The organism is Enterococcus sp. DIV0574 (assembly GCF_051711125.1).
GTDB classification, from domain to species: Bacteria; Bacillota; Bacilli; order Lactobacillales; family Enterococcaceae; genus Enterococcus_D; species Enterococcus_D gallinarum.
Genome location: NZ_JBIOMA010000001.1, coordinates 1,938,530 through 2,053,872, shown reverse-complemented (window position 1 = coordinate 2,053,872; position 115,343 = coordinate 1,938,530). Strand labels below are relative to the sequence as shown.

The 115,343-nt window shown below is 40.2% G+C and carries 113 protein-coding genes (2 of these 113 running past the window's edge); 99 read left to right on the top strand and 14 right to left on the bottom strand.

Annotated elements, in window-relative coordinates:
• From IGJ45_RS09950 to IGJ45_RS09900, 11 genes are all read left to right on the top strand, one after another.
• On the top strand, positions 1 to 272 hold the end of the coding sequence (locus IGJ45_RS09950; RefSeq protein ID WP_349703760.1) for an Ig-like domain-containing protein. The gene continues 1,030 nt to the left of window position 1, outside the view; only the last 272 of its 1,302 coding nucleotides appear in the window; the start codon falls outside the window, past its left edge; it ends in the stop codon at positions 270 to 272.
• A gap of 311 nt (positions 273 to 583) precedes the next feature.
• Positions 584 to 1,117 carry an adhesin gene (locus IGJ45_RS09945; protein ID WP_349703759.1) on the top strand — a complete coding sequence of 178 codons (534 nt, stop codon included), beginning with the start codon at positions 584 to 586 and terminating at the stop codon, positions 1,115 to 1,117.
• A gap of 382 nt (positions 1,118 to 1,499) precedes the next feature.
• A complete protein-coding gene (locus IGJ45_RS09940; RefSeq protein WP_438768674.1) occupies positions 1,500 to 2,618 on the top strand; it encodes a helix-turn-helix domain-containing protein in 1,119 nt (372 codons plus the stop codon).
• Positions 2,619 to 2,636: 18 nt separating this feature from the next.
• Positions 2,637 to 3,053, top strand: a complete 417-nt coding sequence (locus IGJ45_RS09935; RefSeq protein WP_349703757.1) for a hypothetical protein — start codon at positions 2,637 to 2,639, stop codon at positions 3,051 to 3,053.
• A 307-nt stretch (positions 3,054 to 3,360) separates the two neighbouring features.
• Positions 3,361 to 4,269, top strand: a complete 909-nt coding sequence (locus tag IGJ45_RS09930; protein ID WP_005471183.1) for an ABC transporter ATP-binding protein — start codon at positions 3,361 to 3,363, stop codon at positions 4,267 to 4,269.
• A 1-nt stretch (position 4,270) separates the two neighbouring features.
• On the top strand, positions 4,271 to 5,074 hold the full coding sequence (locus tag IGJ45_RS09925) for an ABC transporter permease (RefSeq protein ID WP_349703756.1): 804 nt from the start codon (positions 4,271 to 4,273) through the stop codon (positions 5,072 to 5,074).
• A 107-nt stretch (positions 5,075 to 5,181) separates the two neighbouring features.
• Positions 5,182 to 5,400, top strand: a complete 219-nt coding sequence (locus IGJ45_RS09920) for a YneF family protein (protein WP_029486708.1) — start codon at positions 5,182 to 5,184, stop codon at positions 5,398 to 5,400.
• A 293-nt stretch (positions 5,401 to 5,693) separates the two neighbouring features.
• Positions 5,694 to 7,445, top strand: a complete 1,752-nt coding sequence (locus IGJ45_RS09915; RefSeq protein WP_438768673.1) for an ABC transporter ATP-binding protein — start codon at positions 5,694 to 5,696, stop codon at positions 7,443 to 7,445.
• The gene (locus IGJ45_RS09910; protein WP_349703755.1) at positions 7,445 to 9,226 is read left to right on the top strand and encodes an ABC transporter ATP-binding protein; all 1,782 of its coding nucleotides are present in this window, start codon (positions 7,445 to 7,447) and stop codon (positions 9,224 to 9,226) included. The genes IGJ45_RS09915 and IGJ45_RS09910 overlap by 1 nt, the downstream gene beginning before the upstream one ends.
• Positions 9,227 to 9,641: 415 nt before the next feature.
• Positions 9,642 to 10,484 carry a BglG family transcription antiterminator LicT gene (gene licT / locus IGJ45_RS09905; protein WP_003126263.1) on the top strand — a complete coding sequence of 281 codons (843 nt, stop codon included), beginning with the start codon at positions 9,642 to 9,644 and terminating at the stop codon, positions 10,482 to 10,484.
• Positions 10,485 to 10,598: 114 nt separating this feature from the next.
• A complete protein-coding gene (locus IGJ45_RS09900; RefSeq protein ID WP_003126264.1) occupies positions 10,599 to 12,518 on the top strand; it encodes a beta-glucoside-specific PTS transporter subunit IIABC in 1,920 nt (639 codons plus the stop codon).
• Positions 12,519 to 12,593: 75 nt separating this feature from the next.
• On the opposite strand, the gene IGJ45_RS09895 is transcribed toward IGJ45_RS09900, so the two are convergent.
• The gene (locus tag IGJ45_RS09895) at positions 12,594 to 13,514 is read right to left on the bottom strand and encodes a MurR/RpiR family transcriptional regulator (RefSeq protein ID WP_003126265.1); all 921 of its coding nucleotides are present in this window, start codon (positions 13,512 to 13,514) and stop codon (positions 12,594 to 12,596) included.
• Positions 13,515 to 13,774: 260 nt separating this feature from the next.
• Between IGJ45_RS09895 and IGJ45_RS09890 the strand changes: the two genes are divergently transcribed.
• From IGJ45_RS09890 to IGJ45_RS09880, 3 genes are all read left to right on the top strand, one after another.
• The gene (locus IGJ45_RS09890) at positions 13,775 to 15,151 is read left to right on the top strand and encodes a 6-phospho-beta-glucosidase (protein ID WP_003126266.1); all 1,377 of its coding nucleotides are present in this window, start codon (positions 13,775 to 13,777) and stop codon (positions 15,149 to 15,151) included.
• A 33-nt stretch (positions 15,152 to 15,184) separates the two neighbouring features.
• On the top strand, positions 15,185 to 16,618 hold the full coding sequence (locus tag IGJ45_RS09885) for a 6-phospho-beta-glucosidase (RefSeq protein ID WP_349703754.1): 1,434 nt from the start codon (positions 15,185 to 15,187) through the stop codon (positions 16,616 to 16,618).
• Positions 16,619 to 16,691: 73 nt separating this feature from the next.
• Positions 16,692 to 18,149: a family 1 glycosylhydrolase gene (locus IGJ45_RS09880; RefSeq protein WP_156247419.1), complete on the top strand. Its 1,458-nt coding sequence runs from the start codon at positions 16,692 to 16,694 to the stop codon at positions 18,147 to 18,149.
• 104 nt (positions 18,150 to 18,253) lie between these two features.
• On the opposite strand, the gene IGJ45_RS09875 is transcribed toward IGJ45_RS09880, so the two are convergent.
• Together IGJ45_RS09875 and IGJ45_RS09870 are read right to left on the bottom strand one after the other, a co-directional pair.
• Positions 18,254 to 18,727 carry a glutathione peroxidase gene (locus IGJ45_RS09875; RefSeq protein WP_156247420.1) on the bottom strand — a complete coding sequence of 158 codons (474 nt, stop codon included), beginning with the start codon at positions 18,725 to 18,727 and terminating at the stop codon, positions 18,254 to 18,256.
• Positions 18,728 to 19,107: 380 nt separating this feature from the next.
• Positions 19,108 to 20,493, bottom strand: coding sequence for an MATE family efflux transporter (locus IGJ45_RS09870; RefSeq protein WP_311810592.1), 1,386 nt, complete (start codon positions 20,491 to 20,493; stop codon positions 19,108 to 19,110).
• Positions 20,494 to 20,679: 186 nt separating this feature from the next.
• On the opposite strand from IGJ45_RS09870, the gene trxB reads away from it, so the two are divergent.
• The 6 genes from trxB (at position 20,680) to thrB (ending at position 27,290) form a co-directional block, all read left to right on the top strand.
• Complete coding sequence (gene trxB / locus IGJ45_RS09865; RefSeq protein WP_081131603.1) at positions 20,680 to 21,612, top strand: thioredoxin-disulfide reductase; 933 nt, start codon at positions 20,680 to 20,682, stop codon at positions 21,610 to 21,612.
• Positions 21,613 to 21,758: 146 nt separating this feature from the next.
• A complete protein-coding gene (locus tag IGJ45_RS09860; protein WP_349703753.1) occupies positions 21,759 to 23,486 on the top strand; it encodes a phospho-sugar mutase in 1,728 nt (575 codons plus the stop codon).
• Positions 23,487 to 23,716: 230 nt separating this feature from the next.
• The gene (locus IGJ45_RS09855) at positions 23,717 to 24,010 is read left to right on the top strand and encodes an ArsR/SmtB family transcription factor (protein ID WP_003126275.1); all 294 of its coding nucleotides are present in this window, start codon (positions 23,717 to 23,719) and stop codon (positions 24,008 to 24,010) included.
• A gap of 116 nt (positions 24,011 to 24,126) precedes the next feature.
• On the top strand, positions 24,127 to 25,362 hold the full coding sequence (locus tag IGJ45_RS09850; RefSeq protein WP_349703752.1) for a homoserine dehydrogenase: 1,236 nt from the start codon (positions 24,127 to 24,129) through the stop codon (positions 25,360 to 25,362).
• A 3-nt stretch (positions 25,363 to 25,365) separates the two neighbouring features.
• Positions 25,366 to 26,424 carry a threonine synthase gene (gene thrC / locus IGJ45_RS09845; protein ID WP_005471205.1) on the top strand — a complete coding sequence of 353 codons (1,059 nt, stop codon included), beginning with the start codon at positions 25,366 to 25,368 and terminating at the stop codon, positions 26,422 to 26,424.
• The gene (gene thrB / locus IGJ45_RS09840) at positions 26,421 to 27,290 is read left to right on the top strand and encodes a homoserine kinase (protein WP_103299721.1); all 870 of its coding nucleotides are present in this window, start codon (positions 26,421 to 26,423) and stop codon (positions 27,288 to 27,290) included. The genes thrC and thrB overlap by 4 nt, the downstream gene beginning before the upstream one ends.
• Before the next feature lie 99 nt (positions 27,291 to 27,389).
• On the opposite strand, the gene IGJ45_RS09835 is transcribed toward thrB, so the two are convergent.
• A complete protein-coding gene (locus IGJ45_RS09835) occupies positions 27,390 to 28,238 on the bottom strand; it encodes a pyruvate, water dikinase regulatory protein (protein WP_003126279.1) in 849 nt (282 codons plus the stop codon).
• Between the two features lie 93 nt (positions 28,239 to 28,331).
• On the opposite strand from IGJ45_RS09835, the gene IGJ45_RS09830 reads away from it, so the two are divergent.
• The 9 genes from IGJ45_RS09830 to recO all read left to right on the top strand — a co-directional run bounded on the left by IGJ45_RS09830 (position 28,332) and on the right by recO (position 35,668).
• A complete protein-coding gene (locus IGJ45_RS09830) occupies positions 28,332 to 28,763 on the top strand; it encodes a Fur family transcriptional regulator (protein ID WP_003126280.1) in 432 nt (143 codons plus the stop codon).
• A 168-nt stretch (positions 28,764 to 28,931) separates the two neighbouring features.
• Positions 28,932 to 29,108 carry a 30S ribosomal protein S21 gene (rpsU, locus tag IGJ45_RS09825; protein WP_002356740.1) on the top strand — a complete coding sequence of 59 codons (177 nt, stop codon included), beginning with the start codon at positions 28,932 to 28,934 and terminating at the stop codon, positions 29,106 to 29,108.
• Positions 29,109 to 29,141: 33 nt separating this feature from the next.
• Positions 29,142 to 29,591 carry a GatB/YqeY domain-containing protein gene (locus tag IGJ45_RS09820; protein ID WP_003126298.1) on the top strand — a complete coding sequence of 150 codons (450 nt, stop codon included), beginning with the start codon at positions 29,142 to 29,144 and terminating at the stop codon, positions 29,589 to 29,591.
• Between the two features lie 211 nt (positions 29,592 to 29,802).
• Positions 29,803 to 30,777 (top strand): PhoH family protein, encoded by a 975-nt coding sequence (locus IGJ45_RS09815; protein ID WP_003126299.1) that lies wholly within the window; start codon positions 29,803 to 29,805, stop codon positions 30,775 to 30,777.
• Between the two features lie 21 nt (positions 30,778 to 30,798).
• Positions 30,799 to 33,000, top strand: coding sequence for an HD family phosphohydrolase (locus tag IGJ45_RS09810; protein WP_003126300.1), 2,202 nt, complete (start codon positions 30,799 to 30,801; stop codon positions 32,998 to 33,000).
• A complete protein-coding gene (ybeY, locus tag IGJ45_RS09805; RefSeq protein WP_219645010.1) occupies positions 33,000 to 33,476 on the top strand; it encodes an rRNA maturation RNase YbeY in 477 nt (158 codons plus the stop codon). The genes IGJ45_RS09810 and ybeY overlap by 1 nt, the downstream gene beginning before the upstream one ends.
• Positions 33,460 to 33,849 carry a diacylglycerol kinase family protein gene (locus IGJ45_RS09800; protein WP_029486721.1) on the top strand — a complete coding sequence of 130 codons (390 nt, stop codon included), beginning with the start codon at positions 33,460 to 33,462 and terminating at the stop codon, positions 33,847 to 33,849. Before ybeY ends, IGJ45_RS09800 begins: the two co-directional genes overlap by 17 nt.
• 27 nt (positions 33,850 to 33,876) lie before the next feature.
• Entirely contained in the window at positions 33,877 to 34,776 is a 900-nt protein-coding gene (era, locus tag IGJ45_RS09795; RefSeq protein ID WP_060813415.1) for a GTPase Era, read from the top strand.
• Positions 34,777 to 34,891: 115 nt separating this feature from the next.
• The gene (gene recO, locus IGJ45_RS09790; RefSeq protein ID WP_138372040.1) at positions 34,892 to 35,668 is read left to right on the top strand and encodes a DNA repair protein RecO; all 777 of its coding nucleotides are present in this window, start codon (positions 34,892 to 34,894) and stop codon (positions 35,666 to 35,668) included.
• Here recO and IGJ45_RS09785 read toward each other — a convergent pair.
• A complete protein-coding gene (locus IGJ45_RS09785; RefSeq protein WP_081131598.1) occupies positions 35,659 to 36,465 on the bottom strand; it encodes an AraC family transcriptional regulator in 807 nt (268 codons plus the stop codon). The genes recO and IGJ45_RS09785 overlap by 10 nt on opposite strands.
• A 110-nt stretch (positions 36,466 to 36,575) precedes the next feature.
• On the opposite strand from IGJ45_RS09785, the gene IGJ45_RS09780 reads away from it, so the two are divergent.
• The 5 genes from IGJ45_RS09780 to glyS all read left to right on the top strand — a co-directional run bounded on the left by IGJ45_RS09780 (position 36,576) and on the right by glyS (position 44,064).
• Positions 36,576 to 38,588 (top strand): beta-galactosidase, encoded by a 2,013-nt coding sequence (locus IGJ45_RS09780; protein WP_349703751.1) that lies wholly within the window; start codon positions 36,576 to 36,578, stop codon positions 38,586 to 38,588.
• On the top strand, positions 38,585 to 40,339 hold the full coding sequence (locus tag IGJ45_RS09775; RefSeq protein ID WP_349703750.1) for a glycoside hydrolase family 35 protein: 1,755 nt from the start codon (positions 38,585 to 38,587) through the stop codon (positions 40,337 to 40,339). Before IGJ45_RS09780 ends, IGJ45_RS09775 begins: the two co-directional genes overlap by 4 nt.
• Before the next feature lie 484 nt (positions 40,340 to 40,823).
• Complete coding sequence (locus tag IGJ45_RS09770; protein WP_003126309.1) at positions 40,824 to 41,063, top strand: hypothetical protein; 240 nt, start codon at positions 40,824 to 40,826, stop codon at positions 41,061 to 41,063.
• A gap of 12 nt (positions 41,064 to 41,075) precedes the next feature.
• A complete protein-coding gene (gene glyQ, locus IGJ45_RS09765; protein WP_162787489.1) occupies positions 41,076 to 41,990 on the top strand; it encodes a glycine--tRNA ligase subunit alpha in 915 nt (304 codons plus the stop codon).
• A gap of 1 nt (position 41,991) precedes the next feature.
• A complete protein-coding gene (gene glyS / locus IGJ45_RS09760; protein WP_349703749.1) occupies positions 41,992 to 44,064 on the top strand; it encodes a glycine--tRNA ligase subunit beta in 2,073 nt (690 codons plus the stop codon).
• 99 nt (positions 44,065 to 44,163) lie between these two features.
• Here the strand turns inward: glyS and rlmD are convergent, their stop codons facing one another.
• Positions 44,164 to 45,540 carry a 23S rRNA (uracil(1939)-C(5))-methyltransferase RlmD gene (gene rlmD / locus IGJ45_RS09755; RefSeq protein ID WP_349703748.1) on the bottom strand — a complete coding sequence of 459 codons (1,377 nt, stop codon included), beginning with the start codon at positions 45,538 to 45,540 and terminating at the stop codon, positions 44,164 to 44,166.
• A 115-nt stretch (positions 45,541 to 45,655) separates the two neighbouring features.
• Between rlmD and recX the strand changes: the two genes are divergently transcribed.
• The 3 genes from recX (at position 45,656) to ntdP (ending at position 48,215) form a co-directional block, all read left to right on the top strand.
• Positions 45,656 to 46,450: a recombination regulator RecX gene (gene recX, locus IGJ45_RS09750; RefSeq protein WP_081131593.1), complete on the top strand. Its 795-nt coding sequence runs from the start codon at positions 45,656 to 45,658 to the stop codon at positions 46,448 to 46,450.
• Positions 46,443 to 47,588: an A/G-specific adenine glycosylase gene (gene mutY / locus IGJ45_RS09745; RefSeq protein WP_081131592.1), complete on the top strand. Its 1,146-nt coding sequence runs from the start codon at positions 46,443 to 46,445 to the stop codon at positions 47,586 to 47,588. The genes recX and mutY overlap by 8 nt, the downstream gene beginning before the upstream one ends.
• A gap of 93 nt (positions 47,589 to 47,681) precedes the next feature.
• Positions 47,682 to 48,215 carry a nucleoside tri-diphosphate phosphatase gene (gene ntdP / locus IGJ45_RS09740; protein ID WP_003126316.1) on the top strand — a complete coding sequence of 178 codons (534 nt, stop codon included), beginning with the start codon at positions 47,682 to 47,684 and terminating at the stop codon, positions 48,213 to 48,215.
• Between the two features lie 207 nt (positions 48,216 to 48,422).
• Here ntdP and IGJ45_RS09735 read toward each other — a convergent pair whose 3' ends face one another.
• Positions 48,423 to 48,863: a GNAT family N-acetyltransferase gene (locus IGJ45_RS09735; RefSeq protein WP_003126317.1), complete on the bottom strand. Its 441-nt coding sequence runs from the start codon at positions 48,861 to 48,863 to the stop codon at positions 48,423 to 48,425.
• Between the two features lie 139 nt (positions 48,864 to 49,002).
• On the opposite strand from IGJ45_RS09735, the gene IGJ45_RS09730 reads away from it, so the two are divergent.
• The 8 genes from IGJ45_RS09730 to IGJ45_RS09695 all read left to right on the top strand — a co-directional run bounded on the left by IGJ45_RS09730 (position 49,003) and on the right by IGJ45_RS09695 (position 57,607).
• Entirely contained in the window at positions 49,003 to 50,127 is a 1,125-nt protein-coding gene (locus IGJ45_RS09730; protein WP_003126318.1) for an AI-2E family transporter, read from the top strand.
• A 101-nt stretch (positions 50,128 to 50,228) separates the two neighbouring features.
• Positions 50,229 to 51,605: a hemolysin family protein gene (locus IGJ45_RS09725; RefSeq protein WP_003126319.1), complete on the top strand. Its 1,377-nt coding sequence runs from the start codon at positions 50,229 to 50,231 to the stop codon at positions 51,603 to 51,605.
• A gap of 192 nt (positions 51,606 to 51,797) precedes the next feature.
• On the top strand, positions 51,798 to 52,811 hold the full coding sequence (locus IGJ45_RS09720; protein ID WP_349703747.1) for a lipoate--protein ligase: 1,014 nt from the start codon (positions 51,798 to 51,800) through the stop codon (positions 52,809 to 52,811).
• A gap of 32 nt (positions 52,812 to 52,843) precedes the next feature.
• Positions 52,844 to 53,566, top strand: a complete 723-nt coding sequence (locus IGJ45_RS09715) for a methionine ABC transporter ATP-binding protein (protein ID WP_081132169.1) — start codon at positions 52,844 to 52,846, stop codon at positions 53,564 to 53,566.
• Positions 53,553 to 54,221 carry a methionine ABC transporter permease gene (locus IGJ45_RS09710; protein ID WP_349703746.1) on the top strand — a complete coding sequence of 223 codons (669 nt, stop codon included), beginning with the start codon at positions 53,553 to 53,555 and terminating at the stop codon, positions 54,219 to 54,221. Before IGJ45_RS09715 ends, IGJ45_RS09710 begins: the two co-directional genes overlap by 14 nt.
• 8 nt (positions 54,222 to 54,229) lie before the next feature.
• Complete coding sequence (locus IGJ45_RS09705) at positions 54,230 to 55,036, top strand: MetQ/NlpA family ABC transporter substrate-binding protein (RefSeq protein ID WP_003126324.1); 807 nt, start codon at positions 54,230 to 54,232, stop codon at positions 55,034 to 55,036.
• 226 nt (positions 55,037 to 55,262) lie between these two features.
• Positions 55,263 to 56,843: a peptide chain release factor 3 gene (locus tag IGJ45_RS09700; protein WP_081132170.1), complete on the top strand. Its 1,581-nt coding sequence runs from the start codon at positions 55,263 to 55,265 to the stop codon at positions 56,841 to 56,843.
• A 221-nt stretch (positions 56,844 to 57,064) separates the two neighbouring features.
• Positions 57,065 to 57,607 carry a DUF3267 domain-containing protein gene (locus IGJ45_RS09695; RefSeq protein ID WP_252711366.1) on the top strand — a complete coding sequence of 181 codons (543 nt, stop codon included), beginning with the start codon at positions 57,065 to 57,067 and terminating at the stop codon, positions 57,605 to 57,607.
• A gap of 71 nt (positions 57,608 to 57,678) precedes the next feature.
• Here the strand turns inward: IGJ45_RS09695 and IGJ45_RS09690 are convergent, their stop codons facing one another.
• The gene (locus IGJ45_RS09690) at positions 57,679 to 58,296 is read right to left on the bottom strand and encodes a GNAT family N-acetyltransferase (protein ID WP_349703744.1); all 618 of its coding nucleotides are present in this window, start codon (positions 58,294 to 58,296) and stop codon (positions 57,679 to 57,681) included.
• 141 nt (positions 58,297 to 58,437) lie between these two features.
• On the opposite strand from IGJ45_RS09690, the gene IGJ45_RS09685 reads away from it, so the two are divergent.
• The 6 genes from IGJ45_RS09685 to IGJ45_RS09660 all read left to right on the top strand — a co-directional run bounded on the left by IGJ45_RS09685 (position 58,438) and on the right by IGJ45_RS09660 (position 64,137).
• The gene (locus tag IGJ45_RS09685) at positions 58,438 to 58,998 is read left to right on the top strand and encodes a TetR/AcrR family transcriptional regulator (RefSeq protein WP_081132173.1); all 561 of its coding nucleotides are present in this window, start codon (positions 58,438 to 58,440) and stop codon (positions 58,996 to 58,998) included.
• Positions 58,999 to 59,343: 345 nt separating this feature from the next.
• The gene (locus IGJ45_RS09680) at positions 59,344 to 59,781 is read left to right on the top strand and encodes a hypothetical protein (RefSeq protein ID WP_103299739.1); all 438 of its coding nucleotides are present in this window, start codon (positions 59,344 to 59,346) and stop codon (positions 59,779 to 59,781) included.
• Between the two features lie 175 nt (positions 59,782 to 59,956).
• Entirely contained in the window at positions 59,957 to 60,238 is a 282-nt protein-coding gene (locus IGJ45_RS09675) for a hypothetical protein (protein WP_171917546.1), read from the top strand.
• A 459-nt stretch (positions 60,239 to 60,697) separates the two neighbouring features.
• On the top strand, positions 60,698 to 61,156 hold the full coding sequence (locus IGJ45_RS09670) for a hypothetical protein (protein WP_113849597.1): 459 nt from the start codon (positions 60,698 to 60,700) through the stop codon (positions 61,154 to 61,156).
• A 55-nt stretch (positions 61,157 to 61,211) separates the two neighbouring features.
• Complete coding sequence (locus tag IGJ45_RS09665) at positions 61,212 to 62,201, top strand: DUF916 domain-containing protein (RefSeq protein ID WP_176333519.1); 990 nt, start codon at positions 61,212 to 61,214, stop codon at positions 62,199 to 62,201.
• 466 nt (positions 62,202 to 62,667) lie between these two features.
• Complete coding sequence (locus tag IGJ45_RS09660; protein WP_081132176.1) at positions 62,668 to 64,137, top strand: helix-turn-helix domain-containing protein; 1,470 nt, start codon at positions 62,668 to 62,670, stop codon at positions 64,135 to 64,137.
• A gap of 156 nt (positions 64,138 to 64,293) precedes the next feature.
• On the opposite strand, the gene IGJ45_RS09655 is transcribed toward IGJ45_RS09660, so the two are convergent.
• Together IGJ45_RS09655 and IGJ45_RS09650 are read right to left on the bottom strand one after the other, a co-directional pair.
• Entirely contained in the window at positions 64,294 to 64,605 is a 312-nt protein-coding gene (locus tag IGJ45_RS09655; RefSeq protein WP_029486733.1) for a DUF1827 family protein, read from the bottom strand.
• A 163-nt stretch (positions 64,606 to 64,768) separates the two neighbouring features.
• Complete coding sequence (locus tag IGJ45_RS09650) at positions 64,769 to 67,021, bottom strand: ATP-dependent Clp protease ATP-binding subunit (protein ID WP_005471248.1); 2,253 nt, start codon at positions 67,019 to 67,021, stop codon at positions 64,769 to 64,771.
• A gap of 250 nt (positions 67,022 to 67,271) precedes the next feature.
• Here IGJ45_RS09650 and IGJ45_RS09645 point away from each other — a divergent pair, with 250 nt between their 5' ends.
• The 7 genes from IGJ45_RS09645 to IGJ45_RS09615 all read left to right on the top strand — a co-directional run bounded on the left by IGJ45_RS09645 (position 67,272) and on the right by IGJ45_RS09615 (position 73,364).
• Positions 67,272 to 67,454 carry a hypothetical protein gene (locus IGJ45_RS09645; protein WP_005471251.1) on the top strand — a complete coding sequence of 61 codons (183 nt, stop codon included), beginning with the start codon at positions 67,272 to 67,274 and terminating at the stop codon, positions 67,452 to 67,454.
• Between the two features lie 171 nt (positions 67,455 to 67,625).
• Positions 67,626 to 67,892: a phosphocarrier protein HPr gene (locus tag IGJ45_RS09640; protein WP_003126335.1), complete on the top strand. Its 267-nt coding sequence runs from the start codon at positions 67,626 to 67,628 to the stop codon at positions 67,890 to 67,892.
• Positions 67,892 to 69,619 (top strand): phosphoenolpyruvate--protein phosphotransferase, encoded by a 1,728-nt coding sequence (gene ptsP, locus IGJ45_RS09635; RefSeq protein WP_003126336.1) that lies wholly within the window; start codon positions 67,892 to 67,894, stop codon positions 69,617 to 69,619. Before IGJ45_RS09640 ends, ptsP begins: the two co-directional genes overlap by 1 nt.
• Positions 69,620 to 69,824: 205 nt before the next feature.
• A complete protein-coding gene (locus tag IGJ45_RS09630) occupies positions 69,825 to 70,844 on the top strand; it encodes a glycosyltransferase (RefSeq protein WP_349703743.1) in 1,020 nt (339 codons plus the stop codon).
• A gap of 22 nt (positions 70,845 to 70,866) precedes the next feature.
• A complete protein-coding gene (locus IGJ45_RS09625) occupies positions 70,867 to 72,099 on the top strand; it encodes a glycosyltransferase family 4 protein (protein WP_021149858.1) in 1,233 nt (410 codons plus the stop codon).
• A gap of 74 nt (positions 72,100 to 72,173) precedes the next feature.
• Complete coding sequence (locus tag IGJ45_RS09620) at positions 72,174 to 73,049, top strand: NAD(P)-dependent oxidoreductase (RefSeq protein ID WP_349703742.1); 876 nt, start codon at positions 72,174 to 72,176, stop codon at positions 73,047 to 73,049.
• Between the two features lie 84 nt (positions 73,050 to 73,133).
• On the top strand, positions 73,134 to 73,364 hold the full coding sequence (locus IGJ45_RS09615; protein WP_003126341.1) for a YkuJ family protein: 231 nt from the start codon (positions 73,134 to 73,136) through the stop codon (positions 73,362 to 73,364).
• A gap of 90 nt (positions 73,365 to 73,454) precedes the next feature.
• On the opposite strand, the gene IGJ45_RS09610 is transcribed toward IGJ45_RS09615, so the two are convergent.
• Complete coding sequence (locus IGJ45_RS09610; protein ID WP_349703741.1) at positions 73,455 to 74,411, bottom strand: GIY-YIG nuclease family protein; 957 nt, start codon at positions 74,409 to 74,411, stop codon at positions 73,455 to 73,457.
• A gap of 302 nt (positions 74,412 to 74,713) precedes the next feature.
• On the opposite strand from IGJ45_RS09610, the gene fabT reads away from it, so the two are divergent.
• From fabT to IGJ45_RS09490, 24 genes are all read left to right on the top strand, one after another.
• Positions 74,714 to 75,154, top strand: coding sequence for a fatty acid biosynthesis transcriptional regulator FabT (fabT, locus tag IGJ45_RS09605; protein ID WP_005471259.1), 441 nt, complete (start codon positions 74,714 to 74,716; stop codon positions 75,152 to 75,154).
• A 9-nt stretch (positions 75,155 to 75,163) separates the two neighbouring features.
• Positions 75,164 to 76,126: a beta-ketoacyl-ACP synthase III gene (locus IGJ45_RS09600; RefSeq protein ID WP_029486739.1), complete on the top strand. Its 963-nt coding sequence runs from the start codon at positions 75,164 to 75,166 to the stop codon at positions 76,124 to 76,126.
• A 47-nt stretch (positions 76,127 to 76,173) separates the two neighbouring features.
• On the top strand, positions 76,174 to 76,398 hold the full coding sequence (locus tag IGJ45_RS09595; protein WP_003126345.1) for an acyl carrier protein: 225 nt from the start codon (positions 76,174 to 76,176) through the stop codon (positions 76,396 to 76,398).
• A 125-nt stretch (positions 76,399 to 76,523) separates the two neighbouring features.
• A complete protein-coding gene (fabD, locus tag IGJ45_RS09590; protein ID WP_081132182.1) occupies positions 76,524 to 77,447 on the top strand; it encodes an ACP S-malonyltransferase in 924 nt (307 codons plus the stop codon).
• 9 nt (positions 77,448 to 77,456) lie between these two features.
• Complete coding sequence (gene fabG / locus IGJ45_RS09585) at positions 77,457 to 78,194, top strand: 3-oxoacyl-[acyl-carrier-protein] reductase (protein WP_003126347.1); 738 nt, start codon at positions 77,457 to 77,459, stop codon at positions 78,192 to 78,194.
• A gap of 13 nt (positions 78,195 to 78,207) precedes the next feature.
• A complete protein-coding gene (gene fabF, locus IGJ45_RS09580) occupies positions 78,208 to 79,446 on the top strand; it encodes a beta-ketoacyl-ACP synthase II (RefSeq protein ID WP_003126348.1) in 1,239 nt (412 codons plus the stop codon).
• Complete coding sequence (accB, locus tag IGJ45_RS09575; RefSeq protein ID WP_113849602.1) at positions 79,447 to 79,926, top strand: acetyl-CoA carboxylase biotin carboxyl carrier protein; 480 nt, start codon at positions 79,447 to 79,449, stop codon at positions 79,924 to 79,926. It begins immediately after the preceding gene.
• A gap of 12 nt (positions 79,927 to 79,938) precedes the next feature.
• Entirely contained in the window at positions 79,939 to 80,358 is a 420-nt protein-coding gene (gene fabZ, locus IGJ45_RS09570) for a 3-hydroxyacyl-ACP dehydratase FabZ (RefSeq protein ID WP_029486743.1), read from the top strand.
• A 7-nt stretch (positions 80,359 to 80,365) separates the two neighbouring features.
• On the top strand, positions 80,366 to 81,730 hold the full coding sequence (locus tag IGJ45_RS09565) for an acetyl-CoA carboxylase biotin carboxylase subunit (protein WP_113849603.1): 1,365 nt from the start codon (positions 80,366 to 80,368) through the stop codon (positions 81,728 to 81,730).
• A gap of 11 nt (positions 81,731 to 81,741) precedes the next feature.
• Positions 81,742 to 82,611: an acetyl-CoA carboxylase, carboxyltransferase subunit beta gene (gene accD, locus IGJ45_RS09560; protein ID WP_081132187.1), complete on the top strand. Its 870-nt coding sequence runs from the start codon at positions 81,742 to 81,744 to the stop codon at positions 82,609 to 82,611.
• Positions 82,604 to 83,389, top strand: coding sequence for an acetyl-CoA carboxylase carboxyl transferase subunit alpha (locus IGJ45_RS09555; protein WP_113849604.1), 786 nt, complete (start codon positions 82,604 to 82,606; stop codon positions 83,387 to 83,389). The genes accD and IGJ45_RS09555 overlap by 8 nt, the downstream gene beginning before the upstream one ends.
• 200 nt (positions 83,390 to 83,589) lie before the next feature.
• Positions 83,590 to 84,429: a transporter substrate-binding domain-containing protein gene (locus tag IGJ45_RS09550; protein ID WP_005471269.1), complete on the top strand. Its 840-nt coding sequence runs from the start codon at positions 83,590 to 83,592 to the stop codon at positions 84,427 to 84,429.
• Positions 84,430 to 84,446: 17 nt separating this feature from the next.
• The gene (locus IGJ45_RS09545) at positions 84,447 to 85,136 is read left to right on the top strand and encodes an amino acid ABC transporter permease (RefSeq protein WP_005471270.1); all 690 of its coding nucleotides are present in this window, start codon (positions 84,447 to 84,449) and stop codon (positions 85,134 to 85,136) included.
• Between the two features lie 11 nt (positions 85,137 to 85,147).
• On the top strand, positions 85,148 to 85,879 hold the full coding sequence (locus tag IGJ45_RS09540) for an amino acid ABC transporter ATP-binding protein (protein WP_003126356.1): 732 nt from the start codon (positions 85,148 to 85,150) through the stop codon (positions 85,877 to 85,879).
• Between the two features lie 422 nt (positions 85,880 to 86,301).
• Positions 86,302 to 86,826, top strand: coding sequence for a YqeG family HAD IIIA-type phosphatase (locus IGJ45_RS09535; RefSeq protein WP_349703740.1), 525 nt, complete (start codon positions 86,302 to 86,304; stop codon positions 86,824 to 86,826).
• Between the two features lie 2 nt (positions 86,827 to 86,828).
• The gene (yqeH, locus tag IGJ45_RS09530) at positions 86,829 to 87,941 is read left to right on the top strand and encodes a ribosome biogenesis GTPase YqeH (protein WP_003126358.1); all 1,113 of its coding nucleotides are present in this window, start codon (positions 86,829 to 86,831) and stop codon (positions 87,939 to 87,941) included.
• A gap of 16 nt (positions 87,942 to 87,957) precedes the next feature.
• On the top strand, positions 87,958 to 88,269 hold the full coding sequence (yhbY, locus tag IGJ45_RS09525) for a ribosome assembly RNA-binding protein YhbY (RefSeq protein ID WP_060813376.1): 312 nt from the start codon (positions 87,958 to 87,960) through the stop codon (positions 88,267 to 88,269).
• A gap of 12 nt (positions 88,270 to 88,281) precedes the next feature.
• Positions 88,282 to 88,920, top strand: coding sequence for a nicotinate-nucleotide adenylyltransferase (locus tag IGJ45_RS09520; RefSeq protein ID WP_003126360.1), 639 nt, complete (start codon positions 88,282 to 88,284; stop codon positions 88,918 to 88,920).
• On the top strand, positions 88,913 to 89,497 hold the full coding sequence (gene yqeK / locus IGJ45_RS09515; protein WP_003126361.1) for a bis(5'-nucleosyl)-tetraphosphatase (symmetrical) YqeK: 585 nt from the start codon (positions 88,913 to 88,915) through the stop codon (positions 89,495 to 89,497). The genes IGJ45_RS09520 and yqeK overlap by 8 nt, the downstream gene beginning before the upstream one ends.
• Before the next feature lie 27 nt (positions 89,498 to 89,524).
• Complete coding sequence (rsfS, locus tag IGJ45_RS09510; protein ID WP_071870132.1) at positions 89,525 to 89,866, top strand: ribosome silencing factor; 342 nt, start codon at positions 89,525 to 89,527, stop codon at positions 89,864 to 89,866.
• A 2-nt stretch (positions 89,867 to 89,868) separates the two neighbouring features.
• Positions 89,869 to 90,600 (top strand): class I SAM-dependent DNA methyltransferase, encoded by a 732-nt coding sequence (locus IGJ45_RS09505; protein ID WP_021149847.1) that lies wholly within the window; start codon positions 89,869 to 89,871, stop codon positions 90,598 to 90,600.
• Positions 90,601 to 90,669: 69 nt separating this feature from the next.
• Entirely contained in the window at positions 90,670 to 91,833 is a 1,164-nt protein-coding gene (locus IGJ45_RS09500; protein ID WP_156247440.1) for a nucleotidyltransferase, read from the top strand.
• Positions 91,834 to 91,913: 80 nt separating this feature from the next.
• On the top strand, positions 91,914 to 92,639 hold the full coding sequence (locus IGJ45_RS09495) for a YebC/PmpR family DNA-binding transcriptional regulator (RefSeq protein WP_003126366.1): 726 nt from the start codon (positions 91,914 to 91,916) through the stop codon (positions 92,637 to 92,639).
• Positions 92,640 to 92,801: 162 nt separating this feature from the next.
• A complete protein-coding gene (locus IGJ45_RS09490; protein WP_349703886.1) occupies positions 92,802 to 93,461 on the top strand; it encodes a hypothetical protein in 660 nt (219 codons plus the stop codon).
• Positions 93,462 to 93,614: 153 nt separating this feature from the next.
• Here the strand turns inward: IGJ45_RS09490 and helD are convergent, their stop codons facing one another.
• Positions 93,615 to 95,879, bottom strand: coding sequence for an RNA polymerase recycling motor HelD (gene helD / locus IGJ45_RS09485; protein ID WP_195957176.1), 2,265 nt, complete (start codon positions 95,877 to 95,879; stop codon positions 93,615 to 93,617).
• 136 nt (positions 95,880 to 96,015) lie between these two features.
• Here helD and IGJ45_RS09480 point away from each other — a divergent pair, with 136 nt between their 5' ends.
• The 11 genes from IGJ45_RS09480 to rbfA all read left to right on the top strand — a co-directional run bounded on the left by IGJ45_RS09480 (position 96,016) and on the right by rbfA (position 106,111).
• Positions 96,016 to 96,879 (top strand): aminoglycoside 6-adenylyltransferase, encoded by an 864-nt coding sequence (locus IGJ45_RS09480; protein WP_195957177.1) that lies wholly within the window; start codon positions 96,016 to 96,018, stop codon positions 96,877 to 96,879.
• Positions 96,880 to 97,004: 125 nt separating this feature from the next.
• Complete coding sequence (locus IGJ45_RS09475; protein ID WP_005471289.1) at positions 97,005 to 97,181, top strand: 2-hydroxymuconate tautomerase; 177 nt, start codon at positions 97,005 to 97,007, stop codon at positions 97,179 to 97,181.
• 322 nt (positions 97,182 to 97,503) lie between these two features.
• Positions 97,504 to 99,444, top strand: coding sequence for a threonine--tRNA ligase (thrS, locus tag IGJ45_RS09470; protein WP_349703739.1), 1,941 nt, complete (start codon positions 97,504 to 97,506; stop codon positions 99,442 to 99,444).
• Positions 99,445 to 99,751: 307 nt separating this feature from the next.
• Positions 99,752 to 100,168 (top strand): DUF4234 domain-containing protein, encoded by a 417-nt coding sequence (locus IGJ45_RS09465; protein ID WP_003126374.1) that lies wholly within the window; start codon positions 99,752 to 99,754, stop codon positions 100,166 to 100,168.
• Positions 100,153 to 100,506: a DUF2752 domain-containing protein gene (locus tag IGJ45_RS09460; RefSeq protein WP_034704326.1), complete on the top strand. Its 354-nt coding sequence runs from the start codon at positions 100,153 to 100,155 to the stop codon at positions 100,504 to 100,506. Before IGJ45_RS09465 ends, IGJ45_RS09460 begins: the two co-directional genes overlap by 16 nt.
• Positions 100,507 to 100,752: 246 nt before the next feature.
• Entirely contained in the window at positions 100,753 to 101,226 is a 474-nt protein-coding gene (gene rimP, locus IGJ45_RS09455; protein ID WP_003126376.1) for a ribosome maturation factor RimP, read from the top strand.
• Positions 101,227 to 101,247: 21 nt separating this feature from the next.
• Positions 101,248 to 102,444 carry a transcription termination factor NusA gene (gene nusA, locus IGJ45_RS09450; RefSeq protein WP_003126377.1) on the top strand — a complete coding sequence of 399 codons (1,197 nt, stop codon included), beginning with the start codon at positions 101,248 to 101,250 and terminating at the stop codon, positions 102,442 to 102,444.
• A 17-nt stretch (positions 102,445 to 102,461) separates the two neighbouring features.
• Positions 102,462 to 102,758 carry an RNase P modulator RnpM gene (gene rnpM, locus IGJ45_RS09445; protein WP_003126378.1) on the top strand — a complete coding sequence of 99 codons (297 nt, stop codon included), beginning with the start codon at positions 102,462 to 102,464 and terminating at the stop codon, positions 102,756 to 102,758.
• Positions 102,751 to 103,053 carry a YlxQ-related RNA-binding protein gene (locus IGJ45_RS09440; protein ID WP_005471295.1) on the top strand — a complete coding sequence of 101 codons (303 nt, stop codon included), beginning with the start codon at positions 102,751 to 102,753 and terminating at the stop codon, positions 103,051 to 103,053. The genes rnpM and IGJ45_RS09440 overlap by 8 nt, the downstream gene beginning before the upstream one ends.
• 12 nt (positions 103,054 to 103,065) lie before the next feature.
• Entirely contained in the window at positions 103,066 to 105,732 is a 2,667-nt protein-coding gene (gene infB, locus IGJ45_RS09435; protein ID WP_219645024.1) for a translation initiation factor IF-2, read from the top strand.
• A 28-nt stretch (positions 105,733 to 105,760) separates the two neighbouring features.
• Positions 105,761 to 106,111 (top strand): 30S ribosome-binding factor RbfA, encoded by a 351-nt coding sequence (gene rbfA, locus IGJ45_RS09430; protein WP_005471299.1) that lies wholly within the window; start codon positions 105,761 to 105,763, stop codon positions 106,109 to 106,111.
• 101 nt (positions 106,112 to 106,212) lie between these two features.
• Here the strand turns inward: rbfA and IGJ45_RS09425 are convergent, their stop codons facing one another.
• A complete protein-coding gene (locus IGJ45_RS09425; RefSeq protein WP_005471304.1) occupies positions 106,213 to 106,782 on the bottom strand; it encodes a phosphatase PAP2 family protein in 570 nt (189 codons plus the stop codon).
• Between the two features lie 124 nt (positions 106,783 to 106,906).
• Between IGJ45_RS09425 and truB the strand changes: the two genes are divergently transcribed.
• The 5 genes from truB (at position 106,907) to iadA (ending at position 114,034) form a co-directional block, all read left to right on the top strand.
• Complete coding sequence (gene truB, locus IGJ45_RS09420; RefSeq protein WP_219645026.1) at positions 106,907 to 107,836, top strand: tRNA pseudouridine(55) synthase TruB; 930 nt, start codon at positions 106,907 to 106,909, stop codon at positions 107,834 to 107,836.
• A 2-nt stretch (positions 107,837 to 107,838) separates the two neighbouring features.
• On the top strand, positions 107,839 to 108,774 hold the full coding sequence (gene ribF, locus IGJ45_RS09415) for a riboflavin biosynthesis protein RibF (protein WP_103299759.1): 936 nt from the start codon (positions 107,839 to 107,841) through the stop codon (positions 108,772 to 108,774).
• A gap of 692 nt (positions 108,775 to 109,466) precedes the next feature.
• Complete coding sequence (locus tag IGJ45_RS09410) at positions 109,467 to 110,891, top strand: APC family permease (protein ID WP_003126386.1); 1,425 nt, start codon at positions 109,467 to 109,469, stop codon at positions 110,889 to 110,891.
• A gap of 250 nt (positions 110,892 to 111,141) precedes the next feature.
• The gene (yfcC, locus tag IGJ45_RS09405) at positions 111,142 to 112,833 is read left to right on the top strand and encodes a putative basic amino acid antiporter YfcC (protein ID WP_227760841.1); all 1,692 of its coding nucleotides are present in this window, start codon (positions 111,142 to 111,144) and stop codon (positions 112,831 to 112,833) included.
• A gap of 16 nt (positions 112,834 to 112,849) precedes the next feature.
• A complete protein-coding gene (gene iadA, locus IGJ45_RS09400) occupies positions 112,850 to 114,034 on the top strand; it encodes a beta-aspartyl-peptidase (RefSeq protein WP_003126388.1) in 1,185 nt (394 codons plus the stop codon).
• Between the two features lie 70 nt (positions 114,035 to 114,104).
• Here the strand turns inward: iadA and IGJ45_RS09395 are convergent, their stop codons facing one another.
• A complete protein-coding gene (locus tag IGJ45_RS09395) occupies positions 114,105 to 114,923 on the bottom strand; it encodes an aldo/keto reductase (RefSeq protein WP_113849613.1) in 819 nt (272 codons plus the stop codon).
• 187 nt (positions 114,924 to 115,110) lie between these two features.
• Here IGJ45_RS09395 and IGJ45_RS09390 point away from each other — a divergent pair, with 187 nt between their 5' ends.
• On the top strand, positions 115,111 to 115,343 hold the beginning of the coding sequence (locus IGJ45_RS09390; RefSeq protein WP_349703737.1) for a hypothetical protein. It continues 418 nt past the right edge of the window; only the first 233 of its 651 coding nucleotides appear in the window; the start codon lies at positions 115,111 to 115,113; its stop codon lies beyond the right edge, outside the window.

The following is a 115,343-nucleotide window of genomic DNA, read 5'->3' as shown; positions in this document are numbered from 1 at the left end:
GTGAAAGTACAACAAGTAGCACAAGTAGCGAAAGTACGACCACAAGCAGTGAGAGTACAACAAGTAGCACAAGTAGCGAGAGTGCGACTTCCAACAGTAACGGTAATAGCGTGGACAACTCTTCATTATCCGCTCCTAAAGTAAGTCAGAGTGGGGCACCGCCAAAGAATGGAGGGAATCCTCAATTACCGCAAACCGGAATGACCAATGATAAATGGATGATTCTCGGGGGCATGCTTTTGATTTCTTACGTTATCTATAAACGAAAATAAAAAGAAAAAATGAATTGGAGATTGGATGAACGTGTGAATGTATCGCTTCAAATCTAATATCCTTACAGATTTAAAAGGCTGAACATAAGAAGAGACAAAATATTGATCTAGTTAGTGGTAGTTTGCTGCTGGATTTTTCGAAGAATTCACTGCGACTTTTTGTCTTTCTTGTGTCAGTCTTTTTTGGTTGTTTTCTGAAAAATGCCAATTTCCACCTGATTCTGTCTTTTTTTTGGCGCGTGGTTACCTAAAAAAAACTACTATAATCTCATTATCAAGTTAACCTGAAATAGATTTAGGAAGTGAGGCAAATGAATAAAATCCCCTTGTTGATTGCTTTTTTTATTATTTTATTTATTGTTTTCTTTAAAATAGATAGTTTGGCAAATGAACGAGCTCCCGGTAAACTATCTTTGACTTTACGAACGAACCGTATCATTTATGATGAGCAGTCAAAGTGGATCACGATACCTATTCGTCCGAATAAAACACGATCAGCCAAATCGGTTCGAGCAGTGTTAACTTATGGTTGGGATGGTAAGGGTACTGAGAATAAGGTCATTGGTGAAACGACTTTAACGAATGTAGAATGGGTTTCCGGTATTGAGAATTTTTTAAGAATTCGTGGAGATTTACCAATGTCTGAGATCAAGTGTAAAAACAAAGTGGATTTAGTGATTGTTTACGATGGTGACGTTACAACTATAGAGAATTTAAAGCCAAGTAAATGGATTATTGTTGATCTACCGTCTTCTTCTGAGAGTTCCAGCATTGACACTAGTATACTTAAGGAGACGAGCAATCCCAATAGTCTTTCCTCATACGATAATAATGATGAAAATTAATTGTGGCAGGACAAACACTCAGAACAGAAAAAGACATTTAAGAAGTTCATTTAATATTGTAAATAAAAAAGCGGTCGCTGCTGATAATGAAGTAAATAAAGAATAGACAGATTGGCATGTAAACTCTCTTGAGAGATTGTCGCAAAAAGGCAGCACAAGCAAAATGATTGGAAATTTCTTCCCCAGAAATGAACAGTTACAATTTATTCGGCTCAACAAATCGCAAGATTTGTTGAGCTGATATTTTTTAATAAAAGACTTTGACGGGTAGTTTGACAATCGTTCCTTTGAAGTGGTATGATCGCAAAACATTCACTAACTTACAATATTGTAAGATCTTTTTACTTGTCCAGATGAAATCAAACTTAAATGAAGGCAAAGTTTGAATAACTATTTAAGCGAGGGTCAATCAGTGTTTCATGTATTATTTGACACAACAGAAAAACAAATCAACCAGTTTCTCACCTATTGTTATGAAAGGAATCAAACAACTTATTCAACCAAAGAGCTGATGGCTGTGTTTAACTATAAAACTAGCAAGCTATTGTCTGTTATTCAACAGGTAGAACTATTTCAGGAGCAATATTCTGAGTATACGGTTAATTATCAATCAGAATCAAAAACTATCAAGATAGAATTTTCACCTAGATTTCTGCTAAGCAAAGTTTATGCAATCTTGGTGGAAAGAACTGTCGGATTTACCTTTCTTGATTTGTTGTTTAAGGGAAAGTACCACTCATTAGAGCAATTAAGCCAAGAGACATATAGCAGTTTACGGACGATTCAAAGAAAATTGACTGAATTGAATCAAGTGTTAGCAAATTATCATTTATCATACAGTTTAAGAAAAGGAAATCCACTTGAAGGAAAAGAGTACTACATACGTTATTTTTATCATGTCATGTATTGGCAGTTGTTTGATGAAACGGATTCAGATCTTTTAGCAACGATAAGGGACAAGCAAACTATTGCTACTCAAATTGAGCGTCACGCTCCTTACATGCGAAAAATTGATTGCAATAAATTTTTATCTCTGCTGGCTATTTCATTGCAGCGAATCAAACAGCAACATTTTATCGTAGAAATTCCTGATGAAATAACGACTTTCGAGCATCCATTGATGACTAAAAGAAAGTTCACCGAATGCATACTGGCACCTTTTTTTCAGGCAAATGTTTACGCTGTGAGTGATCTCACGGACGAAGAAATCAGTTTTCTTTATTTTATGTTTGCAGTAATGAATACATATTTGGAAGAGGATCTGACTGAAATCCATCAGGATTGGTTTGATAATGAGCAGTATTCGACTGAGGAGATCATTATTGACAAACTGTCTGCATACTTTGATTTGGCACTCACTCCGAAAGAAAAAAATTATTTATTGGTCAACTTACTCATGATTCATTCCTACTCATCAGTTTTTGGAACAGAACATAAAATAGATGGGTTTGGAAAACAAACGCGGGAAAGTGAGCTTGAAGCTTATTTCCCAGTCATGTAACCAACGATGAGACGATTTTTGATCGCAATAAAAAGAGAAATCCCTCCACTTGTCGGGTTTGCAAAGAAGAATGATCGTCTTATCTTTCAATACTGCATGCTCGTTCGAACAGTCTTTATTAAATATGAGCGTCCAGTAACTTTTTCTATTCAATCGAAATTTGGCAAGACACAAGAATTATGGATCAAAAATCGATTGTTGAACACCTCCCATCGAGCAATCCAGCATGTTCCTTCAGTTGATGAACCAGATATTCTAATCAGTGATTACCCAATCTATCGCCAGCTAGGGGCAAACAAACAAATGGAGATTTTTTATTGGAATGGTCAGCCCACCAGCAGTGACTGGGAACGTTTGAAAGAAAAGATTCATAAAATTCGGAGCGAAAAGCATAAACAGGTTTTTGACAGCCTAAGTTTCCATCAGTTTTCCTAGCAGCAGGTGAATTATTCACATTTCGGAGAAAACACCTCTTTATAAATTTATATGTTCAGTCCAATTCCCTCATTTGTTAAATGACAATTTGATTTCTACTACGTTTATTTTTTATTAAATCATGTCATTAATTTAAAATCCCAATTTGATGAAGCTGGCTCGTATTCTTTGAAGTTCATTCGGAAGTAAGAAGACCAAATTGAAAAGATCATTCTTTTTCCTGTTGACTTTTTAATACTCTAGTGGGATGGTAGTAATAACTATTATCATGAAAGTAAAAAAATAGCGAATAGGAAGTAGGGATGAAATGACAGAAATACTAACACTGAAAAATGTATCGAAACTGATTGGAACCAAGCAAATCATTGATAATGCTTCTTTCTCAGTGGAACAAGGGCAAGTGGTCGGGTTATTAGGACCGAATGGTGCGGGTAAGACGACGATTATTCGAATGATCGTTGGCTTAATGAAGCACAATAAAGGCTCAATTACGATCATGGGGAATTCCCTAGAAACGTCTTTTAAAGCAGCCATTGCCTCGGTAGGAGCGATTGTAGAAAATCCTGAGTTCTACAATTATCTGACTGGTTACGAGAATTTGATGCAATACCAGCGCATGGCGAAGACAAAAATGACGGCAGTTGAGATGGATGACTTGATTCGCCAAGTTCATTTAGAAGAATATATCAATCAAAAAGTCAAAACGTATTCACTAGGGATGCGCCAACGATTGGGTGTGGCACAGGCATTAATCCATCGTCCTACTCTCTTAGTATTAGATGAGCCAATGAATGGACTTGACCCAAAGGGTATGAGAGAGTTTCGGGAAATGATTCTCATGTTAAGAGAACAGGGTGTTTCTGTTTTAGTATCGAGTCACCAATTAAGTGATATCGAACAGATTGCAGATCATCTGATCGTTGTCCAAAAAGGGAAAGTGACCCATCAAGTCGCGATGGATACCTTGAAGGCAGAAAAAAGCCTACTGATCATCAAAACAGATGACGATCAGGAAGCATTAAATGTCTTGAAGACTAAATTCCAAATCGATGGGCTTGCTTTGACGGATGGATTACAGATTTCACTTGAAACGGATAATCGTTCTGAGATCGCTGCTGCCCTCGTTAATGCAGGGATTGGTTTAAAGGAAATGAAATTGCAGCAATCTTCGTTGGAAGAAACATTTTTGGCTTGGACGGAAGAGGGAGGGCTCTAGAATGAGGACACTAATAAAAAATGAATGGATCAAAGTCACGAAAAAAAAGTCCACATGGATCATGTTGGGACTTTTGGTGGTTTTAACATTCGGACTCACCTATGTGGTCCGCTTAGGCTCGCCTGATACTAAAGCCAACGATCTATTTATTTTTCTAAGCGACATGACGTCATTTTTGAATTTATTTGTTGTTATTGTGGCAGCTTCAGCGGTAGCAGAAGAATTTAGTCGAGGGACCATCAAGTTTTTGTTGATTCGGCCATTTTCAAGAAGTCAGATATTAGCCGCAAAAGCCATCAACACACTCTTATTTGCTTTGCTTGGCACACTGGTTTTATTTCTAAGCAGTTTTCTTGCCAGCAATTTGTTTTTGATAGCTGAATCTCCCTTCACATCAACGGATTATAATCAATTGCCAGCTATAGTTGTGGCTCTTGTCTATGCAGCAACGAATTTACTGTTGATTGTATTTTATATGACCATGACTCTGTTCATCTCTGCCGTCATTCGCTCTCAAAGTATGGCAGTGGGATTAGGAGTAGCTGTGTTGTTCGGGAGCAGCATCATCAACTCCATCATGCTTTTTGCGATAGAAAAATATCCTTGGTTGAAGTGGAATCCATTTAATTTTATGAATATCAAAGATACGGTTCCCACATTATTGCATCAAACGGATATGCAAAATGCAATAATTGATCCGGGTTTGAATTATTGGGAAATGACGATTGGACTTTTGTTATACAGCTTATTGATCTACTTTTTGACAAACTGGTTGTTCAACAAACGAGATGTGGCATTAAGCTGATATATAGAGGGAAAGTTTTTGGAGAAATCCTGCTTTCTCTCTTTCTTTTTGTATTTTTTTCTAGTAAAATGATTCATTGAGAGTACAAGAGAAAGGAGAGATTTCAAATGGTTAGTTTAGGAATTGTAATCGTGATCGCTGTTATCGCGGTATTATTAGGCGCTGTCGGCGGCTTCTTTTTGGCGCGTAAATATATGCAAGATTATCTGAAGAAAAATCCTCCCGTTAATGAGGATATGTTGCGTTCGATGATGATGTCAATGGGCCAAAAGCCTTCTGAGAAGAAGATTCGGCAAATGATGCAACAGATGAAAAACCAAAAATAGGTTTTTTAGCACAAAAAGCGGGCTGATCCCATCAGCTCGCTTTTTGTTGCGAGTCACTGCGATTGACCGCGTCAGCGAGGCATGCAAGTTCATCTTAGTGATTTTCCCTTAGAAGAACTGTAAGCGAAGTGTAGATGAGCAAATGAATTGTGCCTATCGATGGGTAGGTAACAAAACGTGTTTCACGAGGAATCCAAGTGTAACTACATCGGAAGGTCAGTCATTGCCAAAATAGTCCGAAAATTTCGATGATTCAAAACATAGTCAACAGGAGTGAATAATAGGAGGGTGTTATGTCGATTTTTAGAAAGTTAGGTTGGTTTTTTAGACAAGAAAGGAAACATTATTATATAGGAGTAGCCGCATTGGTTTTGGTGGCTCTCGTTCAATTAGCGCCACCCAAAGTGATCGGAATCATTATTGATGAGATCGCAGAAAAAGAGATTTCGATAGAAACGATTTTATTTTGGATAGGTATTTTGCTTGCCGCTGCATTAGCACAATATATTTTTCGTTTTGTCTGGCGGATAAATATTTGGGGGAGTGCTGCACGCTTGGAAAAAAGCTTACGTCGTCAATTATTCGATCACTTCACCAAAATGGATCATCTTTTCTATCAAAAACATCGAACTGGAGATTTGATGGCCCATGCCACCAATGATTTGAACGCCATTCAAAACGTTGCTGGGGCGGGTATTTTAACTTTTGCGGATTCGTTTATCTCTGGAGGAGCAACGATCATCGCCATGATCCTTTTTATCGATTGGCGTCTGACCTTGATTGCGTTGATTCCTTTGCCATTTCTTGCGGTCATGGCTAGAGTGTTAGGCAGCAAACTACATGATGCTTTTCGTGATTCGCAAGAAGCTTTTTCAGCGATTAATGACAAAGCACAAGAAAGTATTACTGGGATAAAAGTCATCAAAACGTTTGGACAAGAGACAGAAGATATTCAAGATTTTCAAGCCAAAATTGATGATGCCATCATCAAGAACCGTAAAGTCAATTTTTTAGATGCACTTTTTGATCCTTTCATTACATTGATTATCGGTGTCTCATATGTCTTAACGATTATTGTGGGTGGTCGTTTTGTCATGTCAGGAGAGATATCGATTGGCCAATTGGTTTCATTTATTAGTTATATTGGTATGCTGGTTTGGCCTATGTTCGCCATTGGCCGTCTGTTCAATGTTTTAGAACGAGGGAATGCCAGCTATGATCGGGTATCTGAATTGCTGGGGGAAAGAACCCATATTGTTGAAAAAAAACACGCGATCCAAGAGCCGGCTCAAGGTAAAATTGAAGTGGCGTTAGACGCTTTTCGCTATCATGATGCCGAAGAAATCACGCTGCAACAGATAGCATTTACCTTACATGAAGGACAGACATTAGGAATCGTTGGCAAAACCGGTGCAGGTAAAACCTCCATTTTGAAGTTGCTGATGCGGGAATATGATCATTATGAGGGTGACATTCTTTTTGGCGGGCACAGCATCAAAGAATATACTTTGAATGCGTTATTGGGCTCTATCGGGTATGTTCCCCAAGATCACTTTCTTTTTTCCATGTCGATTCGAGACAATATCCGTTTTGCGGTACCCCAAGCACCACAAGAAGCGGTTGAAGCGGCTGCTGATTTGGCGTCAATCAATGATGACATCAAAGCATTGCCAGAAGGATACGAAACAATGGTCGGTGAACGAGGGGTCTCATTATCTGGCGGGCAGAAACAGCGGTTGTCCATCGCACGGGCATTGATTGTTGATCCAGAATTACTGATCTTATATGATGCCTTGTCAGCTGTCGATGCCAAAACAGAAGAAGATATTTTGCACAAATTGCGAGACTATCGAAAAGACAAAACAACGATTATTTCTGCGCATCGGCTAAGTAGTGTGAAGCATGCCGAAGAGATCTTAGTTATCGATGAAGGAAGAATCATCGAGCGAGGGACCCACGAAGCCCTGTTAGCCAAAAATGGCTGGTACAAAAAAATGTGGGACAAGCAACAACTGGAAGCCAAAATTGAAGGGAGTGAAGTGTAATGGAACGTCAAGAATCTGAATGGTCAAAATCAATTCCATTTAAAGAGCAAAAATTGATCATCAAGCGGATGTTACAATTTGCAAAACCCTTCAAGAAGACATTTTTTGCAGCCATTTTCTTTGCTTTTCTCTTATCAATTGTCAACATTCTCCTGCCTAGAATTCTGCAGACATTCATGGATAACTATCTAACACAACAGTCAGCAACCAATCAAATCATCTATTTCTTTGCGGGTCTCTATTTCTTTGGGGTAGTCATCAAAGCAGTCATCTGGTTTTTTCAATGGTTTCTATACTCGATGGCTTCCTTGCAGACGTATCAATATGTGCGGACCAAGTTATTCGAGAAGCTGCATAGTTTAGGTATGCGGTATTTTGATCAGACTCCGGCAGGTTCGATTGTGTCGCGGGTCAGCAATGATACCGAAACATTGTATGAATTCTGGTATGTGTTTTTGATGGTTTTGACTGGTATTTTTGCAGTCCTATCTTCTTTTGCCGCCATGTTTCAGATCAACGTAAAAATTGCTTTATTGAATCTGATTTTCTTACCTATTTTGATGATCGTCATCTGGTATTATCAAAAATTCAGCTCCCGAATCTATCGTCAAATGCGAGAAAAATTAAGTCAATTGAATACGAAATTGAACGAGTCGATCTCGGGAATGCAGATTATCCAGCAGTTCCGACAAGAAGCACGACTGAACCGAGAATTTGAGGAAACGAATGATGAATACCTCAAGACAAGGTATGCAATGATTCGTACTAATTCGTTGCTATTATCGCCGATCATCAATTTTCTCTATGCGATTGCAGTTGCGATGTCATTAACATTGTTTGGGTTTGATGCTTTGCATTCTCCGATTGAAGTGGGGTTGATTTATGCTTTTACCACCTATGTCCAAGGCTTCTTCAATCCTATGACACAGATGATGGATTTTCTCAGCGTCTTTACTGATGGCATGGTGGCTGGTAGCCGTATTCTTAAAATCATGGATAATGAAGAATTTACCCCACAACAACATCCAGATGCGAATCAAGTCATTGAACAAGGAAAGATTGAATTTCGTAATGTCAGTTTTTCTTATGATGGAGAAAATCATGTATTGAAGAATATTTCCTTTACTGCTTATCCAGGAGAAACCGTCGCTTTGGTGGGACACACTGGTAGCGGCAAAAGCTCGATCATTAATGTTTTAATGCGCTTTTACGAATTTGGTGAGGGACAAATTTTGATTGACGATCATGATATTCGCGATTTTACTATCGAAGAATTGCGAAAAAAAATCGGATTGGTTTTACAAGATGCTTTCATGTTCTATGGAGATATTTCTGACAATATTCGTTTATTGAACCCAGAAATCAGCGAAGAACAAATCCGAGCAGCAGCGAAATTTGTGCAAGCAGATAAATTTATCGAAAAACTGGAGGGCACTTATCATGCCAAAGTGATTGAACGGGGCGCTAGCTACTCCAGCGGGCAACGACAGTTGATCTCATTTGCTAGAACGATGGTGACTGATCCTAAAATCCTCGTTTTAGATGAAGCTACTGCCAATATCGACACCGAAACAGAAGGATTGATCCAGGAAGGGTTGGCGAATATGCGACAAGGGAGAACTACGATTGCCATCGCCCACCGATTATCCACGATTCGGGATGCTGAATTGATTTTAGTTTTAGATAAAGGACGTATCGTCGAACGAGGAAACCATGATTCATTGTTAAAACAGCAAGGCCTTTATGCAGATATGTATAAATTACAGTCCAGTGACGTGTGATCAGTCGGAAATATTATTTGCTGTTTCCTTCCAGTGGACACTAACTAATTTCTAGAATTCCATGTATCCATTACTCCATCACTTTGTTGGTGTTGGCTTGGGAGCGGGTATGTGGGGTTCTTGTTTTTCATCGATTCATTTTATAAAAGGAATCGGGAGGAAGTAAAATAACGAATCCTTTTTACGGTCAATGTATTGACAGCGTTTTCTCCGTTTGCTATCATAAGGATAAGTTAATCATTCGTATGGATAGTGATTGTTGAAAAAACAAGCTAAACCTGATGAAAGTAAGGCTATTTGGTCTGCTCTCATTAGGTTTTTTTTCTGGAAAAAAGGAGTATGGATCAAAATTGATTTGAATGGCTATCTCGTATAAAAATAGGTTAGTACGTCAATAATCAAGTGGGGGTAAAACATGAAAATCAGTAAAGTGTTAAACAATAATGTCGTGATAACTACTGATGAAAAACAAAACGAAATTATTGTGATGGGAAGAGGGATCGCATTCAAGAAAAAAGTTGGTGACGATATCAGTGATCAAACGATCGATAAAGTATATCGTTTAGAAAATCGTACGATTGCTTCCCAATTTCAGGAATTATTGGCCGACTTGCCATTAGAATATTTGGAACTTTCGAACCAAGTAATCGAATATGCAAGAGAAGAGTTGTCCTCACCGATCAACGATTCGATCTATATTTCTTTACCTGATCATTTACATAGTGCAATCGAGCGTGCCAAAAAAGGGATCGTTGTCAAAAATGTTCTTCTCTGGGACATCAAGCGATTTTTTCCAGATGAATTCAAAATCGGAAAACGAACGATTGAAAAAATTAGTGAGCGCTATGGGATTGAGTTGCCGGAAGATGAAGCGGGTTTCATTGCACTGCATTTGGTAAACGCTCAAACAGAAAACAATGATCAAAGCAATCTTTATGAATTGACGAAAACAATGCAAGATATCATCAATATCGTCAAATACTATTTTAAAACAACTTTCGATGAAGAATCGGTTTATTTTTATCGTTTTACTACGCATTTGCGTTTTTTTGTTTCCCGCATGCAGAACCACTCTACCCATGCGGAAGAGACTGACGATGAGCTCCTTGAGATGGTAAAGATAAAATATCGCAACGCCTATCAATGTGTGCAAAAAATCAAATCATTTCTGGTAACGAATTATCGTTACGATATGTCCAATGATGAAAGTTTGTATTTAACGATTCATATTGCGCGATTGGTGCAAAAGAATCGCTAACCATAAAAGAAAGGAGGCCACCCCAGAATAAACTGGGGAATAGTAAAGCATTTTTTGGATAGTGACATTCAGTTGGCTAAACCTTCAATCAAACAAAAATTGGAGGAAACAAAAATGGGAAAATATCATGAATTAGCAGAAAAAATCGTGGCAAATGTGGGCGGAAAAGAAAATATCAATAGTTTGACCCACTGTATCACTCGGCTGCGGTTTAAATTGAAAGACGAAGGAATCGCGAACGATGACATCTTGAAAAATATGGATGGGGTCGTAACAGTGATGAAAAGTGGCGGTCAATACCAAGTAGTTATCGGTAATCATGTGCCAGATGTCTATGCAGAAGTAGTGGATGTTGCGGGGATCAGTGAAAACAGTGAAGAAGAAAGTTCCGGAGGGAATATTTTCAATCGTCTGATCGATATCCTCAGCGGTTGTTTCCAGCCTTTCTTAGGTGCGTTAGCAGCTGCCGGTATGATCAAAGGGTTTAATGCATTATTAGTCTTTTTGGGTACACAGGGTTGGTTCAACTATACAGCAGAATCAGGCACATATGTAATGTTGAATGCGATCGGTGATGCAATATTTATGTTTATGCCGGTTATTTTAGGTTATACTTCTGCAAAAAAATTCCGTTTGAATCCGATGGTCGGTATCGTTATTGGAGCCGCTCTATGCTACCCAACGATTCAAGGCACTGCGCTGCAAACAGCCTTTACCGCAGTTGCCGGAGAAGGAGCAGCAGCACCTTATAGCTTACTTGGACAATCTGCCTATCAAACTTTCTTAGGTATTCCATGGGTAGGGGCAACCTATACAAGTAGTGTCGTACCAGTCATTTTCATTATTGCATTTGCTGCACAGATTCAAAAACTTGCTAAAAAAGTGATTCCAAGTGTCGTGCAAACTTTCTTGGTACCATTTTTCGTCTTACTGATTGCTTTACCTGTTGGGTTCTTGATCATTGGTCCAATCATCAGCATGTTGACAGATCTCTTGAGTGCCGGATTCCAAGCGCTAATGGACTTCTCGCCAGCGGTTTATGGATTGATTCTAGGATTCTTCTGGCAAGTATTGGTTATCTTCGGCTTACACTGGTCGGTTGTGCCACTAGCGATCATGCAAGTTACGCAACAAGGATTCAGCCAAGTGTTGACAGGTTCCTTCGGAGCTAGCTTTGCTCAAACAGCAGTTGTCGTTGCCATGTATTTCAAATTAAGAGATAAAAAGATGAAAGCATTATGTCCGCCAGCGATCATTTCTGGTATCTTTGGTGTAACTGAACCAGCTATTTATGGGATCACTCTTCCTAAAAAGACTCCTTTCATATATTCTATGATCGGTGGTGCTGTCGGTGGACTGTTCTTAATGGTCAATGGTGTAACGGGCTACACGATGGGCGGACTTGGTATTTTCGGGATCTTTAACTTCATCACACCGGATGGAGATGCGAGTGGCATGTGGACTTCACTGATTGCTATCGCCATCTCTGCAGCGATTGGTTTTGGTTTGACGATGGCATTCTGGAAAGACAATACAGTAGTCGAAGAAATTGCTGAAGGCGAACCTACAATGTCTGTACGTAAAGAAATCATTAGTTCTCCTATCGAAGGAACGGTTGCACCTTTAAGCAGTGCCAAAGATGAAGCTTTTGCCCAAGGAATCTTAGGTAAAGGAATCTTGATCCATCCTACAAAAGGGGAAGTCGTTGCTCCATTTGATGGTACCGTTATGACATTGTTCCCAACGAAACACGCCATCGGGTTGATCTCAGATAACGGATTGGAATTGTTGATCCATATCGGTTTAGATACCGTTCAACTCAATGGGCAATACTTCGAAGCGCATGTCAAGCAAGGAGATAGAGTAACTCGAGGTCAAAAATTGATTACCTTTGACAAAGATGCGCTGATCAAAGCTGGTTTCAACATTGAGACCCCTGTTTTGGTAACAAATTCTGCTGATTACTTAGATATTATTGAATCAGATAAAAATGAAGTTGCTTGTTCAGATGATTTGATCACAGCTCTCGTTTAGCAAAAACTTTCTAAAAAGAGCTATTTATGTATAAAAGCGATCGGCCATGTGGGGCGATCGCTTTTTGTCAGCCGTTTAATTCGGAAACAGAGAGTCTTTGTATTGAAGATTTTTATCGTAGGTTGGTTCAGCGATAATCGTTGAGGAAGTAGGACGTTTGTCATAAGCCATGCCAATATCGATCAAATGCTGAAGATTTTTTTCATAATGTTCCGAAAAGACGATGCCATACAGCACATCCAGTAGGTAGCAAACGGACGTATTAATCGTGAAATTTGCGATCTTTGAGTAAAGCCTTTCTCGGGTTGTGATATTTAAGACACAATCACTTAATTTTGCCAATGCGTTCTCGCCAATACTAGTCATTCCAATAATTGAAACTTGACGTTCGGCAAGAATTTTACCGATTTCTTTGATCATCTTGTTTTCACCAGTATAAGAAATCAAGATGGCTGTCGTATCAGAAGTACAGTTGGATGCTTCATAAGCACTTTCGCCAAAAGTGTCACAAACATGGATGTTTTTTCCTAAACGCCGCATCTTCAAAACAAAGTCTTGAGAAATCAAGGTATTGGCATTACTTGCGAAAATCTTGATATGGCTGGCATTGAGTAGCGATTGTTTCGCTTTTTGCAGTTCATCGTGATGGATCAAGGAAAGCGTATCTTCAATCGTTGTTTGTTCGAGTTTCGCTAACTTTTTGGCGATCGTCATAATCCCGTCATGGGAAGAAAAGGGAAAGTTGGCATCAACATCTGTAAAATGACTGCTCATATAGGTTTGCTCTTCCAAAAAGGCTGTCTTTAAGTCGAGCCAACCGTTGAAGCCTAATTTTTTGGCAATCCGAATAAAAGTAGAAGGATGAACGTAGGTTTTTTCAGACAATTCCTTGATGGTTTGATCAGCCATCGCAGTTGGATTGGCTAATAAAAAATCGATCAAAGATCGTTCAGCAGGTGCCAACTTGATTTGGCGCATTTTTTCTTGTAATAACATGGTATCCACATTCCTTTTTACATTTTTATATAGTTGTTTGTAAATAAAATTATCGGAAATTTTTCTTTTTTGAGTATTTGAATAATTGTCGATATGAATATTATTCCTTATATCATTAGATTTGTAAATGCTTTTTACAAATCACTCGCAAGATATCCCTAGATTTGCAAACGCTTTTTCTAAATAATAAATTTACATTGAATCAAATTATTTTATAAATGATAATAAGGGTGTAAATAAAATAGCAAAGGAGCAATACAATGACAAAAGGAATCAAAATCGCTACCATTGGTGGCGGCAGTAGTTATACTCCGGAGTTAATGGAAGGCTTTATCAAACGCTATGAAGAACTGCCAATTCGGGAAATTTGGTTAGTAGATATCGAAGCAGGAAAAGAAAAACTGGCAATCGTTGGAGCGATGGCACAGCGAATGTGGGATGCTTCTCCTTATGATGTGAAAATCCACATGACGCTGGATCGAGAAGAAGCCTTGAAAGATGCAGATTTTGTTACGACTCAATTTCGAGTAGGCTTGCTGAATGCCCGGATCAAAGATGAGCGTATTCCTGCCTATTATGGCATGATCGGTCAAGAAACCAACGGTCCTGGCGGGATGTTTAAAGCATTTCGGACAGTACCAATTATTCTGGAAATCGTAGAAGATATGAAACGCTTATGTCCAAATGCTTGGTTGATTAATTTTGCCAATCCAAGCGGCATGGTCACAGAAGCGGTTGTCCGTTATGGGAAATGGGATAGAGTGATTGGACTTTGCAATGTTCCTGTGATGGCGACCATGATCGAACCTGCATTGATCGGTAAAGAGCCGGATGAGTTAATCTACAAATTTGCTGGCTTAAACCATTTCCATTGGCATAAAGTCACTGACTCACACGGAAATGATGTGACGATGGATATTATTGATAAAATGTATCAGGAAGATAATGGTTTGCCGAAAAATATTTTTGATGTGCCGTTTTATCGTGAACAATTAGAACAAATGAGAATGATTCCTTGCGGTTATCATCGCTATTACTATCGTCAAGAAGAAATGTTGAAGCATGCACTGGAAGAATATCAGACTGTAGGAACGAGAGCGCAGCAAGTGAAGCAAACAGAGGCAGAACTTTTTGAACTTTATAAAGATCCAGAATTGGATCATAAACCAGAACAGCTGCAGCAACGTGGGGGAGCCTACTATTCAGATGCGGCTTGCGAAACGATTGCCTCGATTTATGCAAACAAAAATACCCAGATCGTGGTCTCAACCAAAAATGAGGGAGCTGTTCCTGACCTACCGGCTGATTGTGTTGTCGAAGTTACCGCGTATGTTGGGGGACAAGGTGCCCGCAATGTGGCTTTTGGCGAGCTGCCGACTGCAGAAAAAGGCTGGCTACAAGTAATGAAGGCTATGGAGCTTTTAACGATCGAAGCAGCGGTTACTGGCGATTACAATACCGCATTACAAGCTTTCACCATTAACCCATTGGTGCCATCAGGAGAAACAGCTAAACGCGTAATGGATGAATTATTTATTGCTCACAAAGCTTATCTACCAAACTTTAAATCAACGATTGAGCGTTTGGAAAAAGAAGGAATCGAAGTTCAAGACGAACTGGCAAAATCACTTAATTAATCAACAAAATATCAAGAAAGTAGGAATGAAATAATGGGATTTAGAAAAGACTTTTTATGGGGCGGCGCAACTGCTGCCAATCAATGTGAAGGAGGTTACAACGAAGGTGGGCGAGGCCTAGCCAATGTCGATGTTGTACCGATCGGTAAAGATCGTTTTCCAGTGATCACAGGACAGATGAGAATGTTTGATTTTGATGAGGATCATTTTTATCCTGCCAAAGAAGCAATCGATATGTATCATCGTTACAAAGAAGATATTGCTTTATTTGGAGAAATGGGCTTTAAAACCTATCGTTTGTCCATTGCTTGGAGTCGTATTTTTCCAAAAGGGGACGAACAAGAACCAAATGAAGACGGCTTGAAATTCTATGAGGATCTCTTCAAAGAGTGTCATAAATATGGTATTGAACCACTGGTAACGATCACGCACTTTGATTGTCCAATGCATTTAGTAGAAAAATATGGTGCTTGGCGTTCACGAGAATTAGTAGGCTTTTATGAGAATTTATGCCGAGTTATTTTTAATCGTTACAAAGGATTGGTCAAATATTGGTTAACTTTCAACGAAATCAACATGATTCTTCACGCGCCATTTATGGGAGCTGGCCTCTATTTTGAAGAAGGCGACAACGTGGAGCAGATCAAATACCAAGCGGCCCATCATGAATTACTGGCATCTGCGATTGCGACGAAAATCGCTCACGAAGTAGATCCGGAAAATAAAGTGGGCTGTATGCTGGCTGCAGGTGCCTATTATCCTTACACAAGTAAGCCTGAAGATGTTTGGGCATCAAGAAAATCAGATCGCGAAAACTATTTCTTCATTGATGTCCAGTCTCGGGGAGAATACCCACAATATGCATTGAAGGAAATGGCCCGTAACGGGATTGAGATCAAAATGGAAGAAGGCGACTTAGAGTTATTGAAGGCCCACACAGTTGATTTTATTTCATTCTCTTACTACTCTTCTCGGGTATCGACAACAGATGCTGAGCTATTGGAACAAACTTCTGGAAATATTTTTGCTTCAGTAAAAAATCCTTATTTGGAAGCAAGCGAATGGGGCTGGCAGATCGACCCATTAGGTTTGCGGATTACTATGAATGACCTTTATGATCGTTACCAAAAACCATTATTCATTGTAGAGAACGGTTTGGGTGCTGTTGATACACCAGATGCTGATGGCTATGTGGAGGATGATTACCGAATTGATTATCTTGCAGCACATATACAAGCCATGAAAGACGCTGTTGAAAAAGATGGTGTTGATCTATTAGGGTATACAACATGGGGATGTATCGATTTGGTCTCTGCGGGAACAGGTGAGATGAAAAAACGTTACGGTTTTATCTATGTTGATCGCGACAATGAAGGCAATGGTACGCTGAAACGGACGAAGAAAAAATCCTTCGACTGGTACAAACAAGTCATTGCTTCAAATGGCGAAGACTTAACAAACAAATAATCATGCTTGCGGCTTCTTCTTGGATGAATTCTAAGAAGAAAGCCGCTGATAGTCTTTACGATGGAGGGATAATATGGGGTTTCCAAAAAATTTTCTATGGGGTGGCGCAACAGCCGCGAACCAATATGAAGGCGGCTATCTTTCTGGCGGAAAAGGGTTAAGCACCCTCGATGCCATTACAGGAGGCAGTATGGATCAGCCGCGAATGATTACCTATAAAACAAAAGACGGCCAGATCGGGAAAGTTACTCGGGATACCGAATTACCTGAAGGTGCCGTTGGGTACATCGATCCAGAGCAGTATTATCCTAGTCATGTGGCGACAGACTTTTACCATCATTATCAGGAAGATATTGCGTTGTTTGCAGAGATGGGCTTTAAGTGTTTTCGGATGTCTATTTCCTGGGCACGGATTTGTCCAAAAGGAACCAGAGAGATCAACGAAGACGGCCTGGCTTTTTATGATGCAGTTTTCGATGAGCTGTTGAAGCATGGCATTGAGCCAGTGGTGACGATCAATCACTTTGATATTCCTATGTATTTAGCGGATGAATATGATGGTTGGTCGAATCGCAAAGTGATCGACTATTTCTTGTTTTTCTGCGAAACGATCTTCACTCGTTACCAAGATAAAGTGAAATATTGGATGACGTTTAACGAGATCAACTTTTTGAGAAGTTGGACACAAATTGGTATTCATAAAAATGATAAGCAGCATAAGTATCAAGCTGCGCATCACTTGTTTGTAGCAAGTGCTAAAGCAGTACAAATGGGACACCGAATCAACCCGGATTTCATGATTGGGATGATGGTGGCGTATATTCCAAGTTATCCGATGACAGCTAACCCAGAGGATGTTTTAGCTGCATTGCAATTCAATCGGGAACAAGAATTCTATATTGACGTTCAAGCAAAAGGCTATTATCCTGCCCACAAGGTAAAAGAGTTCGAACGTGAAGGGATCGAAATCAAAAAAGAAGCTGGAGATGACGCGGTCATTGCGAACGGAACGGTTGACTATATCGGTTTTAGCTATTATATGTCAACCGCTTCTTCAGCAAATCCTGAAACAGTCAAGTATGTTGGCGGCAACCAAATGCCTGCGGTGAAAAATCCTTATTTAACCGAATCGGATTGGGGCTGGGCGGTCGATCCATTAGGGTTGCGGATCTCATTGTGTCAATTGTCTGATCGTTATCATCTTCCTTTATTTGTAGTAGAGAATGGATTCGGTGCCATAGACAAAGTGGAATCTGACGGCTCGATCAATGACGATTATCGAATTGATTATTTCAAAAAACACATTGCAGCCATGAAAGATGCGATAACTCTTGATGGCGTAGACTTGATTGGCTATACACCTTGGGGATGTATCGATCTTGTATCGGCAGGAACTGGTGAGATGAAAAAACGCTATGGCTTTATTTATGTGGACATGGATGATCACGGGAACGGAACATTGGCCCGGAAAAAGAAAAAATCATTTGATTGGTACAAAGAAGTGATTGCTTCAAATGGAGAACAACTTTAAAGAATAAGAAAACATCCCCGCATTCATGGCGCAAACAGCAGTGAGAGAGTACTCATTGCTGTTGCAAACCGATGAGTGAGTGGATGTTTTTTCTGGTTAGATCATTAGCCAAGAACCTTTTCAATACTAGGGATCATTTTGGTTGGATTGGTCTGAGGGGCAAAACGTTCAACGACATATCCCTCGCGATCAATTAAAAATTTAGTAAAATTCCATTTGATCGCTTTCCCCATCGTTCCTGGGGCTTCTTCCTCCAAGTATTGAAAAAGCGGATCAGCTTCTTTTCCGTTGATGACTGTCAATTGATGCATCGGAAAGTCAACACCATAGGTTGTGCGACAAGCTTCGGCAGCTTCACTAGCAGAATGAACTTCTTGTTTGAATTGGTTGGAAGGGAAGCCTAAGACCATCAATCCTTGGTCGCGATATCGTTGGAACAATTCTTCAAGTTCGTTGAATTGGGGGCTCAATCCGCATTTTGTCGCCGTGTTAACGACAATGATGGCTTGACCCCGATAGCGTTCTAATGAATAGGTTTCACCGTTTTCCAAAGTGGCTTGAAACGCGTAAATTGACATTTTTTTGCTCCTTTCGATAGTTGACAGTATTTTCTAATTGTTGATTGTTCAGTAGTTCTAAACTTGTAATTAGTATAGTTCAATCTGGATGAAAAACCAAAAATAATTGATTTTCTTTCAGCAGTAAATAGACGCAAGGCAGCAATAAGAGGTTGGGATCAGAAGTGTTAAACTTCGATAAATAAGGAGGAATATATGGAAATTGCTTTTCAATTTTTTGGTATTTCGACTTATTTCCGAAGACATTGTTTCTGCTACCGCTGTTTAGACGTGTTTAGAGCGTAAAACAAAAGTATTTTTTACTTTTGTTTCACGCTCTTTTATTCGCTTTGACATTCGATTGTCTAATTGGCAGAAAAGATGACCTTTTTAGCAAGTCATTAGATTTCTGAAGCGACTTCGCCTTCAATTTCTTTTCCATGGACTACCGATTTGGTTTTCCACACACCGGAATGCCAACGATAAATCATTAAAATACTCCGCAATGCTTCATCAATTGCGTAAGCGATCCAGACACCAATCAAGCCAAATTTAAAGACGATGGCCAAAGAGTACGAGAATGGTAAGCTGATGACCCAAAGAACGATCAAACTGCAGAATAATGGGAATTTAACATCCCCGCTGGCATTTAAAGAGCCCACTAGAATCATATTGACCGCACGTGCTGTCTCTAGGACGATTTCAACAAGAAATACGCCTTTAGCGATTGAGATGACTTCAGCATTGGTAGTAAAGATTCCCATAATCGGTTCGATAAAGAGATAAGTCAATAAACAAATTGTAACAGAAGCGATGATGCCAATAATCATTGTGCGCATGCCCCGTTTTTGTGCTCGCTCAAATTCTCCTGCGCCTACATGACGACCAATCATGATTTGATTTCCCTGACTTAACGCCGAGGCGATCAAATACACAAATTGAGTGATCGCTGTAACATAAGACTTAGCAATCAGCACGCTTGAACCTAATTGCGCAACGATCATCGTTACTACCACTTGTGCTCCTTGATAAGACAAAGATTCTCCTGAGGAAGGTAGGCCATAGGTTAAGACATTTTTCATTACATCCCATGATAAATACTTTAATCGGGCAGAAAGAACAGAAAAACCAACGTGTTTTTTCAGTAAAAATGCCGCAACAATCAAGCCAATCGTATTGCCGAAGACACTGGAGAAAGCTAGTCCTGTTACACCGAAATTAGGTAAGCCAAAAGGACTGTAAAGTACAAAGTAGTTACCAATAACAGCTAGGATACTGGCAAACATCGGTACAAGCAAAGCAGGTTTCGTAAAGCTGTGGCTACGCATGACCGCGATAATGACAGCTGTCAGCGAAGAAATAAACAAGCTTCCGCCATATACTTGCAGGTAGCCGCGACCCAAATCAACCAATGCTTCTTCTAATCCCATAAAATGCAGCAATGGATCAGAGCCAAAGATAAACATCAAGCTGATCAAAATACCTAAGAATAGAGAACCAAAAAGTGCTGTATTGATCACAGTAGGGATTTTTTCCCGCTGCTTCGCACCAATTAGTTGAGCAATAATGATTTGCGTACCGACAGTGATGAAACCATAAATAAAGACGGTCAGATTCAGCAATTGATTTGCTGCGCTGACGGCAGCGACTGCTGGTTCAGAATAATGGGAAATCATCCATACATTGACATTCCCAATAATCACACGTAAAAATAGTTCAACAAAAATCGGCCAGCTAAGAAACAATAGTTCCCGATCAGATCTTTTCAAAAGTTTTTTCTTATTCAATTGTAAGGACTCCCCGTTTTCTATATAATAGATGTATCGTGAAAATTTTACAAAAAATGAAAAGAAAGTCAATGTAATTTTCAGAGAAAAAAACGGGAATATCTTATTATTTTTTGTAAGCAGAACATTCGACAGAAATTCTTTTTGAAAGTAAAGTATGGGTAGTCGAAAATGGAGGGAACAATTATGTATGATGTAATTATTATCGGCGCTGGACCTGCCGGCATGACAGCAGCGCTGTATGCGTCACGGTCAAATTTATCTGTTCTGATGATTGAGCGGGGAGCTCCTGGCGGTCAAATGAATAATACTGCTGAGGTTGAAAATTATCCTGGCTTCGATTCGATCTTAGGCCCAGAACTTGCTTTTAAAATGTATGAAAGTGCCATCCGCTTTGGCGTGGAGAATGCCTATGGCATCGTTCAAGGGATCACGGATCATGGAGAGTACAAGGAAGTCTGCACAGAAGACAAGAATTATCAAGGGAAAACTGTGATCATTGCAACAGGCTGTGTACATAGAAAATTAGGAGTCAAAGGCGAGGAAGAATTCGCTGGACGCGGAGTTTCATATTGTGCAGTTTGTGATGGCGCCTTTTTCCGCAACAAACGGTTGATCGTAGTTGGTGGTGGAGATTCTGCAGTCGAAGAAGCGATCTACTTAACACAATTTGCTTCAGAAGTAACGATTGTCCACCGTCGGGATGAGCTACGTGCGCAAAAGATCATCCAAGAACGAGCATTTGCCAATGAAAAGATCTCATTTATTTGGGATTCTGTCGTGGAAGAAATCAAAGGCAACGAGATGGTCGTAACTGGTGTTCAAGTGCGAAATGTCAAAACAAATGAAGTAACGGAAGAAGCGGCTGGTGGTGTCTTTATCTACGTTGGGCTAGATCCATTGACTGAACCATTCAGAGCTAGCGGACTCACGAATGAAACAGGTTGGATCCCAACCAATGAAATGATGGAAACAACTATGCCAGGCGTCTATGCGGTAGGGGATGTTCGAGAAAAAGGCTTACGACAAATCACTACAGCAGTCGGGGACGGCAGTATCGCTGGCCAACAAGTATTTGATTTTATAGAAACACAAAAAGACCAGCAACCAATTAAATAATTATCGAACGCACTGTTATTTATAAAACGTTATTCGTTTTTGATAGCAGTGCGTTTGCATTTTCGTTTGGTTATTCTTTGAGAAAAACAGAAGTAGTGTTATACTAAAATTATAGTCATTTTAAAGTTAGAAGGAGTGGTTTTTGTATGGGATGGGAACAAATTTATGAGCAATGGAAAAATCATCAACAATTAGAAGCAGGGTTGAAGGATCAGTTAACAGAACTGGAGAAAGATCCAGAAATGTTGCAAGATGCTTTTTATATGCCGCTTGAATTTGGTACTGCTGGGATGCGAGGGATCTTAGGACCTGGGATCAACCGCATGAATATCTATACGGTCCGTCAAGCAACAGAGGGATTGGCGCGCTTCATGGATACACAAGATCCAGAAACCCGTCGCCGCGGTGTCGCAATCGCATATGATTCTCGTCATTTTTCACCAGAATTTGCGATGGAAGCAGCCAAGACATTAGCAAAACACGATATTCCTGCCTTTGTGTTTGAAAGCTTACGTCCAACCCCTGAATTATCTTTTGCGGTACGTTATCTGCATACGTTCACTGGAATCATGATTACAGCATCTCACAATCCGGCAGCTTATAATGGATACAAAGTATACGGCGAAGATGGTGGACAAATGCCTCCAGCAGATGCGGACGCCTTGACAGCTTTTGTTCGAGAAATTGAAAATCCACTAGAAATTCCAGTTTTATCAGAAGAAGAAGCAAAGCATAGTGGATTGATCACGATTATCGGCGATGAGGTCGATACTGCGTATCTAAAAGAAGTCAAAACAGTGACAATCGATCAAAAATTAATCGAGACAACAGGGAAAAATCTTAAATTAGTTTACACACCATTACACGGAACAGGTCGGATGCTTGGTGAAAAAGCTTTGAAACAAGCAGGGTTTGAGCAATTTATTATTGAACCTTCACAAGCTGTTGCGGATCCAAACTTCAGTACAGTCAAGTCACCGAATCCAGAAGAACATTCTGCCTTTGAATATGCGATTGCTCTGGGAGAAAAAGAAGACGCAGACTTGTTGATTGCAACTGATCCGGATGCGGATCGCTTGGGTGCTGCAGTCCGGATGCCTGATGGAAACTATCAAGTATTGACAGGAAATCAATTAGGCGCATTGATGATCCGTTACATTCTAGAAGCCCACAAGAATGCCGGCACACTACCGGAAAATGCAGCAGTCCTAAAATCGATCGTTTCTAGTGAATTGCCAACAGCGATTGCCCAGTCTTACGACGTTGAAATGGTCAATGTATTGACTGGCTTCAAATTCATTGCCGAAAAAATCCAACAGTATGAAACAGATCATTCCCATACGTTCATGTTTGGTTTTGAAGAAAGTTACGGTTACTTGGTAAAACCTTTTGTGAGAGATAAAGATGCGATCCAAGCACTTGTCTTGTTGGCTGAAGTCGCTGCTTTTTATAAACAATCGGACAAAACACTTTATGATGGATTGCAAGATATCTTTGAGGAATATGGTTATTATGCCGAAAAAACGATTTCTGTTACGATGAGCGGTATGGAAGGTGCAGCCAAAATCACTGCATTGATGAAAACATTCCGAGAAAAAGCACCATCAGTTTTCGCGGGTATACCAGTCGTTCAGACAGAAGATTTCAAAGAATTGACAAGAGTTGGTTTAGATGGTCACATGCAAAAAATGACTACACCACCGTCAGATGTATTGAAATATACTCTTGAAGATGAGAGCTGGATTGCGGTTCGTCCTTCTGGAACTGAACCAAAAATCAAATTTTACATTGGTGTCAAAGGAAACTCTTCTGAAGATGCAGCAAATAAAATTGCTGAACTTGAAGCTGCCATTAATGAAATTACAGAAGTTTAAGCGATAAACAAGAGCTAGATCCTTTTCAAATACTTGGATGAGAAGCAGATAGATTATTTTGCTGATATTCAGTTCTTCTTGGAGAACATATTACAGGAAAATGTGCTGCTTCTTTTCCAGGTATTTGGGTGGATCATGCATATATTTTGACGCCTTGTTTTCAATGGGGCTTGACAAAGAATGCTTGAACCAGCTAGAATTTTATTCACCATCGAGAAAGGAAGACCAGCATGACTCAACCAGATCAAGAAGATATCCAAAAAGTCACTCAAATTTTTAAAATGCTTGGTGATCCTACACGTTTGAAGATATTGCTTTCTTTAGAAGAAGGAGAACGTAATGTAACTTCGATCGCAGAGCAAGTGATGATGGAACAATCTGCGGTCTCTCATCAATTGAAACTATTGAAAGATAATCGGATCGTAAAATCGGAACGACAAGGAAAGACAATTTTATATAGTTTAGATGACAAGCACGTAGTCGACATCTTACAAAAAACATTCGCTCATATCCATCACCGCTGAAACTAGGACGAGAATTTCTCGAAAGTCCTAGTTTTTTCTTATGCTTTTTGGTATGCTAGTAGAAAATTAAAAATGGATGAACGATTTTTTAATAACGTTTTCGGTAAGGAGGCTATATGAAAGAGCAATTAAATATAGGACTACTAGGAATGGGTGTCGTAGGCACTGGAGTCTGCCAACTATTAGCGGAACAAAGAGAGGCAATCGCAGCCCGAACTGGTGTCGAGATTTTTATTACGAAAGCATTGGCCTCTCCTTATGATGATAAAAGCGCAATTGCCCAAAAATACGGGTTTGAACTGACTAGTGATATTCAGGAAATCTATCAGGATGAGTCCATCGATGTCATTGTGGAATTGATTGGCAAGATCGATCCTGCGAAGGATTTTATTCTTGGTGCGTTAGCTCACAAGAAACATGTTGTAACCGCCAATAAAGATCTCTTGGCGACTCATGGCCCAGAACTGACTGCCGCTGCTAAAAAAGCCGGTGTTGCATTGTATTATGAAGCCAGCGTGGGAGGCGGGATTCCTATATTGCGAACATTAAGCACGCATTATTTACCCGATACGATTACCTCGATTTCTGGCATCGTCAATGGTACGACGAATTATATGCTGACAAAAATGTTAACAGATAACTTAAGTTATGAGGAAGTTCTAGCTGAAGCACAGGCAAAAGGATTTGCAGAATCGGACCCGACCAATGATGTGGACGGTATTGATGCAGCTTATAAGATGGTCCTCTTGACAAAATTTGCATTTGGTATGACGATCGAGATGAAAGATGTTTCTATCGGCGGCATTCGTGGATTAGCAATTGAAGACATCATTTATGCCCAACAACTAGGGTATGAAGTGAAACTTATTGGTACGGCACAAAAGACACCAAAAAATCATGTCGCTGTTTCTGTTGGTCCAGTTCTTGTCCCTAAGCCCCATCCGCTAGCCTCAATCAAATATGAGTTTAATGGCGTGTATATCGAAAGTACGGGCATCGATCGTTCCATGCTTTACGGGCCTGGAGCGGGAGCTCGTCCTACTGCGACGAGTGTGCTGGCAGATGTGACGGAGATCGCTAAAAATAAATCTGCTGGGATCACTGAATCATTTCTAACCTTTGAACAGCCGACTCAGATTGCAGTACCAGATGAGCTTCGTCAACGTTATTACATTGCGTTGACTGGACCATTAGCAGCGCAGCAACAGACATTGGACTGGATCGACCAAGAATCTATCTTGGAAAAGAAAGCATTTTTGACGAAGCCATTGAGTCCCTCGGAATTAACAACAGCATTATCGATTTTTGAAGATGGTCGAATTAGCCAAATCATGAAAGTAATGGAGGAGTAGCAGATGTATGAAGGACTATTAAAGCACTATAAAGAGTATTTACCGGTGACAGAAAAAACACCGCTAATCTCATTAGCAGAAGGAAACACACCGCTGATTCCATTGAATAACTTATCAAAAGAATTGGGTATCACATTATATGGGAAATACGAAGGACTAAATCCTACTGGATCTTTCAAAGATCGGGGAATGGTGATGGCAGTAGCCAAAGCGGTGGAAGAAGGCGCAAAAGCAATCGTTTGTGCTTCTACTGGTAATACCAGTGCTGCAGCAGCAGCGTATGCGACACGAGCAGGAATCAAAGCCTATGTGGTGATTCCAGATGGTAAGATCGCAATGGGCAAGTTGGCACAGGCAATCGTTTATGGCGCGGATATTATTTCTATTCCCGGGAATTTCGATGAAGCACTAAAAGCAGTTAGAGAAATTGCCAAAACAGAAGCTGTGGCCCTCGTGAATTCAGTCAATCCTTACCGTTTGGAAGGACAAAAAACCGCTGCCTTCGAAATTTGCCAGCAGTTGGAGAAAGCGCCAGATGTACTAGCAATTCCAGTAGGAAACGCTGGAAACATCTCTGCTTATTGGAAAGGATTCAAAGAATGGCATGACAAACAAGGGACTTCACTACCAAGAATGCATGGATTTGAGGCAGAAGGTGCCGCAGCAATCGTAAAAGGCGCGGTAATCGAAGAGCCAGAAACAATCGCAACAGCGATTCGGATCGGCAATCCAGCAAGTTGGAAGCTAGCAGAAGCCGCTCGTGATGAATCAAAAGGGTTTATCGATGCTGTAACCGACGAAGAGATCTTGAATGCTTACCGAAAGGTAGCTGCACAAGACGGTGTCTTTATTGAACCAGGATCGGCTGCTTCACTAGCAGGCGTGATTCAGCACGTGAAAAACGGGAAAATTCGTCCTGGTGAAACCGTAGTGGCAGTCTTTACTGGAAACGGTTTGAAAGATCCTGATACAGCTATTCAGGCTACTGAAGTAGCGATCCATAAGATGAGTGATCTAGAAGAAATGCGGCAACACCTGCGTAAAGGAGTGTCTCAACTATGAAGATTCGCGTTCCTGCAACCAGTGCAAATTTAGGACCTGGTTTTGATTCTTGCGGGATTGCTCTCTCAAAATATCTATTCATTGAAATTATGGAAGAAAGTGACCGATGGGAGATCTTACATGAACTTGGCAGTGAAATCCCTAATGATGAAAGTAATCTGCTGTTACGTGTCGCGCTGAAGCTTGCACCTACACTTACACCGCGTAAAATCCGCATGTACTCAGATATACCTTTAGCACGGGGATTAGGCAGCAGTTCATCGGTTATCGTGGCTGGAATCGAATTAGCCAATCGTTTAGGACACCTGAACTTAAGTGATGCACAGAAAGTTGATATTGCAACGGCCATTGAAGGCCACCCCGACAATGTGGCACCGGCAATTTATGGCGATTTTCTGATTACGGCCTTTGATCATGAACATAAACAAACTTATGTTGTTAAACATCATTTTCCGGAATGCGATATTGTTGCTTATATTCCGCAAGAACAATTGTTGACAGAAGCTAGTCGGAATGTCCTCCCTAAAACACTGGACTTTTCAACTGCTGTTGAAGCCAGTGCAATCGCCAATGTGATGATCGCAGCAGTGATCAAAGGGAATCTACCTTTAGCAGGTAAAATGATGCAGGCGGATCGTTTTCATGAGAACTATCGTGAAAAATTAATTCCGCATTTATCCACGATCCGCCAAATTTGTGAAGAAGAAGGCGGCTATGGCTGCTTCCTGAGTGGGGCTGGACCAACTGTCTTAGCGATTGTCCCACCCGAAAAGGCAGATAAGATCTGCCGCCTTCTCCATGCGCTTGAAACCAATGCAGCGATCGAACAGTTGCAGATCGATCGAGAAGGCGTCCAAGTCTTTTAGACTTTTCTGATTTGACACAAGCAAAGATCCCCAGAATAATGGTACAGTCTAGCTGACCATTACTCTGGGGATCTTTTTGTCTAAAATGTATGTGGCTGGTTATTCTTCTGTTTCTGACGTGTAGTAACTATGGTCTTCCAAATTCAATGCATTCAAAATCATGGAAGCTGTCTCTTCAATTGAAAGAGAGGCAACATTAATGACGATGCAGCCTAACTTTTGATAAAGATCATTGGCAAATTCTAATTCAGCCCGGATTTTTTCAATATCTGAATACGCCGTGTCTGGATTCAATCCGTAAGAACGCATCCGTTCTTTACGTATGCTGTTTAAAACGTCGGGATCATTCGTTAACCCAACGATTTTACTCGGTTCGATTTCCCACAACTGCTTAGGAATGTGTGCTTGGGGCACAAGAGGCAAATTCGCCACCTTTAAGTTTTTGTTGGCTAAGAAAAGACTTAGCGGTGTTTTTGATGTTCGGGAAACACCTAACAAAACGACATCGGCTTCGAGAAAACCTCGTGGGTCTTTTCCATCATCGTATTTAACAGCGAATTCCATTGCTTTGATACGTTTGAAATAATTTTTGTTTAAATGATGCAATGCGCCGGGTTCTCGCGATGGAGCGACACCTGTGCGTTTTTCTACCTCGGTGACAGGAGGAGTCAATACATCAAAATGATACAGGTCGGCTTCTTCACAAAAGTGATTGGTTAGCGAGACTAGCTCATCGTTAATCAGTGTGTGCAAAATAATGGCATCGTGTTTTTTGGCATCAGTCAACGCCTGGATCAAGTGTTCTTTGGTGTGAATAAAGGTACGCCGAAATAAGTTGAATTCAACACTTGGGTACTGTGCCATCGTTGCTTGAGCTAATTTGGAGGCCGTTTCTCCTGCTGAATCGGACAAGACAAAAATCGTGACAATCGTTTCTTGTGGGTTCATAGTAAAATCCTCTCTTGCATTTTTGATAATTTCATTATACCATACTTACGATCGCTAAAAATCGGAATGATTTTGATTTACTGGAGGGATTCGATGAAAAATCAACCATTGATTGAGCAAGCTATGTCGATATTAAAAGAACATGGCTATAAATATACCAAAAAAAGAGAAGCTATCATTACTTATTTAGTGAAACGCAACCGTTATTTGCCGGCAAAAGAAATCCATGATTTCATGTCTGAAGAATACCCGGGTCTAAGTTATGACACGATCTATCGGAACCTTCATGATTTTTCTGAGATTGGCATCTTGGAAGAGACTGAATTGAATGGAGAAATGAAATTTCGTTATAATTGCTGCGTGGAATTGGAAGATCATCACCATCATCATTTTATTTGCACGGTTTGTGGCAAAACAAAAGAGCTGCATATTTGTCCAATGGATTTCTTTCAAGAACAATTGCCCGGGTGCAGTATCGAAGGCCATCGTTTTGAAATTCTAGGCAGATGTGAAGATTGTCGCTGATTGTTCGGATTCTAAGATTGAATCAGGAAGTTCATCGACTTTTTTACTAGAATACCTTGACACTTTTTCAGGGGTTAGCTATAATTTTCAAAGGACAGTCTTGTTTTTTGAGATTTTATTTCAATGACAAATACGGTTACTTTTTAAGCTCGGAGGGAGGGAATTTACATGTCAAAAACAGTCGTTCGCAAAAACGAATCACTTGACGATGCTCTTCGTCGCTTCAAACGTTCCGTGTCAAAAGCGGGTACTTTACAGGAATCTCGTAAACGTGAATTTTACGAAAAACCAAGTGTAAAGCGTAAGAAAAAATCTGAAGCAGCTAGAAAACGTAAAAAATTCTAATTTTCTACTGTTTTGAGAATTGGAGCTGGTAGTGTGACGCTACTAAGTACACTGAATGATGACATGAAAACAGCGATGAAAGCCAAAGACAAGGAAACGTTGCAGGTGATTCGCATGTTGAAAGCATCGATTCAAAACGAACAGATCAAAAAAGGTGCCGACTTGAACGAAGAGGAAGAATTGACTGTGTTGTCTCGTGAAATGAAACAACGTCGTGATTCTCTGACTGAATTTGAGAAAGCCGACCGTACCGATCTGGCTGAAAAAGTCAAAGGTGAAATTGCAATTGTTGAAAAATACTTGCCGGCACAACTTGATGAAGCGGAAATTCGCCAAATCGTTGCTGGTGCGATCGAAAAAACAGGGGCTTCTTCTCCGAAGGAATTCGGAAAAGTGATGGGCGCTGTGATGCCTCAAGTAAAAGGCAAAGCAGACGGCAACCAAGTCAATGCGATCGTCAAAGAATTATTAGGGCAAATGTAAGGACACGCCGTAAGCATTTTATTGGATGCTTACGGCTTTTTTGTTCTTTCTTAGTGAGTATTTTTAAGTAGAATCAATGATCGAAAAACAAACTATTAATAAATTGCAAAGAACGCTGCCAAAACGCTTCTTGAAGCTTACAAGTAATTTTGCTTTTAGCGATTGTGTGGTATTATAAACTAGAATGCCTAAAAAAGGAGCTGTAACTTATTTGACAGAAGAGCGTATTTCTTTGGAAATCCAACTGACTCAAAATGATGATATTAGTTTGTTGTTGGGTTCCCATGACAAACATATCAAAGTCATCGAAGATGCTACACAAACAACGATTCATACCCGCGGAGAAATGATCCAAATCATTGGTGAAAAGACAGCCGCTGAAAAAGCCCAATCCGTGATCCATGCGTTGCAAGAGTTGATCAAACGAGGGATCAATATCAGTACGCCAGATGTTATTACGGCATTGAACATGGCAAATAAAGGAAACTTAGATTATTTCACAGATATGTATGAAGAAGAAATCATCAAAGATCGTAACGGTAAGCCGATCCGCGCAAAAAATGCCGGACAAAAGAAATATATTGAAGCCATCAGAACCCATGATGTCGTTTTTGGCGTTGGACCAGCAGGAACCGGAAAGACGTTTCTTGCCGTTGTCATGGCCATTGCGGCATTGAAGAAAGGACAAGTTCAAAAAATCATCTTGACGCGACCCGCTGTTGAAGCAGGTGAAAATCTTGGCTTTTTACCAGGTGATCTGAAAGAAAAAGTCGATCCCTATTTGCGTCCCGTTTATGATGCCCTTTATCAAATCTTTGGTATGGATCATACCAATCGTTTGATGGAACGCGGCGTGATCGAGATTGCTCCGCTAGCCTATATGAGGGGGCGGACTTTGGAAGATGCTTTTGTGATTCTTGATGAGGCACAGAATACCACTATTGCCCAAATGAAAATGTTTTTGACCCGCCTAGGATTTAATTCAAAAATGATCGTTAATGGCGATACAAGTCAAATTGATTTACCAAAAGGAACAACGAGCGGACTGATTCATGCGCAACGAGCGTTAGAAGCAATTCCTAAAATTGCGTTCGCGCACTTTGAAGCAGGAGATGTCGTTCGTCATCCAGTCGTTGCAGACATTATACGTGCCTATGAGGAATCCGATAGTAAAGAACAACGTTGATTGTCGGACAGGAGGGGTAAAATGATCATACAACCGTTACGGAATTTTCGAGAAAAATTAGGCCGCTTTTACCTGCCGCTGCTTATGGTGCTCTTTTTTGTTTTATCTATTGGGATCATGTTTTCCAGTGTAAAACAAAACAATGTCGACTACAGCGAGGGGCAGGTTGCGGAAGAAAATATCCGAGCCAACAAAACGATTGAAAACACAACTGCTACTGAACAAAAACGTACGCTAGCCGCTGAAGCCGTCTCGCCTGAATACACGTATCAAGACGATTTGGCACAAGTTCAACATGAACGGATCAATCATTTGTTTGAATTGATTGATACAGTCAACAAGACTGTCAATACGAAATATGAAGCTGCGGTCAAAGCTGCTGGTGAAAATGAAAATGTTCCTAAACCGGATACAGAAGAGTATATCGCCACTTTAAAAAAAGAATTTGAAAAAATGAGTGATGATGAACTTGATTTTTATCAAGCGCTGACCAATAATTTTTTGTCGACATTATTTTCATTGAATAGTGATCAGCTGAACACGGTAAGAGATTATGCGCTGCAGCTTGTTGATGAACAAATGGCTAAACAGATCCGCCAATCTGAATTGAGTACTTTTCGATCAGAAGCCGAAGAAAAGATCCAGTTTTTGGATGTAACTTCTGAAATGGCAACAGCATTACGCTTTTTAGTCAATCAAGGGATCGTTGTCAACGATTTTCCTAATGAGAAACGAACGGAAGAAGCTCGGCAGGCTGCCAAAGACGCTGTTCAGCCGGTTATGATCTATCAAGGTGAGATCATTGTCCGGGAAGGCTCGCAGATTGATTCAAATGCATTAGAAAAATTGCAGCTTCTCGGTCTGACGAGTCAAACCTTCTCTGTATTTCCGTTGATTGCTTTAGTTTTTACTGCTGCTTTACAGATGCTCATGCTCTTTTATTACACACGGCAGACAAAAAACGAAGACAAACGGATGAATGCTGTGACCTTTTATGTCATTGCGATGATTTTTAGTATTTTATTGATGAAGTTTTTCCAACTATTTCAGTCTGAACTCATCGCGTTCATTCCGTTATTCTTTCCAGCTGCCTTTACCCCGCTGATCTTGAATATATTCTCAAGTCGGCGTTTGGGAATTTTAGCTGCGATGTTTCAAGTAATCAATGCGATTTTCATTTATTTTGATTCCAGCGGTACGAATATGCTGACTACTGTCTTGGTAACCTATTTGTTCTCTGGATTGATGGGAACGATGATCAGAAGGGAACGAATCGCCAGTCAAGGACGAACAGCCATTATGTGGGTCATCGTCTTTCCGTTCTTATTAAGTGTCATGTTAGTGATTTTCCAAGGGATGGATTTCGCGAGAGGCAATACCTGGACGACGATCATTTGTGCCTTAGCGGGTTCATTACTTAGCTATCTACTAACGATTGGTTTGCATCAATACATTGAGTTATTGGTCTCAGACAATAGCATGATCGTTCTGAACGAACTAAGTAATCCAAATCACCCGTTACTTAAACAATTACTGGAAGAAGCACCAGGAACCTATCATCATAGTATGATGGTCGCCAATTTGAGTGCTAATGCTGTAGCAGAGATCGGCGGACAAAGTTTACTGACACGGGTCGCTTGTTACTATCATGATATCGGTAAATTAAAGCATGCGAATTTCTTTGTTGAGAATTTACCCGCAGGGGCTGAAAATCCCCATAACTTTTTGCTTCCGGAAGACAGCAAGCAAATCATTTTCGGACATGTGATCGATGGAGCGGTTCTTTTAGAAAATGAGAAAATGCCTCAGATGGTGGTGGATATTTGTCGCCAGCACCATGGAACAACCTTGATGCGTTATTTCTATGTCAAAGCGAAAGAACGTAATCCAGAAGTGACAGAAGCCGATTTTCGCTATCCTGGACCAAAACCACAAACAAGAGAAGCAGGGGTCGTTAGTATCGCGGATAGTTGTGAAGCTGCTGTACGGGCAATGGATAATCCCACAGATCAGAAAATCAAGGAATTTGTTTCGAATTTGATCAATGATCGGATTCTTGATGGACAATTAGATGAGTCCGGACTGACATTGCATGAAATTCGTATCATTGAAAAGTCCTTAGTCAATGGATTGTGTAGTACATTCCATTCACGGATCAAATATCCGAAAATGAAGTCCGAAGCTGAAAAAATGAAAGAAGAACAAGAAAGAAGAGATCGGTAATGGAGATTGCTTTTTTAGATGAAACAAATACAGTGAGTCAAGAGAAAATCAATGAAATTGATGAACTGCTGCAGTATGCGGCAGACTATTTGAAGCTGCCTGAGGATACGGAAATGTCTGTCACCTTCATGGACAATGCCGCTATCCAAATCATCAATCGGGACTATCGTGATAAAGATCAACCGACGGATGTCATCAGTTTTGCTTTAGAAGAAGAAACGGAAGAAGAGTTGCCGATCATCTTTGATGATGAAATGCCAACTATGCCGAGAAATCTCGGGGATATCATGATTTCAGTCGAGCGGGCAAAAGAGCAAGCTAGTGAGTATGGACACAGCTATGATCGGGAATTGGGCTTTTTAGCGCTGCATGGATTTTTGCATATCAATGGTTATGATCATATGACACCAGAAGATGAGAAAGAAATGTTCGGTCTGCAAAAGGAAATATTGGATGCCTATGGACTCAAAAGATAAGAATACAGAAAAAAACAAACAATTTATCACATCCATTGAATTTGCCTTTACAGGAATCAAGACCGTCTTTGACGAAGAGCGCAATATGCGCAAACATGTCTTGTTAGGCATCGTTGCAATCATTGCGGGATTTGTCTTTAGATTAAATCAAATGGAATGGCTCTGGTTGTTATTGTCGGTATTTTTGGTTTGGATCGTGGAAATCGTCAACACAGTCTTTGAAAATGTCGTTGATATGTTTACCGATTTTCACTTCCATCCCATTGGCAAAAAAATCAAAGACATGGCGGCAGGAGCAGTCCTGATGACAGCATTCTTTGCATTGATCGTTGCGGCAATCATTTTTATACCAAAAATTTTAGCGTTCTTTTAGAAAGATAACACACAGAGGAGATCACCTATGACAACACATAAATCAGGCTTTGCTGCCATTGTTGGCCGGCCCAACGTTGGTAAATCCACATTACTTAATCGCGTAGTAGGTCAAAAAATCGCTATCATGAGCGACAAAGCACAAACGACCCGAAATAAAATCCAAGGGGTTTACACAACACCAGATGCACAAATCGTTTTTATCGATACACCTGGAATCCATAAGCCAAAACATCGCTTAGGAGATTTCATGGTGGAAACTGCTTATAGTGCACTTCGTGAAGTCGATGTGACCTTATTTATGATCAGTGCCGATCAAAAACGGGGGAAGGGCGATGACTTCATTATCGAGCGGCTGCGGAAAAACGAGACGCCGGTCTTTCTAGTCATCAATAAAATCGATAAAGTACATCCAGACGAACTTTTAGCTATTATCGAAGATTATGCGGCTCAAATGACGTTTGCGGAGATCGTGCCGATTTCGGCAACGGAAGGAAATAATTTTGAGACATTGATGAGATTAGTCATTGATCAAATGCCGGAAGGTCCCCAATATTTTCCTGAGGATCAAATCACAGACCATCCAGAATATTTCATCGTTTCGGAATTAGTGCGGGAAAAAGTGCTGTTACTGACTAGAGACGAAGTGCCTCACTCAGTCGCTGTGGTGGTTGACTCGATGAAACGGGATGAAAATGATAAAGTTCATATTCAAGCAACGATCGTCGTTGAACGGGATAGCCAAAAAGGAATCATTATTGGGAAAGGCGGCAAAATGCTGAAACAAATCGGAACAAAAGCACGATTAGATATCGAGCATTTGTTAGACGATAAAGTTTACTTGGAATTATGGGTCAAAGTTCAAAAAGACTGGCGAGACAAACAAACCTTCCTGACAGACTACGGTTATCGGAACGATGATTACTGATCTTCTCTAAACAAGATCAGCTAAGAAGTTTGATGAGAGAAAAGACAAAGAAAGCTGGAGCAAGCGAAGGGGATTGAGCTGCTTCAGCTTTCTGGTTTAGAAAGGAGCGTTTTTCATGAATTTAGTTGAAACAAAAGGGATCTTGTTATTTACTAGGGACCATAAAGAAAAAGATAAACTGGTCAAAATATTCACTGAATCGGCTGGAAAGCAAATGTTCTATGTAAAAGGTGCCCACCGCAAGAATAATCCTTTAACGCCAGCTTTGCTTTCGTACACTGAAGCGACCTATATTGGAAATATTCGTTCTGAGGGCTTGTCATTCTTGAATAATGCCAAAGATATCCATTCTTTTCGCAAAATCCAAGCTGATATTTTTCTTGCAGGCTATGCTACGTATCTATTGAATCTGGCTGACTCTGCGATCGATGACCGCGTGTACGATCCAAATCTCTATCATTTCTTACATGAAGCTTTGCAGTTGATGGATACTGATAATGATGCAGAGATCATCACTAATATTTTTGAGATTCAGTTGCTGCAGCGTTTTGGCGTCTCACCGATATGGACCCACTGTGCGGTCTGCGGACAAACAGAAGGCCGCTTTGATTATTCCTCGAAATACAATGGCGTCATATGCGAAAAGCATTGGGCCTTAGATGACCATCGTTATCACGGTGATCCAAGGGCAATCCATTTTATTCGTTTGTTTGCACAAATCTCTTATGAACAAATCGCATCGATCAAGTTAAAACCAGAAACGAAGCAAGCCATTCGTCAGGTAATTGATTTATTGTATGATGAATATGTTGGCTTACATTTGAAAAGCAAAAAATTTATTGATCAAATGGGACAGTGGCAAGATATCCTGAAACCCAAAGATCAACGATAAAGTTGGCGAAACTTCTTTGGAGTAGCGCCAACTTTTTTTTTGAAAAGAGCAGTGAAATGACTTGCATCTGGGATTCCTACCAAGAAAGCGACATCTTGGATGTCCAGATGAGGCTCGCCTACCAATAATTCTTTGGCACGATTCAGGCGATAATTCAGCAAAAATTGGGAGGTTGACTGTCCCAAAAAGCGCTGAAAGAGCCGCGACAAATACTGCGGAGTTACAAAAATTTTTTCCGCAAGTTCAGCGACGGTCAATGGATGAGCATAATTGGTTTCGATTTCTTGTAGTATAGGCGCAATGTAGCGTTGGTACAAATGATGCTTTTCATTTGCGTCAGCATTTTGCTGTTGGATCAATGCCAAAAGAAAGTGATAGCAACTGCTGGAAGAGCGCAATGGGTCTAATATTTTTTCTTGATCGTCGCGGATTCGTTGATTGATCCACTCACTGTAAGAAAATAAAGGGCTATCTTGCCCCATCAAGTAGCGCTTTCCGCCAAAAGGTTTCAACAATTCCTGTACTAAATCTCCTTGCAGCGTAACAAAGTTTGTCTGCCAGTCTCTATGAGGATGGTAACGATGAGGGATGAATGGCAAAATCAAAATGCCAGCCCCAGGAGTTAACACAAAGGATTGATCGTTAAAAAGGACGGTCCCTTGGCCAGCGGTAGTTTGCAACCAGTGATAATATGGATAACCAGTGGGACGAACCACTTCATCTTGTGCCCAATGATTCCCAATGCTCTCGATACTGACAGGGAGCCGAGGGTTGTTCTGATAGAAATAGATAGACATTGAATTCTCCTTGTTTCGAAATATTATAGAATCATGACAATCCTATTATACTACAACTTTTTGAAAAGCCTTACAATAATAATTATCAATGAGAAAAAGGAGCGTCAAACATGAAAAAAGTTTTTGAACGGTTTTTATTCGGTGGCGATTATAACCCTAATCAGTGGCCGCAAGAAATATGGCAAGAAGATATGCGAATTTTTAGAAATGCACACATCAATAGTGCGACTATCAATGTCTTTTCTTGGGCAAAAATCCAACCTTCAGAGCACGATTATTACTTTAATGAGTTGGATGAGATGATTGATATGTTGAGTGAAGAAGGCTACGACATTGTATTAGCGACTTCAACAGCGGCGTTGCCAGCATGGATGTTCAAGCGCTATCCAGAAGTGGCTCGAACTGACTATGAAGGGCGGCACCATAAATTTGGACAGCGGCACAATGCGTGTCCTAACAGCTTAGTCTACCAAAAATATGCACAACGATTAGCTGGGAAATTGGCACAACGCTATGGTGGTAACCCGCAAGTCACTTGTTGGCATATCAATAATGAATATGGAGGTGAGTGTTATTGTGAAAACTGTGAGAAAGCTTTTCGGGTCTGGCTAAAAGATAAGTATCAAACCCTTGAGGCATTGAATAAAGCGTGGAATCTGGAATTTTGGGGGCATACTGTTTATGAATGGGACGAAATCGTTCTGCCGAATGCTCTTTCTGAAGGAATCGGTCATGACAAAACCGCATTTGCAGGAATTTCTATCGATTATCGTCGTTTCAATTCTGACAGTCTTTTAGAAAACTTTAAGTTAGAACGGGATGCTATTCGTCAATTCGATAGTCAAACACCGATTACCACGAATTTGATGGGAACTTTTAAAGGACTCGATTACTTCAAATGGGCAAAAGAAATGGATATTGTTTCTTGGGACAACTATCCTTCGTATAATACACCATGGAGTTTCGTTGCAATGACTCATGATTTGATGCGGGGATTGAAGCAAGCGCCGTTTATGTTGATGGAACAAACACCATCCCAACAAAACTGGCAACCATATAATTCATTGAAAAAACCTGGCCAAATGCGCGCGCAAAGCTATCAGACGATCGCTCATGGAGCAGATACAATCCAGTTTTTCCAACTTCGCCGGTCCATTGGTGCTTGTGAGAAGTTTCATGGTGCGGTGATAGAACATGTTGGGCATGAGAACACCCGTGTATTTAAAGAAACTGCAGCATTAGGAGAAGAATTGAGCCGACTGAACGAAGTTTTGGGTAGTGAAACAAAGGCTGAAGTTGGTGTTCTATTTGATTGGGATAATTATTGGGCATTGGAATATACGAGCGGACCAACAGTTGATTTGACTTATGTGCAACAAATCCATCAATATTATCGTTACTTTTATGAAAAGAATATCGCAACAGATTTGGTGTCAGTTGATGCAGATTTCAGCAAGTACCAAGTGCTGGTAGCACCGGTTTTGTACATGGTAAAAGCAGGTATGAAAGAAGCTCTTGAATCCTTTGTGGAACAAGGAGGCACCTTGATCACAACGTATATGAGTGGCATTGTTGACCAGTCAGACAATGTCCATCTAGGCGGCTACCCTGGGCCTTTAAGAGAGCTAGCAGGAGTCTGGGTAGAAGAGATTGATGCATTAGCACCAGAGCAGACGAACGTTATCCAATTAAAGGGGGGAAGACAGGGAGAAAGTAACTTAGTCAGTGAGATCATCCATTTGGAGACCGCTGAATCTGTAGCGGACTATACGAGTAACTTCTATGCCGGTTCACCAGCAGTGACCAAAAATCGATTTGGTAAAGGGGTCGTTTATTATATTGGGACTCAACTTGAAAAAGATCTTTTAGATACGATCTTGGATGAAGCAACCAATAGCGCAAATCTAACTGCTGTGATTGAAGGAGAAACAAATCTAGAAATCAGCTGTCGTCATACGGAAGAAGCGGTTTACTATTTTATCATCAATTTTCAGAAGCAAGCGCAAAAGGTGCCGGCACAATTTGTAGGAAAGAAGGACCTACTGTCCGGTAAGCATTTGACTGAAGACTCCGTTGCAGATCAATACAGTGTATATGTAATCAAGGAAGGAAGAAGCGAATGACTGCTTTTGTAATCAAAGACGAATTTTATTTAAATGATCAGCCCATGAAAATTATTTCTGGCTCGATACACTATTTTCGAGTTGTGCCTGCATATTGGCGGGATCGCTTAGAAAAATTACGTTTGATGGGTTGTAATACAGTCGAAACGTATGTGCCTTGGAATATGCATGAACCGCAGGAAGGAAAGTTTGACTTTAGCGATAATCTTGATTTGCGGCGCTTTATTCAGCTTGCACAGGAGGTAGGGCTGTATGTGATCCTTCGTCCAGCACCTTATATTTGTGCGGAATGGGAATTTGGGGGCCTCCCTTATTGGCTGTTAAAAGATCCCTTCATGAAGATTCGCTTTGACTATCCACCGTTTATGGAAAAGATTGCTCGATACTTTACACAGCTTTTTTCTCAAGTGAGTGATTTACAGATCACTCAAGAAGGACCAATTTTGATGATGCAAGTTGAAAATGAATATGGCAGTTATGGAAATGACAAAAGTTATTTGCGAAAGTCTGCTGAACTAATGCGTCACAATGGCATTGACGTGCCCTTATTTACGTCAGATGGTCCTTGGCTGGATATGTTAGAGAACGGTTCGATCAAGGACATCGCACTGCCAACCATCAACTGTGGATCAGACATTCAGGAGAATTTTAGAAAACTTCAAGAATTCCATGGGAAGAAGCAGCCATTGATGGTCATGGAATTTTGGATAGGCTGGTTTGATGCATGGGGAGATGACAAGCACCATACCACATCGGTAACCGACGCTGCTAATGAATTGCGGGACTGCTTAGAAGCTGGCTCCGTCAATATTTATATGTTTCATGGTGGCACGAACTTCGGCTTTATGAATGGTGCCAACTATTATGAGAAATTATCACCAGACGTTACTAGCTATGACTATGATGCGTTGTTATCGGAATGGGGCGATGTGACACCTAAGTATGAAGCATTTCAACAAGTCATAGGGGAAATTACCGAAATCCCATCCTTTCCTTTGACTACAAAAATCGCCAAACGGGCTTATGGTAGCTGGAAAGTTAGTCAGCGAGTTTCTCTCTTTGAGACACTAGCTAGCATCAGTCAACCAGTCAAGCACAATTATCCTTTAACGATGGAACTGTTAGATCAAGCTACTGGCTATGTCTATTATCGTTCGCAAATTGGCAAATCGCGTGTGATCGAAGACTATCGACTGATCCATTGTCAAGATCGAGCCCATACGTTTATTAATAATCAGCTGCAATTTATTCAATATGATCAGGAAATCGGACAAAAGAAGACTCTCATACTGACGGAGGAGTCAAATGAGTTAGGGATCTTGGTTGAGAACATGGGACGGGTCAATTACTCCGTCCAAATGAATCATCAATACAAAGGTATCAAAGACGGAGTGATCGTCAACGGTGCGTTTCAAAGTGAATGGGAAATATACAGTCTACCGATGGATAATCTTGATCAAGTAGATTTTTCCGGTCACTGGCAAACGGGACAACCGAGTTTCTCCAAAGTGAGCTTTCAAGTGGATGAATGCGCAGATACATTTGTAGAACTGCCGGGCTGGGGCAAAGGATTTATTGTGATCAATGGGCATAATATTGGTCGTTTCTGGGAGAGAGGACCGCAAAGACGGTTATATATTCCAGCTCCTTATTTACGAGAAGGAAACAACGAGGCTGTGATTTTTGAAAGTGACGGTCGGGTATCAGATATGATCATCTTTCACGATCAGCCGGACTTAGGCCCTAATTAATTGCTTTTATATTTTTTGATTGACAAAGTCCCTATACAGCTACTATGATAAGGATAATCAAATAAATACGTTGATCGGAAAAAAGAAAGAAGCCAGAGTCATCCAGCGAGCTTGGGATAGTGAAAGCCAAGTTGAATCCTTTTTTCGCAGGCATCCGGGAGTATGACTCAATGAAGCTGCCGAGTAATCGGAAGTAGGGTGGAACCGCGAGAATATCGTCCCTATATCTATGCGCAAGTATAGGTATAGGGATTTTTTGGTGTGGATCACCATTGCTCGAATCACTGTGATCGACCTGTAAAGCAGGACATGCAAGTCCTTGTTAGCGAACCCTGCTGGTAGAAGTGACTGCAGGAGTAACACAGAAGAGATGAGCAGATGTGAAACAGTAGGCTCGCAGGGAGAACGTAGTACCTGTGTCCTATTTCATGAAAAACTCAACCTTTGCGGTAGAATCAATGACTTAGAAAAGGAGGGGACTCTCATGCCATTTGATATGACGATTGCTGCATCAGAATTCAAAGAAAAAAAATTAAAAGTGTTAGCAAGTATTCCATTGCAAATCTTAGTCAAGCAAGATGACCAACTAGTCAAAGAGTTAACAACAAAACCGGACCAAATGTTGTATGATTTGTCAGATGTTTTGACGGATGACCATGTTGTTGAAGTAAAATTGATTCCAGGTCATGTTGTTGAATTTTATCCAGTAGTCAATGCGTTGTAAGAAAGGAAGAAAATAATGAGTAAATTAACCGTTCAAGAAATGATCTTGACTTTACAGAAGTTCTGGTCTGATAACGGCTGTATGCTAATGCAGGCGTATGATACCGAAAAAGGAGCAGGGACCATGAGTCCGTATACTTTTTTACGTGCAATTGGACCGGAGCCTTGGAACGCCGCCTATGTGGAGCCGTCTCGCCGACCGGCTGACGGCCGTTATGGAGAAAATCCCAACCGTTTGTATCAGCACCATCAATTTCAAGTGGTGATGAAGCCCTCTCCAGAAAATATTCAAGAATTATACCTTGAAAGTCTGCGTTTGCTAGGGATCGATCCGCTAGAACATGATATTCGCTTTGTAGAAGACAACTGGGAAAATCCTTCTATGGGTTGTGCTGGTCTGGGTTGGGAAGTTTGGTTAGACGGCATGGAGATCACTCAGTTTACTTACTTCCAACAAGTTGGAGGATTGGCCTGCAAACCCGTTACTTCAGAGATCACCTATGGACTAGAACGTTTAGCATCTTATATCCAAGAAGTTGAAAGTGTCTATGATCTGGAATGGTCGACGGGGGTCAAATACGGCGAGATTTTCCGTCAGCCTGAATTTGAACATTCAAAATATTCCTTTGAAGTCAGCGATCAAGAGTTATTGTTAAGCAATTTTGACCGCTTTGAGGCAGAGGCAAAACGCTGTATCGATGAAAACCTCGTTCATCCTGCATATGACTATATTTTGAAATGCAGTCATACATTTAACCTGTTAGACGCTCGAGGAGCTGTTTCGGTAACTGAACGTGCTGGATATTTGGCTCGTATCCGTAATTTAGCAAGACAAGTTGCCAAGTTATTTGTCGCTGAACGGGAAAAACTAGGTTATCCATTATTAGCACCAGAAGAAGCGGAAAAATTGATTGCGGGAGGGAAATAAAATGGCACAAAACCTATTATTAGAAATCGGTTTAGAAGAAATGCCAGCACATGTTGTCACGCCAAGCATGAAACAGCTACAACAAAAAACGGCGGAGTTTTTGACAGCTCATGCACTGCAATTCAGTTCGATCGAAGCTTATTCTACACCTCGACGTTTAGCTGTATATGTGACTGGGATTCCGGAAAGTCAAGCTGATACGCAAGAAGAAGTGAAAGGACCTGCCAAAAAAATTGCAATCGATGCCGATGGCAATTGGTCAAAAGCAGCCCAAGGGTTCGTTCGTGGACAAGGATTGACCACAGATGCAATTACCTTCAAAGAATTAAATGGTGTGGAGTATGTCTATGTCACCAAGCATATTCAAGGTAAACCAGCGCTTGAAGTTTTAACTGGTTTGAAAGAGGTCATTACTAGTTTGGTGTTCCCAGTAACAATGCACTGGGCAAATTTCGATTTTGAGTATATCCGGCCAATCCACTGGATCGTAGCATTGTTTGGCGCTGAAGTCGTACCATTTACAGTCCTTGACGTAGTAACAGATCGGAAATCCCGTGGCCATCGTTTCCTTGGAGAAGAAGTCACCTTTGAAACTGCCGATGACTATTTGAGTCAAATGGAACGCCAATTCGTGATCGCTGATCCATCCAAAAGACAGCAATTGATCGTAGACCAAATTGAGGCAATTGCTAAAGAAAACAACTGGCGGATCGATCTTGATGAAGATCTTTTAGAAGAAGTGAACAACTTGGTAGAATATCCGACTGCTTTTGTCGGTGACTTTGATGAAAAATATCTTTCAGTTCCAGAAGAAGTCTTAGTCACTTCGATGAAAGAACATCAGCGGTATTTTGATGTGCGCACCCCAGAAGGTGTTTTGTTGCCCCATTTCATTTCAGCAAGAAACGGCGATCGGGTAAAAATCGATAATGTAGTCAAAGGAAATCAGAAAGTATTGACAGCGCGTCTAGAAGACGCGGAATTCTTTTACAATGAGGATAAGAAACTTACCATCGATCAATGTGTGGAGAAACTAAAACAAGTCACTTTCCACGAAAAAATCGGTAGCTTATATGAAAAAATGCAACGGGTAGCTGTTATTGCTCAAATCATTGGAGAAACCGTCGGATTGTCTGAAGATGAAAGAACAGAATTGAAACGTGCATCAGAAATCTATAAGTTTGATTTAGTAACGAATATGGTCGGTGAGTTTCCGGAATTACAAGGAGTCATGGGTGAAAAGTATGCTCTCTTGCAAGGAGAAACACCGCAAGTGGCACAAGCGATCCGTGAACATTATATGCCTGTCTCTGCTGAAGGTGCGTTACCTGAATCAAGCGTTGGAGCAATTTTAGCAATTGCTGATAAGTTAGACAGTTTACTGTCATTCTTTGCAGTGGGCATGATTCCAAGCGGATCGAACGATCCATACGCATTGCGCCGACAAACTTATGGCATCATTCGGATTATTGCTGAGAAACGTTGGTACTTCCCGTTAGCCCGTTTACAGGAAAAAATCCGCACAGCAATCAATGAACAGCCATCAGTCTATGGCATTCAATTGAACGAAGGACAAGAGCAAGTCATTGATTTTGTTGACGGACGTCTGCGTCAATTCTTAGCAACGAAAAACATTCGTCATGATGTGATCGAAGCAGTGATCAACTCTCGTCAAGGCGATATCAGTCTTTTGTTTGAAGCTGCTCAAATGTTGAGAGCACATTTGAATGATTCTGATTTCAAACCTTCGATGGAAGCTTTGACAAGGGTCATTAATCTTGCGAAAAAGGCAGATCTTGAACACAAACAAATCAATCCTGAATTGTTTGAGAACGAATCAGAAAATACGCTTTATGAGGCAGTGGTCGCCATTGAAGATAAGTTCCCGCAACAAACGATGGAACAAAACTATCAAAGCCTAGTTTCATTGAGACCATTGATCGAAGCTTATTTTGATCAGACAATGGTCATGGTAGATGACGAGGCAATACGTCGCAATCGTTTTGCATTATTGGATAAGATCGCCAAAATGAGTTTGGCAGTAGCCAGCCTTGATGCTTTAGTCACAAAATAAGATTTGATCCAGCTAGTGTCCAACAATGTGTGTTTGGATACTAGCTGAATTCCTAAAAAAGCCTAGCCATCTTCATTTACTTGAAGATGGCTAGGCTTTTTATATACGCGTCAATTTAACGACAACTTCACAACGAGCAGTTTGAGGAAACATGTCAACAGACTGTAGATACTCAATCTTGAAGACAGACGCTAATTTGACCAAATCACGGGCTAATGTTGAAACATTACAAGAGATATAAACCATTTTCTTTGGCGGCTGAGCAACTAACGCTTGCAACAGGTGGTCATCTAATCCAGTTCGAGGGGGATCAACCACAATACTGTCGGGTCTAAAACCAGCAGCAAACCATTTAGGGAGTAAGTCTTCAGCAGTTCCTGTTTCATAATGCGTATTATTTGCTTGGATTCGGCGGGCATTTTCTTTGGCATTTTCGATTGCTTGCGGAATGATGTCCATCCCACGGACTTCCTTTGCATGTTTTGCGAGGCTTAGTCCAATCGTTCCAACACCACAATAGGCATCAACGACGGTTTCATTTTTTGTCAATGCCAGTGCTTTGATTGCTTCGTCATAAAGTATACTAGTTTGTTGCGGATTCAGTTGGAAGAATGCACGAGGAGAAAGGTCGAATGTTAATTCCTGCAATCGTTCTTCAATCGCTTCTTTTCCCCAGAGATGTAAAGTTTCATCCCCCATGATCACCGAGGTCTTCTTGCTTTGGACATTTTGCATGATCGAAACTACTTGAGGCATGCGTTGATTGATTTCTCGAATCAAGGCATTTTTCTGTGGCAGTTTGCTAGAGTTCGTGATAAAAACGACTTGTACTTCGCCGGTCGCTCTGCCCACTCTGACCATCAAAGTCCTCAGGATGCCGCTGTTTTTTCTTTCATCATAGATTGGGAGTTGATACTTGTTCAGTAACTGCACAAGGCCATTGATCACATCTTGGGTTGCTTTTTCTTGAACGAGACAATCATCAATCGCCACTAAACGATGAGAATCCATTTCGTAAAGACCAGCTTCGATTCGTTTTGATTTTGTATCATATCGCAACTGAAATTGCGCTTTGTTGCGATAGTGCCATGGTTCTTCCATGCCAATCGTATCTTTTAAGATATACTTCTGATAACCTTTGGGCTTAAATTTGGTTAATGCTTGTTTTAATAAGTCTTTCTTAAAGTCTAGCTGCTTTTCATAAACAAGATGCTGTAATTGACAGCCCCCACAACGATCATAAAATTTGCAGGGGGGGAGAATACGGTCGCTGCTTTTCTTGATGATTTTGGTCATTCTCGCTTCTGCAAACCTCGGAGTTGCTTTGGTCACTTCTGCAATCACTTCTTCTCCCGGAAGAACTCGCGGGACAAAGACGATCAATTTTTTATAATAGCCGATTCCTTCTCCGTTGATTCCTAAACGTTTGATCGTCAGTTGTAGTTTTTGACCGTTTTTAAGTTGTACGTTTTCCATGATTGCTCCTTATCGATAAATAGTCTCTCTATTTTACCATACTTTTTATAGCTCTTTTGAAGGAATTTCCCCTTTTTTGTGATAAACTAGAATATACGTTCGTGAGGTGAAGAAAATGATAACGATCATTCGTATCAGTAAGGGAAAAGGTCCCTTTTACGAAGTAGACTGCTCCAATGGAGAATCTTTGCGGGTTTCTGAGGATCTTCTGGTTCGTTTCCGTCTTCTAAAAGGAAAAGAAGTGACGGAAGAAGAGTTGACCGAAATCAAAAAAAGCTCCGGTTTTGATATTGGGCTGCAGCAAGCAATGAATTACATTAGCTATCAACTACGTTCCGAAAAAGAAGTTCGTACCTATCTAAAAGACAAAGAAATCAATTTAGAGGATCGCCATTTGGTCGTGCAGCGATTGAAAGAACTAAATTTACTTGATGACCGTACCTACGGAGAAAGCTACTTGCGGACACAAATCCGTTTAGGAGACAAAGGGCCATCAGTCATCAGTCAGCAACTAAAACAAAAAGGGCTGTCTGAAGAAGTGATTCAAGAAGTGATGCCGTTATATACAGAAGAAAAGCAATTTGATGTCGGCTATCATACTGCCGAAAAAGCATTGCGTCGGTTCCAAGGGAAAAGTCACAAAGAGATGATGCAGAAACTATCGCTGCACCTAATGCAAAAAGGGTTTAGACAACCAGTTATCCAATTAATTTTAGATGAACTGCCTACAGATAGAGACGACGAAGAGGAAAACGCAGCTTTGCAAAAAGAGGGTCAACGACTTTTGCGAAGACATCAGCGGTTGCCTTTGAATAAAAGAAAAATGAAAATCAAACAAGGTCTTTACCAAAAAGGTTTCGCTCTGGATGCGATCCAACAATTTTTAGATGAGGAAGTTATGGATGAATAAACAGTGGGAAAAGTGGTCAAAAGAGGACATTCGTTCTTTCCAAGACAAGTTTTTGAATTGGTACCATGATGAAAAAAGGAATCTCCCCTGGAGAGCAACCAACGATCCCTATGCAATCTGGATCTCGGAGATCATGCTCCAGCAAACAAGAGTGGACACCGTCATTGGCTATTATTACCGCTTTATGGAACAATTTCCAACCATCAAAGATTTAGCTGGTGCAGAAGAGCAGAAGCTTTTGAAGGCTTGGGAAGGATTAGGTTATTACTCTCGTGCTCGCAATTTAAAAGCTGCCGCTCAACAAATCATGGCAGAGTTCGATGGAGAGATGCCACAGACCATCACTGATATTCGTTCGTTAAAGGGGATTGGTCCTTACACTGCCGGGGCGATCGGCAGTATCGCTTTTGGATTGCCGGAACCTGCAATCGATGGCAATGTGATGCGTGTAGTGAGTCGTTTGTTTTGTATTGAGGCAGATATAGCTAAAGCGAGTTCTCGCGGAGTCTTTGATGAAGCAATGCGTACAATCATTTCTCACGATGAGCCAGGAGAATTCAATCAAGCTTTGATGGATCTTGGTTCAAGTATTTGTACGCCGACTTCGCCATTATGCGAAGAATGTCCACTGCAAGAATATTGTCTAGCCTATCAGCAGGGAACACAAACCGACTTTCCCGTAAAATCAAAAAAAGCGAAGCCAAAAGATGTGTATTACATTGCTGGAGCTATTGAAGAAGATGGCCGCTTTTTATTGGTGCAGCGACCAGAAACTGGCTTGTTAGCCAAAATGTGGCATTTTCCGCTTTTGGAAGTGGATCAGGCGACCTATACGCAATTATTGGCTTATTGGCAAGACCAACAGTTAACATTGGATGCAGTTGCAGAAGAACCAGCTCCGATTTTCCCTGAATTTCCCGTCGTTTGGCAAAAAAGACATCTTGGTGAGGTTACTCACATCTTTAGTCATTTGAAATGGCACATACTGCTTTTTTATGGACGCACACCGTCGGAATTCTCGTTAGAACACAGTCAATGGGCTGCGCCAGAAGAATTTGAACAGTATGTCTTTCCCAAACCTCAGTTGAAATTAGTCGAACAATTGAAGAAAAATCATAAAGTCGATAAACATTTCTAGGCAAAGGGTTGTTTTATTGCTATAATATTTACGATATCGGTGTAATGAACACCCAAACAAAACGCAAGTTTTCTTGCTGAGGGAAGGGTTGCTATGCGAGTTCCAAAAGAAGGAGAGTTTGTCAGCATCCAAAGCTACAAACATGACGGCAATTTGCATCGAACGTGGCGGGATACTATGGTCTTAAAGACGAGCGAATTCTCAATGATTGGTGTCAATGATCATACATTGGTGACTGAATCGGATGGAAGACGCTGGGTTACCCGTGAGCCAGCTATTGTATATTTTCATAAAAAATACTGGTTTAATGTAATCGCAATGATCCGAGAAAAGGGGGTTTCCTATTATTGTAATCTCGCTTCACCGTATTTGCTTGATGAAGAGGCCTTGAAATATATTGATTATGACCTTGATATCAAAGTATTTCCTGATGGTGAGAAACGTTTACTAGATGTGGATGAATATGAGCTTCATAGCAAGATCATGCATTATCCGCAGGACATTGATTTTATTTTAAAAGAAAATGTCAAAATTTTAGTAGATTGGATCAATAATGGCAAAGGACCATTTTCTGAGGGGTATGTGGACATTTGGTATGATCGCTACAAGCAGTTGTCTCAGAAATAGCAAGGAGTAGCCGTAAAGGGTCACTTCAATGTGCAAAAAACTCGACTTTAATTCGAAGTCGAGTCTTTTTGTATCAAAAAATAGTGCCTGTCATCGAGTGATTGATTTGTAAGGCGGGGCTTCTTTAAAGGAGATTCATCCAGTTCTATAAAGAAGCGAAAGTTGTCAATCACGTGAGTTATAAGTGATTGACAGCTTTTAAGATACTTAGTTCTGCAGATATTTACTCATTTTGATGTGGGGCATATCCGCATCAAGAAATTCTTCCCCTTCAGGTTGGTAGCCTAGAGAAAGATAAAAACCTTTTGCGGTTAGCTGAGCACCTAAAGTGATTTTTTGAAACCCTTGTTTCCGAGCAAAATCCTCCGCCCCTTGGATCAAAATTCGTCCGAAGCCTTTTTTGCGATGGGAAACGGGTACGGCCATACGCTGAAGTTTCAATGTGTGGCTATCTATAGGAAGCAGCCGCAAAGTTGCTGTTGCTTCTTTTTGTTCATTGTAGAGAACAAAATGGACCGCGTTTGCTTCGTCCTGATCGATCTCAAGACTTAAGGGCACGCCTTGTTCTTTGACGAAGACATCATTACGAATTTTCAACGAGTCCAGATAAATTTCGCTTAATGTATCTTTGGTTTGTGCGACGAACATAAAATCAACCACCTTCTTATTTCATCAATTATTTTCTAAGTATACCATTTTTACGAAAAGAAAAATTGCTTTTGCGGCTAAAGTCGCAAGCTTTTTTTTGCAAAATACTCTATAATAGTGAAAAAAAGGAGGGAATCGTTTGTTCGACAAATTCAAACAATCAAAACTTTTCTTCTGGTCATTAGAAATTCTCGTTCTTGCCACGTTAGCTCTGGTATTGAGCAAAATCAATTTCTTATTTGCACCAGTAGGAACATTTTTTTCGACATTATTTGCGCCGGTCTTAATTGCAGGCTTTTTGTACTATCTGCTTAATCCGATCGTCGTTTTTCTGATGAAGACCACTAAGATCAAAAGAATCTACGCTGTGATTTTAGTTTTACTCTTATTAGTAGCAGCTATTGTCCTAACAGTCGTAAGCGTGATTCCAAATCTGATCAACCAAATTTCACAACTTGCAGAAAATATTCCTACTTTTGCTAAAAATATGGAGACTTGGATTTCTAAAATAGCAGATGACCCAGTATTTAAACAGATCGACTTTGCGCAACAGTTAGAAAATCTCAATCTTTCCTATGGTTCATTGCTGCAACAATTTCTAAGTGGGCTGTCAACAAGTTTGGGATCGATCGTAGGAACGATTGCTTCAGCAACGATGATCATTGTTACAGTACCATTCATCTTATTTTATATGCTGAAAGACGGCGAGAAACTTGTGCCAAATATTCAATCAGTTTTACCTGAAAAAAGACGAAATCAAATCATCGAGTTATTGGGTGATCTGAATAAAACATTGTCCAATTACATTAGCGGACAAGCGATTGAATGTATTTTTGTCGCGACCTTTACCTTTATCGGCTACTGGCTAGTGGGTGTCAATTACGCCTTTTTATTTGGTGTAATTGCAGGGATCACTAACTTGATTCCTTATTTGGGCCCTTACCTCGGCTTGATTCCGGCAGTTTTAGTGACAATCTTTGATGATCCTTTCCGGGCTCTGTTATGTGGTGTAGTCGTGTTAGTCGTTCAACAATTAGATGGTAATGTGATCTATCCTAATGTAATCGGAAAGTCATTGGCGATTCATCCGCTAACCATTATTTTAGTGTTGCTAGTCGCAGGGAACATCGCTGGATTACTGGGTATTTTCTTAGGAGTACCTTTCTACGCCATTTGTCGTACGATTGTGATTTTTGTGATTCGTTTGATTCGTGACGATAAAAGCAAGAAAAACCAAGAGAAATTGATCGAACTAGATAACTGATGGTTTTTATTGCAAAGAAAAAAGCTTTATGATACGATTTTATCGTGGGTATAGCCCACGATTTTTTTTAGAAAATGTAAAAATAAGGAGAGAATGCTATTATGAATGCTGACCCCGAGAGTCAGTCGCTATTAGCGCAAATTTTATTATTGATCGTTTTGACATTGATCAATGCTTTCTTGGCTGCTTCAGAAATCGCGGTTGTTTCAGTTAATAAGAACCGTGTAGAACAGAAGGCTGAGGAAGGAAATGTCAAATCACAAAAATTATTGAAAATCATTGACAATCCCACCAACTTCTTGTCGACGATCCAAGTTGGGATCACATTAGTCAATATCTTATCAGGGGCCTCACTGGCAGATACGCTATCTACCCGCTTAGCACCCGTTCTAGGTGGCGGAGCTGCAGCAAAAAGCCTGGCTAATATCATTGTATTAGCGATTTTGACCTATGTTTCGATCGTATTTGGTGAGTTGTATCCAAAACGAATCGCAATGAACAAATCTGAAGAAGTTGCTCAATTTACTTCAGGTGTGATACGTGTGATTGGTACGATCGCAAAACCATTTGTGTGGTTGCTTTCCGCTTCAACTAGTTTGTTAGCTCGAATCACACCAATGGAATTTGATGATGAAGATACAAAAATGACTCGTGATGAAATGCGGTATATGTTAGAAACAGAAGGTGTCTTTGAAGAAGATGAATTGGAAATGCTACAAGGAATCTTTTCATTGGATACGAAGGTGGCCCGTGAAGTGATGGTGCCGCGGACTACTGCATTTATGGTCGATATCAATGATTCAGTAGATGAAATTTTGACAGAAATTTTAGCAGAAAACTATTCTCGAATCCCAGTATATAATGAGGACAAAGACAAAGTCGTAGGTATTTTACATACAAAAAACCTGCTGAAATGTGCCTATAAATATGGATTTGAAACATTAGATATTAAACAAATCCTCCAAGAACCATTATTTGTGCCTGAAACTGTTTTTATTGATGACTTACTCTATGAGTTGAAAAAGACTCAAAATCAGATGGCTATCTTATTAGACGAATACGGCGGTGTCGTAGGTCTGGTTACTTTAGAAGACCTCTTAGAGGAAATCGTTGGTGAGATCGACGATGAATCGGATGAAGTAGAAGAATTATATGAACAAGTTTCTGATCATGAGTACATCATCCAAGGGCGAATGTTGATTGATGACTTTAATGAAGCATTTGATATGAGCCTGCACATGAGTGATGTTGATACAATGGCCGGATATTTGATCACAGCTTTAGGGTTGATTCCTGATGAAGGAGAGAAATTATCCTTTAAAGTGGATAACGTCACACTGATTACAGAAGAAATGGAAGGGTCACGTGTATTGAAGATCCGCGTTATCTTCCATGATCCTGAAGAAACAGCTGTCGAACCTGAAGAAGAACGCCGCTATTTCAAAAAAGATTTTGAAGAAGACGAACCTCGTCGATAAAATGAATGCTTGAAGCAAATGCTTCAAGCATTTTTTTGTCTAAAAATAATATATAGAACAGAATGAGTTAATCAAATGATACAGATTTAGCTAGATAAAAAAACTAAAATAACTAAGCATATTTCTTGCTTTTCTTGTGAATTAAAGAGAGGATAAGAGTGCGATAACTAGAAATCATTGTGGGGTGGGAAAATGAGATTTTACCGAATGAAAAGTGATGATATTCGGATGAACTTAGCTACTGAAGAATATTTAATGAATAACGTAGATATTTCAGAACCATGCTTGCTGTTATACATACAAAAGCCTTGTGTTATAATCGGTAGAAACCAAAATGCCTACGAAGAAATAAATTTTGACTATTTACGACATAATGACATCGTTTTAACCCGGAGAACCTCTGGTGGCGGAGCAGTTTATGACGATCTAGGCAACATGAGTTTTAGCTTTGTGACTAAAAAAGATGTGACTCATTTTGGTGATTATCATGGAGCCACCCAACCTATTTTGAAAGCATTGCAGAAGATGGGAGAAAAAGAGGTTGAAGTACGGGGAAGAAATGACTTGTTTGTTGAAGGAAAGAAATTTTCTGGTAACGCCATGTACACAAAAAATGACAGAAGCTATTCCCACGGAACATTGATGTTCGATGTTGACTTAAGCGTTTTGACAAAAGTGTTGAACGTTCCACAGGAAAAGATCGACTCGAAGGCAACAAAGTCAGTGCGTAAAAGTGTGACCAACATCAAGCCTTATCTTTCTGAAGAATATCAACAGTTGTCAACGAAAGAATTTAGAGATCAATTGCTCTGTCATATTTATGACGTCGACAACATTGAGGAAATCCAAGAAAAAGAAATCAAATTAACGGCTGAAGATCAACGGAAGATTAATCAGTTGTATCAATTGCGATATGCCAATGATCAATGGATTTATGGGGAAGCCCCGAATTATCAATGGACGAAACGCAAACGTTTTGAAAATGTTGGTATCGTTGAACTACGCTTTTCAGTGGCAAAGGGGAAAATCACAGAAGCACAAATCACTGGAGATTTTTTTGGCGAAGAAGATATCGCTGGTCTCGAAAAACAGCTGATTGGTCTTCCTTATAATGAAGAGTTGCGACAGCATTTTCAAGGGGTGGAAGTCGCGAAATATATCCATCAACTGACAAATGAGCAATTTGTATCACTACTTTTCAATTGAGTTTGAAGGCAGAGGAGCGTCAGGAACCAAATATGATCGAAGTAAAAGAGGTTTCACAAGTATATCAGGACAATGTCCTTGATCGAGTATCGTTAACAATCAACAATGAGATCGTCGGTATCGTCGGCAAAAGCGGTTCCGGGAAGTCTACCTTGTTGCGTCTGATTAATTTGATCGAATCTCCTTCAGCTGGCGAAATCGTGATTGATGGCGTGAACACGACAGGATTGACCAAGAAAATGAGACGAAGTCTACAGCAAGATATTGCGATGATCTTTCAACAATTTAATCTGCTCCATAATCTGACTGTCTACGACAATGTTTTTTTGCCTTTAAAATTAGCTGGAAAATCACAACGACAAGTGATGGAAACGTTAGACTTCGTAGGTATGTCTGAAAAGGCTTCGGTTTATCCTGCTTCTTTAAGTGGAGGGGAAAAGCAACGAGTAGCAATTGCCCGTGCTTTGGTCAAAGAACCAAAGATCCTCTTGTGTGATGAACCGACCAGTGCATTGGATGAAGATACTAAGGGAGATGTTTTATCGTTATTGCAAAAGGTTCATGGCACTTTCCAGCCTACAATCGTGTTTGTTAGTCATGAATTGTCAGCGGTTCGACAAGTTTGTGAGCGGGTCTATGTTATGGAACAAGGAAGAATCGTAGCGGAAGTAGCGAATACGCCGCATCTTTTACAAAAAGAAGAATTAAACTATGTCGATCGTGTGATAAGGAGTCTAAAGCATGACGATAATTGAGAGTATTCAATACTATTTACCAGAATTGATGCAGGCGATGGAAGAAACCCTGATCATGATGAGTATCTCTATCTTCGCCGCTATTTTGATTGGATTGCCATTAGGTATTCTATTATTTATTAGTCGTGAAAACAACAATCAGGGAACGATTTTGTATCAAATATTAAATTTGCTGATCACGGTCATTCGTTCGTTTCCTTATTTACTGTTTGTTGTTGCGATGATTCCCGTCACTCGTTTTTTGTTAGGCAGCTCGTTTGGGCCGATCCCAGCAAGTATCCCATTGAGTATTGTGTCAATCGTCGTCTATGCTCGTTTAGTCGAGCAGGTATTGTTGGATGTCCCAGAAGATGTCGGACTATTGGCACGCTCATTAGGTGTCTCCACTTATCAATATGTCAAAGAATTTTTGCTCGTGGAAGCAAGAAGCGGGTTAATCCTGTCTCTGACGACAACGATCGTCAGTATGGTGTCTTATTCCACAGTGATGGGAATCGTTGGCGGAGGAGGAATCGGAGACTTTGCCATCCGTTATGGATATCAACGGTACGAATATGGGGTCATGTATTTTGCCATTTTAGTGATGATCGTAGCAGTTTTTAGTATTCAGTTGATTGGGAATGGGTTAGCAAAAAAAGTTGATAAAAGAAAGTAGGAGTAGGAATGAAAAAAGGAATATTTTTTGGGTTAGTACTAGCAGTAATGTTTCTTGGTGCTTGTGGAACAGGGAATGAGTCGCAATCAGAGGATAAAGTGATTAAAGTCGCTTCTCAAACGACCCCTATGACAGATGTTGTCAAAGTAGCAGCCGATGCGGTAGAAGATGGCTGGAAAATTGAATTGGTACAAGTAAATGACAATATTCAATACAATGAGCTGTTGAATAATAAGGAAGTAGACGCAAACTTTGCGCAGCATGAGCCGTATATGCAACGCTACAATGAGGAAAAATCAGCAGATTTAGTGGCTTTAGACAAAATTTATAATGCTAAAGTGGGCTTTTACTCAAAAGAGTATACAAAAATTGAAGACATTCCTGAAGGAACGAAAGTTGCTCTGCCGAATGATGTTTCTAATGAAGGACGAGCATTAGCCATCTTAGCTGAGCAAGGATTGATTGAATTAAAAGATGGAGTTGGAGTCAATGGTACGATCAAAGACATTACTGCGAATCCTAAAAACTTTGAATGGTTGTCTGTGGACTTATTGAATCTAGCAGAAGCCTATAATGAACCAAATGTCTCCCTTGTCTACAACTATCCGACCTATATCGCCAAAATTGGTCTAAAGCCTGACGATGCCTTGTTCTTAGAGAAAACGATAGATGATCGTTTTGCGATCTCTTTAGTTGCTCGTAAGGACAATCAAGATTCAGAAAAAATCAATGTTTTGCGAAAAGCGATGACCAGTGATAAAGTCAAAGAATTTTTGGAAAATGAGCATAGTGATACATTAATTCCAGCCTTTTAGTTTTTTGAGTGTTTTTCATGCTTTCACAGCAGTTCTCGTATAAATACAAATAGCTATCAAGCTGCTTAAACAGTTGCTCTCTAGACTTTCGAATCTGAATGATAGAGAGCATTTGTCTGTAATTTTTCTTTTTTCCGCTCTTGATACATGATATACTGATTTGGTCAGAAAATCTTTGTATAGACACAGAGAGTTCTAATTTCAAGGAATGGAGTAACTACATAACATGGAGAATCCAAATTTAAAACAACAAGTTGAAAGTCGTCGCACCTTTGCGATTATTTCTCACCCGGATGCTGGGAAGACAACGATCACTGAGCAGTTGCTGCTATTTGGGGGAGCAATTCGCCAAGCAGGAACTGTCAAAGGAAAGAAAACCGGTAATTTTGCTAAATCCGACTGGATGGAAATCGAGAAACAACGGGGGATTTCTGTCACTAGTTCTGTAATGCAATTTGATTATCAAGGGAAACGTGTGAACATTTTGGATACACCAGGACATGAGGATTTCTCTGAAGATACGTATCGTACGTTAATGGCTGTTGATAGCGCCGTGATGGTTATTGATAGTGCCAAAGGGATCGAAGCACAGACGAAAAAGCTTTTCCAAGTCGTAAAAAAACGGGGAATCCCGATCTTTACCTTCATCAACAAATTAGACCGTGATGGTCGTGAACCATTAGAACTTTTAGAAGAGCTAGAAGAGTTGCTTCAAATCGAGTCCTACCCAATGAATTGGCCAATCGGAATGGGAAAAGGGCTTGAAGGACTTTATGACATTCACAATCAACGGGTTGAAATTTATCGTCCAGAATCTCATGGCGGTGAACGCCTGATTCCATTTGATCAAAACGGTGAAATTCCCCAAGATCATCCGCTGAATCAAAATGGTGTCTATCAACAAGTGTTGGAAGAAGTCGAATTATTACAAGAAGCTGGCGATTCCTTTGATGAAGAGAAAATCGCTCGTGGTGATCAAACCCCTGTCTTTTTTGGCTCTGCGTTAACAAACTTTGGTGTGCAAACTTTCTTAGAAACATTTTTACAATTTGCACCAGCACCTTACGGACATAAGACAATGACAGGAGAAGAAATTAGTCCATACGAACAAGAGCTTTCAGGATTTGTTTTCAAAATCCAAGCCAATATGAACCCCGCACACCGTGACCGGATTGCCTTTGTCCGCATTTGCTCAGGAACATTTGAACGGGGAATGGATGTCACGCTTGAGCGGACAGGCAAAAAAATGAAATTAAGTAATGTGACCCAGTTCATGGCAGACACTCGCGAAAATATTGAGCAAGCTGTTGCCGGCGACATCATTGGGGTATATGATACCGGAAATTATCAAATTGGTGATACTTTATATGAAGGGAAATTGAAAGTCGCCTATGAAGAATTACCTTCGTTTACACCTGAACTCTTTATGAAAGTAACAGCCAAAAATGTTATGAAACAAAAATCATTCCATAAGGGGATCTATCAGTTAGTGCAAGAAGGAGCCATCCAATTGTATAAAACGTATCTCAGTGATGAATACATTATTGGAGCGGTTGGACAGCTGCAATTCGAAGTATTTCAATATCGAATGCTGAACGAGTACAATGCAGAGGTGATCATGTCGCCAATGGGACATAAGATTGCTCGTTGGATCGATCCTAAAGATTTGGATGAAAAGATGAGTTCAAGTCGCAACATTTTAGCCAAAGACCGTTTCGACCAGCCATTGTTCTTGTTTGAGAACCAATTCGCGATGCGTTGGTTCGCCGACAAATATCCAGATGTCGAATTGAAAAGTTTGATGTGAAAACACTGCTAGTACTTGTGACGGCAAGTGTTCTCAAATGATGGGAGCGAGAAATGAGTTGGTTCTTGTCTAAAAAAACATTCTTATCGTTTTTGATAAGAATGTTTTTTTGTTTTGTATCAGTAAAAAATCGAATTGTTTTGGTCTAAAAAGACTGATATAATAATTTACGACGTGAGACGAGCGCTTATAGTGTTGCAAATAGGAGTAAGGGGGTCATTATGAAATTAATCAAGCGTGTCAATTTGCTTGACGATAAAAAGCTAATCATGAAACTGAATATCTTAACGATTCCTCTATTGGTTATTTTCTTTGCTTTATTTACGCTTTTAACATTAGACAGAAAGTTATCGGAAGAAGTCACTATCGATTTAATGTATCTCGTTATTGCCATTCTATCAATGGCAGGGTTAATCATCTTTCACGAATTGATTCACGGGATTTTTTTTAAGCTGTTCAATAAGGAAGGAAAAGTCAAATTTGGTTTTAAGAATGGTTTGGCCTATGCAACAAGTCCTAATTCCTTTTATTCAAGGTGGCAGTTTTTACTTATTTTGCTTGCTCCTTTTGTCTTGATCACTTTGATCTTATGGCTGTTGTATGCGTATAGGGAAATTTCTCCTTATGCATTTGTCTGGTTGGCTTCTTTTCATGGGTCAGCCTGTATTGGGGATTTTTATTTTTGTTATTTAGTGACTAAAGCTCCAGCGCATAGTTATGTAGAAGATACCGAACAGGGGATAAATTTTTATTCCAATCATTAGCAAAGCACAGCCATTAGGGCTGTGCTTTTTTGCACTCATTTGAAAAACGTTTTTGTTGCGTAGCATGGCTATCATTTGTCAATCACTTTGCTATAGAGCATGCACTGAAGATCAATTTTTTTGTTGGGCAATTTTAATGAAATCTTTTTTTCTTTTTGACGTTGAAAACCGCGCTTTTCATAAAATTGATACGTACAAGCACTATCTGTAAAAAGATAAATTTCTTTTCCTTGCACTCTTTTCTGCAGTTCATCTAGCAGCCGCGTTCCGATCCCTTTGATAGGTATATCAGGATTAGCTGCTAAGAAAATGATTTCCCCATCCGGTGAATGGTCACTTAAATATTCAGAAAGGAGTTGATTGTTTCCGGCATCATATGCTCCGGCACTTTCTTTGGCAAAACTATTCTGTAAGAATTCAAACAGTTTTATGTACATCATTTGTCCAAAAGAAGTATGCGCTTTAGGTGCACCGCTTATTTCCGCTAGTAAAACTCCAGCCAATACATCTTCGTGATAGAGAGCAATAATCTCAGTCGCGCGATTTAATTCCAAGTACCAGAAATATCTGCCGTAAAGATTTAAGAGCAGTTTGTTTTTGATATACCAATCAAAGTGCATTCCTTTGATGGCAAACTGGATGGCTTTATGATAGTCTTTTTTTTCTAAATTTCTGAAAGTTAAAGTCATTTTTTATTCTCCTAATCATTGGTTGTCTGTGATACACTTATAGTATAATAGACACTTTGTCGATTATCTATGGACAATCTTACTTGAACTTGTCGTTTAAACGACAAGTCTAGCCATAAGTGTCGAATAGGGGGAAGTAGAATGAATAAAGAGGATCGTCGGTTTAAAAAAACTGAACGGGCGTTGGCAGAGGCTTTATCAAAACTGATGATGGATAAAAAAATACAATCAATCACTATACGCGAGCTAACAGAAACAGCCGATTTGCATCGATCCACGTTTTATAAACACTATACAGATATTTACGATCTATATGAGCAACTGGAAATGCGATTCTTCCAAGACATCAATCAACTGATTTCCTTTGATAACACTCACAGCTATGAAGACTTGTATATAAATCTAGTTGAGTACGTCTATCATCATTCGTTTGTCTATAAGCTATTCATTACTTATTCAAACGGTTTGGAGGTACAAGAAAAAATGAAACAGTTGATCGAAAAAAATTACTTGGAAATTTGGTTGTATGAAGATAAAAAGAATGTGATTACTGAAGAGATGAGATACTTTACGACCTATCATATTCAAGGTTGTCTTTCCGTATTGAATTATTGGGTAGAAACGAATTTTGCTTACTCAAAAAAAGAAATGCTGGAACTATTACAGAAATTAAACAATCATCTCGAAAGAATCATGCCATGAGAAAAATTATAATTTGTAAACGAGGCACGATCGCTGTAAAAAAGATCGCATCCCCTTTTGATTTGGAACTAAAATTACTTTAACATGATGATTGAACGGAACGGATAATGCGTTAGTTTTCAAATAAAAATTCTGCTAGAAAAAATCCTCTTAAAAAGATCTATAAGCTTTTTAAGAGGATTTTTTGTATCTAATTCTAAGCTGGTTAGTCGATTCTGTCAAAAAAAGATTGTACATAATGTGTAATTTTTTGACAAAAAAAGATAACTAAAAAGGTTATAAATGCTTTATTTTAAAGTGTAGGAAGGTCATTTGCCATAAATAATCTCTGAAGGTGATTTGAAAATGATGGAAATATCAGAAAGTAAAAGTATGAGAGGAAAAATGTTTTCCATACGATTTACAAATAAAAGACACGTATATTTTCTTAGAAAATGTGTTTTTCCTGTAAATTATACTTTAAAACAAGTAGAAAATTACTTGCACAATTCATTAAACATTGTAAAAGAAACATTAGAAATCCTCGATGCAACGAATGTTCTGATTATGGATGGTTTCAAACGTTCTAATGAGAGCACAGATAATACATTAATTGATGCCTATTGGATAGACGCCGAACAATACATAATAGAGTTGAACTATACAAATAAGGTAGATTATATCATTTTAATTGCAAATATAGATACAGAGCTGGATGCTGTCGAAAAATTTGTCAAGAGTGAATACCCAAATTCTCAGTTTACGATCGAACATTATGATGAAGCGTGGATAGTAAAATCGTGAATAGTCTTCGTCAGAGAGATGATTATAGGAAAAAGAGAAAACTCATGCCATAGAAGAATCGAATGTCTTTCTAGCAATTGATGAACCAATAAATTTTGATTTTCAAGAAATTGATTTTAGTAAGGAGCTATTAAATCATGAAGGTAGTATAAATGTAGAGATTTCACTGAATGAATTGATTACTGATGACATTTTAGCGATCTCTTCATTTGGTAATGGCTTAAGTGCGGCTTTTGAAAACGCAGAAGAATGGGTAGTTACGCAATCTACAGATGTCCGTAAGTTTTACGTTACATTAGTTCCTAAGAAATTTCTGGCGCATGATCAAGAGAATTATAAAATTGTTTTTACTCTCAGTGAGATGACCTCAGGCGTTACTAATCCTAATTCATCGGACTTAAAAACCGAACTCAGAAATAGTCAAGAAGAAAATGAAGCCTCGACAATGAATGAATGATTGGATGGAGGAATCGCTCTCTGAAACAAGTACTATTTCTTCCTCAAATAGCACCTCAACTGGGAGTGTGTTTCACGGTAGTGAGAGTGCTTTTTTATGGAAGAAGCACAATCGCATAGTACTGTATTTTCATTTTCCCAAGAATCATTCGATTGTCAGACTAATTCTCCCATCTAATTGTGAAGCAGGTTAATTCCAGCTATGGCACATAATGAATATCCCAAGATCTGCCTATCAGACGGTCGGGGTTCAGATTTCTGTGTTAAACAAGAATCCGATCTTTGCAAATTAATAACAGGCGCAAAAGATTAAAACATTACTAGATAAAATTAAAGAATACTTTATTCTTATTGTGAATAAAATTGCAAAAAGAAGAGAATATTGTCAAAAAAAATAGTGTATAGTTTTTTTGTAAGACCATCTTCTTACAAAATAAATAATAAAGGAGGAATGAAATTAATGAAAAAGGTTACTTTAGTAACAACATTATTGCTTGCTCTATTTTTTGGAGCATCAGCAAGTGCAGAAGTAGTTACTGTAAATGTCACAGAAGGAGCAGCAACATTTACTTTAGCTACTCCTGTTGAAACAAAAACTGTAGATTTTGCAGATATTAGTTTCACAGAAACGAAAGCGAATCCGCTAACAGGTACTTTCACGTTATCTGGAACATTAACGAATAAGTCATTTGGAGCAAAGCAAGTAGTGATAACAGCAGCAGTTCCTGGAGAAACCTCAGCACCTGGTTTAACGATTGCAACGAGTGAAGTATTCAAAGTTGAAGCAAGTCAAGGCTATGAAACGACTGAAGAAGGTACTTTTGATTATACAATTGATCCTTCAACTTTTGACAACACTAAGGCAAGTGATTACGTGATCACACTAACTGCATCAGAAGTGACAGACGTCACTCCTTAATCGTATGTTATATCCTAGCTACAAGAATGAATCTTATTCTTTTGGGGTGTTTCTTTTGTTCCTGTGCTTAGGAATATTTTTTTTCAGTCCAGAAGCATTGGCAGAAGAATCGATTGGCTCTTCTTTTGAAGTTCAGATCCAAGCAGACAAGAATTCAAGTATAGTAAAAGATATTCAATTTTCGCCTGATCTGAACCAAAAGTATACTTATACAGCAACTGTTACTAATCATGAAAGTCATGCCATTGAAGTATCGGTTTTTCCTAGTATCGCTGTTTCAACTAGGACTTCAATGACTTATGTTGCGGAAACAAACAATTTGCTAAATAAAGATTATGATTTAAAGAAGTACGTAAAACTCTTACCAATTGAAGGTAAATTGGAAGATGGTCTTTTAAAAATAGATGCAAAGCAAAGCAAAAAAATCAAAATCATAATTAATGTAAATAAAAAGATTATTGGGGAAGTATTAGGTGGAATCAATTTCTCTCAAGCAATTGGTTTACAAGAAAATAAAGATTCCGTAAATGTTCAGCAAGTTTATCAAAAAGTAATCGTTGTTCGCTTGAAACAAAATGAATGGGCTCAAGAAACAAAACAGATCATTGGGGACTTTAAATTTACGATTACAGGAAACGCAACGACTCTTTCTTATTACCTTTACAACAAGAATCCACTTGTTACTTATGCAGAAGGTGGCTCCTATCGAGTAATCAATCCTGATCAAGAGATCATAGCTGAAGGGGAGATAGAACAAGAGAAGATTGTGCTTTCACCGTATATAAAAACAATGTTTGAGGCGCCATTGTTAGATAAAGCTGAATTGATGTCTGGGGAGTATCAATTTGTTTTATCCGATGGCGAAGATGAGACGATAACGTATTTTAATTATACGAAAGAAGAAATTGATCAGTTTATAGAGGAGACTACAGATCTTAGTAATAATGTTACAGTGAAGTCAAAAGTCAATCTTTGGTTGATCATCGCCTTATCACTAGTTTCATTTTTGCTTATTTTTTCGCTTGTAAAATTGCTAAAAAAATAAGAAAAGTTTAGGGACGTACTTCGCCTCTAAACTTTTCTTGTTGCTTAAAAGTCCGCTTCTGTCATCTGTTATTAGAAAAGCACTTGCTGAAATTTTACCTGGCAGTTTTTATTTCCTCAAAGAATTGTTTTATTTGTTTGATACAAATTGTCTTCGCGAGTTCTTTTATATCGGAACTGGAGCTTTTTAATTTTGATAAAAGAAAGTGTTCACTCATGAGTAGATTAAATGATTCGCATTCATTGTAGATTAGCTCATTTTAGTTTAAACATACCTATCATCCTAGGGCGACAATTCTCAGCGACGACCAGAGGTTCTTATTTTTTATCACTATTTATCTAAAAAAACTATTTCCACCGATAAAAAGAGTATCTTTTCATCTCAATAGGTAACTGTAGTTAATAATTGTTTCGTTTCAGAGATAGACAAAATTATCGAAGTAACTATCATTAAAAAGGAGAGCGTCATGGATTTATGGAAGTTGTTTCTGACAGAGAGGCAAGAACAAAAATTAAACTTGTTAGAGGATATTATTTCAAAGACTGAAACATCAATTGATGAACTAGCTTGTAAGCATTCGCTGACTAATCGCAAGGTGAAGTCATTGATTATGCAGATCAATGAGGATTACATAGTAGAACTGAATATAACCGACTCACTCATTAAATTTGAAAATAGATTATTTAGACTTTCTGATGTAGAGACCCCAGAAACTTTTACGTCTTTGTATTCAAGTTTAAAGATACAGTATATTAGACAAAGTTCTGTTTTCCAAGTCCTGAATTACTTTCTTAAACATCGAAAAGTAGGGATGGTCAAGTTATCAATGCAATTTAATTATAGTCAGTCCTATTGTTACAAATTAGTCAATAAAGCAAACGATATCATTCGAACGATTGGAGTCGATTGCCAGATTAGAAAGAAAATGAATTATTTAGTTGTGGAAGGTAAGGAAAGCCAGATACGAGTACTTTCTTATATTCTGAATACACATTCTTCGACATTTGCTGAGGACAATTATTATAGTTATCATAACGAAAAGAATGTAACGAGGATCAAGCAAGAGAAACTTTCTAGAATAACTAGAGTTTTTATGGATGCCCATAAAATAGGAAGTTATACTGATATAGATTCAAAAGAGGAGACGGCTATAAGCGACTGTTTATATGAAGAAATCCGACTAGGATTTTGTCAGACTTTTTATCCGTTAGATAAAAAGATCAATCATTCTATTTATCAGTCAGAAAAATTCTTTTACTATCTTTTCGCTATTTATTTCTTTCCAGAGTATTTGACATCTGAAATCTGCGAACGATTGGGGGAGCGATTAATGAAATTATCTGGAAATCCTATCGTAGATCATGCATGTGAAGCTTTGAAGAAAATGGAGGAGAGTTACAGTATCCCTGCCAACCTTCATAGCACATTTGTTTTTCATCTTGTATATCGTTTTTTGATCACGGATAAGCTGAGTTTAAGTTCCTTCTTTTACCACGAAGATAAGAAATTGTTGTTGAACGATAAGTTTCTAAAAATAAAAGAGATGATAAAATCAGTTTACAAAAAAAGCATAGCGGAAAGAGATTTGGATATATTTAGTACACAACTAACAGAGCTATTATACTCCTATGTTGGACATGTGATGGCGGAACCTTTGAATGTCATGATTAATATTACCTATCATGCCAACTATGTAATGTTAGTAAAAAATTATATAACAGGTGTATATAAAAAGGAAACTGTAACTATGGTAGAAAACCTTGCAGAAGCAGATATCGTTATTTCTGATCGATTCGTTGAATCAAAAAAGAATCAGTGTTTTTTCTTTCTTGAGGATATCCATAACATTGAAACATGGAAAAGGTTAGGGATATTTATCAATGGGAGGATCATCGAACGGCGAATTCGATCTGAAAGTGCCCCCAAAATTAGCTAGGATCGATCTGTTGATTGAGTCCATGGCACAGATGCTTTTGCTTAAAGATTGTTTGTTTCGCAGGGGCAACGATAAATAAGTCAAAAAAATATATCTATAAAAGAGGGCTGTGACAGTCATCTTTTATAGATATTTTTTATAGTGATTTCATTGGTATTAGGTTTGCGAAGAAAGCGATTTTTGGATAGAAATTTCTACAATATCTGGCATTTCAATAACTGAGATCGTTTCAGGTTCATAAGAACCAGGCGGTAATTTTTTCAAGAAGTAATGTTTGATTTCTTCAATTTCGGTAGGTTTGATTGCGCGTTTTTTGTTGATCAGCAATATTTCGTTGTGATTTGGGGCAGAAGTAAAGATGACTGTGATGTCTCCGGCAGTATATACTTTTACCATTTCAGCATCGGTATTTTCGAGCTGATTCATAACTAATCGAGAATGGCTGTTTGTCACATTGATCAATTTCACCATACTCACCTCACATTCTATGTATTTTTACTAATATTATAGGGCGTTTTTTTTAAAAAGAAAAGCCAGACAGCTTGAAAACCTTGGTTTTTTTGAGGTTATTCAGGCGTCTGGCATAGAAATCTAGACAAATAAGGTACGATGTCTGGCTGTTGCGAGGATTTTACTCATCATCAGATGGCTGTTTTTCTTGTTCCTTTGGCTCTTCGGGTGTGTCAACAGTTTTTGCTGTCACAATGATTTTGTCTTCAGAATCCAAAGTTGCTTGTAGATCATGGACTTGAGGATGATCAAGATAAAATTCTGCGATACCATCTTCGATATGATCTTGAATCGTTCGGCGTAATGGGCGAGCCCCCATCGTAGCACTATAACCAAGCTCTACCAATTTTTCTTGGACGTTTTCTGGAACTTCAATATGCAATTTTTGATTGGCTAAGGTTTGATTGACATCTGCGAGCATCAAAGAAACGATGGATAACAGATTTTCTTTGCTTAATGCTTTGAATTCAATGATGCCATCAAAGCGATTCAGAAATTCTGGTGTGAAGTAGTTATTTAACTGATTCAAGACAGATCGTGTGACACCTTCCCGGGCTGCTCCAAAACCAACATTGGCTTCTACTTTTCCAGTGCCGGCATTACTTGTCATGATGATCAATGTGTCTTTGAAGCTGACCGTGCGTCCTTGAGCATCAGTTAAACGACCGTCATCCAAGATTTGCAAAAACATATGCAGAACATCAGGATGAGCTTTTTCGATTTCATCTAAAAGAATTAAGCTATAAGGGTTACGACGGACTTTTTCCGTTAACTGTCCAGCTTCTTCATAACCAACATAACCAGGAGGAGAACCAATCAGTTTGGAGACACTGTGTTTTTCCATGTATTCTGACATGTCAAAACGAATCATTGATTCTTCAGAGCCAAACATTTCATAGGCAAGTTGTTTAGCAAGTTCTGTTTTACCAACACCAGTTGGTCCGACAAAAAGGAACGAACCGATCGGACGGCTTTGTTTTCCTAATCCCACACGATTACGACGGATCGCTTTAGCAACTTTATCGATTGCTTCATCTTGTCCGATTACATGCGATTTCAGATCTTGAGCTAAGTTTTTCAACTGAGTTTGTTCTTTTTCTTTGAGTTCGCCAACCGGAATGCCCGTCCGTTCTTCAACGATTTGCTCCATATCCTTTTCGGTGATCACGGGTGTTTCTTCTTCACTGATTTGACGTTCTTTCATTTTTTGCAGCTTATTGATTTGATCTCGGTAGTAAGCAGCTTTTTCAAAGTCTTCTTCTCTAGAAGCAGCTTGTTTTTGTTCTTCTGCTTCTTGCAATTTCTTGTCGATTGTTTTTGGATCGACAATTTGAATAGTCAGATTTTTTTTCGAGCCGGTCTCATCCAGAAGATCGATTGCTTTATCAGGCAAGAAACGGTCTTGGATGTAGCGATTGGAAAGGGTAGCAGCAGCTTTGATTGCCTCATCCGTATATCTTACATGATGGTAATCTTCATATCGAGGCTGTAATCCTTTCAAAATACTGATGGTTTCTTCTACAGAAGGTTCATCGACTCGGACAGGTTGCAAACGACGTTCTAATGCTGCATCTTTTTCAATGATGCGATATTCGTTCAATGTCGTTGCGCCGACCATTTGTAATTCGCCGCGAGCCAATGCTGGTTTCAGAATGTTTCCAGCGTCCATGTTGCCATCACCAGCAGCCCCTGCGCCCACGATCTCATGGACTTCATCAATGAATAAGATGACATTTTCGGCTTGTTTGATTTCTTCAATCAATTTTTGGATCCGCTCTTCAAATTGTCCGCGAATACCCGTTCCTTGAACCAGTGACGCAACATCTAAGCGAATCACTTCTTTATCCATTAGTTTTTGAGGAACGTCACCGTCGACAATTTTTTGTGCCAGACCTTCCACGACAGCGGTTTTACCTACACCAGGCTCACCAATCAATACAGGATTGTTTTTCGTTCGGCGATTTAAGATCTCGATCACCCGACGAATTTCATCGTCACGTCCTACGACTGGATCGATCCCGCCGTCTCGAGCTTGTTGTGTGATATTGATGCCGTATTCGCCTAAAAGACCAGAAGGTGCTTGGCCATTGCGCGGAGGTTGTCCGCCGATTATGCCGTTTCCTCCAGTTTGAGTTGGAGGCGTTTGTTCATAAGGTGAATTTCCTTGTTGCATTTGGCGAGACATTTGTCGAAAAAGGTCATCAAGATTTCCGAAGCCGAAGGGATCCTGAGCCATCATATTTGTTGGATTTCCAGATTGTGCTTTTAATTTTTGGTAACAACTTTGACAATAATCGAGTTGTTTTCTTTGACCATTGACATTGGCATAAAGATGAATAGAAGCTTCATTTTTACCGCAGTTTTGACAAAGCATATGTTCACGACCTTTCTTATCATTTGCTCATCTATCATTCTACCGCGATTTTTACTCATGGTAAAAAGATACACTTGCAGATTCGGTGAATAATTGTCAGCAGCGTCAAAAATTTCATTGACCTTTACTGACCATAACTTTATTATACAATTTTTTTTTCAGACTGCAAGGATTTCAGCTTTGATGGCGGAAACAACTTTTCCCTGAAAAAAGAATCGTTTATAATGGAGAAGATGAAGAGGTGATAGAGATGAATGAAAATCGATTTGTTGAACAAATTGAACAGTTGCGCTCTGGAGAAATCGACGAATTGCTGGTAGAACAATCCGAATTTCTGCTATTTCGAGAAGCATGGTTAAAATTGGAAGACCGCATGAAATTTGTCGGCGAGGCTGGCTTGAATGGCAAGATCATCTATCGGTACCAACCATAAAAACAAATATAGGTTCATTTCAGTCGTTTTCTTAAGAGAAAACGGTTGTCTATCAGAGAAAAAAATGGTAATCTTAACAGTTGAAAGGGCGTTTTTTTGAGTCTGACAATTGACTGAGTCAAAAAAAGCCTTCACCACAAAAAAACCGTATCATAAAGGAGATTGATCAATATGGAAAAGAAAGATTTTCACGTAGTTGCTGAGACAGGGATTCACGCACGTCCAGCTACTTTATTAGTACAAACAGCAAGCAAATTCAACTCTGATATCAACTTGGAGTACAAAGGTAAATCAGTAAACCTTAAATCAATCATGGGCGTTATGTCTCTAGGTGTTGGTCAAGGTTCTGACGTTACAATCACTGCTGAAGGTGCTGACGAAGCAGATGCAATCGCTGCAATCGTTGAAACAATGAAAAAAGAAGGTTTGTCTGAATAATGGTTGAGATGCTAAAAGGAATTGCTGCTAGTGATGGTGTAGCCGTTGCCAAAGCCTACCTGTTAGTACAACCTGATTTATCTTTTTCAAAAGTAAATGTTGAAGATACGGCAGCAGAAGAAGCTCGTTTAGATGAAGCACTAGCAAAGTCAACAGCGGAATTGCAACAAATCCGTGACAAAGCAGCGCAATCTTTAGGCGAGGCAGAAGCACAAGTATTTGATGCTCATTTAATGGTTCTGTCAGATCCTGAAATGATCGGACAAATCAAACAAAACATGGCAGATAACAAAGTCAATGCAGAAGCTGCATTGAAAGAAGTCACTGACATGTATATCGGCATGTTTGAAGCAATGGATGACAATGCATACATGCAAGAACGTGCAGCGGACATCAAAGACGTTGCGAAACGTATCTTGGCACATTTGCTAAATGTGACGTTGCCAAATCCTTCAATGATCAACGAAGAAGTTGTTATCGTTGCTCACGATTTGACACCAAGTGATACTGCGCAATTAGACCGCAACTTCGTTAAAGCTTTTGTAACGGATATCGGGGGACGTACCTCTCACTCAGCAATCATGGCTCGATCTCTTGAAATTCCTGCAATCGTAGGATCAAAAGAAATCACAGCTAAAGTGAATGCTGGTGATATTTTGGCAGTTAACGGAATCTTAGGAGATGTTATCATCAATCCTACTGAAGACCAAGCTGCTGAATTTATTGAAGCAGGGAAAGCTTACGCGGAACAAAAAGCAGAATGGGAAAAATTGAAAGATGCTCAAACCGTTACAGCTGACGGCAAGCACTTTGAATTAGCTGCAAATATCGGAACGCCTAAAGATCTTGAAGGTGTTCACAACAATGGTGCCGAAGCTGTCGGTTTATACCGGACAGAATTCTTGTACATGGATTCTCCTGATTTTCCTACAGAAGATGACCAATATGAAGCATACAAAGCAGTTCTTGAAGGAATGGCTGGTAAACCAGTCGTTGTTCGTACAATGGACATCGGTGGGGACAAAGAACTTCCTTACTTGAAATTGCCACACGAAATGAACCCATTCTTAGGCTATCGTGCGTTGCGTATCAGTTTGTCTGAGTTGGGTGACGGCATGTTCCGTACACAACTTCGTGCGCTGTTACGTGCTTCTGCTCACGGAAACTTGCGTATTATGTTCCCGATGGTGGCAACATTGAAAGAGTTCCGTACTGCGAAAAAAATGTACGAAGAAGAACGTCAAAAATTGATCGATGAAGGCGTAACTGTCTCTGAAGATATTCAAGTAGGTATCATGATCGAAATTCCTGCAGCAGCTGTCTTAGCTGACAAATTTGCCAAGGAAGTAGACTTCTTCAGTATTGGTACCAATGACTTGATCCAATACACAATGGCTGCAGACCGCATGAATGAACAAGTTTCATATCTTTACCAACCATATAACCCATCTATTCTACGTTTGATCAAAAACGTAATCGATTCAGCACATGCTGAAGGTAAATGGGCTGGTATGTGTGGAGAAATGGCCGGCGATCAAACTGCTGTGCCACTTCTAGTCGGTATGGGCTTAGATGAATTCTCTATGAGCGCAACTTCTGTACTTAAAACACGGAGCTTAATGAAACGCTTGTCAACAACTGACATGCAAGAATTAGCAAAACGTGCTTTGGAAGATTGCGATACGATGGAAGAAGTAGTCGAATTGATCAATCAATATGTAAAGTAGTTAAAAGTTAGCAGCAAGCGAATTCGCTTGCTGCTTTTTTGTGGTCTGGGAGCGAACAGTTTTGTCATATTGTTTTGGTGACCTTTGATAAACCAGCTTTTTGACGTATGATAGAAATCAATACAAAAACTAGGCATTGAGTTGGAGGGTGTTCTCCTCTAGCTATGTTATACTAGATGTAACAGTTTAGAAGGAGGAATCTCGTTTGAAAGTACTTCTCTATTTTGAAAGTGAAAAGCTTTTAGAGAAATCTGGTATCGGCAGAGCACTTGCGCATCAGCAACGTGCACTGAGCAGTATCGGTGTTGAATATACATTAGACAAACAAGCTGAGGATTATGATATACTTCATATTAATACGTATGGTATCAATTCGTTGAATCAAATCAATAAAGCAAGGAAACAAGGCAAAAAGGTAATTTACCATGCGCATTCGACTGAAGAAGATTTTCGAAATTCATTTATCGGCTCAAACCAGTTATCGCCATTATACAAAAAATATTTGATCAATTTATATTCCCGAGCCGATCAATTGATAACCCCAACGCCCTACGCAAAAGAACTTTTGGAAGGGTATGGCATCAAGGTACCGATCTGTGCGATCTCTAATGGGATTGATTTGGACAAATATCGTCCGGAACCAAAAAAAGAACAGGCTTTTCGCGACTATTTCCAATTGTCGGCGGATCAAAAAGTGATTATTTCTGTTGGCTTGTATTTTGAGAGAAAAGGAATTGTCGATTTTGTTGAGATTGCTCGCCGCATGCCAGAGTATACTTTTATTTGGTTTGGACATACACCTATGTATACGATCCCTAAAGCGGTTCGAGATCTCGTGAAAGAAAACCATCCTGAAAATGTTATTTTTCCTGGCTATATCAAAGGAGATGTCATTGAGGGGGCCTATTCTGGAGCAGATCTGTTTTTCTTTCCTTCCTATGAAGAAACAGAAGGGATCGTTGTGTTAGAGGCGCTTGCTAGTAAGCAGAAAGTTCTAGTGCGTGACATTCCTGTTTACCATGGTTGGTTGCAAGAGAATCACAATTCTTATATGGGACGGACAGTTGATGAGTTCGTTGAACAAATTGCTAACATCGTAGATGGTCGTGTACCAGATCTGTCAGCTGCCGGCTATCAAGCAGCTGCAGAACGGAGTATTGAAGAAATTGGAAAAGAGTTAAAGAAAGTTTATCAAAGCGTTTTAGAAGAAAAACCCGTTGATTGACGGCAAGTTTGGAGGTACCGTTGTGAAAATCGGATTTTTTACAGACACATATTTTCCGCAAGTGAGCGGTGTAGCGACATCGATCAAAACATTAAAAGAAGAGTTGGAAAAGAAGGGCCATAAGGTCTATATCTTTACGACTACAGATCCAAATGCAGAAATGGATGAGGAAGATATCATTCGTATGCCTAGTGTGCCTTTCGTGTCTTTCAAAGACCGTAGAATCGTGGTGCGGGGCATGTGGTATGCCTATTTGATTGCGAAAGAGTTGGAACTAGAACTGATTCATACCCATACTGAATTTGGTGCGGGACTACTGGGAAAAATGGTGGGTCGAAAACTACAGATTCCTGTGATTCATACCTATCATACAATGTATGAAGATTATCTGCATTATATTGCGAAAGGAAAAGTTTTGCGACCTACACACGTAAAGTATTTCTCTCGTCTGTTTGCCAATCATTCTACTGGGGTTGTCTGCCCGAGTGAACGGGTCATCGATACACTACGCAGTTATGGCGTTGTGTCGCCGATGCGCATCATTCCCACTGGTATTGAGGTAGAGAAATTTCGCCGTCCGGATATCACTCTGGAAATGAAACGAGCCTTGCGTCAAGAATTGGCGATTGAAGAAGACCAGCCGATGTTATTATCATTGAGTCGTATTTCTTATGAGAAAAATATCCAAGCGATCGTTGATGGACTGCCTGATATTCTAGCAGAAATTCCTTCAGCCAAATTAGTGATCGTGGGCAAAGGGCCTTACAAAGAAAAATTGGAAGAAAAAGTTCAAGAAATGAACTTGTCTGACCATGTTCATTTTGTTGGAGAGGTTGCAAATGATGAAGTCGCCATCTATTATCATGCAGCAGATTTCTTCGTCAGTGCTTCTACTTCAGAGACACAAGGACTGACGTATACAGAAGCAATGGCAGCAGGTACGCCTTTAGTCGTTGAAGGCAATGATTATTTAAATACATTGATCGATGATCCATCTCTTGGTGTGACCTTTGACACCGATCAAGATTTTGCTTCTGCATTTATTCATTATTATCAACAGCAGATTCCTAGGGATGAAAGTGTCTTAGCACGAAAAATGTATGAAATCTCTGCGGCACACTTTGGTGAATCGATGCTTTCTTTTTACCATGATATGATTGCTTACTATGAGACAGAACGCCTAGACAAGGAAACCGAAGAAACATTGAAAAAATTCAAAGTCAAATTGAAATCATTTAAACGAACAATTGATTAAACATTATTGCAGTCAAGTTCACGTTTTTAGCGTATACTAAAGACGTGAATTTTTTTATTTTTGGAGGTATGACTATGAAGCTAGGTTTTATTGGAACGGGTGTCATGGGCCAATCAATGGTCGGTCACTTTTTAGCAAGCGGACATCATGTAAATGTGTTTAATCGTACAAAAAGCAAAACAGACGAATTAGTCGCTAAGGGAGCGGTTTGGTGTGATACGCCTGAAATAGTTGCTGCTGAAAGTGAAGTTGTTTTCACAATGGTCGGCTATCCTGCAGACGTTGAGGAAGTTTACTATGGAGAAAAGGGGATTTTTCAAACCGATGTCGCGGCAAAATATTTAGTTGACTTTACAACTAGTACGCCAAAATTAGCAGAACAAATCTATCAAACGGCAAAAGAGCAAGGTGCGGCAAGTATTGATGCGCCAGTTTCTGGTGGTGACCTTGGAGCAAAAAATGGAACGTTGACGATAATGGCGGGTGGTGACGAGGAAGCCTATCAAAAAGTTGAACCACTATTTGAGATTGTCGGAAAAACGTGTCATCTTCATGGCTCTGCCGGCAAAGGCCAGCACACAAAAATGGCTAATCAGATCATGATTGCTGGCACCATGACTGGAATGACTGAGATGCTCGTCTATGCCGATAAAGCAGGTTTAGAACTTCCGCAAGTCATTGAGACATTATCTGGTGGCAGCGCCGCAAACTGGTCATTGGCCAACTACAGCCCCCGTATTTTGAAAGAAGATTTTTCACCTGGTTTTTTTGTCAAACATTTTATCAAAGATTTAGGTATCGCACTTGATGAAGCAGCGAAAATGGGACTGGATTTGCCAAGTACGGCTTTGGCAAAAAAAATGTACGATCGCTTAGCGGAAGCTGGCTATGAAAGTGATGGGACTCAAGCCCTGATTAAGCTTTGGTGGCAAGATGGAAAAAAATCTTAAAATGACAAAATAAATTGTAAAAAATCAATGCAAGATAGAATATGATTTGATACAATATAACGGACAGAAAAAGGAGGCTTACGAATGAAAAGTTCGCAATTAGTCGCTATCATCAAACGTTTAGAAGCGATGGTCGAAGCGCAAGACAACGAGGTTCAAGTTCGCCGTTTCGAAAAAGAAGGCGTAGAAAAATGCACAGTGACCTACGATAACACCACAGAAACGTTTGAGTTAACGGAAGCAGAGTCAAGTCAGCCTTATCAATTTGATAATATTGATATTGTAGCCATGGAAATTTATGATTTGATCCAATAAACGTATCAGCGTTCAGATGAAAAATGCCATACGCATTGCCAGCGTTCCTCTTTAAGGAGCGCTGGTTTTTTGTTGCAATCATTTGAGCGTTTAGGTATTTGAGAGCACAAAATTTAATTGTCTTAACTGGCGCAAAATTATATGTAGAGGGTCAAGGTCTGTTGGCAGCAATCGTTTAGCTGTTGTTAAAGGTGCTGGAACATAAGCATCAGAGGTTGATACAACTTCGCTATGAATGATTTGTCCAAAAGAGAGTTGATAGACTTTTACTTGTGATGAATCGGCAGCAAGAGAAGCTTCAAGAGAGGTTTCAAGAGGAATCTCAAAGCGAACTTCTGGGAGAGCGATCAGAGTATTCACCTCGAGAATTTCTCGATAAAAGGATTGAAGCAATTTTTTTTGGTACAGTAGTTGATCTGCCTGTTCAAAAAGTAACTGTTCCGCAAAATAATGCAATCGTTGGTCGAGATAACGAAATATTGTCTTGCTTTCTGCACGAAAGAAAAGTTTCAGCTCATTCAGTTTTTCTTCCAAAGGAATAGTTTGCATCAACGGCAACTGTTTGGACAACGAGAGAAGTTTATAAGGATTGACAGAAGGTAATTGATACGTTTCTGTCAATATCTCAATGATTTCCGGCAATTGCTTGGATCGGCGAAAAGGTCCTATTGCATCCTCTGCTGCCTCATTTGTTCGAACAATGTTTCCTGCATCAAAGCGGATGTATTGGTAATTAAGAAAGTTGGTCATTTGACGGTTATAAATGGGACGATGTTGCTGAATCAACTGACATTCTAACAATAGCGCATCGAGTTCTGTGTCTACGAAAATTGTTTCGAAATCTACGACATTGTGAACTAAACGCAGAATCTTGTTTGTATGCTGTGTATTTTTGCGAAAATAAGAAGAAACTCGTTGTTTCAATTGCTTAGCTTTTCCAACATACAGAATTCCGCCATGAGAATCTTTCATTAAATAAATCCCAGGTTTTTGGGGTAACGCATTTGCTTTTTGCTTTAAGTATTCGATCCGTGCGTTGATGTCCATCACCTCATTTCTACACTGCAACGATACCAAAATTTAAGGTGCAGAACAAGTGATGTTCTGACACGATAATCATTTTCGTGAAATGATGGAAGAAATCTTTGATAATCAAAATAATTTTTAACTACTCGATTCTCTGGTAATTGTCAACTTAAAAACTTGTGAAGGTTAGAAAAGCGTACTGAAAATAAAAATGCGCTTAAAAAAAATAAAAATCAAAAAATTTTCTTGCAATTCTCTAAAAGTTACTTTATAGTTTGACTATCAAATGATTTGATTATCAAACTATTCGGATGGTGAAAGATATGGAACCAAATTTAGAAACGGTCAACGACTATTTAGTCAGTGTCTTCAATGACATTCTCGTGATCGAAGAATCAGAATTAAAGAAATCACAATTTAAAGATCTTTCAATCACAGAAATGCATACGATTGAAGCAATCGGCATGTACAAGAAGAAAACAACTTCAGAAGTCGCTAAAGAGCTTTCTATTACTGTTGGGACCCTCACCATTGCAATCAATCGTTTGGTTAAAAAAGAATATGTAGAACGCATTCGCAGTGAAGACGATCGACGCGTAGTCAAACTTGCGTTGACAAAAAAAGGCAAATTGCTTTATCGGGTACATCAACATTTTCACCGTGAGATGGTCAAAGGCGTTCTAAGCCAGATGTCTACGGATGAAGAGCAAGCTTTACTTAAAGCCTTAAAAAATCTGCATGACTTTTTACAAGATTATAAGTGAGTGTAACGGATGAATATGTTTGGAAAGATTACCGCAACAGCAAGCTATGTTCCTGAACAAATCGTGACGAATCAGCAACTTTCAGAAATTATGGATACATCAGATGACTGGATTTTTTCACGTACAGGAATCAAAGAACGTCGAATTAGTAATGGAGAAAATACTTCCGATTTATGTACGAATGTTGCTACGAAACTTTTGGCATCAAGGGGACTTGCTCCAGATGAATTGGACTTTATCCTAGTAGCGACCATCACTCCGGATTTCAATACACCGGCAGTTGCTTGCCAAGTTCAAGGGAATATTGGCGCCCATCAAGCTTTTGCTTTTGATATCAGCGCAGCTTGTGCCGGATTTGTTTATGCATTGTCTTTAGCAGAAAAATTGATTCGGACCGGTTCTAAAAAAGGGCTCGTCATTGGCGGTGAAGTGCTGTCAAAGGTCTTGGATTGGGAAGATCGTTCAACCGCAGTTTTATTTGGAGACGGGGCAGGCGGGGTGCTTTTAGAAGCAACCAACCATCAGCATCTCTTGAAGGAATCGCTGCAGTCTGATGGAACCAGAGGACTCTCTCTGACATCAGGTTTTGTTGAAAATAAGAATCCTTACGGAAGTTCGTCAACCCAATACAGTGCTTGTATGCAGATGGTTGGTCGTGAAATTTTTGATTTTGCGACACGCGATGTCGTTCAATCCATTCATGCAATCAGTGAGCATGAATCGGTAGATTATTACTTGTTGCATCAGGCCAATTCCCGAATCTTAGATAAAGTGGCTCGGAAATTAAAGGTCCCGCGACATAAGTTTTTGCAAAATATGCAATTTTATGGCAATACTTCAGCCGCTTCAATTCCGATTTTGTTAGATGAAGAAGTGAAACGCGGCACGCTGTCTTTAGGCAGCGGACAAAAAGTGGTGTTCTCAGGTTTCGGCGGCGGATTAGCATGGGGGACCATGCTGGCAGCTTTATAGCCTGTTCACAATCAATATTGAAGAAAACACATTGGAGGAATATACACATGGTATTCGAAAAAATTCAAGAAATCGTAGCAGAAGAATTAGGAAAAGAAAAAGAAGAAATCAAATTAAACACAAACATTCAAGAGGATCTTGAAGCAGACAGCTTAGACCTTTTCCAAATCATTAACGAGATCGAAGATGAATTCGATGTAAAAATCGAAACTGAAGACGGCATCAAAACTGTCGAAGATCTAGTTAAATACGTTGAAAAACAACAAGCATAAAAAACGAGGCTAGGCAAACAGCCTAGCCTTTCCTTGTAATAGAAAGAGTGTGTTTCATTCGCTGTGATCTGCGAGTGAAGATGCCATTTTCTCCAAAATCTTTCAGTTCAAAAAAGGAGTTTAAAATGAAAACAGCATTTTTATTCAGCGGTCAAGGAGCCCAATATGTAGGAATGGGTCAGGAGTTATATCAGCAAGAATCAAGTGTTCAACAAACCTTTGCGGAAGCAAGTGAGATGCTCGGCTATGATATGACTGAACTATGTTTTACTGAAAATGACCGTTTGAATCAAACTGAATATACGCAGCCAGCCATTTTAACCGTCAGTGTGGCTTTTTGGCGTTTGTTAAAAGAAAAAGGTCTCCAGGCCGATGCTTTGGCTGGTTTGAGCTTAGGTGAATATTCCGCATTAGTAGCAAGCGGCGCATTAGACTTTCAAACTGCTGTAGCCCTCGTGCAAAAACGCGGCAAGTTTATGGCAAATGCCGCACCGCAGGGTGTGGGTAAAATGGTCGCTGTGATGAATACTCCGGCTGAAACCATTGAGGCGATTTGTAAAGAAGCTAGCCAAGTAGGGATCGTTTCGCCAGCTAATTACAATACGCCGCAGCAAATTGTCATCGGTGGGGAAGTAGCTGCGGTTGACCAAGCCGTTCAGTTATTGCAAGCGGCGGGAGCCAAACGAATGATTCCATTAAATGTCAGCGGCCCTTTCCATACGAAACTTTTAGAACCTGCTTCTAAACAACTTGCTCAAGAGCTGGCGAAAATTGAAATCAAAGATTTACAGGTGCCGGTGATCAGCAACACGACTGCGAAACCGATGAAACAAGAACAAGTCAAAGAATTATTAGAGAAGCAAGTCAAATCACCTGTGCGTTTTTATGAAAGCATCGAGCAGTTGAAACAAATGGGAATTGAGCAGATGATCGAGATCGGTCCCGGAAAAGTATTGACCGGTTTTTTGAAAAAAATCGATAAAACCATTGCTGCTTCGAGAGTGGAAGATGCTCAAACACTTTTTGACACACTTTCAAGGTTTGATTAGGAGGAATTTATGGAACTGACAAATAAAAATGTCTTTATTACTGGTAGTTCAAGAGGGATTGGCTTTGGCATTGCAGAAGCATTTGCCAAAGAAGGAGCCAATATCGTATTGAATGGGCGGAAAGAGATACCTCAAACTCTTATAGAGACGATTACCCGTTTTGGTGTGAAATGCATCGCAGTCAACGGTGATATATCCGAATACGATCAAGCTGTTTCGATGCTTGCACAAGCGGAAGCGGAATTAGGACCGATCCACATTTTAGTCAACAACGCAGGAATCACCAATGACAAGTTATTGTTGCGCATGAAACCAGAAGAATTTGAAAGTGTATTGAAGATCAATTTGACTGGAACCTTCAACATGACGCAAGTAGCTCTCAAAAAGATGATGAAACTACGCGAAGGACGCATCATTAATTTGACTAGTGTCGTAGGATTGACTGGCAACATTGGTCAAGCAAATTATGCAGCAAGTAAAGCTGGCGTGATTGGTTTTACCAAATCAGTTGCCCGCGAAGGAGCGGCTAGAGGCATTACCTGTAATGCGATCGCACCAGGATTTATTGAAACGGAGATGACCGCAGTTCTTTCTGATAAGGTAAAAGAACAATCGATCAATAATATTCCGTTGCAGCGATTTGGTGCTGTAGAAGATGTCGCAAAAGCTGCGGTTTTTTTGGCCCAAAGCGCTTATATCACAGGTCAAGTAGTCAGCGTAGATGGCGGAATGGCCATGCAAGGATAGAAAGGAGATACTTATGAATCGAGTAGTTATTACAGGATACGGTGTGACTTCCCCAATTGGGAATGATCCAGAAACATTTTTAGCTAGTTTGCAAAATGGAACCAATGGGATTGGCCCCATCACCAAATTTGACGCCAGTGGAACAGGGATTTCAGTAGCAGCTGAAGTCAAAGAGTTTCCACTAGAAAAATACTTTGTCAAAAAAGATACGAAACGGATGGATCTTTTTTCGATTTATGGGATCTATGCTGCCCTTGAAGCAATGAAAATGGCGGGTTTGAATTCTGAAGCGTTAGATGCCGATCGATTCGGTGTCATGGTCGGATCAGGTATTGGAGGTTTGCCAACTATTCAAGACCAAGTGATTCGAATGCATGAAAAAGGTGCAAATCGTGTGTCTCCAATGTTTGTGCCCATGTCGATCGTCAACATGGTGGCAGGAAACATTGCATTGCGTGTGGGGGCAAAAGGCATTTGTACAACTACGGTCTCTGCTTGTGCATCCGGAACTCATTCGATTGGTGAAGCTTTCCGCAATATCAAACATGGTTATGCAGACGTGATGATTGCTGGCGGATCTGAATCAACGATTTGTGAGATTGGTATCGCTGGTTTTGCTTCTTTAACGGCATTAACAACGGAATCTGATCCAGACAAAGCATCCACACCATTTGACAAAAACCGCAGCGGGTTTGTGATGGGAGAAGGTGCTGGGGTTTTGATTCTAGAATCATTTGAACATGCCCAAAAGCGCGGAGCGAAGATTCTCGGGGAAGTTGTTGGCTATGGTGCCAATTGTGATGCCTACCATATGACTGCACCGAATCCTGACGGTTCAGGTGCTGGAAAAGCAATGAAACTCGCGATGTCTGAAGCAGCGATCACTCCAGCCGAAGTTGGCTATATCAATGCTCACGGAACAAGCACACCAGCTAATGATGTAGCTGAAGCTACATCGATCCAATATGGTTTAGGGGACGACTATCGCAAACCTTACGTCAGCAGTACAAAATCTATGACAGGACATCTATTGGGGGCAGCAGGAGGAATCGAAGCAATTGCCTCGCTTTTAGCATTGCAGCATCAATTTATTCCACCGACCATCAATGTTCGTGAACAAGATCCTGAAATCGACTTAAATATTGTGAAAAACCAAAGCCAGCCAGCAGAAATTACGTATGCAATGAGTAACTCACTAGGTTTTGGCGGACACAATGCAGTCATCTTATTGAAACGTTGGGAGGAAGCTTAATTGGAAACAAATGAAATCAAGGATCTGCTTTCCCAATTTGATCAGTCCTCTTTGACTGAATTGCAGCTCAAAAAAGAAAACATCGAACTTTATTTTAATAAAAATTCGTTCAGTAGCCGTCAAGTATCATCCGAGAGTTCAGATGTCAAAGTTGAAAGCATCCCTGCAGCTACACCAGTACCAAGCGTACAACCAACAGCTGCTGGAACCGTCGAGGTTAGTTCAGAGCCAATTATAGCGGGAACGGAGATCGTTTCACCTTTAGTGGGTGTGGTTTACTTAAAACCTAGTCCTGAACAAAGCCAATTCAAACAAATCGGCGATTCTGTCAAAAAAGGGGATGTCCTTTGTATCGTTGAAGCAATGAAAGTAATGAATGAAATTGTTAGCGATGTTGATGGCGAATTAGTTGAAATCTTAGTTGAAAATGAGCAGATCGTTGAATACGATCAACCATTATTCCGTGTGAAAGAAGGGTAAGCTATGTCAGTTATGTCAATTCAAGAAATCAAAGAAATCATTCCCCATCGCTATCCTATGCTCTTAGTGGATCGCATTGAAGAACTAGAAGAAGGAAAACGGGTGGTAGCAAAGAAGAACGTGACCATCAACGAACCTTTTTTTCAAGGCCATTTTCCTCATGAACCAGTCATGCCTGGTGTATTGATCGTTGAAGCAATGGCCCAAGCGGGGGCAGTTGCACTCTTGTCTTTACCGGATTTTCGAGGTAAAACCGCTTATTTCGGCGGACTTGATAAAGCAAAATTCCGCAAAAAAGTAACACCAGGAGATACATTGATCTTAGAAGTAGAAATACTCAAGGTAAAATCTGCAGCAGGAATCGGCAAAGGGATTGCCTATGTTGATGGCAAAAAAGTTGCAGAAGCAGAACTTACCTTCATGATTGGATAGGTGAAAAATGTTTTCTAAAGTATTGATAGCTAACCGTGGTGAGATCGCTGTTCGCATTATACGTGCTTGCCGCGAACTTGGGATCCAAACGGTCGCAGTTTATTCAGAAGCAGATAAAGAAGCGTTACATGCAGAACTTGCCGATGAAGCCATTTGTATTGGCCCGGCGAAAGCAGCAGACTCTTATTTGAATGTGCAACAAATATTAAGCGCCGCGATCGTTACCAAAGCTGAAGCCATCCATCCCGGATTTGGTTTCTTATCAGAAAATAGCCGTTTTGCATCTATGTGTGAAGAATGCAATATTGTCTTTATTGGTCCTAAGAGTGAAACAATCGATGCAATGGGGAACAAAATCAATGCCCGACGGTTGATGATCGAAGCACAAGTGCCAGTGATCCCCGGCAGTCAAGGAGCGATTTCTGATGTGAAAGAAGCATTGACGATCGCTGAAGAAATTGGCTATCCAGTGATGCTTAAAGCAGCAGCAGGCGGTGGTGGTAAAGGCATACGTAAAGTATTGACAAAAGAAGAATTGCCGCAGCATTTTTCTTCCGCTCAGCAAGAAGCAAAAGCCGCTTTTGGTAATGATGAAATGTATATTGAGAAAATCGTGTATCCCGCAAGACATATCGAAGTCCAAGTTTTAGGAGATTCTTTTGGGAATATCATTCACTTGGGCGAGCGGGATTGTTCTTTACAACGGAACAATCAAAAAGTTTTGGAAGAATCGCCATCGGTCGTAATATCAGCTAGTAAACGTCAAGAACTAGGAGCTGCAGCAGTTCGCGCCGCTCAGGCTGTTGACTATCGCAATGCTGGTACAATCGAATTTCTGATGGATGAAGCTGGCGAATTCTATTTTATGGAAATGAATACTCGCATCCAGGTGGAACATCCGATCACAGAAATGGTGACCAATATCGATCTCGTAAAAAAACAAATTGAGATTGCTAGCGGTGAATCGCTGGATATCAAACAAGAAGATGTCAAAATGCAAGGTGCTGCCATCGAGTGTCGTATCAATGCGGAAAATCCAGCCTTTAATTTTGCTCCTTCCCCTGGAAAAATTCATAATTTATTTTTACCTGGAGGAGGTCTGGGCGTTCGTGTGGATAGTGCCATGTACTCTGGATATACGATTCCTCCTTACTATGATTCGATGATTGCAAAGGTCATCGTTCATGGAGAAAATCGATTTGAAGCATTGATGAAAATGCAGCGAGCTTTGGCTGAATTAGTGACTGAGGGTGTAGTGACGAATGCAGAATTCCAAATGGATCTGATCGGTCATCCAAAAGTGATTGCCGGAGACTACAACACAGCCTTTTTACAAGAGGAATTCTTGCCAAACTGGACGCCTGAACAATAGGAGGGAAGAGAATGGCTTTATTTAAAAAGAAGAATTACATTCGCATCAATCCTAATCGCGGCCAGGCACCTGCCAATGAACCAACAGTGCCCGACAATCTTTGGGCGAAATGTCCCAGCTGTAAACGGACCTTATATACAAAAGAAATGGGCGCAGAAAAAGTCTGTCCTCATTGTGGCTATAATTTCCGTATCAGTGCCTGGGAAAGAATCGCATTAACGATCGACGAAAAAAGCTTGGAAGAATGGGATACAGATGTGAAAACAGAAGATCCTCTCAACTTTCCTGATTATCTCGAAAAAATAGCTTCCGTACAGGAAAAAACTGGTCTTCATGAAGCCGTGTTAACTGGAGAAGCGACAATCAATCAGCAACCTGTGGCAATAGGAATCATGGATTCCAACTTTATTATGGGAAGTATGGGAACTGTCGTAGGTGAAAAAATCACTCGATTGTTTGAGCGAGCGCTTGCGAAGAACTTACCCGTTGTATTATTCACTGCTTCTGGTGGTGCACGGATGCAAGAAGGGATTTTTTCATTGATGCAGATGGCTAAGATCTCTGCAGCAGTGAAGCGTCATAGTGAAGCCGGTTTATTTTATTTGACAGTCTTGACAGATCCAACTACCGGAGGCGTAACAGCAAGTTTTGCAATGGAAGGAGATGTGATTCTCGCTGAACCGCAGGCATTGATTGGGTTTGCGGGGAGACGAGTGATCGAACAAACGATTCGACAAGAACTGCCAGAAGACTTCCAAAAAGCAGAGTTCTTGTTGGAACATGGTTTTGTCGATCAAATCGTTCCACGGACACAATTAAGGGAACGAATTTCCCAATTGCTTAAATTGCATACGACAAAGGGGTGGATGACAAATGATTGAAGCGGCACATGAGATCGTTGAGTTAGCCCGCAGCAAAGATCGTTTGACGGCACTTGATTACTTTGAACATGTTTTTAGCGATTTTCAGGAATTCCATGGGGATCGTCTCTATGCCGATGATGAAGCTGTTGTGGGCGGGGTCGCTACCTTAGATGGGAAACCTGTGACAGTGATCGGTATCCAAAAAGGGCGGAACCTGCCAGAGAACCTTCGACGAAATTTTGGTGCTCCTCATCCAGAAGGTTACCGAAAAGCGTTGCGGCTAATGAAACAAGCGGAGAAATTTCAACGGCCTGTTATCACATTGATCAATACAGCAGGTGCCTATTGCGGCGTCGGCGCTGAAGAGCGTGGCGAAGGAGAAGCGATTGCGCGCAATCTCTTAGAAATGTCAGATTTAAAAGTACCAATCTTGGCAATCATTATTGGCGAAGGCGGCAGTGGTGGAGCTTTGGCATTGGCTTTAGGGGATGAAGTATGGATGATGGAACATTCTATCTATGCGATTTTATCCCCGGAAGGCTTTGCATCGATCCTCTGGAAAGATGGAAGCCGTGCGAAAGAAGCTGCCGGACTCATGAAAATAACAGCGCAAGAGTTGCACAAGCTTGGAGTGATCGAAAAAGTGATTCCCGAGACCATCGACGGTGAACTGTTGTCGAAAGAGACAGTGATCGCGGAAATGCGATCGGCAATCACCAAAAAGATCGCTGCTCTCGCACAAAAGAATATAGACCAACTCCTTGCTGAGCGCTATCAGCGTTTTCGCAAATTTTAATCATAAGTTTGATATCAATGTCGATTTTTGATCCGTCATTGATTTCAAGCTTTTTTATTTGTCCTTGTGAAATTTCTCTAATATAATAAACATCAGCAGATAGTTGTTTGAAATTCAATAACATTGTGGTATTATGTATATATTCTGAATAAAGATGGGAATATATGCATAATTATTTATTTTATAAGGGGAGAAAACAAATGAAGAAATTGATGAGTGGATTTATAACAGTTGCTGCTTTATTAACTTTAGCTGCATGTGGGAATGGTGGATCATCAAGCACTGATTCGTCAAAAAAAGGAGATCAAAATCAGCTAGAAGCTATCAAGTCTGCTGGTGTATTAAATGTAGCGACATCAGCTGATTTTGCACCTTTTGAGTTCCATGCTTTGATTGATGGCAAAGACCAAATCGTCGGCGCGGACATTGATCTGGTAAATGAAATCGCCAAAGAATTAGGCGTCAAAGTCAATGTAATGGATTTGGAGTTCAATGCTGTTCTAACTGCATTGAGCCAAGGAAAAGCGGATATTGCGGTTTCTGGGATCTCAGCAACTGATGAAAGAAAACAAACATTTGATTTTACTGACAACTACTTTACACCTGAACAAAAAATCGTGATCAAAAAGGACAATACGGATGCATTGTCTGCAATCGATGACTTTTCAGGAAAGAAGGTAGGCGCCCAAAAAGGATCGATCCAAGAGGCTGTGGTTCAAAACCAATTAGCTGACTCACAATTGGTTTCGATTGCGAAAGTGCCTAACTTGATCAATGAATTGAAACAAGGATCGATCGATGGGCTAGTACTTGAAAGTGCCGTTGCAGACTCATATGTTGCTCAAAATGATGATTTGGCAGTGGCTGACATTGCTTTGGAAGCTTCACCAGATGATTCTTATGCTATCGCTCTACCAAAAGGCAGCACAGAATTAAAAGATGAATTGAACCGTATTTTGAAAGAATTGAATGATAAAGGGACAATTAATGAATACGTTCAAAAGAATACAGACTTAGCCAACGAAAATGCGGCTGAATAGATCGGAGTAGTAAATTTATGGATTTTTCCTTCTTGTCGACTTATTATCCTTACTTTATCTCAGGGGTATTGATTACGATTGTCATCTCCATTATTACAGTGATCCTAGGCACCATCCTCGGAATCACCTTTGCATTGATGAAGTTATCAAAAGTAAAACCATTACGCTGGATCGCTAATACGTATATCGAAGTGTTACGGGGAACACCGATGCTGGTTCAGATATTGATTGCATTTGGGTTGTTGCAGGGGCTGTTCTCACTGCCGACGATTTCGTTTGGTGTGTTGAATCTTGACTTTGGACGACTATTTCCAGGGATTATCGCCCTTTCATTGAACTCAGGGGCTTACGTTGCTGAAATCGTTCGTGGTGGTATCAATGCAGTCGATTTTGGTCAATCAGAAGCAGCTGGTTCGCTAGGATTGCGTCCTGCACAAGCGATGCGGTATGTTATTTTACCTCAAGCTTTGCGTAATATCTTGCCTCCTCTAGGTAACGAGTTCATTGTTTTGATCAAAGACTCTTCTTTGTTATCTACTATCGGTATCTACGAATTGATGAATAGCGCACAAATTGTTGTGACAAGTTCGTATCAGCCATTAACTCCTTTATATGTTGCCGCTGTAATTTACTTTATTTTAACGTTTACCACCTCCCGCTTGTTGAATCTATGGGAGAAAAAACTCGGCAAAGGTTACCGGCGATAGGAGGAAAAAAGATGGATACAATGATCAAAGTAAAGAATTTACACAAAACATTTGGAACAAATCAGGTGCTTAAAGGTATCAATACTGAAATCAAAAAAGGTGAGGTCGTTGTTGTAATTGGACCTTCCGGATCGGGAAAGAGTACTTTTTTACGCTGCTTGAATTTGTTAGAAGAACCAACAAGCGGCAATATTTACTTTAAAGGGACGGACATTACTGACAAAAAAAATGATATTTATCAAATGCGGGAAAAATTAGGCATGGTTTTTCAAAACTTTAACCTCTTCCCCAATCTGACAGTAATGGATAATATTACATTGTCGCCAATCAAAGTAAAAAAAATGTCTAAAGAAGACGCTCGGAAAATCGGAGAGAAACTGTTGACTGACGTAGGGTTGCCGGATAAAGCAAAAGCTTATCCCCAAAGCTTATCCGGAGGACAAATGCAACGGATCGCTATTGCTCGCGCATTGGCGATGCAGCCAGAAGTGATGTTGTTTGACGAACCGACATCGGCGTTAGACCCGGAAATGGTCGGTGAGGTATTGAGTGTCATGCAGCGTTTGGCTCAAGAAGGGATGACGATGGTGATCGTTACCCATGAAATGGGATTTGCCAAAGAGGTTGGCGACCGCGTTCTTTTCATGGACCAAGGGGTCATTATGGAAGAGGGGACTCCTGCTCAAATATTTGATGCACCGCAAAATCCGCGGACAATCGATTTTCTGGCAAAAGTCTTATGATCTTTTTTAGACCATGAAGTTGGTTAGTGTGATGTGCGTTCATATCGGTCAAGATGAAAAACAATGAATTGTCTGAACGATTCTTGAGGAAGGAAGCTGCAGAAGTAATCTGCATTGATTGCTCACTCCTCTGATCGTTCGGCTTTTTTATTTTTTAAAGAAAATAGCAGTGGATGATCCGTTGCTTTTTTCAACTAGATGAAAATCTGTTGCTGAGAGTTGTAGCTCAGTCTAGTATTTCACACGATTCTATTGTATAATTACAGGTTGAAAGTAGCATTATAAGTAGGATGCCTTTAAATAATCATCAGTGACCCTGTGGGGACTGATTGACGACTTGTCAGCTGACAAGCTGTTTTTATCTAGACGTGTCAACAAATTGACTATTTTTGTCACATGAATAAAAGAATCAAGGAGAATCTATGTTTTCAAAATTTAAACCGACTTGGATGGTCGATGCCATCTATCAGATCACTCCCCATCAACTTAAGAAGCAAGGCGTCAAAGCTGTTCTAACTGACCTTGATAATACCCTGATTGCTTGGAATGATCCTGACGGTAGTGAAGAGCTAAAAAATTGGTTGTTAGAAATGAAGAATGCGGGAATCCCGGTGATTGTCGTTTCAAACAATAATAGTGAACGGGTCGCACGGGCAGTGGCGCCCTTTGGTTTGCAATACGTCCATCGAGCATTGAAACCTTTTTCTCGTGGCATCAAGCAAGGATACCGCCAACTCGGCTTGCAAAAAGAAGATGTTGTGATGATCGGTGACCAAATCATGACCGACATTCAAGGTGCTAATCGAGCAGGGGTCCGTAGTATCTTAGTGAAGCCGATCATTAATACGGATTCATGGAAAACACAATTCAACCGTTTGCTGGAGCGAAGAATTATGAAGTATTTATTGAAACACAATCCAGAAATGAAATGGCGAGGTGGAATTTGATAATGAATGAAGAAATGATTCATTGTATTGGCTGTGGCGCGCTGATCCAGACAGAAAATCCAACAGAGCTTGGTTATACACCGCTCTCTGCATTAGAGAAAGGGTTAGAAACCGGAGAAGTCTATTGCCAACGCTGTTTCCGCTTGCGACATTACAATGAAATCCAAGATGTCTCGCTGACAGACGATGATTTTCTGCGTTTACTGAACGAACTCGGTCAAAAAGATGCATTAATCGTAAATGTAGTGGATATCTTTGATTTTAACGGTTCGTTGATTCCAGGACTTCATCGTTTTGTGGGAGACAATCCTGTGTTGCTAGTGGGCAATAAAGTGGATATCTTGCCAAAGTCATTGAAGAAATCAAAAATGACCCAATGGATGAGAGAGCGTGCCCATGAAGCAGGGCTGCGTCCAATCGATGTTTTATTGACAAGTGCAAAAAAAGCCGCCGAAATGACTGAATTGTTACAGGCGATCGATCATTATCGAGAAGGTCGAGATGTCTATGTGGTAGGTGTTACGAATGTTGGTAAGTCGACATTGATCAATCAAATCATCAAACAGACGGCTGGAGTCCAAGAATTGATTACTACTTCTCGTTTTCCAGGGACAACCCTTGATAAAATCGAAATTCCTCTCGACGACGGTCACTTTTTGATCGACACTCCAGGGATCATCCACCGACATCAGATGGCTCATTACCTTGGAAAGAAAGATTTAAAAATCGTGGCGCCGAATAAGGAAATCAAACCGAAAAGCTACCAATTGAATGCTGGCCAAACACTCTTTTTCGGAGGAGTGGCACGTTTTGACTTTATTCAAGGAGAGCGCAGCTCATTCATTGCTTATGTAGCAAATGATGTGGTGCTGCATCGCACGAAGTTAGAAAAAGCTGATGCCTTTTATCAAAAACATGTTGGTGGTCTTTTACAACCGCCTCGTCCTGATGAGTTAGCTGATTTTCCGGAGTTAGTTCGCTTTGAATTTTCGATCAAAGAAAAAACAGATATTGTTTTTGCAGGTTTAGGATGGATCACAGTCACAAAACCAGGAGTTGTTGCTGGTTGGGCACCCAAAGGCGTTGATGTGATCAAACGGAAAGCATTAATTTAAAGGAAGAAGGCAGAACATGGAATTACGAGGAAAACAAAAGCGGTTTTTACGCAGTGAAGCGCATCATTTAACACCGATTTTTCAGATTGGCAAAGGCGGGTTGAATGAGGCAATGATCAATCAAATCGAAGAAGCGCTAGAAAAAAGAGAATTGATCAAGGTATCTTTATTGCAAAATACCGACGAAGTGGCGGAGGACGCTGCTGCAGCAATCAGTGAAGCGATTCAATGCGAGGTTGTTCAAATCATTGGACGCGTGATTGTGTTATTCAAACCATCTACAAAAGAAAAATATCAAAAAATCTCTGTAAACGTACGTTCATTATAGGAGTGATTTGACATGCAAGGAAATTCGTTTGGCAAAGTTCAGACCTTATATACAACAGAAGCGGCTTATCAAGCGCCTAAAAAACAAGTGGGCATACTGGGGGGGAATTTCAACCCCGTTCACTATACCCACTTGGTCATGGGTGAAGAAGTTGGGCAAGCTTTGGGCTTGGATAAAGTCTATTTTATGCCTGAGTATCTTCCGCCGCATGTCGATGAAAAAAAGACGATCCCGGCTGCTCACCGACTGGCAATGTTACAGTTAGCGATTGCGGATAATCCCCGATTTGCGATTGAAGACATTGAATTGAAACGCAAAGGGAAAAGCTATACTTTTGATACAATGAAGGAACTGACTGAAAAGAACCCTGATACAAGTTATTACTTTATTATTGGCGGCGACATGGTACAATACTTGCCGAAGTGGCATCGGATTGATGAATTGATGGAGTTGGTCACCTTCGTCGGAGTTCGTCGTCCTAGTTATCCCGTTGAAACACCCTATCCGATCATTTGGATCGATGTGCCTTTGATGGATATCAGCTCCACAATAATTCGTAAGAAAGTGCAACAAGGATGCTCGATTCGCTACTTATTGCCGGAAAATGTGTTAAACTATATTCAAGAAAAGGGGCTGTATCTGGATGAATAGCCAACAGTATACGCCTGCTGAACGCGAATTATTGATGCAGGAAGTACAAATGCATATGAGCCAAAAACGATTTCAGCATGTACTAGGTGTGGAAAAAACGGCTGTCGCATTGGCTGAAAAATTCGGTGCTTCACCAGAAAAAGCCAGTATCGCTGCGCTGACTCATGATTATGCCAAAGAGCGTCCAGATGAAGAATTCCAGCTTGTCATTCGGCGAGATGGTTTTGATCTGGAATTGCTCAATTGGAGCAATGCTATTTGGCATGGTATTGTGGGAGCCGATTTTGTTCAGCGAGAGTTAGGCATCGATGACGAAGAGATCCTACAAGCCATTCGTATCCATACGACTGGTGCTGCAGAAATGAGTTTGTTGGATAAGATCATTTATGTTGCCGATTATATCGAACCTGGTCGGTCATTTCCTGGTGTGAAAGAAGCCCGTGAATTAGCTATGATTGATCTTGACGCTGCAGTAGCTTACGAAACGAAACATACATTGCTTTATTTGATTGAAAAGGAAGCACCAATTTATCCCAAGACGATTGAAACATACAATCATTGGGTCGCAAACCATTAGGAGGGAATTACCATAGATAGCCAGAGAATTTTAGAAATTGCTGTTAAAGCAGCAGATTCAAAACATGCCGAAGATATTATGGCATTAGACGTTCGTGAAATTTCATTATTAGCCGATTACTTTGTGATTTGTTCAGGAAACAGTGAAAGACAAATCAATGCCATCATTGATGAAGTTCTTGACAAAGAAGAAGAAAACCAAGTGGAGGTTCGCCGTGTTGAAGGAAAAGATGGTGGTAAATGGGTCTTGATTGATCTTGGTGATGTCATCGTTCACGTTTTCAACGCTTCAGAACGTGCGTTTTATAATTTAGAAAAATTATGGTCAGATGCACCGCTTGTTGATCTGAACGAATGGGTCGTGGCTTAATAATGGCCTACGAAACATTTGCTTTTGTCTATGACGAAGTAATGGATTCCAGTCTCTATCAAAAGTGGCTGGATTTTTCTTGCCGTCATTTAGGTGAAAAAAAACAAATCATGGAATTAGCCTGCGGAACAGGTGCATTAGCAGTAGAATTCGCTAAAGCGGGTTTTGATGTAACCGGCTTAGACCTTTCAGAAGAAATGTTGATGATCGCCAGTCAGCGGGCGGAACAAGAGGATACGCCCATCCAATTGGTAGAAGGGGACATGCTGGATCTGACAGATGTGGGAACCTACGAAGCGATCACTTGTTACTCTGACTCAATCTGTTATATGGAAGATGAACAAAGTGTCCAACAAGTTTTCGATGGGGTTTATAACAGCTTGCGTGACGACGGGGTATTTATGTTCGATGTACACTCAACGTACCAGATCGATGAAGTATTCCCTGATTACAGCTACCACTATCAAACAGATGAGTTTGCCTTTCTCTGGGAAAGTTACCAAGGAGAAGTTCCTCACAGCATTGAACATTTTTTGACTTTTTTTGTGCAAAATGAGGATGGAACTTTCCAACGAATGGATGAACTACACCGAGAACGCACCTATTCGCTTGAAAGTTATCAGCGGATGTTAGAAAATGCTGGCTTCTCTGAAATCGAAATGTATGCAGACTTTATTGATAGTCCGCCAAATGAAAAGAGCCGTCGTTGGTTCTTTGTCTGCCGCAAGCTTTGATTGTTTGCGGTTTTTTTTAGATTAAAAAGAACTTAAATTTTTTTGCTGATGGGAGAAAGGAGTGGAGAAATGCAAGCATGCGGTATTGTTGTAGAGTATAATCCTTTTCATAATGGCCATGAATTTCATGTCCAGCAAGCTAGAAAAGCATCTGGAGCGGATGTTGTTGTGGCGGTGATGAGTGGCAACTTTTTGCAGCGAGGAGAACCGGCAATCGTTGACAAATGGCAGCGTGCTCGAGCTGCACTCGAAAACGGCGTGGATCTAATTGTAGAATTACCGCCGGCTTGGTCAGTTCAATCAGCTGATTTCTTTGCAAAAGGAGCAATTAGAATTCTGCAATCATTGGATTGCTCCTTTTTATGTTTTGGAACGGACGCTCCCGAACCGTTTGATTATGAAGCATTTGCGCATTTTGAGCAAAACAATCAAGAAGTCATCGACCAGTTTTTTCAAGAGAATGCTTCTGAGAACCAAACCTATACACAAAAAATGCATGCGGCTTTTGCAGCAGTCTATCCAGACTTTTTGGCAGAGGCTCATTTGCCTAATCACATATTGGGCATGCGCTATGCTCGTGAAACGTGTCAGTATCCATCACCAATGAAACTGTTGCCGATTTCAAGGAAACAAGCGGCCTATCACTCACAAGAATTGTCTGGTGGGATGATTGCCAGTGCGACGGCTATTCGCAAAGCTGTGAAGGCAGGTCAAGAGATTAAAGGGTACGTTCCTGAAAGTGTAAGAAATGATTTATTAGACCAAACGATTGATTGGGAGTTTTTTTGGCCATTGTTGCAGTACCAACTTATCGCAACCCCTCTTGAACAATTGCGAACCCGGTATCAAGTGACCGAAGGATTAGAATATCGGATCAAAGATTGTTTACACGCCACTTCTTTTGCGGAATTTATGGCACTTCTGAAAACAAAACGGTATACTAGAACTAGACTTCAGCGGTTGATGTGTTATCTATTGTTTCAAGCAACCAGTGAAGAAGTCCAACAAGCGCAAAAGAATACCGGGATTCGTATTTTGGGGTTTACAACAGCAGGTCAAACTTATTTAAAGCAAGTTAAAAAGAAGACAGACCTGCCGCTCATTTCTAAATTTGGCAAAAAGGAAAGCGAGCGTTTTGGGTATTCTTTACGGGTAGATCAAATCTATCAGTTGGCATCACCACAGATTGTAGAACAAAATTTTGGTCGTTCCCCTATTTTTCTAAAGAATTGAACTGAAATTACTTCACAGAACAGGAAATCACAAGTATAATGATTAAGGAATTTTGATTATAAAGAAAGCGAAGTGAAATTATGGGTCGTAAATGGGCAAATATCGTAGCAAAGAAAACTGCTAAGGATGCAAACAATAGCCGAGTTTATGCAAAATTTGGAATCGAAATCTACGCGGCAGCAAAATCAGGTGATCCTGATCCTCATGCGAACCAAAAATTGCGCTTTGTTATTGAACGTGCAAAAACATACAATGTACCAAAACACATCATTGACCGAGCAATTGAGAAAGCAAAAGGTTCAGGGGATGAACAATACTCCGAATTGCGTTATGAAGGGTTCGGACCAAATGGTTCAATGGTTATCGTCGATACATTGACGAATAATGTTAACCGTACAGCAGCAGACGTACGAGCAGCTTTTGGTAAAAATGGCGGAAACATGGGTGTTTCTGGCGCGGTTGCTTACATGTTTGATAATACGGCATTATTTGGTTTTTCTGGTACGGATGCAGATGACATCTTAGAATACTTGATGGAAAAAGACATCGACGTGCGCGATGTTCTTGAAGAAGATGGTCAAATCATCGTCCATGGAGAACCTAGTGATTTTCATGTGATTCAAGAAGCTTTAAAAGAAAAAGGAATTACTGAGTTTTCAATTGCTGAGATGCAAATGATTCCTCAAAATGAAGTCACTTTGACTGGAGAAGATCTTGAAAAATTTGAAAAAATGATCGATGCACTAGAAGACTTAGAAGATGTCCAAAACGTTTATCATAATGTAGCAGACAGCGAAGAAGAATAAAAGTAAGACATCCTTGAAAGTTTATCTGTGCTTTCGGGGGTGTTTTTTTACTTTCATTTTTATCGTTTTCAAAAAACAAAGGGGTATTTCTTTTGGTTTAATCGCTTTTTTTATGTTATTATTTAAGTAATTAGCAGTATGAGCAAGAAGGGAGCGGCAGAGTTGGAAGAAAAAATCGTTTTAGAGCCTTTTGATCGGATTTTAAGCGGATACGATAAATTAGCAGAAGTATCTGTCTCAGTTTCTGATTGTTCTGCACTGTGCCGCAAATACAAAAAATACGGTGTAGAGGGATACCGTTTGGGCGGCTTTCGTGGAGCCACCTATTTGAATCGTTACTTGAATGTGACGGTAGATCGTGCGCCTTTACTGATTTATAAACGGATTTTTTTGATTCCGCTGGTTTTTCGAGTATCGGAAGCGTCCCAACGCTTATTTTTGGACAATTATCGGATGGAAGGCTTTTTCTTGTTGTTAGAGTGGCTGCTGCATCATCGTCCAGAAAAAGCAATCATTGATTTTCAGAAAAGTAGTCAAATTGATCCTGAAAGGGAATATGTGATCGACAGTTCTTATATTGCTTTTCGTTTAACAGAAATTCTAGATGGTTCCGGTTTTCCCCTCAGTCACTTTACAGATGTCGAACAATTTATGGAATGGAACCGGATCTATCGATTGATCGACAATGGCAGTATTGGAAAACATAGTAAAATCTTTGATCCTGACAATGAAGAAAATGTTTCAGAACTTCAGATGATTTTGACGATTGTCGCGATGAAATATCCAGAAACGAGACTCTTTATCGGTGAATTGAAGGGGTGATTGAACCCTGTAAAAAAATGACAAAACAAATACCGATCAAACAAGGCTTTTGTCGAGAAGAATATTGTTTGATTGATGATTTATCGCTAAGCAAAAACGAGAGCAAGGGATTGTCCGCTTGCTCTCGTTTTTTTGATGTATCAATCGCTTTCCTTAAAGCAATTGTAATGCGTAGGTTGCGGGATCAGCTTTCTCTAGCAATTGATTGGTGTTATTTTGCAAAACAATCAATTGGTGCATGGCACGGGTCGCCATGGTATAGAAGATCAATTGATCTTGCTCCGTCACAAAAGAAGTCCCATACGTCCATAAGAATACTTGATCAAATTCCAACCCTTTAGCTAAAAAGGCTGGAAAAATCATGATTTTACGTTTCATAAAATCTTCCTCTGAAGTAATTAATTGAACTTGATCCTGCATCTCTTCAGAGAGCTGGGCATAAAGCGCTCGGCAGTCGGCAGCTGTCTTACAGATGATAGCTGTGCGCCAGTGTGACTGTGATTTGGTTAATGCTTGCTGCAAGTAGTCCAGACCAACTGTTTCGTTCTCGGTTTGAATGACTTGAGGGAGAGCCCCTTCGCGTGCTGTCAATTCAACTTGATCGGAACCAGTTAAGAATTGGTTGGCAAAATCCGTGATTTCTTTCGTTGAACGATAGCTGGTTTTTAATTGATACCGAGTCACGCTGTCAGCAGGAAACAACTCTTCCAACGAACCAACGATCGTTTCATTACCGTAGACCTTTTGATTTAAATCACCACATAAAGTAATTCCGGCTTTAGGATATAATTGACGTAAGAGAGCCACTTGAGCAGGCGGGAAATCCTGCATCTCATCAATGAAAATAAACCGTGCTTTTTCATCCACATAGATTGGGTAAAGTTGTTTGATCAGCAAAAAGAATAGCACGGCATCTTCTTGGGTCAATTGGCGTTGCCGCAGACCTTCTCGCAGAAGTCGGAGATGTTGTTGCCAATCTTCGTCACGGATCGCTTGATCGTCTAACAACGTCTTAGAAACTGCCTGTAAGAAATGTAAATACTGCTTGGTTTGGTTGATAAACTGGTATTGTTTGACACCACGAGTTAGTGAGCGAAATTTTTTCTTAACGATTTGCTGCCGGATTTGCTTACGCAATCGGCGTTCATTTTCTTCGGTGTACTCCTGATAAGGATCTTTGGCAAAATGTTGCTGCAACTGCTCTTCGGTTGCTTCTTTGACCCAATCTTTTTTGGCCTCATCTTTTTCAAGACCACCGATTTTTTTCAGTAATTTTGTTTGTAATAATTGACTCCGTTGATACAAAGGAAGCTCTTGATTTGTTTCTTGATACCAACGACGGATTTGTTCTTTCGTAATGTATGTCTGTCCTTGAATTTTTAAATCACGAAATAACGGACCGATCGCAGAAATCTTCTGTACGTATCGTTGAATCAATTTGACAAGTTTCAGACTGCTTTTGATCTTTTCAATCCGATCGTCTGCTCCTGATAAGAAAGTTTCTTCTAGCTGTGTTTCTTTTGTGATTTGGAAATTGGGCAGAGCTCTTTGGATGAAATGGTGGAACGTACGTGTTGGCACTTCACTTTCCCCAAGAGAAGGCAAGACCATTGAAATATAATCGGAAAATAAATGATTGGGAGAGAAAAGCAAGACTTGTTCTTCATCCAGCCATTTGCGGTTGCGATAAAGCAAGAACGCCACCCGTTGCAACAGTGCCGATGTTTTACCACTGCCGGCAATTCCTTCAATCAGCATGAACTTGCTAGTAGTATCACGAATGATCTGATTTTGTGCTTTTTGGATCGTTGAGACAATATTTTTCATTTGAGAAGAAGAGGCTTCGTCTAAAATCTCCAGCAAAAACTCATCATTGATGATTTCTGACGTGTCCACCATAGACAAAATCTGGCCTTCTTGAATTTTGAATTGACGCTTCAGCAACAACTCAACTGTAAAGCGATCGGTTTCTGTTTCATAAAACGTTTCGCCTAATTCTCCTTCGTAATATAAATTTGCGATAGGTGCCCGCCAATCGATGACAATTGTTTCTTCTTGCTGATCCCTTAAAGAGGCGATCCCTAGATAAAGTGTTTCTTTTTCTTGTTCTTCCTGAAAATCAATTCGGGCAAAATAAGGATTGCTAGCCATTGTTTCCAATGTTTTGACCCTTTTCTCTTGAGATTCCGCTGTTCGATATTTTAACAGCAATTCTTGCTCGTGTTGCTGATATTCAACAACAGATTCGTAAAAAGCTTCGCTGTCACCACCACGAATCTTCTTTTCGGAAATCTCTTTTAACTGATCCTCCATTTTTGTAGCCAAGTCCGCTTTTTGCTGCGCTAAGACCATTTGTTCTCTTCGAATCAATGCGATCGTATCATCGACATGTAGTTGTTCTTTTTGACGTTCGTTCACAAGGAATCCTCCTTAAAAAAATTGCGACATAAAATTATAGCATATAATCTTTGCAAATGTCGTCTGAAAAATCGTTCTATGGTAAAATTTAAGTATGCTTTTGAGATCAATTGGATCAAAGAAAGGGAGGATACCTGTGCGGAATGAAGCTGAAATGCTAGCAGTGATTTTACGAGTTGGTCAAAAAATAGGTGTCCAAGCAATCGCAATCTCTGGGTCCCGGCGAGAACCTAATGCAATAAGCGATCGGTTTCAAGATTATGATATCGTTTATATTGTTGACAATATGCAAGAACTAATAGCAGAACCTAGCTGGCTGGAAGAATTCGGACAGATCATGATCATGCAGACACCAGAAAGTTCTGTGCTTTCGAAACCCTCTTTGGGAGGACGTTTTACATTCTTGATGCATTTTGAAGATGGCAATCGCATAGACTTGATGCTTTGCCCGGTTGAATTGATCCATTTGTTGCAAGCTGAACCCTTTCTTGAGCGTCTCTATGATCCAAAAGAACTTCTGCAGGGAATGACAGTTCCTGATGCCTCTATCTTTTGGATTAAACCACCGACAGAAAAAGCGTTTCATGACAGTTGTAACGAATTTTGGTGGGTAGCGACTTATGTCGTCAAAGGGCTTGTCAGAAATCAGCTTTTCTATGCCGCCGACCATTTGTACCAAATTTGCTGGCAAGAGTTGCTTCGGCAATATGACTGGTATCTAGCGCATCAAGCAGACTATCGTCTCAGTACCGGAAAGAACCATAAATATCTTCAAAATTATTTATCAGAAGAAGAGTATGAGCGGTTGACGGCACTTTGTTTTTCATCTGTTGAAACTTGCGGCGAATCATTATGGAAAATCGTTCAACTATTTGATGAGATTGCTCGTTATGTAAGCAGACAACACCAATTTTTGTACCATGAAGAGGAAGCCAGTAAGGTGATGAAGTATGTTCAAAAATGGCATTCGAGAAATTGGCGTGAAGATCCAGCCAAATGAAATGGAAGAATCTTTAGATTGTCAGAAACGCTTATTCTTGATAAGGGACAGTCATTCGATAATAGAGCAGGTTATTGCAGAGCATAATTAAGAAGCGTATACTAATGAACAGAGGAGTGATGACTATGCCATTTATTCATGTAGAATTAGTAGAAGGCCGATCGCAAGAACAATTGACCAATATGATGAAAGAAATCACTGAAGCAGTCCACAAAAATACTGGGGCACCTAAAGAACATATTCATGTCATTATCAACGAAATGAAAAAAGGACAGTATGCAGTTAATGGTGATTGGAAATAATTTACTTGATTTTTTAAGCAGATAGTGGTTAAATGAAGCCATAATTGATTGATGAAAAAGACACCTGAATTTGAGAGTCTTCGATAAGAGAGGGAAATCACGGCTGAAAATTTCCTGGAAGAAAACCAATGGATGACCACTTTTTCAAACCTTTGTTGAAACAAAGGCGGTCGTACCGTTATCCCGTCAAAGAAATACAGCGTTGTTGTATTTGAAATTAGGTGGAACCACGAAATCTTCGTCCTAGTATCGTTATCTGATACTAGGACTTTTTTTGGTTCGAATCATTCATTGATCAAATAAATCAGTAGGGGGAAAACAAATGACACTAACAATTACATTCCCAGATGGGGCGAAAAAAGAATTTGCAGTTGGCATCACAACAAAAGGAATTGCTGAAGGAATCTCTAAAAGTTTAGCGAAAAAAGCCTTAGCAGGAAAGGTCAATGGTCAGTTGATTGATCTTGATCGAGGGATTGAAGAGGATGCACAAATCGAAATCGTCACACCGGATCATGAGGATGCTTTAGGCTTGGTTCGCCATTCAGCAGCTCACTTAATGGCTCAGGCGATGCGTCGCCTTTATCCAAACATTCATTTTGGCGTGGGACCAGCTATCGATACAGGATTCTATTATGATACAGATAATGGAGAAAGCCCTGTAACTGCCGAAGATTTACCAGCAATTGAAGCAGAAATGATGAAAATCGTGAAAGAAAATCTACCGATCGAACGTCGTGTATTATCGAAAAAAGAAGCTTTAGAACTATTTGCTGAAGATCCATATAAAGTAGAATTGATCAGTGAACTACCAGAAGATGAAACGATTACTGCCTATCAACAAGGAGAGTTTGTTGATCTATGCCGCGGGCCTCACGTGCCATCAACAGGACGGATTCAAGTGTTCAAACTTTTATCTGTGGCAGGAGCTTACTGGCGTGGAAATTCAAATAACCAAATGATGCAACGGGTCTATGGAACAGCGTTCTTTGACAAAAAAGAGTTGAAAGATTTCATTCGTTTACGAGAAGAAGCCAAAGAGCGGGATCACCGCAAGCTAGGGAAAGAGTTAGACTTATTCATGCTCTCTCCAGAAGTTGGTGCTGGTCTACCATTTTGGTTGCCAAAAGGTGCAACCATTCGTCGTACCATTGAACGCTACATCGTGGACAAGGAAGTAAGCTTGGGTTACCAACACGTTTATACACCAATCATGGCCAATGTTGATCTTTATAAGACTTCAGGACACTGGGATCATTATCATGAAGATATGTTTCCGCCAATGGACATGGGAGATGGGGAAATGCTCGTTCTTCGTCCAATGAATTGCCCCCATCATATGATGGTCTACAAAAACGATATTCACTCTTATCGTGAATTACCGATTCGAATCGCTGAATTAGGGATGATGCACCGTTACGAAAAATCTGGCGCTCTTTCTGGGTTGCAACGGGTTCGGGAAATGACTCTAAATGATGGACATACATTTGTTCGTCCTGATCAAATCAAAGATGAATTCAAACGGACTTTGGATTTGATGGTTGAAGTCTATAAAGATTTCAATGTAACAGATTACCGCTTCCGTTTAAGCTATCGTGATCCAGAAAACAAAGATAAATACTTTGATGATGATGCGATGTGGGAAAATGCCCAAACCATGCTGAAAGCAGCGATGGATGAATTGAATTTGGATTATTTCGAAGCAGAAGGGGAAGCAGCGTTCTATGGTCCAAAATTAGACGTTCAAGTAAAAACTGCTTTGGGCATGGAAGAAACGCTTTCCACGATCCAATTAGATTTCTTATTACCAGAACGTTTCGACTTAACTTATGTTGGTGAAGATGGTGAAAATACACATCGTCCCGTCGTGATCCATCGCGGGATCGTTTCAACAATGGAACGTTTCGTTGCCTACTTAACAGAAGTTTACAAAGGCGCATTTCCAACTTGGTTGGCACCGATCCAAGCAACGATCATTCCTGTTTCAGTCGATGCACACAGCGATTATGCTTATGAGATCAAAGAACGTCTTCAATCACAAGGTTTACGTGTGGAAGTGGACGATCGCAATGAAAAAATGGGCTACAAAATTCGCGCATCACAAATGCAAAAAATTCCTTATCAGTTAGTTGTCGGAGATCAAGAAGTCAAAGATGCAACTGTCAATATTCGTCGTTACGGCAGCAAAGAAACGAACGTTGAAGAACTAAATATCTTTGTTGATGCAATGGCAGCAGAAGTAAAAAATTATAGTCGCGCATAAATAAATTAAAAGGATTGTAATAAAAGGATTGTAATAAAAGGTTTGTAATAGAAGCAAAAAATGAGACTATCCGAATGACAGTGGGAAAAAAGTGTTTGTCCAGCTGGCGTTATTACTGGTGACTAGTTGGAGATTAACAGCATCCCCAATGTCCTTCAGAGGTTTCGTTTATTAAAAAGCTTAGATTACATCCTTTTTTTTCATTATTATTGAAATAAATTTCCTTTAAAAGGACTTTCTACTTTTTTGGATTGGTGTATAATTGGAAGAAAAGTAAAAAGATTCAATCTTTTAGAAGGAGTAACCGATGTATCAAAATTATCAATCCAAGAAAAAGTCCATTTTAATGGTGATTTTACTAACTATTATTACTTGCGGCATCTATTCACTTTTCTGGCTATACCAAACCACGCAAGATTTGACAGAATATAGTGAAGATTATCGCCTTACCCCAGGCATGTCTGTGTTGTTGACGATCATTACTTGCGGGTTGTACCAAATTTATTGGTGGTATCGAATCGCGGACATTTTTATCACTGCACAGGAAAAAACGAAATTTCCACGTATCAATGATAATAAAGTGTTGTTTGTTGTCTTAGCGATTTTTGGTTTGGACATTATCAATATGGCAATTTTACAATCGGATATGAATCAAGTGTGGGAGTCTGCAGATTCTGCAAGCCAATCAGTTACTCAAGACACTGATGATTGGACCGATTATTAATGTGTCCGTTTAAACTGCTGACGGGGGTTCCTTGCCCTGGATGTGGAATGACTCGCGCCTATTTGCATCTTTTTGAAGGTGACATACAAGGCGCTTTTTATTTTCATCCACTTTTTTGGCTCATTCCTTTGCTAGTGCTACTTGTCATTTTCTGGAAAAAGCCCATGGTTCAGCGTATCAATCAAAATCGCTACTTTTGGCTTGGACTGATGATTGCTGTTCTGGGCGTTTATGGCTACCGCATGTGGCACTTTTTTCCTGATCAAGCGCCGATGGACTTTGATCCGAAAGCTTTGCTTCCACAAGTCATCACGAAGCTTGTCGCCTTCATTGCTTGAATCAAGAAAGACAGCTGCCTATTTTGAGATAGAGGGAACAAGGAAGTATTCTGAAGGAAGAAATCTTAAGAAATAGGATGTAAAATTTTCAGAAAAAGCCACAAAATGCTAGGATACTTGAATTTGTTAGTAAACTATGTTATATTTACATAGTAATGATACTTAGAGTGAGTGAGCGGTTTTTTCGCTCACTCTTTTTAATGGAATGAAGTTCGTTTCGTTGAGAAATAAAGGAGGCGATGTCGTGTGAGTACAGTGGTGGAAACTGTCACAACAATTGTGACCCCCATTCTGGAAGCGCAAAATTTTGAATTAGTTGAGGTAGAATTTGTTAAGGAAGGAAAAAGCTGGTTTCTAAGGGTGTTTATTGACAAAGAGGGCGGAATCGATATTGAAGAATGTGCCTTTGTCAGTGAACAACTGAGTGATAAATTGGATGCCTGTGATCCAGATCCGATCCCACAAGCCTATTTCTTAGAGGTATCCTCGCCTGGTGCTGAACGCCCCCTCAAAAAAGAAGAGGACTATCACCGTGCAGTTGGAGAATATATCCATCTTTCCTTGTATCAGCCGGTGGAAGGCGAAAAGCAATTTGAAGGCTTTTTGCAGTCCTTTGATGAAGAACAACTAGTCATTAAGATTCGAATCAAAACAAGAGAAAAAGAACTAACGATCGAACGGAAAAATATTGCCAAAGCTCGTTTAGCAATCCAATTTTAAACACGGAGGAATGGAAGAATCATGAGTAAAGAAATGTTAAATGCACTTGATGCATTGGAAGCAGAAAAAGGCATTTCAAAAGAGATCGTCATTGACGCATTGGAAGCCGCGTTAGTGTCAGCGTACAAACGTCATTATGGTCAAGCGCAAAATGTAGAAGTTGAATTTGACCAGAAAAAAGGCAATATTCACGTTTATGCAGTCAAAGAAGTGACCGAAGAAGTAATGGACTCTCAATTGGAAGTGTCTTTGAAAGAAGCCATGACGATCAATCCTGCTTACGAGATTGGCGATAAGATCCGTTTCGAAGTGACCCCGAAAGATTTTGGCCGGATAGCTGCTCAAACAGCAAAACAGGTCATTTTGCAACGGGTGCGCGAGGCAGAACGGACAATCATCTACAATGAATTCAGTGCCTATGAAAAAGATATCCTGCAAGGGATCGTTGAACGTCAGGACAATCGCTATATCTATGTGAACCTTGGAAAAATCGAAGCAGTATTATCAAAACAAGATCAAATGCCAAATGAATTCTATCAACCTCACGATCGGATCAAAGTATTTGTTTCTCGGGTCGAAAATACTTCGAAAGGGCCTCAAGTTTTTGTAAGCCGTAGTCATCCTGATTTATTACGCCGTTTATTTGAACAAGAAGTACCGGAAGTTTATGATGGTACAGTTGAAATCGTCAGCATTGCCAGAGAAGCAGGAGACCGCTCTAAAGTAGCTGTGCGCTCATTTGATGCTAATGTCGATCCTGTCGGAACTTGTGTTGGTCCAAAGGGACAACGGGTTCAAGCAATCGTCAATGAATTAAAAGGTGAGAACATGGATATTGTTGAGTGGAATGATGATCCAGCGGTATTTATTGCAAATGCATTGAATCCAGCAGAAGTGACTGATGTTATTTTTGATGTGGATAATCCGAAAGCTTGTACGGTGGTCGTACCTGATTATCAGCTATCGCTTGCCATTGGTAAACGAGGACAAAATGCCCGTTTGGCTGCGAAATTGACTGGCTTTAAGATCGATATCAAATCGGAGTCAGACATGGAAGAATTTTATGCAAAATTAGAAGAAGGCGCCTATATCGATGAAGGCGAGGCTGTTGAAAGTCAAGAAAGCACTATCGAAGATAATGAGTCTCACGACGAAATGATCATTGCTTCTGATATGACGGCAGACGATTACGAAAACATGGATTTTGACGAAAAATAAGTCAAGGAGAGATCGCGATGAAAAAACGAAAAATTCCTTTACGAAAATCTGTTGTTTCAGGGGAAATGATTCCCAAAAAAGAAATGCTGCGCATCACCCGTTCGAAAGAAGGAACCGTTGCGATCGATCCATCCGGCAAGATGCCGGGTCGAGGAGCGTACATCGCTATCGAACCAGAGGAAGCGCAATTAGCTTGGGATAAGCGGATCTTGGATAGAGTATTAGAGACGAAATTGTCAGATGAATTTTATCAAGAACTCTTAGACTATGTGACGCATCAAAAAGCCCGAAGAGAGTTATTTGCAAATGAATAAACAAAAAGCATTGAATATGTTAGGACTAGCCATGCGTGCTGGGAAATTGATCACTGGCGAAGAGATGACGTTAAAAGAGATTCGTCAACAACGAGCAGCTCTCGTACTTGTCGCTAGTGACGCTGGTAAAAATACACAAAAGAAAATAAAGGACAAAAGTTCTTATTATGAAATTCCGCTCCTAGATACATTTTCTGCCGATGAAATCAGTTCAGCTATTGGCAAACCGCGAATGGTGGTGGGCATTCTAGATGCAGGATTTGCAAAGAAGGTGCAGGAATTAATATTAGGTTAGGAAGGTGATTGCATGGGAAAAAAAAGAATTTATGAACTTGCAAAAGAATGGAACAAATCGAGCAAAGAGGTTGTTGAAAAAGCACAATCTTTAGGCTTTGATGTGAAAAATCACATGGGCGCGATCTCAGATGGAGAGGCGCAAAAATTGCGGCAGTCATTAGGCGGCAATCCAAATGATCGATCATCAGCAAAACCAACTCCCGCAAATCAGAAACCAGCCAACCAGCCGGAAAAACAAGAGCAAAAGAAATTTAAAACGCAGAGAAATAATCCTAACTTCCAGAACCGACACAATAATCAAGGGCAGCGGAACACGACGAATTCTCGTCCTAATGGTCAAGGACAACCCAACCGCCCAACAAGTCAAAGCAACGGATCAACAAATCAAGGAAGTAATCGACCAAATAACCAAGGAAGTCAAAATCGAGTGAATAACCAAGAAAATCGTAACAATCAAGGACAACAAAATCGTCCAACAAACCAAAATAGAACACAAGGACAACAAAATCGTCCAAATAATCAAACCACAAACAATCGGCAAGGACAGCAAAACCGTCCAACGAATCAATCAAGCAATAAACCCGGACAACAAAACCGTCCTAGCGGTCAAGGGCAACAAAATCGCCCAGCACAGGGACAACAAAATCGTCCGAACCAAGGAAATCAAAGTCAAAATCGCCCAGCACAAGGACAACAAAGTCGTCCAAACCAAGGGGCTAGCAGTCAAGGAACACAAAACCGTCCAGCTGGTGATAACCAAAATCGCGGTGGAAATCAAAACCGTGGTAAGTCAAACTACAACGGACGCAACAATAATTTCAATAACAATAACCGCAACAAGTTTAACAAAAAAGGGAAAAAAGGTCGTCAACAGCAAGAGAAAAAACCACCTGTTCCAGCACGTAAATTCCGTGAATTACCAGAAGTATTGGAATATACAGAAGGCATGAATGTAGCGGATATCGCGAAAAAAATCTATCGTGAACCTGCTGAGATCATCAAGAAGTTGTTTATGATGGGAGTTATGGTCAATCAAAACCAACCATTGGATAAAGATACGATCGAATTGTTAGCAACTGATTACGGTATTGAACCACAAGAAAAAGTTCAAATCGACATCGCGGATATCGATAAATTCTTTGAACCAGAAGAACAAAACAAAGAAAATCTTGTTTCTCGTCCGCCGGTAGTTACCATCATGGGACACGTTGACCACGGGAAAACAACGTTATTAGACACATTGCGCCATTCTCGTGTGACAAGCGGAGAAGCTGGTGGGATCACGCAGCATATCGGTGCTTATCAAATCGATATCGATGGCAAACCAATTACTTTCTTGGATACTCCTGGACACGCGGCCTTCACAAGTATGCGGGCACGGGGAGCAAGTATCACTGATATTACGATTTTAGTTGTAGCAGCAGATGACGGTGTAATGCCACAAACTGTCGAAGCAATCAACCATGCTAAAGCAGCAAAAGTACCAATCATCGTTGCGGTTAACAAAATCGATAAACCAGGTGCGAACCCGCAACATGTCATGCAAGAATTAAGTGAATATGAATTGATTCCAGAAGCCTGGGGTGGCGATACCATCTTTGTAGAAATCTCTGCTAAATTTGGTCAAAATATTGAAGAATTGCTGGAAATGATTTTACTTGTTGCTGAAGTAGAAGATTTGAAAGCAGATCCATCACAACGGGCGATCGGTACAGTGATCGAAGCTCGTCTGGATAAAGGAAAAGGTCCGGTTGCTACCTTATTGGTACAACAAGGAACGTTACATGTAGGTGATCCTATCGTCGTCGGGAACACATTCGGTCGAGTTCGTGTGATGACCAACGATTTAGGCCGTCGGGACAAAACAGCGGGACCAGCTACACCAGTTGAAATTACCGGATTGAATGATGTGCCGCAAGCGGGTGATCGATTCGTTACATTTGAAGACGAAAAGACAGCTCGTGCAGCAGGGGAAGAACGCGCGAAACGCGCCGTGATGGAACAACGCGCTTCCAGCAGCCGGGTAACGCTTGACAATCTGTTTGAAAGCCTAAAAGAAGGCGAATTAAAAGAAGTCAATGTAATCATTAAAGCGGATGTTCAAGGTTCTGCTGAAGCGTTGGGTGCTTCATTGAAGAAAATCGATGTAGAAGGCGTTCGGGTCAATATTGTCCATTCAGCAGTTGGAGCAGTCAATGAAAGTGACGTGACACTTGCAGCAGCAAGTAACGCGATCATTATTGGTTTCAATGTGCGGCCAACTCCGCAAGCTAAACAACAAGCCGAAGCCGAAGAAGTCGATATTCGTTTACACCGAATCATTTACAAAGCTATCGAAGAAATCGAAACAGCGATGAAAGGGATGCTTGATCCTGAATTTGAGGAAAAAATCACTGGTCAAATGATCGTTCGTGAAACCTACAAAGTTTCTAAAGTTGGTACGATCGCCGGTTGTTATGTAACGGAAGGCAGCATTCGCCGTGACAGCGGTGTGCGGGTAATCCGTGACGGCATCGTGATCTATGAAGGAAAATTAGCTAGTTTGAAACGTTTCAAAGATGACGTGAAAGAAGTAAAACTAGGCTTTGAATGTGGTGCCATGATCGAGAAATTCAATGATGTCAAAGTAGACGATGTGATTGAAGGCTACGTAATGGAAGAAGTACCAATGAATTAAGACACTAGTTATCAGGGAGGTTTTTTGAATGGCTAATTATCGTGACCGTAGAGTTGCCCAAGAAATCTTAAAAGAAGTGAATCAAATACTTCGTAAGAAAGTCCGTGATCCTCGTGTTCAAGATGTTACCATCACAGATGTTCGCGTGACAGGGGACTTGCAGCAAGCAACGATTTTCTACAGCACTTTGAGTGATCTTGCATCTGAAAAGCAAAAAGCACAAGCCGGATTAGAGAAAGCAACAGGGTTGGTCCGTCGTGAATTGGGACAGGCACTGTCATTATATAAAGTTCCGGAGTTGCAATTTGAACTAGATGAATCTGTTCAATATGGAAATAAGATCGATGAAATGATTCGCGATTTGCATAAAGGCGAATAAAGAATCACATAAAAAAAGGCCGCGTATATGCGGTCTTTTTTTATTACTGAGAGGTGAGGCTATTCTATAATGATCAAACAGATACTGTGCAAGGCCAAAAATCATAACAAAATGGTGATCAATGCAGCAACTGCTAATCCTAAAAACCACCCACCGATAACATCTGTCAAAAAATGGATCCCTAAATAAACGCGACTGAACCCAATCATAAAACTGAGCAGGACCGCAAGAATGCTCATGGGCAGAACAGCAGGTGGCAAAAGAAAAGCCATATTCATCGCTGCAGTTCCATAAAGTGCGGCAGAAGTAGCAGCATGGGCACTAGGGAAGCTGTGGTCTTTTTCTTCGACTAACCGATGATCGTTTGGTCGTTCTCTGCGGACGATCCGTTTAATCAGATAAGCGAATGCAGAGACAAGTAAGACACTCGCTGCTGCTTTCGGCGCTAGGATAGTTTGTGTAGCTGGAAAAACATAAAGCAATAACAATAAGATGATCGTGGGCAATGCTTTACCGAAATTTGTAAAAAAGAGCATCATCCGTGTTAAAGCAGGTGTTCGGCTCTTGATAACAAATAAAGCCAGTGCCTCCTCTTGTTGTTGCAGCGTACCACGTTGAACCAAATATAAAAAAAGTATGAAACCAATCAATGAACAAACGAATACAATCATGTGGCACCTCCTTATAATATAAGTGTATCATGAACGAATATCATTCTGAAAGACTTTAAGACCATACTAAGTTTTTTTAGAATATGGTATAATGGTCAAGTTGAAAAAGAAGCGGAGGGATACTATGGATGGAATTTTGCCATTATGGAAAGAACGTGGTCAAACCAGTCACGACTGTGTCTTTAAACTACGAAAAATTTTACATACAAAAAAAGTCGGACACAGTGGAACCCTAGATCCTGATGTAGACGGTGTATTGCCGATCTGCATTGGCAAAGGAACCAAAGTCGTGGAATACTTGGTGGATTCCGGAAAGATATATACAGGAGAAATCACGCTAGGTTTTTCCACAACGACCGAAGACCGTTCGGGTGAAGTTGTTGAAAGGACGCCTTTAGCAAAACCTTTTACTACAGCAGAAGTCGATCGTGCAATGGCAAGTTTGACTGGTGAAATTACCCAAATTCCGCCAATGTATTCCGCAGTTAAAGTCAATGGGAAACGTTTGTATGAATATGCCCGGGCAAATGAAGAAGTGCAGCGTCCAAAACGGCGAGCTTTGATTCATTCATTTAAGCGGATCAGCGATCCAATCTTTGATGAGACAAGTGGCACCCAATCGTGGCGGTTTCAAGTAAGCTGTGGGAAAGGAACGTATGTCCGTACGTTAGCCGTCGATACGGGTGCTGCTTTGGGAGTAGCCTCTCATATGTCTGACTTGACACGGTTAGCAAGCGGCGGCTTTACCAAAGATCAATCTGTTACGCTTGCAGAAGTTCGTGAAGCAATGGAATCAGGGCGAATCAATGAGTTGCTGCAGCCCATTGAATATGGGGTAAGCGGGTTTCCCAAAATTGCAATTGATGAGAAGTTGTGGCAGAATGTCAAGAATGGCATGCCCTTGCCATATCGTAGTTTTGGTCTTCAAGAACCTCCTGCAACACCTGTGGCATTGTTTTATCAAGATAAAGTCGTTAGTATCTATATGCCGCATCAAAGGAAACAGGGGCTATTAAAACCTGCGAAAGTTATTCGTACAGAAATAGGAGAGTAAGAATGGAAATTATCGAGCTACGTCATCCATATAATAAAGATGTCATTCCATCAGAACCTGTCGTTTTGGTTCTAGGCTTTTTCGACGGTGTGCATCTAGGTCATCAAAAAGTTATTGAAACAGGAAAAGCAGCAGCAAAAGAAAAAGGATTGAAGCTGGCATTGATGACATTCAACCAGCATCCATCTATTGTCTTTCAAAAAGTGGATCCTGAGGCAATGCAATATCTAACCAGCTTATCACAAAAAGAAGCCCATATGGCTGATTTAGGAGTCGACTATCTTTACGAAGTGGATTTCACTTCAGCTTTTGCAAATTTAGCGCCGCAAGTCTTTGTCGATCAATACATGGTAGGTTTACATGCGGAAGTGGTCGTGGCTGGATTCGATTATACCTATGGAAAGAAAGAGACAGCAAACATGGCACTTTTACCTTCTTATGCCCAAGGCCGTTTTGAAGTGATTACCGTTCCCAAGGAAACTTTGGCAGGGGAGAAAGTCAGCTCAACAAGAATCCGCGCCGCTTTGCAGAACGGAGAAATGGCAGAAGCCAATCGACTGTTAGGTTATCCTTATGAGTTTGAAGGAACTGTCGTACATGGCGATGCCAGGGGACGCGAACTTGGCTTTCCGACAGCGAATATTAAAGTCAAAAGTACAGTGCGCCTGCCAAAAGAAGGTGTCTATGTTACCGAGCTTAAAGTAGGTGATCGCTGGTATCCGTCTATGGGATCGATTGGTCATAATGATACCTTTGGTCAAGGCCGACAATTAACAGTGGAGATCTATATTTTAGATTTCCATCAAGATATCTATGGAGAGACTGTTGCGATTCGCTGGCACCACTTTTTGAGAGATCAAGTTGCTTTTAGTGGCGCAGAAGCCTTGATTGAACAACTGCAACAAGACGAGATTGATACTAGGAAATACTTCGAATAAATAAGAGCTACCTTTAGTACTCGTAAAAAATCTTAAGAGGATCGGAAAGTGTCAATCAAACTGATCTAATTAAGATTTTTTGTTATTTTAAATAATAGTTAAAAGAGTTTTATGACGAATGTTATCGTTTTTATTGTAGTCTAGACAAAATATAAGTTGGTTTTTTTCTATTACTGTTCACTTTGTTTAGCGGGATGAGTGGTGTAAGGGGATATCTTGCGTGAATAAAATTATTTTTCTAATCATTAATAGTTAAAAGTCTGAAAAATTCCAAAATTCTGTTTTATCTTTTTTCTAAAAAATTTGTTTAGGTGCTAATTTCCAGTAAAGGAACGGAACGCAATAGAAGTTATTTTAATCTAAATAATGGTTTTTATCTCGTTATTTATATATCGCTTAACCCATTGTTAAAAAACGATGAAAATTGTTATTATTTTCTCTTGACCAAAATAATTTTGGGGTTTATTCTAAAATGAGGTGATGACTGAAACGAAATGAATGGTCAAAAAAAATGATATTCTATTCAATTTCTGGTCAATGTTAATGACAGTTATCGAGAAGTTCGTTAGAAGTGAAAAAGCGTTGTGGACAGCTCATTCGACTTACAAATAAACTTTGCTCGATACATGGAAATCATGATCATTCGAGAATTCGGTTCGATCACTGAAATCATATGTTTAAAGGAGAAAGTAATGAACGAGAAACAATTGCGCTGGTATAATATTGCGCTAATGGCGTTTGTCTCTGTTTGGGGACTCGGGAATGTAGTGAACAACTATGCACAACAGGGATTGACTGTTGTTGTATCTTGGATCTTGATCATGGCATTATACTTTGTTCCCTACGCATTGAGTGTAGGTCAACTAGGATCAACGTTCAAGGAATCAAGCGGTGGTGTATCCTCTTGGATCAAAGAAACTTCAACCAAACGATTGGCCTTTTTCGCTGCTTGGACTTACTGGGTCGTTCACGTCCCATATCTCGCACAAAAACCACAAGGGATCCTGGTATCATTGAGTTGGTTATTTAAAGGAAACGGCTCTTTCGTATCGACTGTCGGATCAATGGAAGTCTCATTAATTTGTTTAGCTATTTTTCTTTTCTTTTTATGGATCGCATCTAAAGGATTGACTACATTGAAGATGATCGGTAATATTGCCGGAACAGCGATGTTTGTCATGTCGATCTTATTTATTATTTTAGCAGTAACAGCACCAGCGATGACTGGAGCTCAAGTAGCAACACCAAATATGACAACTGTTTCAACTTATATTCCTAAATTCGATTTTACTTACTTAACGACGATTTCGATGCTGGTGTTTGCGGTAGGTGGCTGTGAAAAAATTTCGCCTTACGTTAATAACACGAAAAACCCTGCCAAGGAATTTCCTAAAGGAATGATCTTTTTAGCTGGAATGGTCGCTTTATGTGCGTTACTAGGATCAATCGCAATGGGGATGCTGTTCGATGCAAACAATATTCCTAAAGATTTGATGGTAAATGGCGCTTATGAAGCATTCCAACGTCTTGGCAATTTCTATGGGATTGGCAATACATTTGTGATTCTTTATTCGATCGCCAATGCATTAGCGCAAATTTCAGCATTAGCATTTTCTATTGATGCGCCGTTGAAAATTTTGCTTTCTGATGCAGATCCAGAATTTGTACCAAATGGTTTGGCAAAATTGAACAAAAAAGGTACACCGATCAATGGATATATCATGACAGGGATCTTAGTCAGCATCTTGATCATCATTCCTGCGTTAGGTATCGGAAATATGACTGAATTGTATCGCTGGTTGTTGAACTTGAATTCGGTTGTGATGCCATTACGTTACTTATGGGTATTTGTAGCCTTCATGCTGATCAATAAACAAGCCCATCGATTCTCATCAGATTATAAGTTTGTTAAAAATACAAAACTAGGCTTTGGTATTGGTTTGTGGTGTTTCTTATTTACAGCATTTGCTTGTATCTTAGGGATGGTACCAAAATTAGATTATGCTGCTGATCCAAAAGCTTGGTTGTTCCAATTGTCATTGAATATCATCACACCGATCATCTTTATCTTGATTGGACTGATTTTACCAATGATCGCAAAACGTGTGAATAAATAGAAGATGCATCACCTAAAAGTCTTCAAGATATTTTACTGTCTTGAAGACTTTTTCTTGTCTATTACTTGTTTGGTACATCAGTGTTCTCCTAGCTTATTTCGCTAGAATTTACAACAAATTCTAATGGTTTCCCAATGAGTAAAGGGCAAAATTCCGCTATACTAAAAAAGATGGAAAATGATAATTTATGCAGTCAATGTATAAGGTGAAAGGGAGAAAATTGGTGAAAAAGAAAAAAGATTTAACAAAAATGAAAACGCCACACACGTATGTGATCATTTTTGGCGTAGTGCTGGTAGCATGGGTATTGACATTTCTGATTCCTGCCGGAAAATTCAGTACGGAAGAGATTGAATATGTTGATGCAAATGGTGAAGTGAGCACGCGAACGGTTTTGAAACAAGATTCATTCCGTTATGCGTATCCGCTTAATACCGATTTTGTCTTCGAGCAGTTAGAGAATTTAGAAGAAAATCCAGCAGAGCTAGAAGAATTGGGTGTCGATCAAGCAGCACTGCAAAGTGTGCTAGACGAAGGGGAGTCGAAACTTGATCAAGAAAAGCTCGATGAGCTCTCCCTAACGGATGATGTTCTTTATGAGTTATATGGAGATAAAATCTATGATACATCAGAAAAACTTCATAAGACAGCAAAGGTTTGGGGAACAGATGATTTTGGCGGTTTTGGTTTCTTGAACTTTGTGTTTGAAGGATTGGTTTCAGGAGATAAATATGGTTCCGCTGTGGGGATCGCTGCGTTGATCTTAGTAGTCGGTGGCGCATTTGGGATCATTATGAAGACCGGAGCGATTGATGCTGGGATTTTTGCCTTTATCAGTAAGACACGAGGATTAGAACGATTGGCTTTACCGCTTTTATTCTTTGCTTTTTCATTTGGAGGAGCAACTTTTGGGATGGCGGAAGAAGTAATTCCTTTTTCTATGGTCATGGTGCCATTTGTGATCGCACTTGGGTATGATTCGATCGTGGCGGTAACGGTCACCTATGTGGCCTCGCAAATCGGGAATGCAACTTCTTGGATGAGTCCGTTTAGTGTGGCGGTTGCGCAAGGGATCGCGGGTATCCCAGTTCTTTCAGGGGCAACTTTCCGAATTATCATGTGGGTAGTCATTACTGGCTTATCAGCTGCATATTTGATGGTGTATGCAGAACGTATTCGTAAGAATCCGGAGAAATCATTGACTTACAAATCGGATGCCTATTTCCGCGACCATATCCAGAAGACATCTGATGAAAACAAGCCGTTTCTTTTGGGGCATAAACTGATTTTGCTTGAAATGCTGGCAGTTTTGATTTGGATCGTCTGGGGAGTAACACAAAAAGGGTACTATATTCCAGAAATTGCTTCACAGTTCTTCGTGATGGGCTTAGGTGCAGGCCTGATTGCTGTGATCTTTAAGTTAGAAGACATGGGCTTGAACGATGTAGCAAGTGCTTTTCAATCAGGTGCAGCTGATTTGGCCGGAACAGCGATTGTTGTTGGGATGGCAAAAGGAATCCTGCTTGTTCTAGGTGGTTCTGATGCCAATGTGCCTTCAGCGTTGAATACGATCCTACACAGCATCGGCGGATTGCTAAGCGGTGTGCCAGCCTTTATCGGTGCTTGGTTCATGTATATTTTCCAAAGCTTATTTAATTTAGTTGTTACTTCGAACTCAGGTCAAGCAGCATTGACAATGCCGATCATGGCGCCATTAGCTGATCTTGTGGGTGTCTCCAGACAGATCGCCGTTTTAGCTTATCAATTAGGTTCCGGATTCATGGATGCATTCACTCCAGTATCTGCCAGTTTGATCGGTGTGCTTGGCGTTGCCCGAATCGAATGGGCAAAATGGGCGAAGTTCCAAATTAAAATGCAAGGATTTCTGTTTGTGTTAGGTACGATCTTTATCTTTATCGCTGTAGCGATTGGTCTGCAATAAGAGGGGAGCTGCGAGAATGAAACTTATTCGTCAAGCGGAAGTTTATGCACCAGAATATTTAGGAAAGAAAGATATTTTAGTGATCAATGACAAAATTGTTGCCATCGAAGATCAAATCAGTGGCGGCTTTGATCAACTAACTGTCGAAGAAATCGATGGTTCTTCATTGATTGCGACACCCGGATTCATCGATTGCCATTTCCATATCTTAGGTGGTGGCGGGGAAGGGGGCTACCAGAACCGAACGCCTGAAGTAACCCTTAGCCAGCTGACAACTGCTGGAGTCACAACGGTTGTCGGCTGTTTAGGAACCGATGGTGTTGGGCGTGATATGGTGGCATTGATCAGCAAAGCCAAAGGTTTAGAAGCGGAAGGAATCTCGACTTATGTCTATGACGGTTCGTATCGATTGCCTCTTGATCCAGTGACGGATTCATTGATCAAGGACTTTTTGACGATCGACAAAGTGATTGGCATTGGTGAAATTGCGGTCTCAGATCACCGTTCTTCACAACCTAGTTTTGAAGAATTTACTCGTGCTGTAGCAGATGCTCGAGTAGGGGGCATGCTCTCAGGAAAAGCAGGGATCATCAATGTGCATTTAGGTGGTGGCAAGCGACAATACGAACTCTTGCTACAAACTGTGGAGGAGACTGAGATCCCTATTAGTCAATTTTTACCGACTCATGCAAATCGGACAAGTGAGTTGTTTGAAGCAAGTATCGCTTTTGCTAAAATGGGCGGTACCATCGATTTTACCGCAAGTGAAGATCCTGATTTTTGGGAAAGAGAAGATGATGAAGTTCGCTTTAGTAAAGGGCTAAAACGTTTGTTAGACGAAGGTATCGGGTTGGATCAATTCACCATGACATCGGATGGTCAAGGAAGTCTGCCTTACTTTGATGAAAACAATCAATTCATTGGGCTTGGGGTAGGCAGTTCCCGAGCTTTAATGGTAGGAATCAAAGAAGCTGTACAAGTAGAACAGATTCCTTTGGAGATTGCATTGCGTGCAATTACTTCTAATCCAGCAAAGATTTTGAAGTTGGCTCAAAAAGGCCGGATCGCTCCTGGAATGGATGCCGATCTTTGCCTGTTGAATCAAGATACGCTAGATGTTGAAACGGTGATCGCTAAAGGAAAAGTGATGGTCGATAAAAAAGACGTGAAAGTCTGGGGAACCTTTGAACAATTAGTATAAAACAACCGTAAAAAGGCTCACCTGCAAGTTGATCATTTTGCAGGTGAGCGATTTTTTGCGTTAGGGACGTTTAGAGTTGATCTAAAAAGGTCATATCTTCATCGGAAATGGTAAAATCAACTTTTGCATTATCCAAAATATATTCTTCGTGAACGGATTTTGGCAATGGTAAAATGTCCTTTTGCAATAGATAACGAATAGATAATTGAGGGATCGAGCGTTGATAGTTCTCGGCAATTTTCTTGATGTCGGCATTATCCAGCAAGCGACCAGTCGCGATTGGTGAATAACCTTCCACTAAAAGGTCGTTGTCTTTACAGAATTGCAGCAACTCTTCATTTGTTTTTCCAATATGATAAATGATTTGATTGACCATTGGTTTCACATCGCAATGGTCAAAAATATTTTGCAGGTCATCTTGGTCAAAATTGGAAACACCAATCGATTTGATCAAACCACTTTGATACGCTTCTTCCAGTGCTTTCCAGACATCAATGTTTTCTTCGAAATATTTTTTTTGCTCCGGATTATCCCGCATGATTTTCCAAGGTCGTGGAGCATGGATCAAAACAAGATCGATATACTCAGTGTCAAGCTCTGCCATTGAGCGTTTGATGCTATCGACAGCTTCTTGAAAAGACTTCAGTTCAGCAGGAATTTTTGTCGTAACGAATATCTCTTCTCGAGGAACACCAGAATCTCGGAGGGCTTTGCCCACAGCCGCTTCGTTTTTATAGGCAGCAGCAGTATCCACATGACGATAGCCGTTTTCAAGAGCAAATTTTGTCGCATGATAGGCATCTTCCGGAGAGGACTGCCAAGTGCCCAATCCGATCTTAGGTATTTTGATTTGATTCTTCAGTGTGAATGTTTCATTCAGTAGACTCATAGTTTCCCAACTTTCTATTTTTTTTAAAAGCGTTTTCCTATCTATTACTTTAACCCGAGTAGCCTATAAGAAGTCAAGGGAAATGATTCTATTTAAATAAAAAAACGATCACTCGAGAGATAAATTGACATTTTCACAAGATATTGATAAATTGAACCAAATAATCTTTTCAGAAAGTGGGACGATCATGAATTTTGTAAAAGATGACTTTGCCTATTATCGGCGATCTTTTGAACAAATGTATCGCAGTTATTTCCAACGAAGAATGATTGTTGTTGGAATCGCTCTTTTGATTATTTGTGCTTATCTAGCGCTGATCCAAGAGGGATTTCTACTAAACTTGTTTTTGATTGCTGTTTTGCTCGTGCTGTTTGCTTGGCTTTATCTACGTTGGCAAGAAGTCGATCAAATAATTGCTGA

Coding starts and splice junctions, on each gene's coding strand:
- IGJ45_RS09945 (WP_349703759.1), top strand. CDS start 584: ATGAATAAAATCCCCTTGTTGATTGCTTTTTTTATTATTTTATTTATT.
- IGJ45_RS09930 (WP_005471183.1), top strand. CDS start 3,361: ATGACAGAAATACTAACACTGAAAAATGTATCGAAACTGATTGGAACC.
- IGJ45_RS09925 (WP_349703756.1), top strand. CDS start 4,271: ATGAGGACACTAATAAAAAATGAATGGATCAAAGTCACGAAAAAAAAG.
- IGJ45_RS09920 (WP_029486708.1), top strand. CDS start 5,182: ATGGTTAGTTTAGGAATTGTAATCGTGATCGCTGTTATCGCGGTATTA.
- IGJ45_RS09915 (WP_438768673.1), top strand. CDS start 5,694: ATGTCGATTTTTAGAAAGTTAGGTTGGTTTTTTAGACAAGAAAGGAAA.
- IGJ45_RS09910 (WP_349703755.1), top strand. CDS start 7,445: ATGGAACGTCAAGAATCTGAATGGTCAAAATCAATTCCATTTAAAGAG.
- licT (WP_003126263.1), top strand. CDS start 9,642: ATGAAAATCAGTAAAGTGTTAAACAATAATGTCGTGATAACTACTGAT.
- IGJ45_RS09900 (WP_003126264.1), top strand. CDS start 10,599: ATGGGAAAATATCATGAATTAGCAGAAAAAATCGTGGCAAATGTGGGC.
- IGJ45_RS09895 (WP_003126265.1), bottom strand. CDS start 13,514: ATGTTATTACAAGAAAAAATGCGCCAAATCAAGTTGGCACCTGCTGAA.
- IGJ45_RS09890 (WP_003126266.1), top strand. CDS start 13,775: ATGACAAAAGGAATCAAAATCGCTACCATTGGTGGCGGCAGTAGTTAT.
- IGJ45_RS09885 (WP_349703754.1), top strand. CDS start 15,185: ATGGGATTTAGAAAAGACTTTTTATGGGGCGGCGCAACTGCTGCCAAT.
- IGJ45_RS09880 (WP_156247419.1), top strand. CDS start 16,692: ATGGGGTTTCCAAAAAATTTTCTATGGGGTGGCGCAACAGCCGCGAAC.
- IGJ45_RS09875 (WP_156247420.1), bottom strand. CDS start 18,727: ATGTCAATTTACGCGTTTCAAGCCACTTTGGAAAACGGTGAAACCTAT.
- trxB (WP_081131603.1), top strand. CDS start 20,680: ATGTATGATGTAATTATTATCGGCGCTGGACCTGCCGGCATGACAGCA.
- IGJ45_RS09860 (WP_349703753.1), top strand. CDS start 21,759: ATGGGATGGGAACAAATTTATGAGCAATGGAAAAATCATCAACAATTA.
- IGJ45_RS09855 (WP_003126275.1), top strand. CDS start 23,717: ATGACTCAACCAGATCAAGAAGATATCCAAAAAGTCACTCAAATTTTT.
- IGJ45_RS09850 (WP_349703752.1), top strand. CDS start 24,127: ATGAAAGAGCAATTAAATATAGGACTACTAGGAATGGGTGTCGTAGGC.
- thrC (WP_005471205.1), top strand. CDS start 25,366: ATGTATGAAGGACTATTAAAGCACTATAAAGAGTATTTACCGGTGACA.
- thrB (WP_103299721.1), top strand. CDS start 26,421: ATGAAGATTCGCGTTCCTGCAACCAGTGCAAATTTAGGACCTGGTTTT.
- IGJ45_RS09835 (WP_003126279.1), bottom strand. CDS start 28,238: ATGAACCCACAAGAAACGATTGTCACGATTTTTGTCTTGTCCGATTCA.
- IGJ45_RS09830 (WP_003126280.1), top strand. CDS start 28,332: ATGAAAAATCAACCATTGATTGAGCAAGCTATGTCGATATTAAAAGAA.
- rpsU (WP_002356740.1), top strand. CDS start 28,932: ATGTCAAAAACAGTCGTTCGCAAAAACGAATCACTTGACGATGCTCTT.
- IGJ45_RS09810 (WP_003126300.1), top strand. CDS start 30,799: ATGATCATACAACCGTTACGGAATTTTCGAGAAAAATTAGGCCGCTTT.
- ybeY (WP_219645010.1), top strand. CDS start 33,000: ATGGAGATTGCTTTTTTAGATGAAACAAATACAGTGAGTCAAGAGAAA.
- IGJ45_RS09800 (WP_029486721.1), top strand. CDS start 33,460: ATGGACTCAAAAGATAAGAATACAGAAAAAAACAAACAATTTATCACA.
- era (WP_060813415.1), top strand. CDS start 33,877: ATGACAACACATAAATCAGGCTTTGCTGCCATTGTTGGCCGGCCCAAC.
- recO (WP_138372040.1), top strand. CDS start 34,892: ATGAATTTAGTTGAAACAAAAGGGATCTTGTTATTTACTAGGGACCAT.
- IGJ45_RS09785 (WP_081131598.1), bottom strand. CDS start 36,465: ATGTCTATCTATTTCTATCAGAACAACCCTCGGCTCCCTGTCAGTATC.
- IGJ45_RS09780 (WP_349703751.1), top strand. CDS start 36,576: ATGAAAAAAGTTTTTGAACGGTTTTTATTCGGTGGCGATTATAACCCT.
- IGJ45_RS09775 (WP_349703750.1), top strand. CDS start 38,585: ATGACTGCTTTTGTAATCAAAGACGAATTTTATTTAAATGATCAGCCC.
- IGJ45_RS09770 (WP_003126309.1), top strand. CDS start 40,824: ATGCCATTTGATATGACGATTGCTGCATCAGAATTCAAAGAAAAAAAA.
- glyS (WP_349703749.1), top strand. CDS start 41,992: ATGGCACAAAACCTATTATTAGAAATCGGTTTAGAAGAAATGCCAGCA.
- rlmD (WP_349703748.1), bottom strand. CDS start 45,540: ATGGAAAACGTACAACTTAAAAACGGTCAAAAACTACAACTGACGATC.
- recX (WP_081131593.1), top strand. CDS start 45,656: ATGATAACGATCATTCGTATCAGTAAGGGAAAAGGTCCCTTTTACGAA.
- mutY (WP_081131592.1), top strand. CDS start 46,443: ATGAATAAACAGTGGGAAAAGTGGTCAAAAGAGGACATTCGTTCTTTC.
- ntdP (WP_003126316.1), top strand. CDS start 47,682: ATGCGAGTTCCAAAAGAAGGAGAGTTTGTCAGCATCCAAAGCTACAAA.
- IGJ45_RS09735 (WP_003126317.1), bottom strand. CDS start 48,863: ATGTTCGTCGCACAAACCAAAGATACATTAAGCGAAATTTATCTGGAC.
- IGJ45_RS09725 (WP_003126319.1), top strand. CDS start 50,229: ATGAATGCTGACCCCGAGAGTCAGTCGCTATTAGCGCAAATTTTATTA.
- IGJ45_RS09720 (WP_349703747.1), top strand. CDS start 51,798: ATGAGATTTTACCGAATGAAAAGTGATGATATTCGGATGAACTTAGCT.
- IGJ45_RS09715 (WP_081132169.1), top strand. CDS start 52,844: ATGATCGAAGTAAAAGAGGTTTCACAAGTATATCAGGACAATGTCCTT.
- IGJ45_RS09710 (WP_349703746.1), top strand. CDS start 53,553: ATGACGATAATTGAGAGTATTCAATACTATTTACCAGAATTGATGCAG.
- IGJ45_RS09705 (WP_003126324.1), top strand. CDS start 54,230: ATGAAAAAAGGAATATTTTTTGGGTTAGTACTAGCAGTAATGTTTCTT.
- IGJ45_RS09700 (WP_081132170.1), top strand. CDS start 55,263: ATGGAGAATCCAAATTTAAAACAACAAGTTGAAAGTCGTCGCACCTTT.
- IGJ45_RS09695 (WP_252711366.1), top strand. CDS start 57,065: ATGAAATTAATCAAGCGTGTCAATTTGCTTGACGATAAAAAGCTAATC.
- IGJ45_RS09690 (WP_349703744.1), bottom strand. CDS start 58,296: ATGACTTTAACTTTCAGAAATTTAGAAAAAAAAGACTATCATAAAGCC.
- IGJ45_RS09685 (WP_081132173.1), top strand. CDS start 58,438: ATGAATAAAGAGGATCGTCGGTTTAAAAAAACTGAACGGGCGTTGGCA.
- IGJ45_RS09680 (WP_103299739.1), top strand. CDS start 59,344: ATGATGGAAATATCAGAAAGTAAAAGTATGAGAGGAAAAATGTTTTCC.
- IGJ45_RS09670 (WP_113849597.1), top strand. CDS start 60,698: ATGAAAAAGGTTACTTTAGTAACAACATTATTGCTTGCTCTATTTTTT.
- IGJ45_RS09660 (WP_081132176.1), top strand. CDS start 62,668: ATGGATTTATGGAAGTTGTTTCTGACAGAGAGGCAAGAACAAAAATTA.
- IGJ45_RS09650 (WP_005471248.1), bottom strand. CDS start 67,021: ATGCTTTGTCAAAACTGCGGTAAAAATGAAGCTTCTATTCATCTTTAT.
- IGJ45_RS09645 (WP_005471251.1), top strand. CDS start 67,272: ATGAATGAAAATCGATTTGTTGAACAAATTGAACAGTTGCGCTCTGGA.
- IGJ45_RS09640 (WP_003126335.1), top strand. CDS start 67,626: ATGGAAAAGAAAGATTTTCACGTAGTTGCTGAGACAGGGATTCACGCA.
- ptsP (WP_003126336.1), top strand. CDS start 67,892: ATGGTTGAGATGCTAAAAGGAATTGCTGCTAGTGATGGTGTAGCCGTT.
- IGJ45_RS09620 (WP_349703742.1), top strand. CDS start 72,174: ATGAAGCTAGGTTTTATTGGAACGGGTGTCATGGGCCAATCAATGGTC.
- IGJ45_RS09615 (WP_003126341.1), top strand. CDS start 73,134: ATGAAAAGTTCGCAATTAGTCGCTATCATCAAACGTTTAGAAGCGATG.
- IGJ45_RS09610 (WP_349703741.1), bottom strand. CDS start 74,411: ATGGACATCAACGCACGGATCGAATACTTAAAGCAAAAAGCAAATGCG.
- fabT (WP_005471259.1), top strand. CDS start 74,714: ATGGAACCAAATTTAGAAACGGTCAACGACTATTTAGTCAGTGTCTTC.
- IGJ45_RS09600 (WP_029486739.1), top strand. CDS start 75,164: ATGAATATGTTTGGAAAGATTACCGCAACAGCAAGCTATGTTCCTGAA.
- IGJ45_RS09595 (WP_003126345.1), top strand. CDS start 76,174: ATGGTATTCGAAAAAATTCAAGAAATCGTAGCAGAAGAATTAGGAAAA.
- fabD (WP_081132182.1), top strand. CDS start 76,524: ATGAAAACAGCATTTTTATTCAGCGGTCAAGGAGCCCAATATGTAGGA.
- fabG (WP_003126347.1), top strand. CDS start 77,457: ATGGAACTGACAAATAAAAATGTCTTTATTACTGGTAGTTCAAGAGGG.
- fabF (WP_003126348.1), top strand. CDS start 78,208: ATGAATCGAGTAGTTATTACAGGATACGGTGTGACTTCCCCAATTGGG.
- fabZ (WP_029486743.1), top strand. CDS start 79,939: ATGTCAATTCAAGAAATCAAAGAAATCATTCCCCATCGCTATCCTATG.
- IGJ45_RS09565 (WP_113849603.1), top strand. CDS start 80,366: ATGTTTTCTAAAGTATTGATAGCTAACCGTGGTGAGATCGCTGTTCGC.
- accD (WP_081132187.1), top strand. CDS start 81,742: ATGGCTTTATTTAAAAAGAAGAATTACATTCGCATCAATCCTAATCGC.
- IGJ45_RS09555 (WP_113849604.1), top strand. CDS start 82,604: ATGATTGAAGCGGCACATGAGATCGTTGAGTTAGCCCGCAGCAAAGAT.
- IGJ45_RS09550 (WP_005471269.1), top strand. CDS start 83,590: ATGAAGAAATTGATGAGTGGATTTATAACAGTTGCTGCTTTATTAACT.
- IGJ45_RS09545 (WP_005471270.1), top strand. CDS start 84,447: ATGGATTTTTCCTTCTTGTCGACTTATTATCCTTACTTTATCTCAGGG.
- IGJ45_RS09540 (WP_003126356.1), top strand. CDS start 85,148: ATGGATACAATGATCAAAGTAAAGAATTTACACAAAACATTTGGAACA.
- IGJ45_RS09535 (WP_349703740.1), top strand. CDS start 86,302: ATGTTTTCAAAATTTAAACCGACTTGGATGGTCGATGCCATCTATCAG.
- yqeH (WP_003126358.1), top strand. CDS start 86,829: ATGAATGAAGAAATGATTCATTGTATTGGCTGTGGCGCGCTGATCCAG.
- yhbY (WP_060813376.1), top strand. CDS start 87,958: ATGGAATTACGAGGAAAACAAAAGCGGTTTTTACGCAGTGAAGCGCAT.
- IGJ45_RS09520 (WP_003126360.1), top strand. CDS start 88,282: ATGCAAGGAAATTCGTTTGGCAAAGTTCAGACCTTATATACAACAGAA.
- yqeK (WP_003126361.1), top strand. CDS start 88,913: ATGAATAGCCAACAGTATACGCCTGCTGAACGCGAATTATTGATGCAG.
- IGJ45_RS09505 (WP_021149847.1), top strand. CDS start 89,869: ATGGCCTACGAAACATTTGCTTTTGTCTATGACGAAGTAATGGATTCC.
- IGJ45_RS09500 (WP_156247440.1), top strand. CDS start 90,670: ATGCAAGCATGCGGTATTGTTGTAGAGTATAATCCTTTTCATAATGGC.
- IGJ45_RS09495 (WP_003126366.1), top strand. CDS start 91,914: ATGGGTCGTAAATGGGCAAATATCGTAGCAAAGAAAACTGCTAAGGAT.
- IGJ45_RS09475 (WP_005471289.1), top strand. CDS start 97,005: ATGCCATTTATTCATGTAGAATTAGTAGAAGGCCGATCGCAAGAACAA.
- thrS (WP_349703739.1), top strand. CDS start 97,504: ATGACACTAACAATTACATTCCCAGATGGGGCGAAAAAAGAATTTGCA.
- IGJ45_RS09465 (WP_003126374.1), top strand. CDS start 99,752: ATGTATCAAAATTATCAATCCAAGAAAAAGTCCATTTTAATGGTGATT.
- nusA (WP_003126377.1), top strand. CDS start 101,248: ATGAGTAAAGAAATGTTAAATGCACTTGATGCATTGGAAGCAGAAAAA.
- rnpM (WP_003126378.1), top strand. CDS start 102,462: ATGAAAAAACGAAAAATTCCTTTACGAAAATCTGTTGTTTCAGGGGAA.
- IGJ45_RS09440 (WP_005471295.1), top strand. CDS start 102,751: ATGAATAAACAAAAAGCATTGAATATGTTAGGACTAGCCATGCGTGCT.
- infB (WP_219645024.1), top strand. CDS start 103,066: ATGGGAAAAAAAAGAATTTATGAACTTGCAAAAGAATGGAACAAATCG.
- rbfA (WP_005471299.1), top strand. CDS start 105,761: ATGGCTAATTATCGTGACCGTAGAGTTGCCCAAGAAATCTTAAAAGAA.
- IGJ45_RS09425 (WP_005471304.1), bottom strand. CDS start 106,782: ATGATTGTATTCGTTTGTTCATTGATTGGTTTCATACTTTTTTTATAT.
- truB (WP_219645026.1), top strand. CDS start 106,907: ATGGATGGAATTTTGCCATTATGGAAAGAACGTGGTCAAACCAGTCAC.
- ribF (WP_103299759.1), top strand. CDS start 107,839: ATGGAAATTATCGAGCTACGTCATCCATATAATAAAGATGTCATTCCA.
- IGJ45_RS09410 (WP_003126386.1), top strand. CDS start 109,467: ATGAACGAGAAACAATTGCGCTGGTATAATATTGCGCTAATGGCGTTT.
- yfcC (WP_227760841.1), top strand. CDS start 111,142: ATGAAAACGCCACACACGTATGTGATCATTTTTGGCGTAGTGCTGGTA.
- iadA (WP_003126388.1), top strand. CDS start 112,850: ATGAAACTTATTCGTCAAGCGGAAGTTTATGCACCAGAATATTTAGGA.
- IGJ45_RS09395 (WP_113849613.1), bottom strand. CDS start 114,923: ATGAGTCTACTGAATGAAACATTCACACTGAAGAATCAAATCAAAATA.